Genomic DNA, 112,716 nt, shown 5'->3' with positions numbered 1-112,716 from the left:
GTCCGCGTAAAGCCGCTGGAAGTGATCCGCTGGCTAGTCGACTCTGGAGTCGTTCCCGACCCCAAGGTCACGGACGAGTCGAACGCGTACAAGTGGCTGCTGCGGGTCCGAGAACCGGTCGTTGATATGTTCAATGCCCCGGAGCAGCGGATCACCCGCAGCGTCCTCGGGCTGCTCCACTCGATGTCCCATCGGTTCATGAAGGCAATCGCCGCCCGGTGCGGACTCAATATCGACTCGCTCGCCGAGTACCTCTTCCCGTCAGCACTGGCATTCCTCGTGTACGCCAACACGCGCAGCGACTTCACGCTGGGCGGCATCGAGCACGTATATCGCTACGACCTCGCCGACGCGTTGTCCGAGCTCGCCGCCGATCCTCGGTGCGTCTTCGACCCGCCGTGCCGCCGCTCCTTCGGAGGTGCCTGCGCGGCCTGCTTGCACACCAGCGAAATCTCGTGCGAGCGGTTCAACACGGTTCTGGACCGCAACCTCCTGTTCGGAACCCTGCCTGCTGTAGACGGCACAGCTCCCGACCGGACATCTGACGAAATCACGTGGCAGGCGTTCTGGACTCCGTGAGCGCCTCTGCCGTTATCGTCTGGTGAAGGCCCCGTGATTTCCTTAACAAGAAGGGTCACCTGCCGTTCCGCCCCGGCCGAGGACCGCGCCGCCGGTTCGTCGCGCATCTTGATCCGCCAGTGCTCGTGGACGGACACGGCCCGGTCGAACAGGCCGATGACCTCGTCCAGTACACCGGCGCCCCTGAGCGAAGCGTCTTCCGGAGGTTAGTCGATGAGGGTAGGTTGCGATTGGCCACGGCCGCCGCCCGCCACTCCAAGGTAGTCGGGGTTGGGGACCATCTCGCGATGGAGGTACCGCAGGTCGGCTCCACAACGCAGGGCGAGCCGTTCCTGGCGCGTACGCTCGGCCGTGGAGACAGTCTCACCGTTGCGGGTCGTGATGACGATCGCGGGCCGTTCCGCCGAGTCGATGGCCTCGTTCAGCGCGGCCCAGACGAGGTCACGAAAGGTTCCGGCGCGGCCCCAGCAGATGTATCGAGTGGCGTCGCCGGCAATGGCATAGCAGTGGTTCGGCTTCTCCCCAACCGAATCGGGCTTCATCACCCAGCCGCTGCCACATGCCGCACGAACGATTTCCTCCGGACCCTGGAACCGATTCACCGCATAGCGGACATAGTTCCCGATCCCCTCCTGCGCTCGAGCGTACTCCTTCATGGGAACGTCCTTGATCCAGACCCTGGCGTCCTTCTCCGGCCCGTAGGCGAGCAGGACTCCGCCAACCTTGGGGTCCTCGATCCATCGCCGGTACTGGTTCGTCTTCTCGGTGTTACTCAAGAACTCCCAGTCCATGTCGTTGGCCTGCTGGTAGATCTCGATGAGAAGACGCTCGCGAATGGGTGCGGGCAGCTGCTGCAAGGCCACGGTGATTACTCCTGGGGGGCGCGGGTGGCGGGGAACTGGAGTCGGTGCTCGTCGTACGCGGTCTCAAGACTGGCCGCGTCCTTAATCCACTCGTCCATGAGGGTGGCCACCTTCTGGTCACTGAAGTCGATGTTCGACGGGGTGATCTTCGCCAAAGTCTCGATCTCGCCGTCCCCGTCGAGCGCCCGTTTGAGCTTGAGCGCGGCAGCGATGCGGCGGAGGTCGCTGACGAAGTCCAACACCGTGACCCGCTCCTTCCCTTCGCGCAGGCGGAGGCCTCGCCCAAGCTGCTGAACGAAGATGCGGCGGGAGTGAGTGACTCGCGCGAAGCAGAGGATGTTCACATCTGGCACATCGACGCCCTCGTTGAGGATGTCGATCGCCGTCAGAATGGGCACTTCGCCGGCCCGGAAGGCGAGTAGGCGGTTCTGCCGCTCCCTCTTGGCGAGTCCCGCGTGGATGGCGAGGGCACCTGACCAAAGGGGGGTGCGCCGCAGCATGTCAGCGAGCCGCTCGGCGTGTTCGATAGTGCGACAGAAAACGATGGCCCGGGGATTGCGCGTGCCGGCCCATGCGGTGGCCAGTTCGTCGCGGATGGCTTCATCCCGCTGCGGCAGGAAGAGCTTGGCGTTGAGTTCCGCCAGTCCGTACGAGTGGTTACTGGCCTCGCGGACGATGTCCCAGTCGATGTCGTCGACGAACAGGCGGTAGTCGACCTGAGCGAGGTAGCCGCGCCGCATACCCTCCTCGATCCCCAGGCTGAAGCTGGGGGCGCCGAGCTGATGGGTGATGTCGTGCTTGTCGCCGCGCCATGGGGTCGCTGTGACGCCCAGGTGCCTTGCCGAGCTGAGGAGTTCCAGAAGCTCGTCGTACTGGCCTTCCTCACCCACGTGGTGGGCTTCGTCGATCATAACGAGTCCTGGGCGGTATCCGAATCGCGCGGCCGACAGCGCCGAGCCGACCGTCGCGCAGGTGAGGCCGGAGAGATCGTCCGGGCGGGTGTCACCCGTGAGGAGCCGCGTCGGGACATCTTTGGGTAGGTGTCGCCAGAGCGCCCGCTCTAGTTGCTGGACGAGGTCTTTCGCGTGCGCGACGACCAGGACCTGGTCCTGGGGAGCTCGTCGCAGGTGCGCCGCGATCACCTCGCCTCCGACGACCGTTTTGCCCAGGCCGGTAGCCAACACTAGGAGCGCGCGACCCGAGGCATCGAGATCGGCAGCCAGTGCCTGGAGTGCCTCGGTCTGGTACGGCCGTGGCGTCACTCGCCCGAAGCGGGGCGGTACCCGGTCGAAGCTGGTCGTCAGGTCCGTTCCGCCCCACAGGAGGATCCCGGGGCCTAGGCGTGCCAGGTTCGCCACCCGCTTCCGAGCCTCCGGGCTGAAGCGAGTGTTGGTGACGACGACGGCTTTGTGGGCGCGATAGTGATCCCGAGCGCGAGCAACCTCGTCCACCGCGTCGGCGCCTACGGCTCCGTGTCGCTTCCACTTGCACTGGATCACCCAGGTCTCGCCCTTATGGAGGGCAAGGATGTCGCCTCCCTCGTCACCGGAGCCGTCGATGTTGGACACATCGGAGAAGCCCAGGTGCCACAGGAGTCGTTCAATGCGGCGAGGGAACTGCAGTGGGCCGGAGTCCAGCAGGGAGGCGGCGTCGAGGAATCGCATTCCGCTCTCCCTATGTGTTGTCGGCGAGGTCGCGCGCGATGAGTCTGCAGCTGATCCTGATCCGGGCCAGCTCCTCCACGTCTAGGCGTGGACGGTGCTGTTCCAGTAGCGCGAGGTCCCCCAGGGGGTTGATCAGTCGTTCCACGACGAGCGCTCGGGCGCCGGGATCGCTCAGAGCGATGTACCCGCGCTTGAAGACGCACCCGTCGAGGAAAGTCTCCGGGGAATCCTGGATGATACGGATGACCGCACTGGCCGGGACATAGCGGATGAACTCACCGCTGGAGATCGCGTCGTTCCAAGGGGACGCTCCGCCAGCCTCGACCGCGAACCGGCGCTCGGCGTCAGCTCGTTCATCCTTCGTGAGCAGCAGCCAGTGCACCGCTGGGTTCGCCGAAACGGGCGCCACCATCGCCATGCGCACCTGCTCCAGAAGCCTCTCGGATTCTTCCGCCGTCGCCGCCGGCGTCAGCCGAGGACTGGAGGTGTGGCTCTTGAGCTGCGCCACGATCTCACTCAAGGGCATCGACACGATGTTCGCCCGTACCCGCATGAACTCCGCGACCTCGACGAGCGCCAGGTCACGCATGTCCGCCCCATGTTCACGGAAGAGCGAGTGGCCAGTGTCGACGAATACATCCAGGTGCGGGGCTCGGACCATCGAGACGATCACAGGTGCCGGCCGCTCATCCTTGGTGACGAGGCCCTGTCCGCGGACCGCCCAGGCCGTCAGATCCACGCGGCCCAATTCTTCAAGGTAGTACGGGCCTGTCAGGTCCACGATGGGGTCGGCGTTGTCCCGGTATCGCTGGAGCCGCTGATCCAGCGTCTCCGCCGGTGCGACCTCGTCCTCAGGCGGTTCTTGACCAGCCGTGGTCGTGCCTGCCGCGCCCGGCGCCGTACCGCCTTCCGGCTCGTCATCCGGGTCGAGGAGCCCAGCCCCGAACCCGGGGAGGATGTCGTCGTTCTCCGGCTGAGGGTCCGCCACTATCGGGTTGTCGTGCTGGTAGGCGGCTCGGTACCACACCTCGTCGGTCTGGTACTCATAGCCGTCCATCCGCATCAACCCGGCCCACTTAGCCGCCGTCTCGTGGAGAGCGTTACGTCCATCGCCGGGGATCAGGTAGTTGAGCCCCGGGTCCTGGCGACGGAAACCCGCGTAGAGCAGGGCGAGAGGGCTGCGATTCTCTGGCAGTCCAAGGCTCTTGGCGATCTTAGGGCGCAGGGGACTGGTTCCGCGGACCTCGCGCAGGACTTGACGCCATTCGGCTGTCTCGAACTCGAAGGCGGTCTTCTGATAGTTCGGAGTGACGTGATCGCAATGGATCTCACCGACGATCCGGCCCATCTGCACGGCTCCGGAGTCAATGGGGTACTCCAGCTCCGCCTCGGCGATGCCGTCCTCGTCCTCCCAGTAGAAGACACGCTTGTCCTTGAGCATGATCTTGCGCCCGTTACGGAGGAAGTCCAGCCCGTAGTCGGTGCGGTGGAGGTAGCGCTGGATCCCGATCCAGCCCCAGATCTTGCGCTCCCGCAGTTCCAGGCGGCCCTGGCCGCATTCCTCGCAGTGCTCCGCGTCGGCGGTGCTCCAGTGTCCGCACGCCATGCACGCCTTCTTGGGGCTCAGCGTACGGTCGATCCTCTGTACGGCATGGATCTCCACGCCCTGGCGGGTGACGGTCCGCTTCTCATCCCAGACACAGGGCAGGCGCGGCCTGACCTTCTTGCCGTTGAGCGTGAGCAGGAAACCCTTCTCCGCCAGCAGGTAGCTGTAGACGTCTCCGAGCTTCTCCCGGATCACGGTCTGCGTCTGAGGACGGCAGAGCGTGGCGTACTGCTCCTGCTTGAGCTCGCTGATCGTGACCGTCGTGCCGTGCTCGTCATGATTGGCCTTGGGCACCAAGCGGTACGGCGCCTGGTACTTGGAGGAGTTGGCGATCCGCGCTAGATCCAGGGTCACCTCGATCCAGTCCGGATCGCCCGCACGGCTGGTACGTACCGTGGTTCGCCGACCGAGCCGGGCCGTACTGATGTTGAAGCCCATGCCGAACAGGCCGAGGGAACCATGTCGACCGTTGCTCGTCCAGCCCGCGCTGATGGCGTTGGTGACGGCCTCCAGGCTCATGCCCCGGCCGTTGTCCTGCACCTTGATCTCAGCTGTCGCACGCTGCGAGTTCGCCGGGGGGAGCGAGACCGCGACCGAGGGCCGGTCCACCGTTCCGCCGGCCGCCTGGAACTCGTCGAAGGAGTTGTCGATCAACTCGGCCAGGCACTGCCAGTGAGAGAACTCGATGTCGCCCAGCACACCCAGGATGCGCGGGTGTGGCGTGACGTTGATGTACTGGCTCTCGGTCACTGTCGGCCCCCGTCTTCGTCGTAAACAGTTGCGTGGCCGGCGGACGCGAAGCGCGCCCACCAGTGTCTAGGCGCCCCCGCCGGCCCCGGTCCCGGTCCATCCACCAGCATGGCGTCAACCCTAATGGGCGGCACCAGTACCTGCGGGACATAGATCTCGAAACCCCTGCTGGAACCGCTCCGCACCCTGCCCAGGGGGGCGCTCCCGCGGTTCACCGCGTGCGAAACTCGCCTCATGATCCGGGAACCCGCGCAAGTCACCATCGATGCGAGCGACCGGGTGCAGATCCCCTTGGGGATTCTCGCCGAGGCAGGTCTCGACACGGGGAGTGCCGTCCTCGCGTACAGCGATGGCGACGGCCGCATCGTTCTACGCAGGTTGACCGACGCCATCGACGACCTACTGCATGGCGAGCAGCTGTAACCACAGCTAGCCGGTCGCACGGCGGACCGCTGAGATGACCCGTCGTGCCACCTCCTCCGGTGCTTCGTGCTCCCAGGCCCGGATGACCGTCCAGCCCGCTTCCTCCAGGATCCGGTTCGTCTCGGCGTCCCGCCGCTGGTTCTCGGCGAACTTCTCCGCCCAGAACTCCCTGTTCTTCGTCGCTGGTCGATGATGCTCCGGACAGACGTGCCAGAAACAGCCGTCGACGAAGACCGCGACTCGTGCCTTCGGGAACAGCACGTCCGCGCTACGCCGGAGGCCCTGGATCGGCGGTGCGTTGACCCGGTAGCGAAGCCCCTCCTTGAAGAGGAGGGACCTGAGGACCTTCTCGGGCTTCGTGTCCCTTCCGCGGTTGCCCTTCATGGACGCACGGACCGCCGGCGTCGAGGCTGTGGAGCCTTCGGGCAAGGTCTCCTCCCTCAAGAGGCCCTTAGCCCAGGCCAGCCGCCACCCCTCAGCGAGGTTGGCCTCACGAGTGTCGTGTTCGACCTCACCCAGGTAGCGCTCCGGGGACTTCCTCCCGTCGCCCCAGCGCAGTGACGCACGGATGCGCCGAGTCTTGGGCAGGACCCTCAATGAGACCGAGGCGTGAGCCACGCGGCCGTCACCCAGGTCGACCTCACGCCGATGGCGACCGCCCGCCGCTTTGTCCTGTTCAGCGGACAGGGCCTTCCGAGTCCTCCCCGACCGCCCTTTCCAGGCGCGATCGGGAGGCAACTTATCGTTCCAACGATTCTGAGGTGGCTTCGCCACATCACTCACGTCCTTGGCCCCGACGCCGTATCGAGGGCCTTGGCCACCGCATTGGCGAATACCGCGCCGAGCTTCACCGGGACCGCGTTGCCGAGCTGCCGCATCTTCTCCCCGCGGGGTCCTTCGAGCTTCCAGTCGTCGGGGAAAGTCATGACGCGGGCCGTCTCGCGCACAGTCATGTACCTGTGCCTGTAGGTAGTGCCTCCGGGGGTCTCCAGATCATCGGTCAGCATCACGGACTCCCCGCCCGGGACGCCGTGCACGCCGGCCTTCACGGTCTTGGCGGGACGGTCCAGTTCATTGGGCGTGTGGCCCTTGTAGATCCGCGCGTTGGGCCACCCGATGTGATCGGTGAACCCACCGGCGCGATACTCATGGCGGTCAAGCCTGTCCCAGGGGATCTTCGGCAGGGGCTTGCCCTCGTTCTCGTCGATGCCGGCGATGGCGTCCCGGAAGGTGCGCCAGGGCTTCGATTCGTCCGGAGTGAGCGAAACGTCCTTACGGATCCCGGCCCTGGCCCTGGCCGTGGCCAGGACGCGCACGTGATCGGGAACTTCGGGATGGCGCTTCCAGTAGGAGTCGTCGGACTCGTCAAGCATGGACCGGAACAGCGCCTGCTCGGAGTACTGGGGAAGCACGTCCTCATTGAACTGGTCGATGTCGACACCGAGGTCCTCCCGGAAGGCGACGATGATGATGCGGTGCCTGATCTGGGGGACCCCGTAATCGGCGGCGTTAACGCGCGTCATCACCACCTTGTAGCGCTCCGACGGATCGCCGGCAGTCCCGCGCCTGGCCTCGATGAGGGCCTGATCGTGCTCCTGCCAAGGGATCTCGGGATCTCGTAGCTCGAAGGGCATCTCCATCTCGCGCAAGATGTAGTCGAGGTACGGCTTGAACGATGGCCTGAGCAGTCCCACAACGTTCTCGCAGATGACGGCCTTGGGCCGGATCTGGCGCATCGCCTTGAACATCTGCGGGAACATGTTGCGCTTGTCCTCGTCCCCCTTGGCGATCCCGCCCAGGCTGAACGGCTGGCACGGCGGGCCGCCGGCGAGAACGTCGACCCGACCAAGCAGATAGCTCATGTCCAGGTCCTGGACGTCCCCCGCCACCAGCGGCCACGGCTCCCCGGGCTCGGGGATGCGCTCCTCGTCGCCCCGAGGCTTCGCGCCGTTCGCCTCCAGGGTCTGACACGCTCGCGGGGCGAACTCATTGAACAGCAATGGCCGGAAGCCCGCCCCGTGGACCGCCATGGCCAGGCCACCCGCGCCCGCGAACAGCTCGACCCCGGTGCGATCACGCTTTGGCTCTTCTTGCAGTTCAGACATTGCGAAAGCATACCGCGGAAATGGCAACTGGTGTGACCATTGCCGAGAAAATTCACCTCATTCCCGAGTGGCCGAAGATGGACCTCGACGGCGGGGATCCTGATCGATAGGTACGCGAGGCGGCCGGATGACCGCCTCGCATACCCCGCTATCGGAACCCCTGCGGCGACTCACCATGAGCACCGCCAGAGCCACCGCCCTATACGCCGAGCGGCTCACGGGCGCGGCGGCCGGCCACGCCAGGCCGCGAACAGACCCAGCCCAACACTGGTGACCGCGGTGAACGCCTCGGGCCCGGCGAGCATGAAGACGCCCGCCGAGAGCGTGATCAGGATCATCAGCGCGACCAAGTCGAGCACTCGATCGCGGGGCGACGCCTCCCGCACCGACCCTTGCGTGGGGGCAGGCTGAGCGGCGGGGGGCGGGGTGGTCTTCTCGATCTCATTCATGCGCCCAGCACAGCAGCCTCTGCCGCCATGGCTTGCCCCGCACGAACGGACCCGGATAAGCCCGATCGCCGCAGGCCGTCGCCGTACCGCGTGGTACGACGAGCGAACAGGCACTCTGTATGGTGGTGTTCGGTGAAATTCGGTCCTGTTCGGCAACCGGCGTCCTACGCTGAGCCCCACAGACCATCGGGGGGACGTACGTGGCGCATGAGGACGCTTCCGGAGCCGCGTTCGAGCGCGAACTCGCGGACTTCGCCTCCAAGCTCCGGAAGCTTCAAATCGATTGCGGCAACCCCTCCCAGCGCAACATCAGCCGTACAGCGCCCCCTGGACAGTCGCTGTCTCCCTCCGCGATCAGCGAAGCCCTCAACGGAAAGCGTCTGCCCAGCCTCGACTTCATCATCGCCCTCGTCCGGGCGCTACTCACCCTCGCGAGCGACAACCGGTCTCCAGTGGGCCGCAATGATCCGATGGTCGAGTCATGGCGCATGGAGTGGACCCGGCTCGCGAACCTACGTGTCGAGGCCCGACACGCGCCCCCGGCACCCGAGTCGGTGCGGACGCCTGTCGTGGTTGACGCCTGGCCGACCGCGCCGATTCTCGATGCGCCAGTCCATCTGACGAACTCGCCCGCGCCAATAGGTAACAGCCGACGCTTGCGATTTCGTCTCGCGCCACCAGTGCTGCCCCACTCCGGCTTCGTATGGTCAGTGGCCTTCTCCCCGGTCGGCAGCCTGATGGCAACCGCCAGCGCCGCCGGAGTGGTGGCGCTCTGGGACCCCGCCACCCACCAGACCGTCGGCAAGCCCCTGATCGGTGGCGAGAAGACCGTGAGGTCAGTCGCTTTCTCCCCCACTGGCGACCTGCTCGCCACGGCCAGCGATGACGGCGAGGTGCGCCTTTGGGACCCGGCCACCCATGATGAGGTCAAGGCACTCCCGACCGCGAAAGACAAGGCGGTCACAGCGGTGGCGTTCTCCCCCGACGGCAGCCTGCTGGCCACCGCCAGCTTCGACGGCATGGTGCGCCTTTGGGACCCGACGACTCACCGGCCGGTCGACAGGCCCTCGATCGGCCACACCAGACCCGTCACAGCGGTGGCGTTCTCCCCCGACGGCAGCCTGCTGGCCACCGCCAGCTTCGACGGCATGGTGCGCCTTTGGGACCCGACGACTCACCGGCCGGTCGGCAAGCCTTTGATCGGCCACACCGGACCCGTCAGGTCGGTGGCGTTCTCCCCCGACGGCGGCCTGCTCGCCACCGCCAGTGATGACGGCATGGTGCGCCTTTGGGACCCCTCCACTCACCAGACCGTCGGAGCTCCTCTCACCGGCCACACCGGCTCCGCCACGGCCGTGGCGTTCTCCCCCGACGGGAGCCTGCTGGCCACCGCCGACGTCGACGGCATGGTGCGCCTTTGGGACCCCTCCACTCACCAGACCGTCGGAGCTCCTCTCACCGGCCACACCGGTAACGCCACGGCCGTGGCGTTCTCCCCCGACGGCGGCCTGCTCGCCACCGCTGGCTTCGATCACAAGGTGCGACTGTGGGAGGCCCAGGACGCCCTGCCGGCGCCGGTCCCGCCGCAACGTGTGCGACACGGAGAAGACTCACGCGAGAGCCTGATCGCCGAGAACACCGAACTGCGCACTCGACTCGACCTTCTGGCCGCGCGAGGCCTCGCCAGTAGGAGTGTCCTCACCGCGCTAAAGAACGGCGAGGGTATCTCTCTGGCACCTTTGATCGGCCACCGCGACGCGGTCTGGTCCGTGGCGTTCTCCCCCGACGGGACCCAACTCGCCACGGCCAGTGCCGACGATATGGTGCGGTTCTGGGACCCGGCCAACCGGAGATCAGTCGGCAGACCCATCACCAATCACCGTGACTCGGTGAGGGCGGTGGCGTACTCCCCCGACGGCACCCTGATCGCTACGGCGGACCGCAGCGGCGCGGTCCGCTTGTGGGATGCGGCCACCCGAGTACCGGCAGGTAACCCCTTGGTCGACCACTGCGGCCCCATCACGTCGGTAGTCTTCTCACCCACCGGAACCCTGCTAGCCGTCGCCAATGATGGTGGCGCCGTACGGTTGTGGCTGCCGACTACTCAACAGGATGCCGGTGCCCAACTGACTGGCCACCACGGGCTCGTCACTGGTGTCGCTTTCTCCCCCGATGGCAAGTTGATCGCGACTGCCACCGATGCCGGCACAGTGCCGCTGTGGGACTCCGACAGCCACAAGCCGACGGGCGAACTCCTGGGTGGTCACCATGGCTCTATCAGCTCCGTGGCCTTCTCCCCCGACGGCAACCTTATCGCCACCGCTGGTGATGATCACGCGATGCAGCTTTGGGACGCCACTACCCACCAGCCTGTCGGAAAGCCCCTAACCGGCCACAATGATGCCGTCGCGGCCCTGGCTTTCTCCCCAGACGGCAGCCTGGTCGCTACAGCGAGCAACGATCACACTGTGCGCCTCTGGGACCCAGCCACCCATCAGCCCGTCGGAGAGCCTCTCACCGGGCATCACGACGCCGTGACGGCAGTCGCTTTCTCTCCAGATAGCTCCGTGCTCGCCACTGCCAGTGTCGACCGCACCGTTCGGTTGTGGGTGCCTCCTGTGGTGAGCAGTCTCGCCGGATCTCGCGATTGAGCCAACAGAAGCCGGAATAACTGTCGCCCGGCCTCGATTGTTCGTTCGCGGCGATCAAGGTGAGGTGGGGAGGCTCATGAGCAACCTGAAGGTCTTCAGGGTGAGAGGCGGGCAAGCGACGGAGGTACCGGGTGCGGCCGTCGGAGTGGAGGTCGAGCTGCAGCGGTTGATCGAGGCCAACATGGAGGCGATGCTCGGCATCCGTTTCCTGGCCACCGAGTACCGAACCGGCCATCACGGAGGCCGGATCGACTCCCTCGGCCTGGACGAGAACGGCACGCCGGTCATCGTCGAGTACAAGCGGAACCGCGACCAGAACGTCATCAGCCAGGGACTTTCATACCTGTGGTGGCTCCATGACCACCATCACGAATTCGAGAGCCTGACCCGAGAGAAGCTCGGAGACCAGGCTGCCGGGGAGATCGACTGGAGTGCTCCTCGGATCATCTGCGTCGCTGGTGCCTTCACGCGCCACGACACAGTGGCGGTGGAGATGATCGGCCACCGGATCGACCTCGTGACGTACCGGGTCTTCGAGGACGTGCTCACACTGCAGCTCATCGCGTCGGCCGGCGGCACCCGCACCTCTCCGCGGGGCGGGACGTCGGGATCCATACGCGCCGCATCGGTGGCACCGAAGTCGGTCCAGCAGTACCTCGACAAGTCACCCGAGGAACTGAAGGCCCTGTACGCGGACCTCGACGAGCTGCTGCTGTCGCACCAGGACGTGCGCAAGGAGCCACAGCTCCACTACATCGCCTACCGGCGGATCAACAACTTCGCCACGGTGCGTCTGCAGCCGCGCAACCGGCTGCTCGTGGTCAACCTGAAGCTGGATCCAGACACCGTGGAGCTGCACGACGCGTTCTCCCGGGACATGCGCGGCGTGGGGGTCCTGGGGATCCGTGGCGGCGTCGAGGTCCGGATCGGCTCGCCGGAGGACCTCGCACGGGCTACCGAGCTCATCCAGCGGAGCATCGACGCTGGATGACTGCCCGCGCATGGGAAGGGCGGTTGTTCCACCTGTGTGGTGGAACAACCGCCCTCCTCTGCTCTACGCCCGCCTAACGCGTATCCGGCTGTCGCCAAGGACGTCGGCAGCCGCAGCTCGGAAGCCCTTCACCGCCTGGTACAGCAGGTGCTCCCGCTCGGCGGCGAGCGTGGTGTCCGCGGCCTTGCGGGAGGTGTCTTCCGCGTGGGCATCACGCACCATCCGTCGCATGACCTCGGCGAGGTCGTCGGCCGCGTGGGCCACACCGTAGAGCGCCTCCACCACGGAATGCGGACCCTCGAGGATGACAAACTCGGCAGCCCGGTGGACGCCGCGGACATGGGCGGCGAAGCGCTCCATCTTCTCGTCGATGTCCCGCAGGTCCGGCTGGTCCACCCGCAGAGCGTCGCGCACTGCGTCCAGGGCGACATCGCGGTCGTAAACCGCGCCCAGGTAGTTCGCGTAGGCGTCCCTGCGGTGCTGCCGGCGCCACTGGCCGAACTGCGAGCGCGCTGCCGCGCGCCCGGTGACCATCGCGGAGCCGAGGGTGGCAAGTGAGCCTACGGCGGCGCCAAGCAGCGCGGTGAGTCCAGCGTCCATGGCCTCATTCTGCCCACGATCAGGTTCAGTTGAGGTTCGATCAGGAGCAGGCGTGATCGCAACACTCTGATCGAAGCCGTCACTGAGCCACGGTTTCGTTCATGTCCGGAGACCTCCTCTATCAGCGGCACGATCCGTCTAGCTCAAGGCGCCCCTACTCCTCGGGACCAGCGAGAATGAAGTCTTCGCGCCGTGCGGTCTGCTGCATCGTTTCCAGAAGCCGAGCTTCGGCGATGTCGGCGTAGTGCTCCGAGAGTTCGACGCCAACGAACTTGCGGCCCTCGCGCAGAGCGGCGACGCCGGTCGTGCCGGAGCCGGTGAAGGGGTCGAGGACGGTCCCGCCCGGCGGGCAGATCTGCACCAGCTCCTGCATCACCTCCAAGGGCTTCTGCGTGATGTGCACGCGGTCCTTCCGGGGCTGGCTCGCGGTGTAGAGGCCGGGCAGGTACACGGGGTTCCGGTCGGGGTCGACCGGGCCCTTGGTGCCCCAGACGATGTACTCGCAGGACTGCTTGAGCCGGCCCTTCTGCGGTCGGGAGACCGGCTTGTGCCACGAGGCGATGCCGCGCCAGGTCCAGCCGGCGGCCTGGAGCGCGTCGGTGGTGGTAGGCAGTTGCCTCCAGTCGGTGAAGACGAGCGCGGCGCCCGACTCGGCGGTGGCCCGGTAGGACTCGGTGAGCAGGAGGGTGAGCCAGAAGTCGTACGAGCGCTGGTCGCGGTTCTCGCCGGGGAAGTTGGCGAGGTCGTGCTCGGCGTCGCCCGAGGTGTACTTCGCGCGGGCACTGCGGCCGGTTCGTTCGCCGCTGGTTCGGCCACCGCTGTTGTAGGGCGGGTCCGTGATCACGGCATCGACGCTGTTGTCGGGGATGCCGGCGAGCGCGGTCAGCGCGTCGCCTCGGTGCAGGGTGTACGGCATGGTGCGGTTCTCTCTTTCCGCGAGGACGGTCGTGCGGGATTCCGCGTTCCCGAAATACCGCGCACGTCGGCGTGATTCGCTCCCGGAAGCCACAGAAGCAGCTGCCTGAGGAGAGCGATGGGCTGGAGAGTAACCACCGATCCCGGCCGCACCTAATGATGCTCTGCCGCCACATCACGGTCCCCGACTGCCAGACGAGGCGTCGTTTGGTGCGGCCGGAGTTCGTCTCTACAGTCTCGCCGTGTTCGACGGACGGGGCCCTGCTCCTGCCCTGTTGAGCTGTGTTGATGCGTGTTACCTCGTCCAGGTGGCGGCACGGCAGCACTCACGAAGCAGCCTGATATTTCGGTGAGGGGATTCTCCGTGTGGCGTGTGAGATTAAGAGCGCGGCTGGCTGCCGCTCTCCAGTAACGGGGTTCCCAGGGGTCGGGAGTTAGCCGCTCCCGACCCATGGAATCTCTATTCCCTGATCTCAGGTGTTGTGAATTCCCGACCGGTGCGGTGCCGGTGACCTTTTCGACGAGAACGCTGGTGCCGCGCTGCCTACGAGTAAGGAGCTGCTGATGCAGCATGCCCAGGCACGCCCTTCCCCGACGTCCGACTCCTGCGACCTCCGCTCGGCGGACGGCCTGCGGCCGTGAAGGCGGGCGCGGCAATAGTCGGGTCCGTGGCTCTTGGCCCACTACTGCTGATCGCCCCGCTCGCGATGACTCTGGCCGGCGCGAGCAGTGCCCAGGCCGCCTGCGCGAGCGGCGATGCACAGGCTGTGGATACCGTGGCGGTCGCCAAGCAGGTGGAGTCGATCCTCAAAGGCGGCGGCAAGGCCACGGTGTCGGTCCCGGGGCTGGACGATCCCGCAGAGCAGATCCCGAACGCCAAGACGATCCAGGCCACTGGCGTCGCAATGAAGGTGCCGGCGCGAGGACAGGTCGTGGCCCTCGCCACGGCCCTGCAGGAGTCGGGGCTGCGGAATCTGGACTACGGCGACCGGGATTCGCTCGGCCTGTTCCAGCAGCGCCCAAGCCAGGGCTGGGGAACGGCCCAGCAGGTCCGCGATCCGGTGCACGCCTCGACGAGGTTCTACGAGGCTCTACTCAGGGTCCCAGGCTGGCAGTCCATGACCGTCACGCAGGCGGCACAGGCGGTCCAGAAGAGCGGCTTTCCTGACGCCTACGCCAAGTGGGAGCCGCTGGGCACGGCTCTGCAGAAGGCCATCGCCACGTCGCTGTCGGAGGAGTCGAGTTCCGGCGGAGGCGACGAGGGCGAGCAGACGGATGCGGCTCCCAGCGAGTGCGGCACCGGTGAGGACGGGGCCGAATTCGGTCCGATCCCCGCAGGCTCCGTCCCCAAGGACTACAAGATCCCGGCTGATGCGCCCAAGTCGGTCCGCACCGCCATCCGCTGGGGTCTCGGTCAGCTCGGCACTCCGTATCAGTGGGGTGGCGCGTGTACCGATCCGCGCGGCCAGGACCCGATGGGCCGCTGCGACTGCTCGTCCCTGATGCAGATGTCGTACAAGGCCGGAGGCGTCTCGATCTCCCGGACCACGTACACGCAGGTTAAGGAGGGCAAGGCGGTCAGCGTCGATGCCCTCAAGCCGGGCGATCTCCTCTTCACTCGCGGCACGGCCCAAGTCCCGGAACACGTAGGGATGTTCATCGGTGACGGCCTGATTCTGCATGCTCCGCGTACCGGTGACGTGGTCAAGATCTCGACCCTCGCCGACTGGCGGCCGGACGTGCTCGCCGCCCGCCGGATCGTCTGACCGGCCCCCCCTCTCCCCCTCTCACTCCCCCCTTCCGGGCCTTCGCGCGCCCATATTCGTACTGGAGTTCCAATGAAGCTCATTCAGCACGCCCAGATGCTGGCGTACAACCCTGGCGTCACACCGAGCGAGGGCGGCCTGCCCGGCCTCGACGTCCTCAAGAAGGTCATGGGCAGCATCAACCTCTTCGGCATCATCGCCACGGTCGGCGCCCTCGCTATCTCCGCCATCGTCTGGGCCTGGGGCCACCACAGCGGAGGCCACCAGGCCGAGGCCAACGGCAAGAAGGGCACGGTCGTCGCCGCCGGCTGCGCCCTCCTGCTCGGCGCGGCCAACGGCGTCGTCGCGTTCTTCTCGGCGATGGGGACGCAGGTTCACTGATGCCGAAGAATCGTTTCCCTTCCGCCAGGGGGCGGAGGCACGGAGCCCCGTCCTCGGTTCTGCGCCGCGCCTCGATCGGCGGCATCGTCCTCGCTGTCCTGCTGGCCGTCGCCGGTCTGGTCGCGTACGTCACCCGTGCGGAGAGCCCGGCCGCGCCGAAGGCCATCCCCGCGCCGGCGTCCTCTTCGACGTCGCCCTTCCCTGCCGCCACCACGCACGCTGGGATGGCGGTGGTCGCGCCGCCCAGGACGACGGATCCGATCGAGTTCGCCAAGGCCGCCACCAAGGTCCTGTGGACGTACGACACCCGGTCCTTCTCGCAGGCCGAGCACATGGCCGGCCTCAAGCGGTGGATGACCGACGAGAAGAAGTACGCCGACTGGAAGTCCGTCTCGGACCAGGTGCCCAGTCCGGTGCTGTGGTCGCGGATGCACGACAACGGGCAGCACGCCGGCGCCACGGTCGGCGAGGGCCACTTCCCGCAGGCATTCAAGACCGCCCTGGCTCAGGACCCCGGCGCGATCACCGAGGCGTACGTCTACGCCGTCACGGTCACCGGCAAGCAGTCCATCGTCTGGAAGGGCTCCGGTGCCGGCGCCGAGTCCCGCTCGACGACCCTCGCCGTCCAGTGCCGACCGGACCGCGACTGCGCCCTCGTCGGCGTCCTGCCGAAGGTCGCGCCGTGATCGCCCTCAACCTGCGAAAGGAGGCACCCTCATGGGAGCTTGCGACCTTCCTCTGATGAGTACGGTCTGCGACACCGTCGGCGGTGTCGTCGGCGCGACCGGCGAAGCCGTCACCGACGGCATCGGCGCCTGGATCGCCAAGTCGATGGGCGAGATGGCCCAGGCCGCAGCGGATCTGGCGTCGAAGGCCGTCGACCGGACCACGGCCATCGATCTCAACGCCGAGTGGTTCAGGAGCAACTACGAGCTGGTCCTGCCCATCGGCCTCATCCTCACCGTCGGCACGTTCTGCCTCCAGCTCACCCGCGCCGCCTGGCGCCGGGACGAACGCGCCCTCGCACAGGCGGTGTACGGAACAGTGGCCGGCGTCCTGTTCGCGTTTGCCGCCATCGCCTGCACCACCGTCGCGATCACTGTGGTCGACGCGCTCAGCGCCGGCCTGTTCAAGGCGGCCAACAGCTCCGTGGACGACGCGGTACGCCGCATCATCAAGGTCAACGAGCTGGGGGCGATGTACGGCCTGGGCTGGGGCGTCCCCGCCATCGTCGCGCTCGGCTGCGCGGTGGGCGCCTTCCTCTACTGGGCGGTGATGGTAGCCCGCAAGGTCGGCATCCTTGTCCTGGTCACTCTGGCCGTGTTCGCCGGGGCCGGCGGCGGCTGGGAGGTCGCGCGGCGCTGGCGGCGCGGCTGGATCGAGGCGACCAGCACCCTGATCGTCTCCAAGCTCCTGATGACGATCGTGTTCCTGCTGGGTGTCTCCGCCATGGGCAAGACGGACGCGAGCGACGGGCTGAGCGCCCTGTCGGACGCGATCGCGGGCATCGTCGTGATGGTCCTGGTGCTGCTCTGCCCCTACGCCACGTACAAGTTCGTGCACTGGGCGGCCGACGGCGGCGGCCACGACGATCTGCACCGCACCGGTGTCGCCGGCATGGCGGTCGCCGCGGGTGCGGCGAAGACCGCGGGGCAGCTCGCGGTCCAGGCTGGCACGGGAATGCGGGCTCCGCAGGGGCCGGCGAAGGTGCCGGGCCAGGGCTCCGGTGGCGTCGCCTCCGGGATCGATCCGACGGGCGGATCCGGTGGTGAGGCCAAGCCGAAGCAGACCCACTTCCGCTTCGGTGAGGATCCGAGTGCGACCGGCGACAAGGGCCGTGCGCTGATCCGCCGTCCTCCCACGGATGGCGACCGCGGAGTCCCGCTCATCCAGCGCCCAGGTGGGGGCCAGGCAGCTGACTCGACGCCAGCGGTCTCCGGGCCGACGCCACAGGGCGCCTCGGTCTCGGCGCCGCAGGTCACGCACCTGGACCCGCCGGCACCGCGGCGCAGCGGTCCTCCTCCGCAGGGAGGCGCCACCCCACAGCGGTGGATCTATCCCGGGCCAGCGGACCGCTCGGGCTCGTAGCCCGGAGCTGACGGGGTGGGCCGAGGCCCGCCCGGCCCGCCCCGTCTTCCTCTTCTTCTTTCTCCTCATGTTCCAAGGACGGCTTCGCCATGCTCTCTGATGCTTCTCACCCTGACGGTCCGCCGACCGTCAAGTTCCCTCACCGCTCGCGCCGTGGCGTGCTGCTCGGCCTGTCGGCCCCTCAGCTGATCGTCGTCGCGGTCTGCGGACTGCTCCTTCTCGGGGTGCTGCTCACCTCCGGTGTGACCGGAGCGCTCCAGCTCGTACCGCTGTGGGCCGTCGTCCTCGCGGCGGTCTTCATCCGCCACCGCGGACGGGCGCTCGCCGACTGGGCGCCGATCGCGATCCGATACGCGCTCCGGCGCTTCCGGGGGCAGCTGGTCTGGCTCGCCCGGCCGTCCACCCGGCCACGGCGAGAGGGTCTGCTCCACCTGCCCGGCACGGCCGCGTCCCTGCGGGTGGTGTCCTCGCCGGACGGCCGCCTCGGCGCTGTGCACGATCCGCACCACGGCACCCTCACGGCCGTGGTGAAGGTCTCCTCCCGCGCGTTCGCCCTGCTGGACCCGGCCGCGCAGGCGGGCAACGTCTCCGGCTGGGGCCGCACGCTGGCCGCGCTCTCGCGCAGCGGGCACATCGCCCGCGTCCAGGTGCTGGAGCGCACGGTCCCCGACTCCGGCGACGCGCTCAACCGCTACTGGCAGGAGCACGGCAACGCCCAGACCCCGCTCGCCGGTCCGATCTACGGCGACTTGCTGGCCGCCGCAGGCCCCGCCGCCGCCCCGCACGAGGCGTACGTCGCCCTCGCCCTGGACCTCAAGGCCGCCCGCCGCCTGATCAACCAGGCCGGCGGCGGACTCACCGGAGCCTTCGCCGTACTGGCCCAGCTCGCCTCCACCTTCGACCAGTCCGCCCGTACCTCCGGGCTCACACCGAATGGCTGGCTGCCCGCGCGCGAGATCGCCGCCGTGATCCGTACCGCGTACGACCCCAAGGCGTCGGCTGGCCTCGACCGGTGGTCCGACTCGGGCCGTCCGCAGGCCCACCCCGCTGCCGCCGGACCGGTCGTCCTGGTCGAGAAGGCCGACCGTATCCAGACCGACTCGGCCCACCACGCCACGTTCTGGATCGAGAACTGGCCGCGCATCGAGACCAGCCCCGGCTTCCTCCACCAGCTCCTGTTCACCACCGGCGTGCGCCGCACCCTCTCGCTGACCTACGAGCCCAAGGGGCTGGACGCCGCCCTGAAGGACGTACAGCGCAAGAAGGCCACCGTGATCGCGGACGCCGCCGAGCGGGCCCGCAAGGGCCAGGTCGACTCCGAGGAGGACTCGGTCGAGTACGCCGACATCAAGCAGCGCGAGCGCCAGCTCATCGCCGGACACGCCGACGTCGCCCTCACCGGCCTGCTCACCGTGAGCGCGGACACCCGCGAGGAGCTCAACGCCGCCTGCGCCGCCGTCGAGACCGCGGCCGTCGCCGCCCTCATCGACCTGCGCCTGCTGACCTGGCAGCAGGCCGAAGCCTTCACCAACGCCGCTCTGCCGCTCGCTCGCCCGTAGCGCGGCCCAGCACCACCGACCGCGCTCTACCGAAGGGCACCCCATGCCGACCGAGCCCCTGCCCGAACTGGCTTCGGACTTTGTCCCGTTCGCCACCGCCGCGCTCGACTTCCACCGGGCCATCAACATGCCCGTCGCCCCGGTCGCCGCCAGCCGCACCGAACTGGACTCCCTGCACGCCCACCTGGTCGCCCTGTACGGGCTGCTGGACGCGCACACCGCGCGGACCGCCCCGGTGGCCGGCGTCGAGGGCGATCACCTGAGGGCCTGCCGTGTCCGGCTGTGGCAGGCAGCCGAGCACCTCCACGCCGCCTATCACGCGGCCCCGCCGCGAGTCACCGGCCGCCTCCCCACGCGGGAGGCGTGCCGGGCCCGCCTTCCCGAGGGCGCACCCGACCTCACCATGTGCCAGCGCCACCTGGCCACCGCCGCCCGCGTCCGCCGTGACCACACCCCGGCCGACCTGCGCGACCCGTTCACCGGCCTGATCCGCCACTGACCACCGGAGCACCACCGCCATGCCCACCCGAACCACCCGCGCCAGCGCCAGCCCGCTCTTCGTCCCCCGCAAGACCGACCGCCGCACGGCCCGCGCCGCACGCGACCAGTTCGCCGCCGCCCGCGACAAGGCCCGCCACGCCTCCCGGCCAGAAACCCGCCGTAACACGACCGGCATCGATCCCGAGCTGCGCGCCACCTACCCAGCCGCCGGACGCCCCGGTCCCACCTCCGCCCGCGGCGGCCGGCTCAAGCTCCCCGCCCACCGGATGACCACAGCCACCGCGTCCGGCGCCTACCCCTTCCTCGCCGAGGGCGGCCTGGGCGCCCAGGGCATCTACGTGGGCCGCGACGTGCACGCGGAGGCCGCCTTCACCTACGACCCGTTCGCGCTGTACGGACGCCTCGACGGCTTCACGAACCCGAACATCCTGCTCGCCGGGATCATCGGCATGGGCAAGTCCGCGCTGGCCAAGTCGCTCGCCCTGCGCGCCGTCGCCTTCGGCTACCGCATCTACGTGCCCTGCGACCCGAAGGGCGAATGGACCGTCGTCGCCCAGGCGCTGGGCGGGCAGACCATCGCCCTCGGCCCCGGCCTCCCCGGTCGGCTGAATCCGCTGGACGCCCCCGCCCGGCCGTTCGGCGTCAGCGAGGACGACTGGGCGGGCGAGGTCCGCAAGCGGCGCCTGCTGCTCCTCGGCTCGCTCGCGAAGACGGTCCTACGGCGCGACCTGCAGCCGATGGAGCACACCGCCCTGGACGTGGCACTCGACCAGGCCGTCGTACGCGCCGAAGAGGCCGGAACCACCCCGCTGCTCGGTGACGTGGCGTACGTCCTCGGCGCGCCCGAGCGGCTCGACGCCGCGCTCGGTGACCTGTCCGGACGTCTCGGGCGGGCGGCAGAGGATCTGGCGCACGCGCTGCGGCGCCTGGTGCACGGCGACCTGGCCGGCATGTTCGACGCGCCGAGCACCGTCGCGTTCGATCCGGCCGCGCCGATGCTGTCGATCGACCTTTCCCGGCTCGGCGGTGCCGGCGACGACACCGCGCTCGTCCTGGCGATGACCTGCGCCTCCGCGTGGATGGAGTCCGCGCTCGCCGACCCCACCGGCGGACGGCGGTGGGTGATCTACGACGAGGCATGGCGCGTGATGCGGCACGTCGCCCTGCTGGAGCGCATGCAGAGCCAGTGGAAGCTCAGCCGAGGGCTCGGCATCGCCAACATGATGGTCATCCACCGCCTCAGCGACCTGCTCACCGCAGGCGACGCCGGCTCCCGGGGCCGCGCCCTCGCCGAGGGCCTGCTCACCGACTGCTCCACCCGCATCATCTACCGCCAGGAAGCCGACCAACTCGGCTCCGCCGCCGCCCTGCTGGGCCTCACCGGCGTCGAGACCCAGGCCGTCTCCGCCCTCACCAAGGGGCGCGGCCTGTGGAAAGTCGCGGGCCGGTCGTTCATTACTCAACATCTGCTCCACCCGCACGAGCGCGAGCTGTTCGACACAGATGCCCGGATGCATACCTGAGCCGTCCGCTCCCGTACACGCCTCGGGGGAGCCGCCCACGCCGCCCCGGCTCCCCCTCGCCAGTCGTCACATCACGCCCTCCGCACAGGAAGTCGCCCCGCCATGCCCCTGAAGCGCACCATCCGTCGCGGCCTGCGCCGCCTCGTCCAGCTCTACGCCGACGCCGCCCGCGCCCACACCGCACACGGCCATGCCTCCGTAACCCCCAGCCCGTGCGATCCCGTGGACGCGACACGGCGAGGGACCGACCGGCGCCCTGACACGCACGACGAGGGCGAGACCCGCCATGGCTGAGCTGGCATGGATCACGCTGGGCAAGCACCCGCAGCTCGGCCTCACCGCCGCCACCCTCCACGACGACTTCGGCTCCGCGAACCGGCTGCTGCTCGATGCCGGATTCTCTACCGGGCATCCCGACTTCGCCTATGTCCTCGGCGACAGCCGTCCGGACGAGGTCCGGGCGACGCTTCAGCAGCTCTACAGCGCTGTGGCCAGCCACTACGTCGCCATCGACGACGCCTCGCTCGACGGCCCCATGCCCATCAGCCCGGCACCGCCCCATGGTTCAAAGCCCGCGCACCCACCGACCCCGTCACCGCGCCAGCCGGACTCGCGGGCCGATCTCGCCCAGTTCGCCGAGGAACTGTCGGGCCGGCTCCCCGGCTCCTGGACTGCCACCGTCCACGAACACGCGGCGGAGGAAGGCCAGCTCCCGCTCAGCAAACAGGTCTGGGATTACGGCCACGTGAGCTGGGCCCTCTCCGAATTCACCCCGCATCGAAGCGCCGTGCTCACCAGTGACTCAGGGATCGAGCTCCTGATCACCGACCGCCCCCTGCGCAAGCACGAGTTCCTCGTCGCCGCGTTCGAGCCACGAGGCAGCGGGTTCGACACGACCACCAAGACACCCAACGGCATCGTCGTGAGCAGCGACCCGGTGCGAGCGGCCTCCCGAGTGACAACCCGCCTGCTGCCCCGGTACCAGGAGGCCGTCCGCGAGACCCGGCTCAGCCAAGTCGCCAAGTCGGTGACTGCCGGCCAGCGCGTACTGGCCGAATGGGACGCGGTCTCAGACAGCCTGTGCGATGCCGATCACTGGCCGCTCGACGAGCGGTACGGTCTGCGCCAGCAGGTGCGGAACGCGGAGATGTGGGCGCAGTTCGCGCCATTCCTCGAGCACGGTCCGGCTCTGGTCGCGCACGCGAAGGAAGCGCTTCCTCTCCTTGACCCCGCAGAGCGTGTGGCCGGGCGCTGGGCGTACCGGCTCCGCGCCTTGCGTGAGGCATTGGACGGCGGCGCCCGGGTGCAGGCCGAGTTCCAGGTGGTCGCCGAGGCGCTCCTGCCCGACCATCCTCGCTCGAAGGCGGTGTTCGCGGACGCCGCGGCCATGCGCAACGCCGAGGGCTGGCACTACTCCCTGACCTGGATGGACAACGCCGGCGTCCTCGTCGACATCGCGCGCGCCGACAAGGCTCCGCCCGCGCCACCGACCCGACCGCTCCGTGCACAGCAGGTCCGGTCGACACGCGCCGAGGCTGCCCGTGCCTGGTCACCACACGCCGCTCGCCAGATCAGCGCGGCGATCGAGAAGAGCGCCGGTCCGCCGGCAATCCGCTTCTTCAACTCCATCAGGCCGCCGCGCTCACGCTGACTAGCGCGAATCCACGGCCACACCAAATCCGCTTTCCGGCCGCATCCTCGTCCTCCGCACGGCCCCGACCTCTGCGAGGTGCATCTTCGTGGCGGAAACACGTCCGCACATCACTGTCGGCCATCACGACCAGTACGGCGTCGTGGCGGCGACGTCGCACGACAACCACGTCGCCGAGCACATCCTGCGGCTCGTCGGCTTCGAGCGCCTGCCCGGCAGCATTCTGTACGGGCTGACCGATCCGCAGCGTGACCCGGTACGGCGCGGGGCGCAGGCGGTCCAGTCCCTGAGGGCCGCACAGTACAGGGTCAACGCCGATGTCGCGTACGACCTCCAGCCCCATAACCGGCTCGGCACGGGCCGGGGCCTCCTGGAGCGGCTGGAGAAACCTTCCGCCTCACCGGTGGCGCCTGCGGCCCAGCAGCGCAGGTCCCAGGCCGCCACCGCCATGTCCCCGGCCCGCGCGGGCGCACCGCCTGCGCCGCCCGCCGCCGCAGTCGAGTACCGCCCCGCCCCCTCCGCCCCGCAGCCGGTCCGCAGCCGCTAGACCGCACTCACCAAGGAGCCCACGCGATGACTCTGCAGCTCGAACCGGACGTCGCCTTCGGGATGCACCCCGACTACGGGGTGGCCGCCGCCGTCGCGGACGCCCGACCCTTCCTCGACGAGGTCCTGCGCAAGCACCACTTCCGCTACAGCGAGTACCTCGACGTCTACCTGCTGGCGGACAACACGCCCCGCAACACGGCGGTACGGACCGTGGCCAGGGCGACCCGCGAATTCCAGGACGCCGGTCTCTCCGTCGCGGCCGACCCAAGGATCATGATTCCACCGCCGGTCCCGACTCCGGACGGAGTGCCTGCGCAGGCGACACGGCCCGGCCAGTCCCTGACCGCGCTGACCGGCGAACTGCACGAGCTGCGTCGCGCGGCGGACGTCTCCGAGGTCCTGGGCGAGATCCTCGACGAGCACCACGGCGTCGTGCTCGACCTGGAGGAGTTCATCGACACGGCCGCCGCCTGGTGTGAGCGGCTCGACACTCCGCATGGTCACGAGCTGGGCCTTCATCTGCGCAACATCGCCCATCACGTCGCCTTCCTCGGCGACCAGCTCGTCGGTGCCCAGCTCGAACTGGCCGTCATGCCCGACGTGACCCCCGAGAACGCCCCGCCCCTGGCCGAGGTGCCACTGCCCGAGCGGCAGGAGTGGCTCCAGGTCACGCACACCGCGCGAGCGCGCGCCGCCATGGCGTCGTCCCCCAACCGCCCCGGCAACACCCTGAAACCGCTGGACGAGCCAGGGCCGCGGCTCCAGGCCGCGCCGTCCGCCCCGAGTCGTACGCGCTGATCCCCTTTCCCGAGGTTCAAGGAGTCCGGCTCATGTCCGTGAAGAAGTTCTGGACCATCGACCACGCTTGCGGTCACACGGTGGAGGCTGATCTGTCCGACCGTCCGGCCGACCGGCGTGCCGGATACGCCCGCTGGCTCGCCGGCCGGGACTGCGCCGGCTGCTGGCGGGCCTCCCGCACGGATGCCACCGAGGCCACAACCGAGTGGCTCGCGAAGCGGAGGGCGACCGAGCAGGCCGAGGCCGAGACATGGTCTGCGCAGTACCGCATGCCCCCGCTGGACGGCACCGACCGCGCGGTCGCATGGGCCGCCCGCTGTCGCCACCAGCTCGTCGCCGCCGCGTACACCGCGCTCGTCGTCGAAGGAACCACGAGCGAGGCGGAGTGGGAGGCCATCGAGGACGCCGTACGACTGCTGACCCGCGCCGGCTGGTGGCTCGACCAGCGTGACGCCGACCCTGCGGACCTGCCCGAGCTGCTGGACGCCGCCTCCGCGAGCGACCGGCCGACCGAGAACCCCCACTTCTGAACGGACCACCCCCACGATGCCCACCCCGCCCGACGTCGTCATCACACGCCATCCGACCGGCAACGTCATCGCCGAAGGCGGAGACGAACTCGCCACCACTCTCCTCAAGCGCGCGGGCTTCGTCATCGAGACCACGCCCCGGTCCTTCTGGTACCGCCTGCCCTGGGACATGGGCGAAGCCCGTGAGAACCAGATGGCCAGCCACGCAGCCCGCATGCTCACCGCCGTCGGCTACCGCGTCGAACTCGGCCCCGATCTCCACGCGGGCCCCCTCACCACGCCCTCCGATCCCCGGGGCACACGTGTCCACGGCCACCAGATCCTGCGGCTGACCGACGAGCTCAACAGCGCCGAGACATGCGCGACCGCGGCCAGCCTGACCGACCACGTCCTCGACCCCAACGACGGGGTCCTCGTCCGGCTCAGCGAGTTCTTCGAGGCCGCCGCTGAGCAGGCCAAGGCGTCCGAGACTGACGCCGGCTGGGACCTGTCCTACGACTTCGCGGAAGCCGCAGCAACGCTCACCTCTCTCGGCGAAGACCTGCACGACGCCCAGCTGCGGGCACTCGATCGGCCGGCGAAGCCGAGCTGGCAGGCGCGGGTCGCCAGCTACTACGCGACCGCCCCAGCCGCCCAGCGCCCCGCGACGGCCGCCGTCCCGCCCGAGGCGCCTGCTCCCGCTCCACCGCTCGCGTCCAGGCCGAACCGGACGCGCTGACCAAACTTCTTCATCAGAGAGGCCGTTGCGTGTCCTTCCTGCACGAAGAGTACGGAACCGACGCCGAGATCTACCGCAAGCCGTTCAGCAACGAGGTGATCGCAGACTGCGGCGACCCGCACGCTCACAAGGTGCTTGTCGCGTGCGGCTTCGTGAAGCAGACCGTCCCGCCGCACTACGTCTGGCACCAGCTCCCCGACGGACTGTCCCAGGAAGAACAAGCGCGGCGGGCCACGCGCGCCGCGTGCCTCCTGCGCGCACGGGGCTTCGACGCGAACGTCGCCGAGGACCTGGTCTCCGAGGAAGCCATTGCCGCCGTACGCGACGAGGTCCGGCGGCACCGGATCAGCGGCGCGGCCTCGTCGTCCTCGCCGACCGCCGGCCCGGTCGCGCCACCGGCGCGCCTGGACGCCACGGCCTCGGCCGCGCCTGCGGCTCCCTCCACCTCCGCCCACCGCAGCCGTTAGGAGCCCCTCGTGATCACCAGAAGAACCCGCCGGCCCCAGCCCATCGCCCCTCTCGCACCACGTAACGGGACCGCGCTTTGTCTCCTGCACGCACCAGCACGCCCTCGACCACCACCGGCACCGACTTCCTGCTGTACCTGATGCTGTCCGTCGCCAGCCTCGGGATGGGGGCCGGGACGCTGGCCTGGTTGTTCGGCAACACCGCCAACACCCTCACCAGGTCCGGCCCCTGGACCCCGTACGAACCCACCGACGCGCTGCTCCACCCCCACGAGGTCTGGCCGCACCTTCCACAGCCCGTTCTCGTCGGCGCCTGCTACGTCCTGCCCACACTCGTCCTCCTGGCCGCCGCGATGCTCGGCGCGAAGGTGTGGCTGCGGCTGCGCGGGAACCCCAAGGGGCTGGCCGACCAGCGCGACCTGGCCGACCTGATGCCCAAGAAGATCGCGGCCAAGGCGATCGATCTCCGTCCGAGCCTCAAGGGCACCAAGCCCAAGGACGTCAGCCCCGACGACCGCGGCGTTCTGCTCGGCACACTCACGCCCGGCGCGCGCGAGGTCCGCTCCTCGTGGGAGGACGTGATCCTGGCGATCATGGCGCCCCGGTCCGGAAAGACCTCCGGTCTGGCGATCCCGGCGATCCTGCGCGCGCCCGGACCGGTGCTGCTGACCTCCAACAAGGCGGCCCGCGATGCCTACACCGCCACGCTCGCGGCCCGCGCCGAAGCCGGCACGGTGTGGACGCTCGATCCGCAGCAGATCGCCCACGCGCCCCGGACGATGTGGTGGGACATCCTCGCCGACGCCCGCGATCTCGCCGGAGCCCGCCGCCTGGCCGGGCACTTCGTGACCGCCTCCGTGGACGAGTCGAACGCGGGCGACTTCTGGTCCACTGCCGCCGCCAACACGCTCACCGCACTGTTCCTCGCCGCCGCCCGCGACCGGCGGCCGATCACCGACGTCCTGGCCTGGCTCGCCTCGCCGGCCGACCGTACCCCCATCGACCTGCTCCAGGACGCCGGACTCGACGCGGTCGCCGCCCAGCTCCAGGGCACCGTGGCCGGCGCCGTCGAGACCCGCGACGGCATCTTCGAGACCGCGCGGCAGTACGCGAGCTGCCTGCTCGACCCGGCCATCGCCGCCTGGGTCACGCCGCCCAGCGGCCTCGGCAAGATCCGCGAGTTCAAGCCGGAGGAGTTCGCCACCAGCAAGGACACCCTGTTCCTGCTGTCCAAGGACGGCGGCGGCTCCGCCTCGGCGATCATCGCCGCCGCTGCCGACGCGGTCATGCGCGCGGCCGTCATCCAGGCCGAACGCGATGGCGGGCGACTCGACGCCCCGCTGCTCGCGATCCTCGACGAGGCCGCCAACGTGTGCAAGATCGCCGACCTGCCTGACCTGTACTCGCACCTCGGCTCCCGGGGCGTCATCCCGATCACGATCCTGCAGTCCTACCGCCAGGGCGTCCGGGTCTGGGGTGAGGCCGGGATGGACGCCCTGTGGTCCGCCGCGACGATCAAACTCGTCGGATCGGGCATCGACGACGCCGACTTCGCGGACAAACTCAGCCGCCTGGTGGGCGACCACGACGTCCGTACGGTCTCGGTCTCCACCAGCGAGTCGGGCAAGTCCACGTCGGTCTCCATGCGCCAGGAGCGCGTGCTGCCGGCCGACGCGATCCGCGCCCTGCCCAAGGGCTCCGCGCTGCTGCTCGCCACCGGCATCCGCCCCGCGCTCCTCGACCTCAAGCCCTGGTACCGGGAGCCGGACGCCGACCGGCTCGGCGCCGCGTCCGCCAAGGACACCGCGGCGATCACCGAGCGTGCGCTGGCCAAGAACCTGCGCCGCGACGACTTCGGTCCGGCCGCATGACCCCGGTGCTGCCAGGTTCCCGGCTGGCGAGACGCGACGGCGCACACCTCGGCCGCCCCTCGTCCCTCCGGACTCTCACCTTCGTCCTCTTGAGGTATCCCTATGTCCCACCCCGTCCCGTCCTGGGCCTTCGTCCGCCGGTCCGAACGCCTCGCCGGCACACCCGTCGTACGGCGCGGTGCCGACTGGTGGCTCGTGTCCCCCTCCGGCTCCCTGCTCGCCCAGGACCCCGTCTTCACCGGTGAACTGGACCGCTTCGCCGCCGATCTGGCCGCCGCCGACCGCGCGGTCGCCGAGATCCGGACCCAGGACACGGCCGCACGCGAGGCTCGGTCATGACGCCACTCGTCCACGCCGAGCAGGCCGTGCTCGGCGCGGTCCTCCTGGAGCCCGGCCAGCTCGACCGGCTCACGCCCTGGCTGCGGCCGGAACACTTCTCCCGTCCCGCGCACACGGCGATCTACGCCGCGATGCTCAAGCTCAAAGCCGACGATCACCCAGTGGCAGCCACGAAGGCCGGCGCTCCCGTCCCGCTGGCCTGGGTGACCGACACGCTACGAGAGGCGAGCACACGAACCCGCGGGCTCACCGCCTCGTACCTGCACTCCCTCGCGTCGGCATGCCCGCAGCCCGGTCACGCCCCGGTGTACGGGCGGATGGTGCTGGAGGGCGCGATCCACCGCAGCGTGGCCCAGCACGCCGCCCGTCTCCACCAGGCAGCGCTCGCCGACAGCCGAGCCGGCACCGTGGAGCAGACGCTGCACCACGCCCAGGTCCTGAACGACGTACTCGCTGACCTGGCTCGCGGCTGGGGCGCCGAGGCACGTCCCGTGCAACCCCCCGCCCCCTACGCGCCCCAGGGAGAACGCCCACAGCCCGTGGGCGAGCAGGTCCTGGCCGACGAGGAGTTCCTCCTCGGCTGCCTCACCTCCCACCCCGACCAGTTGCTCGGCCTGGTGCGCTGGCTCCGCCCCGGCGACTTCGCCGACCCGGGCCATCAGCAGATCTACCGCGCGTTGGGGGCCCTGCACCATCGCGGCGAACCCATCGACCAGCTGACCGTGCTGTGGGAGACCCAGCGTCGCGGCGCTCTCGCCGACGGGACGCTCAACACCGAGCGGGTGAGGCGGATCTGCGATCCGCTCGTAGGCGGAGCCGCCGAGCACTTCGGCGAGCAGGTCGCCCACGCCTCCCTCGTCCGCACGGCCGCCCTCGCGGCTCGGCAGGTCGGCGCCTTGGCCGACCGCGACGCGCTCGCGCCCGGGCAGCTCATCGGCTACGCCCTGCACGCACTCGGACCGCTGGACGACGTACGCCGCCGCCTGCGCCTCGCACACGAAGCCGAACCCGAGCCGAGGCGGCCGACCAGCCGGCCCGGTGCACCACCGCCTGCCGCCCGTATCGACGCCGCCCGAGCCCGCAGCCGCCTCGCGGACACCACAGCCCCGGCGGCACCGGCCGCGGCTTCCTGCACCGCGCTCCCCGACCGCCGCAACCATCGGAGTCCGTCGTGACCGACCGCACCGGCCGCGCGGGCCTGGAGAAGGACGAACTGTACGCAGTGGCCCGCGAGTTCGAGGAGACCCGTCACTCGATCGTCGGGTCGTACACGACGAACTCCCTGCCCGACCTCGTCACCGCGTCCCACCACCTCACCGCGCTGACAGGGCTGGTAAAGGACCTGTCGGACGAGGTCCTCTTCCGCGCCACCGACAACGACCCGGGGCTCGACTTCGGCCCTGTCATCGCCGCGTACACCAGCGCGTCCACCCCGGCAGGACGCGCGGTGAACAACTACACCGAAGCCTTCGAGCAGCTCGGATTCCTGCGCAGGTACGCGGAAGCCCCAGCCACGGCGGACCTTCGCGATGCCCGCCAGGCCGCGTTCGGTGTCGCGCAGGACCGGCTGGACCTCACCGTGGACGCCCTGCAGGAAACGGTCGTCGCCCTGCGGCACGCTGCCGACCGGATCGACGGCACCCCGCCTCGTGTCCTCGCCGCGCTCAGCCGCTCGGCCCGCCCTGCGAACTCGATCTACCGTGTCCCGGCCAAGGTCCCCGCGACCGAGCCGATCCGTCTCGCGTACATGCCGGTGTCGCGCCATGCGCGCTGACCTTCAGGCGGCGGTGCCGGGGCCGTCGATCGGGAGTCTGTGCTCCGGGTACGGCGGTCTGGATCTCGGCGTCCAGGCCGTCTTCGGTGGAACGATCGCCTGGCATGCCGAGGTCGATCCGGGCCCGGCCCGGATCCTGTCCCGCCACTGGCCCGGCGTGCCGAACCTCGGCGATATCACGGCTGTGAACTGGGCCGATGTCCCGGAGGTGTGCGTCCTGACGGCCGGGTTCCCCTGTCAAAGACGTCTCGGTCGCCGGCCGTCGCGCCGGGCTGGTTGATGGCACCCGGTCCGGCCTGTGGTTGCACATCGTCCGTGCCATTGAAGCCCTCAACCCGTGCCTGGTGGTCATCGAGAATGTCCGAGGACTCCTCACTTCCCCCGCCGGTTCCCCTGGCGACGTGGAACCCTGATGCTCCTATTGCTCGTCAAGCGGCTTGGAGCCAGTCGCGGTAGGCGTGGGCGAGGTCGTCGTCTCGGCGGATGCCGCGTTCGAGGGTGGAGATGGTGGCCGGCCAGACGCCGAAGTGCTGGGCCGCGGCGGTGAGGGTGATGTTCTTGGACTGCCGCAGGGGCCGCAGGTCGGCGATGCCGGGGACGGTGACCGCGGTGGTCAGGCAGCGGAACATCTCCCGGGCGATGGCCCGTTTCAGGAGCCGGATGATCTCCTTCTTCGTCCGGCCGGCGGCTGTCTGCCGTGCCACGTACTCGCGGGTGCGGGAGTCGCTGGACATGCGGACCAGGGCGACGCGGTAGAGAGCCGCGTTGGCCGCCCGGTCGCCTCCGCGGGACAGGCGGTGCCGGTTTGTCCGACCGCTGGAGGCGGGGACGGGTGCGACTCCGCAGAGGGCGGCGAAGGACGCCTCGGTCCGCATGCGTTCGCAATTGCCTCCCGCCGTGACCAGCAGCTGGGCCGCGGTGTCGGGGCCGACTCCGTGGGCGGCCCGCAGGCCGGGGTTGTGGGTGGTCACCTCGCCGTCCAGGGCCTTGGTCAGTGCATCGTGCTCGGCAGTCAGCTCCTTGACGCGTCGGGCGAGGCTCTTCAGCGCGGTGAGGACCGCGGCATGGACGGCGTCCCCGGCCGGCCGCAGCCGGGCCAGGGTGTCGGTGCGGTCCGTTCCTTTGAGCTGCCCGTACTTGGCGCGGATGGAGTCGGGGGCGCTTATGAGGATGTGGCCGATCTGGTTCAGGGCAGCGGTGCGTGCCTTCACGGCGGAGCGGGCGGCGTTGTGCAGGGCGCGTATGCCGGCGACGGTGTCGTCCTTGGGGGCGCCGCAGGCCCGTCCGGACAGGGCGGCGCGGGCGGCGGCGTAGGCGTCGATCGGGTCGGACTTGCCGACGCGGCGGCGTTCGGCCCGGTCGGGCCGGTTGACCTCGACGACCTGATGGCCGTGCGAGCGCGCGGCGCGGGTGAAGCCGGCGCCGTAGGAGGCGGTGCCCTCCACCCCGATCGCGATCACGTGGCCGTGGGCGTTCAGGAAGGCAAGGGCCGCGGCGTATCCGGCGGCGGTAGTGGTGAACTCGGCGTCGGCGAGGTGACCGCCGTTGTCGCCGATGACCGCGACATGGACGGTGTCGGCGTGGGAGTCGACCCCGCCGAACACATCCTGGTCCGCCATGTCGTCTACGACCGCTGATGTCATGCTGATGACGCCTTCCCAGCCGAAGGTAGGCGCCGGCCGGGTGGCGCAGACAGGACATCGAGGGGGCTTCTGACCAAGCTCCTATCAGGTCATGTTCCGCCCGGCCGGAGCCATGAGAACAGGTCCCGGCGGCCGGACAGAACAGTGGGAAGACAGCCCAGCAGGGCGTCAGTCAGTGGCAGAGCCACGACCACCGGAACCCGAGTATCAGCATCGATGTCCGTGGTGTCTGGGAGACACCACAGGGCAGCCTGCTGTGCGCGCACTCGGTGCCGTACTCGGTTCCTTGGCCGACCTCAGGTTCGATGCGCGCTGGTGCGTGCTTCGCGCCTCTGACGTCGGAGCTCCGCACCGTCGCGAGCGGATCTTCCTCGTCGCCTGGCCCTCCTGGCGGTCTCGCGCTGTTGAAGACGCCGACGAGCAACCTGGCGACGAACGGCGGCAGTCAGCACCCGGCCAAGAGGAAGCAGGGCGGGCACGGTCCGAATCTGGCGGACGAGGTGGAGTGGTTGTTGCCGACGCCGAAGGCGTCGTACGGCACCAAGGGGTCGCCCAACCAGCGTCACGGGAACGGGGACCTGACGCTGCCTTCGGCGGCGGCCCGATTGCTTCCGACCCCACGGGCGAGCGACACCGGCACTCGGGGACGCCGACCGGGCGCGGGCTTCCGGCCCCCGCTCTCGGCGGTGGTGCTTCCCTTGTTCGCCCCTCAGCCGTCGACGGACAGGGAACGTGGGGACCGTACGCCGCCGCCGTCGCCCGATGGGAGAGGTCCACGCGCCCGGCACCCCGGCCGACCGACGACGCGGGGCGCCTCAGCCCGCTGTTCGTGGAGTGGATGCAAGGGCTTGAACCGGGCTGGGTGACAGCCACTCCGGGACTGGGACGCCCAGCCCAACTATCCGCTCTGGGCAACGGCGTCGTGCCGCAGCAGGCCGCTCGCGCGCTGGAGATCCTCGCTCCTCCCGTCGCGGTCTGCGGCCATCACGGCTCGCGGTGAACGGCGCTCTCTACACCGGATTCCCGGCCTGGCCAAACCCGGTTTTCTTCGGATCCTCGCCACCCCAACCACCCGATCTTGCGGAGGGGTAGCGATGGTCGAACCCGCTCAGGAGAGCGAGCCGATTCGCGTGGCGGACCACGATCTGGACGACTTGGTCGCCACGGTCGCGAGGCTGGTCGCGGAGAGCCGTAAGCAGGGCGAGACACTCGCCCTGCTTACCGACGACGCCCCGCCCTCGGACGACGAGGGCGACGGAGCCGAGCGCGGTGATGGCGAGGGCTCGGTCGCCGCGACGTCGGCGGCCGAGCCGGGCGACTCGCAGGAGCGCCCGGCGTCCATCTTCATCCTGGCCCTCGACGGCAAGGCATACGTCGAGGAACTCGCGGCGCTGACGAGTTGGGTGCACGACCTGCTGCTGCCGGTCTACGGGCGGGAGATCACCACCGGCCGGCCGTGGTGCCGGCAGTGGCAGGAGCACCCCGAGGCCGTGGCCCGCCTCCATGCCCTGTGGCTGGCCTGGCAACAGCTCACCGACACCGAGGCCGGCCTCACCGGTCCCTCGACATGGCACCGCGACCACCTCGACCCGACTCTTCTCCAACTTCGCATTCCCGATGGTCCATTCGGAGCGTGCACAACCAGCCCTACCCGCCCCAACCACCGGCTCCTCGCCTCGCCCGAGCCTGCGGGAGCCTGACATGACCGACACACACGAGCCCCAGGCTCCGGACTACCGGATCGACGGCTTCGAAGCAGCCACCGAGCGGATCGAGGAGGACTTCTTCTCGGTCACGCTCGCGGACGACATGCTCGTGCCCCTCGCCGAGCACCACAGCGACGACGGACGCGACACCTACCTGCTGTTCTACGACCAGGCGGCCATCTGGGACGTGCCCGGCACAGCGGAGTACGTCGCGTTGCACCTCACCCGAGACGTGGAGCAGCGCACCTTCGACTTCGAGTACGAGCGGGCCGCCACCGTCCCGCTCGCCCAGAACTGGCTCATCCGCCGGGGCTGCCCGCCGGAGGCCACCGCTCTTAGCCGCAACCACGGGCCACGCCCTGCCGATGCGCTCACCTCGCGGCTGGAGGACCTGCTCCGGACCAATCCCGACGGCCGGTACGAGGTCATCGACCACCACACCGACAGCCCGGGCTCCTTCGACTTCGGCACCCAGGTGCGCACCCTCGTCCACGACAGCCACCCGGACTCGGCGCACGCCCCCTACCGTCTCTTCCTCGAAGAGACAGCCAGGGACTTCCGCTCCTACACGGTGCGCGAAGGGGCCTTCACCAGCGCCGAGGCGGCGGACGACTGGGCCATGGATCGCAGCACTCCTCTCCCACTGGCACCGGCCCCGGAGGCCACCGTCGTCCACAGGGCCCAGGCTGCCCGCACCCGCTCCCCACTCGCCGGAACCGCCGGCATCGCCGTCCCCCCGGTGCCCGTCGCGACTCCTCGCCCCGTGTCTCCTTCCGTACCGCGCTCTCACCGGGGTGCGCGGTGAGCCGAGCGCGGTACGCCTTCGCGGCGCACCCCGAAGCCCTGGCCGATCTGCGCTCCGTTCCTGAGAGCATCCGCGACCTGGCCCTGCTGGAGCTGCAGCACCTGGTCCACGGCAACGAACGCGGCGCGGCGCTGACCCGCGAGCTCGCGGGCTGCCACAAGATCTACGTCGATCCGGAGACCCGCTGGCGCATGGTCGTCCAGTACCGAGACGCCCCGGCGTCCTCGCAGCACCGCCGGGAGATCTATCTCCTGGCGGTCGGCGAGCGCCAGGACCAGGCCGCGTACCGCACCGCGGCTCACCGACTGGAGCGCGAACGCGAGGCATCCACCGGGACGTCGCCGATGCACGGTCGCCGCGCCCAGGCGGCCCGGTCCCGTTCCCCGCACGGGAGCGCAGGTCCAGCACACGCCGGTTCGCCGGCCCCCGCCCCTTCCGCGGCTCCGCCGCGAGCACGCCGCCGCTCATGACGCCCAGCCCCTCATTCGCCACCGCCCGGAGGCACTTCCCCATGCCGCCTCTCGACCTCGGCGATCTCGCCCCGGGTACCGAGGCCCTCGTCGCGCCAGTCCACCTCGCAGGTCCCGGGACGAGGGAGCCCGTCTTCAGCGTCCTCGACAACGCCGTCGGCTGGACGAAGACCGTAGCCTTCGGTACGGACGTGTACTACGCCAGCCCGTGTCAGCGAGTCCGTATCGCCAACCCCGTGGAGAGCGCCTATGGCGGTTGGACGATCACCTACTCCGAGGACCCGCTCGGCGTTCCGGACTGGATCACCACCTTCGACCGCAACACGCCCCGCGAGATCGTCGTCGCCTTCACCAAGACGCTCGTCGACAGCCTGCCCAATCACTTCCGGGACTACTTCAGCGATGGCAAGCACTACACCGGCCTCGGCCAGGAGGACGTGCTGCGCCAGAGCAACTGGGAGCCGGTTCATGGAAGTGGGCCGTATTGGATCGTCTCGCCCGACAGCCGCGCGGCCCTGCGCACGCGCAGCGGGTGGCTCGACGAGTACACCGAGCTGCTGACCCCAGAGAAGTCCATGTGGCGACTGTCCGGCGGCGTCGATCCCGTTCACGTGCCGACCTGGAGGGCCTTCTTCAGCAGTAGTACCCCACAGCACCTGCGCACCGCTGCCGCCGCCGCTCTCACCAGCCTGGACGCTGTGCCGCGTTTCGCCGGCGACATCCCCGAACGCCACCGCGACCTGGTGCACGTGCGTCTCGCCGAGCCGGTGGCCGCCGCGCCCCGGGCCCAGGCGGCCCTGGCCCGTCGGCCGTACGCCGTCCACACACCCGCGCCCGGGGTAGAGGCTGCAACCTCACCCGCATCAGCTGCCGCGCACGGTCGTTCACGCCGTCAGCGCTGACGGCTCGCCGCTCACACCCGGAGATCCCGCATGCCCTCCCAACCGCTCGACGGCGACGTCCACGTAACCCCGCTGTACCTCACCGGCTCCACCACCATCGGCGACCCGGCGATGCAACCACTCCTCGACCACGGCTTCATGGCGCAGAGCGACGAGCTGGCGAACGCCTACGTCTCCTCCCCCGACCAGCACGTCCGGCTCGGATTCCTGCCGGAGGGCACGGACAACACCTTGTGGAAGGTCGCCGCCCACAGCGACCCGTTCGGGCCGCCCGACTGGCTGGCCACCTTCGACTCCAACACGCCGACGGAGTTGGTGACCGTCTTCACCTCCTCCCTCGCCACCAGCTACGCCAAGGATCCGGACGCCGCCTTGACCGGTCCGCGGCGACCGGCCGAGGAAGGCTTTCGGCCCCTGGAAGAAGCCGGATGGAAGCGAGGGAGCTGGCAGCTCACCACCCTGTTCACCGCGCCTGACGAACTCGCCGGCCTCACCTACAGGGGCGGGGTCCTGGATCGACACGCCGAACTCCGCGGCGACCAGGACCGCTGGCTGCTCTGGGGTGGCCGGGACGGCTTCAGCTCGCGCTGGTACGCCACGTTCACGTCCGGCGTCCCCGTCGATCTGGTCGCGGCGACCACCGCCCGTTTTGGCCGACCCCGCCGTCGTGCTCCGCTACAAGACCGAGGTCCCCAAGCGAAACCGCGGCGCCGCCCGAATACGTCCGGTGCCACTTCCGGTCCCGACGCCACTGGACGTCCGGCGTGCCGCCGCCCCTCGCGCTCGCACTCACGGAGGTCGCCTCGTGGGCGGCGTGTCGGCGGCGTCCGCACTCACGGGACGCCCCAGTGCCGTCCTGCCAGCCCGCGCCACCCATCATCGGCGGGTCGCGGCAGCACGCTGATGAACGGTGAACCCTCAACCACCGCGGACACCGATGGCCAGGCAAGACCAAATGCCGCACCCAAGACGCCGGCCGATCAGTGACCCCCGGCCGCACGAACGCGGTCGATCGCGCGAACCGCTGTTAGCTCGGGCCAGCGCCACGGCGCTCCCGCAGGAACTCGTTGCCGGCGGCGCGCACCGCCTGCGCAAGCTCCTCGACGCTCAGCTCGACGCGTCTACCGTCCGCCATGCGAGATCGCCCGAGTGACGCCGCCACGACGTCGTCGACGGTCTCGCCGTACGTACGCAGTTCCCCGTCCAGCACACCGCTCTCCTCCTGTCATCGGTCGCCCCGGGGACAGCTCCCAGGGGTGACCGATTCATTCCCCCATGTGGACAGCAGCGGGCGCCCCAACTACCAGTTCGCCCACGGCAGACGCCCCACCCGGGCGAAGGAGTGGAGACCTGCGCTTCGACCATGTCAACGTACGAGCGCTTCGAAAAACCACAGGTCAACGAAAGGGTTTGTTGTTCGTGACGCTCACCGCGACCACCCCGTTCTATGCCCCCGCAGCCCTTCCTCACGCCGCGCCCGGCGACCGCGAGTGGCTGCTCGACTGCCACTGCGCAGGCCCGGTCGTCGAGCTCCTCAAAGCGCGGGGCTGGGAGGTCATCTCCGACCCCTACGCCAACGTCCACTCCACCAGCCCCGATCAGCGCGTGTACGCCGGCTTCCTCCCCGAGACCAGGGAGGCCGCGCACGGCGAGCTGTGGCACATCCAGGTCAAGGACACCGACGGCGAGGTGGCGTGGACCCAGACCTTTGGGTCGAACGTTCCGGCCCAGGCCGTGGCCGGATTCCTCGCTGCGCTCATGGCCTTCCCCAGCCGCCACTGCGCCTGCGTCTGACATACGCCGGCCCCTCGGCCTCACCAACTCAGGAGTCTCTCTTGTCTCACGAGATCACCGTTCGTCAGTTGATCCACCAGCTCCAGGCAGTCGACCCGGATCTCCCCGCGTACTTCGCCATCAACCCGGACTGGCCGCAGGCCCACCGTATCGGTCGCGTCGTTGAGATCAGCGGCTCGAACGGCGCCGCCTATCTCGCCGAGAACGGCCAGGAAGGCGTCCTGCCGCCTGAGGTCCGAGCTCAGCTCGACTGGGCCGACGTGTGAACCGCCGGTCACACCCGCAGCTCGCGGCGGTCACGAGAACCACTCCACGTCCTCCCTTGATCCTCGGTGATCTGGCTCGACGGCCTATGCCTCCAGGCGTACGCGGTGCTCTCGTCCGGTCCGTGCCCCGGCGCGCCACCCAGCCGATCCCCACGATCTGGGTGTCTGCCCAAGACCGCACCCTTCTCCACCCGGGCTCCGCTCTGTTGCACTGGACACCCACCCCTGCTGGCGGGGTGGACGTCACCGCGCGCCTCGGCTTGGCCTCGTCGGACGTCCTCCTCGCCACTTGGCCGAGCCTTCACGGGGACTGGGCCACCGTCGTCCACCCCACGCTGCGGGAGGCCATCGGTCTGCACTCCGCGCTGGCCGTGGCCATCGACGCGCTGAATCTCGCCAACCACCTGGCCGACGTCTGACGCCACGACGCGCCCCGAACACCGAGGGGGCTGTCCCCGCCGGGGCAGCCCCCTCGGTGCGCATACGGTTCCGCAAGCCCCGAGGTAACCAGCCGCATGTCAGAGCTGTTCTGTTCCGTACCGAGGGCTTCCCTGGTTGCCTTCTGGAAGGATCGGTCCAGCTCGCGTTTCGCCTCCGCTGCCCGCTTGAACCGGTCGTCGCAAGCTTCGCGGCGACCGAGTCCTTCGCGGAGCGCGGCGTCGAGCTACTCCATGCCTGCGACCTGAAGGTCGCACATGGCGCGGGGCAATTCGGCGACACCAACTGACACGTTTGCCGGACGTAAGACTGACCATCCGCTTCCCCGAACACCGAGTCGGCGCCGGGGTATGGTGGGCTACGTGAGCGACTACTGGGGCTGCCAGAGTGTGGGAACTTGACCCTCCGTCTTGAGGACAAGGACGGCCGCTGCGATGTGGCCACATGCGAGTACGACCAGTGCGACTACTTCGATGAAGGCGTCCCCGAGTAACTGTCAGGCCTCACAACCCTGAGCAGCCGCGCTGCTACGGGTCGATCGCCTCTTGGAAGGATGAGTTCGTGCCCTCGTACGTCTGCCCCAGCTGTGACGTCGACTTTGGCTACCCGCAGGGCCTGGCCGTCCATCAGGAGCTCGGTTGCGACTGGGGTGACGACGGGACGGACGGCGACGCCAAGTACTGCTGCGGCGTGATCTATGAGGATGGCGAGTCCACCTGTCGCAGCTGCGGGGAGCCGCTGTAGTTTCTGCCCCTTCTGGTCGGTCAGTCGGCGCACCCGCACAGGCTCGGCCACCACACCTCCCGTGTTCGGGTCGATTTGTCGCCCCATATCCAACCGGTCCAGGCACCACCCCGGCGACCACCGATCCGGCGACCGTTCCCAGTCAAAGGGCCAGCGCCCTTGCCCGAGCACCGTGGGCCATCCACCACCCAGCCCGCCCAGAGCACCGATCGCCGCGCCCATGACCGCGGCCACGCTTGCGTCCATGAGCGGGCATTAGACCGCAACGGTCCTCGTCCAGCCAGAGGGCGTCGATACCGTCGATACGGACTTCTACTCGGGCCTGGGCTCCGACAGATAGGCGCCGGCGAGCGTGCCGTCGTACCCCACGGCCTCGGCGGCGGCCTCCAGGCTCGGGTAGTCCTGGCCTCCGACGTCGATCATCGCCTCGTAGTCCGCGCGCGTCAGCTCGGGCTCGACCCACTGGTGCGCGCACCGGCAGCGGATGCTGATCTGGCTGCGGTCACAGATCACCATCCAGTCGCGCCGCGCTCCGCACGCCGGGCACATCACCAGGATGCCGCCGATGCGGATCTCCTCGGGGTGGGTGGTGGCTCGGAGACGGATGACGCCGTCGCCGAGCCGCGTCTCCTTCTGGAGCCTCAGCAAGGGGTCGTTGGCTGCCGTCTCCGGCAGCACGGCTCTATGGGTCTGGAGGTCTTCGCTGAGCATCTGCATCGTCTCCTCGTCCTGCTTCCTTACCAGCCCTAACAGCGGGGGACGCGGGTTGTCCAGCCGTTTGAAGCGCTGGTCAGCGCCGTGGGCCCGGCCTGCGGGGGCTGATCGTGTCGTGCCGAGCGGCCGTCTCGGCTGCCTGCGGCTTCGGTGCACGGGGCTGCAGCGGGGGCGTCCGTCGGGGCGCTCGGGTGCGGGGCACGTCGGCGGTGGCGGGCAGTTTCCCGATGCGGCGCAGGCGCCAGACGAGTACGTCGGTGACGTTGTCGGCGGTCTCCAGCTCGCGCCATTCGATCGCCTGCTGGAGCAGTGCGTCGGGGTTGTGTCCCGCTCGTTCGGCTTGATCGAGGGTGGCGGCGATCGCGTCCCAGCCGGGCTCACGCAGGACATGGTCGGCCTGTCCGGGCAGGGCGGCTTTCACGGTGTGGGCGTAGCGGTCGCGTACGGGGGCGGGGAGTCGGCGTCCCTGTTCGCGCATTGCCTTCATGGGCGTGGCGGACGAGGTCTGGTAGGCGGCGCGCAGGTGCTGCGCGGCTTGTCGGGCGGCGGCGGCCTGCTGGGCGTGGCCGCGGGCGGAGTGCCAGCGGATGGCGGCGATCGTAACGAGGACCATCGTGGACAGGAGCATCGCCGTGGTGCCGCCGTCCTCGCCTTTGCCGAGGGCGTTGCCGGCCCGGACGATGCCACGCGCGGCGGAGCGGAGGGCGCGGTGGTCGGCGTGCTCGGCGCGGGTGTGGGAGCGGGTGGCGCGTTCGAAGGCGCGGGCGGCCTCGGCGAGTTCCTTGCGGGTGGAGGCCGGGGAGGTCTGGGCGACGGCGTCGAGGAGTTCGCCGACGCCGATGAGCTGAGCGGCGCCTGCCGCGTCGTCGTCCCCGGCGAGGACGGTGACGGCCTGCTCGGCGACATGAGTGGCGTCTCGGCGAGCACCGGCTGGGCGAGCGGCCCGTGGGGCGGGGCCCATGACGATCGTCGGCTCGTCCTCGGGCGGTCCGTCCGCAAGGCGTTGGCGAATCCTGGGGAGGGAGAGGTCGGGGGCCAGCCGGGAGCCGGGGAACCAGATGGGCTCGCCGTCACGGTTGCGGTCGCCCGGCAGGGCGACCTTGTAGCCCAGGACGTCGCCGGAGGGGGCTACACGCTTTTCGAGGCGAAGGCCGGCTTCGGTGAGACGGCGGAAGAACTCGTCCTCGTCGGCGGCGCCTGCCAGCGCCTGGCGGACGTGCTCACGCAGCGTTTCACGGGGCGGTTCGGTGCGGCCGGTGCGCTCCGCCTTGGCGCGTTCGGCGCTGGTGGGGCGTTGGGCGGCGGTGCGGTCACCTTCGTTGAGGATCTGCAGGCCCCACTCCTTCTCGATCTTGCGGCATTCGGCCTGGGCGCGGATACCGTCCTGGTGCCGACGGGGGCTTCGTCCGTCTTCGCGTTTGAGCGTGGCGACGATGTGGATGTGGTCCTCGGCGTGGCGTACGGCGATCCAGCGGCACGCCTTGTCGTCGCCTTCCTCGGCGATGCCGGTGGCGTGGACGATGCGGCGGGCGACCTCGGCCCATTCGGCGTCGGTGAGGTGCCGGTCACCGGGGGCGGTGCGGACGGGGCAGTGCCATACGTGCTGGGCCGGGCGGCGGTTCTTCGGGAGGGCGAGGACGGGGAGGTCGAGCCGGTCGGTGAGCTGCTTGAGGGTGGCGTTCGGGTCCCGTCCGGGGTCGGGTGCCAGGTCCGGCATCCAGGCGGCGACGAGGTGCGGGTCGGTGTGTTCGTCGCGGCGGCCGGGCCCGTAGAGGTAGGCGAGGAGTCCGTAGGTGCGGCTGCCGGTGGAGATGTCCGGGACCACGGTGTCAGCGCCTCGCCATCTCGATGGCGGCGGCCTCGACCCGGCCGGCGGCGCGCAAGACGCGGGCGACGGCGTCGTCGGCGTACTCGGCCTGGCCGCCGGAGTTGAGGACGCGGGCGACCTGGTTGAGGTTGTTGCCGGCGCGGGCGAGCTGGGCGCTGGCGGCCATCAGCTCCTCGACCCGGCCGCGCTGGTCCATCAGCCATGCCTTGGGACCGCCCTGGGCATGCGCGACGGCGACCGCGGCGTCGGCGAGGAATCCGGCGGTCTTGAGGCCGACGGCTTCGGCGGCGCGCTTGACGACGTCGAGTTCGTCGCGGGTCAGGCGGACGCTGCGGACTTGGTCGCGGTGCACGCTCTGGCGCAGGCGGGGGCGCGTACGCGGCGCGGAACGCGCGGCTTCTTCTCCCTCCGGCTGCGATCCGCCCTCGGTCGCAGCCCCACGGCCTGGCTCCCCCTGGTGCCGGGCCTCCCCCGCCCCCTGGGGGGTGGGGGCAAGCCCTTCCGAAACTCCTCCGCAGCCACGGGCTGCGGAGGAGTTTCGGAAGGTACAGCTTGCTCGGCCTCGTGCCGGGCAGTGACCCTCCCCCAGGTCAGCGGGGGCGGAGGTCGGATCGGTGGGCGTCATCGGGGCAGTCCGGAGGGGTCGCGGCGTACGTCGCGCAGGACCTCGGCGACGAAGTCGAGCGCGAGGACGGGGTGGTGGAGGGTGCGGGGTGTGCTCGTGGGTGTGCGCTGGACAGTCCAGGCTCCGTCGGTGCCCGGTTCGGCGCGGTGGAGGTGTCCGTACCGGCTGAGCACGGTGATCCAGGCGTCGGCTTCGGCTCGGGTGGCCGAGGTGGTGCGCATGGTGGCGGCTCCAGTGCATGTGTGGGGCGGGAGGGAGTCGTGTGCTCGGCGGGTGCGCCGGTCCGGTGGACGGGCCGGCGCACCCGCCGAGCGGGCTGTCCGGTCAGGCGGTCCGGGTGTCCGCAGCCTGTTCCGCTTCCTTGCGGAGGTGCTGCATCAGGACGGTCAGCCGGTCGTTCCCGAGGCCGTGTCCGTGACCGCGGATGGCGTCCGCGACGACCTTCCGGGTCAGGTCGCCTGCCTCGGTGACCGCCTGGCGGGCGATCGCGAGAAGCTGCTCGTCGGTGACCGGGGCCGACTTGCGGTCACCGGTGTCCGAGCGGTTGGCAGGGCCGGTCTCCTGGGCGGCGTCTGGTGTAGTGACCGGAGGCTTGGCCAACTGCAGTCGGGGGACCTGGCGGGGTCTGGGGACGGGGTGTCCGCCCTGGTCAGCGTCGCGGCCGTCGTGCTCGGGCTCCGGCTCGACCGGCTTCCCCCGCTGTCCGGACAGGGTGTCCGGTGCATGGGCCTCCAGGGTGTCCGGCCCCGTGGTGACCGCCGCGCGGCCGGTGTCCGGGCCGGGCAACTCGGCGAGGTGTCCGGAGGCGACCGGGACTGGCTCTCGTCCGCGCCGGACCGGATAGGTGTCCGGGCGGTCATCGGTGACCCGATCCGTCCGGACACCGGGCGTCTTCGGGTGTCCGGACAGCTCGCCCTCAGCTGCCCGCCGGGCGATGAGGATGTACAGGTGGACGGCTCCGGCCAGGGCGAGTGGCGCCAGGGTGGACAGGACGCCGACGGTGACGTCGCCGAGCCGGAGCCCTGCGCTGCCGGGCCGCAGCTGGTTGAGACGTACGGCGTGCAGGGCGTTGGCCCAGATGCTGGCGGCGGTCGCGGTACCGAACAGCGTCCACACGTAGCAGCGGGCGGCGAGCGGGGCGGTACGCAGGACCAGGAGGGCTCGCACTCCGTAGGCGATGAATCCGTCGATGACCAGAGGGAAGACGAAGGTCAAGAATCCTCGGACATGGATCGCGGTGGCCATCTGCTGCAGCGCGTCGTACGAGAGTGCGCATCCCGCGCCGCCGAGGGCGACGACGGCGGCCCGGTCCCAGCCGTTGATCCGCGCCGGTACCGGCGCGATGTGGCTCACGCCGCCGTCCCGAGGTCGTCGCGGGCCGGGAGTTTGGCGGCGGGATTCTTCAGAATCTGGGGGGCGTTGTCGGGCGTCTTCGCTGCCTCGTTCGCCTTCTTCTGCTGGTCGACGGCGCGGTTGCGGATCTCGCGGCGGGCGCGGCGGTAGAGCTTCCCGGCGTGCGCCTCGGTGACCTTGAGCATCCGGGCGAGCTGCTCGGCAGGGATGTCGGCCTGGTAGGCGGCGCGGACGACTGCCTTGCGCTCGGCCTTGGTGAGGTGGATGTCGCGGCCGGCCAGGGCTTCGTTGACGCGGGAGTAGCTGAGGCGGCCCCCCAACTTGCTGTGCAGGGCCTCTCGCTCCTCTTCGGTCATGCCGCCCCGGATGCCGTCGCGGTCGCCGTTCTCGAGGGCGGCGTCGAGGCAGGTGCTGCGGACCGGGCACTGCGCACACAGGGCCTTGGCGGCGGCTATGCGGTCGACCTCGTCGGGCTCGGGGAAGAAGAGCTCGGGGTCGACCTGGTGGTGCGGGGTCGAGCGGCAGGCGGCCCGGTCGCGCCAGGTGTGGTCGCCGAGAGCTCGGGGCTGCGGGGTGTCGGTGCGGTGCATGGGGATGTCTCCGTATCCCCCCGGGTCGCGTTTGGGCAGGGGCGGCCTGGGGGTTGGTGCAGATGATGAAGGCGGGCCGGTGCCGGCCGTCGCGGGGAAGGGTCAGGCGCTGGCGGCGGCGATACGGCGTCGCTCGGCCGCGAGGGCTCGTCTGCGGTCGGGGCCGTCGAGGATGACCCGGTCGGTCATCTCGGTGAGACGGGAGGCGACGCGGTCGCCGATGTGGGCCCGCAGGTCGGCCATGCCGAGGTTGGTGGTGATCAGCGTCGGGAGCATCGCGTTGTAGCGGCGGTTGATGAGCCGCATTGTGATCTCCTCGGTCCACTCGCTGTTCTTCGCCGCCCCGAGGTCGTCGATGATCAGCAGCGGACAGCGGGCCAGGTCCATCAGCTCGCGCTCGCCGTCGTGTCCCGGGCGGGGCCGCAGCTCGGCGTACAGGTCGGCGGCCGTGATCGCCTTCCAGCGCAGCCGGACCCCGGCGATCAGGAGCGAGCGGACCGCTCCGTACGCCTGGTACGTCTTGCCGGTCCCCGTCGTGCCGACGATCAACAGCGAGCGGCCCTCAGCGAGTCCCGGGGCGCCTTCGGGCCCGGGGCGTCCCCGCTCGGCGACCTCGCGGACCCAGGCGGCGACGGCCGGGTGGTCGGCGACGGCGGCTCGGTAGCGGGCCGGGATACGGGCCTGGGCCGCCTGGAGCGCGGGGAGGGGTTCCGCCGGGTCGGTGAGCTTGGCGTTCGGGTCGAGGCCACGCGAGGTCAGGATGTGGGCCAGGCGGCGGGCGATGCCGCCGACGGGCTGGGCGTCGTAGTCACGCATCACAGCTCCTCGGCGTAGGCGGCGGCAGGGTCGGCGGGATTGGCCCAGGCCCGGTGACCCGGCACGCTAGGCCGGGATTCCGGCCGGACCAAACCGGCGCGGGTGGCGTTCATGGCCTCGTGGACCAGGCTCGGCAGGGTGCTGGGGTGCAGCCCCTTGGCGCGGTGGAGGGCCAGGCCAGCACGGATGTGGCCGGGGTCGATGCCCTCCGCGAGGAGCTTGGCCGTCTCGCGGCCGAGGTGGCCGAGGACGCCGTTGGGCGGGCGGTGTGCGCAGGCGGCGGCGTACTCGGCGATGAGCTGCTGAGCCGAGGTGGTCTCCGGTGCGTGGGCGCTCGCGCCCCCCGAAGGGGAAGAAGTTCCTAGATCCAGGTTCCTAGTTCCTAGGTCCAAGATCCAGGGGGTGAGGGCTCACTGCGGGTTCAGCGCTCCCTCCGTGAGTGTTCAGTGAGGACTCACTGAATGCCTCGCGACCTGCGGTTTCGTGCGCTCCGGAGAATTCGGCGGGGATTCGTGCGTCCTCAGTGAGTCCTCCGTGAGCCTTCACTGAGGACTCCGGGACGTCTCCGTGATCCTGCTGCGCATCCGGCTTCGGCTTCCCGGCGGCGTGCTTCGGGCACTCCGGGAGTCGGCTGCGGCTCGGGCGGTTGATCTTCTGGTGGCGGTGCCAGGTGACGATGTGCAGGTACCGCTTGCCTTCGTCGTCCTCGTAGCGGCAGATCAGGCTGGCGGCGGCGAGTTGGATCAGGTCGTCCTCGACGTCGACCGGCGTGCGACCGCCCCGGACGGCCCAGAGCTCTCCGCAGAGCGCGGCGGGCTGGTCACGGAGGCGTCCGTGGTCGTCGGCGCGGCTGATCAGGCCGAAGAAGGTGCGCTCGGCGTAGACGCTGACCTGCGCCAGGGACTCGGAGGTGAAGGTCTCGGGCTTGAAGGTTCGGATCCTCGCCACAGTCAGCTCCTCCCGGCTGCGACCGCGTACGCCTCGGCGGCGGGGCGCAGGACACCGGTGGTGAGATCGAGGTCGTATGCCTCGTTCCAGTTCACCTCGGGGTGGGTGCGCATCACCCAGCGTGCGGCCGTCAGGCCCTGGGCCCGGTTGAGGGCGACAGGGCTCCCCTGCTCGTCGTAGGCGCGGGCGTGGGGGCTGGGCCAGGTCCGCTCGGGCTCACGCTGCGAGACGCGGATGGTGCGAGCACCGGGCACCATGTCCGCGAGGAGGGTGGCCAGGCGAAGCCGGCGGGATCCGGTGGCTGGGTCGGTGACCTGGACGGGCTGGGCGGTGTGCGCCCTTCCGTTCCTGGACTCGGGCATGCGAGAATTCCTCACTCGTAGGTGGAGTGGGACGGCCGTTCTCGTCGAAAAGGTCAGCCGACCCGCTCCAGTTATGGATCCGCCCCCTTTGGGTGGCGGGCTCGGCGTCCGGAAGCGGCTAACTTCTGGGCGCCGGTTTCATTTCCCCTAGAGGAAGCGCGTCCGTGGCGCTTGGGGTGGTTCCTACTTCCCTCCCACGTGTTGACCTGACGTCGGCGTTTCCCGCCGAGGGACCAGCAACATATGCAGACGGCGGTCAACACTCCAGCTGGCAGCGGGTGCTGAGCCGATTCGACGCCAACTCGACATATGTCGCTGGGTCGGTGGGCGGTCGTGACACACGGCCCGCCCGGACACTGCACCCCCGCTCGGCGCCCAAGCTGTGGAAGAGGGCTCCGTGCCCCTCCGGGCCAAAGCCGAGCACCTCCCACAGCCCGAAAGGCGAGCCCCGGCACCGATCCGTTCTGAGAGTTCTCCGCGCACTGGATGTCGCAGGGGACTCCGATCCCCCCTCCCGCGACCCAGAGTCTTGGAAGGGTTCGAAGACGAAGATCGAGCAAGCGTGCAACGCCGCCCGCTCTTCGCTAAGCTGAAACTATTCCCGACCGAAGAAAAAGTCAACGCACTGGATCGACTCCAGTTTGCACAAAAAATCGAGGTTCGATGCCTGCTCGTCACTTCGACCGAGGTCGACTGCGCGCGGTACGGCGAGCCGCCGAGATCTACCAGGTTGCCGTTGGCGAGGCGCTGGGAGTGTCCGACTCGGCGGTCGCCGGCTGGGAGACCGGCGCGCAGACTCCCGATCCGGAGAAACTGCCCGCGCTGGCGCGCGCGCTCGGACAGGACGTAGACGACCTCTTCCCACGGTCTGGGCCGCCCGATCTGACTGACCTGCGCTGCGATGCCGGCTACTACCAGTACGAGACGGCTGAGCTGATCGGAACCAAGAGCGCCGGACCAGTAGCGGCGGCCGAACGCGGAGAGCGACGCCTCAAGGACAAGTACGTCCCGGCCTTGGCTGCGGCGTACGGGGTCAGCCCGGAGGAGCTGCGGCGAGCGGAGGCCCGGTCGATAGCCAAGGCGCAGGGTGTGCAGGTTGACGAACCCGCACCGTCGGGAACCGGGAGCGCCTCGGCCCTCGGCACCCCTCCCGAATCACTGGCCGAGAAGATCACCCTGCTCCTGAACAGCTCGTATCCCGGCCCCCAGGGGCCCCCCTCGGATGCGGAGATGGCGAACGCGGTAAACGCTCACGCCGGAGCGCAGATCATCACCGAGGAGGGCTTCCGGGATCTCCGTACAGGCATCACCGGGACGGCGTCGCCGGCAGTTCTGGACGCGCTCTCAGCCGTCGTCGGCGTCTCGCGGATGTACTTCGAGCCAGACGCCGCCGTGGCTGCTCAGGTCTATGAGGGTCTTCAACTCCTCGCAGCCGCGAAGAAGGGGGCCGTGGGCCGGGTGAGGGCTCGTGGGCTGGGCTCGCAGGGGCTGTCACCGAAGGCGATGGCGCTCGTAAACGAGTTGGTGGCGGAGCTGGAGGAGAAGGAAGCGGACGCTGGCGAGTAGCGCCCGTCCGCAGCTCCTGGGCCGCGGACGGGCGGCGCGGCTACTGAGGCCCTGACGTCTTGCCCGGCTCGTGCAGGCGGCCCTCGGCGACCACGGCCCGGATCGCCTTCAGGGCGCCGAGGTCTTCGAGGGGGTCTCCGTCGACCACCAGCAGGTCCGCGCGGAACCCCGGAGCGATCCGGCCTGTCGTCCCGCCCAGTCCGAGCGCGTCGGCCGCGTCGCCAGTCGCCATGTCGAGGATCCTGCCGTTCGGCAGGCCCAGGTGCGCGTAGAACGACAAGGCCGGCACCAGTCCGTCGAACCCTGCGCGCTGGACTCCAGCGTCGGTTCCAGCGATGAGTTTGGCTCCGGCCTCCGCCATCTGCCGTACAAGGTCGAACATGGCCGCCGCCCGCTCCTCGCCGAAGAAGCGGGGGAGCATCTGCCAGTGGGGGCTCACGGCCGGACAGATCACGATGCCCCGGTCGATGATCTGCTTCAGGACGTCCTGCCGCAGGTCGAAGCCATCGCTCGTCATCCACGTGCAGTGCTCGATCGTGTCCACCCCGGCCTCGACGGCCGCGGTGATGCCATCCGTACCGTGCGCGTGGGCGGCCACCGGCAGGCCGGCCCGGTGGGCCTCGTCCACCAGGGCCTGGAGTTCTTCCGGGGAGAACTGGCTCTGCCAGCTCTGCGGCCCACCCTTGGTCAGACCGCCCCCGGTCACCATCGCCTTGATCACGGTGGCGCCCGCCTCGATATTGCGCCGCACGAGAGCGCGGGCCTCGGCTTCCCCGGAAACCTCACCGCCGAAGAAGTGGCAGTGGCCTCCAGGTGGGGTCGCGGGTGTGCCCGCGGAGACGATCCGGGGACCGGGAGTGCTGCCGCTGGCGACCTCCGCGTCCAGCTGGAGGGCGAGGCCGTTGCAGTCTCCCAGGTCACGCGCCGTCGTCACGCCGCTGGAGAGGAGCTGTTCCGCGCGGCGGCGCATGTCCTTCAGGAGGGTCTCGTCGCTCGACTCCTGGAGCGTGGCCACCGGGTCCGCGCCGCCGTCGAACACCAGGTGCACGTGGGCGTCGATGAGACCGGGCACCACCGTGCCCTCAGGGAACGCGAGGTGTGTGTCGTCCGCGCCGGCCCGCGCCACGATCTGCGCGCGCGGCCCCACCGCCGTGATCGAGTCGCCTTCGACGACGACTGCGGCATCGTCCAGATACGTTCCGGGGCCCACGAGGACTCGGCGGGCGGTGATCAGCATCTCGGCCTCCTTGATCGTCGATGGTCAGGCGGACAGACGCAGCGCGTCCGATACCGCGATCAGCTGACGTACGTCCGCGTCCCGGTCATCGGCCTGGGGCACGGCCAGGGGTACGGCCTGACGTGCTGGAAGTGCGTCCTTTCCGATCGCGACCACGGCCTGGCGAAGGCGGTCCGCCAGCACGGCGGGCGGGAGGGCGAGGACTTCGGTGCCCTCACCCTCGCGAGCCAGATACGGGCTGATATCAATCAATCCGTCCAGGCACTCCACTATCCGCCGGTGGTAGCGCCGGTGCACGCCACGCGCCTTCCAACGATCCCAGAGCGCCGCGGAAGCCGGCCGCAGCACGTTCTCGGGGTACGCCTCGGTGAGCAGCTGCCACAGCGGGGCCAGGCGTCGGTGATCACGGCGTCGCCACAGCCAGAGCCGCGCCGAGGTGACCCTCGCGCGGGCTCCCGCGTAGGTGACACCGGCGACGAAGAGCAGGATGGACACGACGAGGAACACCGCGACGCCGGCCATGAGCGGATGCGGTACGGTCCCGCCGCTCCAACGGACGGCCACGAAGACCGCGCGGACCGCGCAGGCCACCGCCATCGCGCTCAGGCCCACAGCGGCCATCCACAATCCCGTCGCGTGCGGGCGCCGCGACATGCGGGCGTACTGGCGGGTCCACCGACCGGTGACGCCGAGGGCGTACATGAGGTACAGGCCGGTGACGCCGTAGAAGAAGGCGATCTGCGGGATCGTCATGTCCGCGGTGCTGAAGGAGCCGGCGAAGACGTCATGGGGAACCGTCTCCGCGGCCGCGACGATGGCCACGGCCACCAGCGCGACGATGACGGCCTCTCGTCGGGCCCGTCGACGGGCGGTCGGCCCGTCGGCGGAGTACAGGTAAAAGCACATCAGGAAGTAGACCGTCAGCAGGAGCAGCACGTTCTGCATGAGCTTCGCCGTGCCATGCCCGGCCACGGTGTCGACGCCCGAAGCACCGCCCGGCATGGCCAGGGGGTAGGACAGCAAGGCGGTGAGCAGGCAAAGGGTGACGGAACGCAGCGGCGCGTCCTGCGGGGCGCGTGACCACTGGTAGAGCTTCCACGCCACGGCAGCGGCGAGGCCCAGGAGGATCAGTTCGGTCACGGGTTACAGCCATCCTCGTCGGTCGCCGAGGGCCGCCTGTACTCGCTGCACCGTGGGGTCCTCCGTCATCGGGGCGACATGGTCAAGCACCGACGACCACTCCAGGATGATCGTGGCCGCCAGCTCGACGGCGCACTCCTCCCCGTCGTCGTACGAGCATCGGCGGGCCACACGCCGGATCAGCGCGGGATCGAGCACCGGGATCATCGTGGCCCAGCCCTCGACGAAGTCGTCCGGAGCTTCCTGCTCCTCCTCGGCCCGCTCGTCCTCCGCCACGATGATGTGGAACACCTCGTGCAGGATGATGTGATCCTGATGCAGAGGGGTCGTTTCCTGCTGGTAGAGCACCACGTCCATCTGGGGCGTGTCGACCCACAGACCCGACGGTCCGGGCCTCTCCAGGGGGAAGGGCCGCAGGACAATCGGCCGCCCTCGCCTCTCGCCGAGTGCCCGGCACAGCTCCTTCACGTCCAGCGGCGGCTGGACACCGAGGTCCCGAAGCTCGCGACGCAGCCGACGGTGCAGGTCTCGTTCCACCGTCCGCTTCTGCGCGGTACGCCACCGCCCCAAGCGCCGACGGCTCAGTCCGCCCTGCGCTGGCACCTTGTGTTCAGTCGTGTCGCGGTCAGTTCTTCCCGGCCACATCAGTAATCCCCTTCGCACCAGCCGTGGATTGCTCCGACACGAAGCCGGGCGACGGCCGCGCCCATTTCGACCATGTCCAGTCCCGCCGCACAGCGCAGCCGACAGTGATCACGGGCATCGAGGGCAGTAGTCGATCCAGGCCGCGAAGGACCTGATCCGTGAACCACAACGGGCGCGCACCCAAAACTCCTCAGACACCGAAGTCACCGACGCGAACGAGCAATGACACGACGCAAAGCATCCCGGGCAGGCTGTGGGGACTTCATCGGACACTACGCGAAGCCGCACCAAGATCCGGCTGGAAAGCGCCTACCGGGTCGCAGCAGCATCGACGCACAAAATCGCACTAAATCAGCACACCTACTTGTAGATCATGCTTTTGAGCTGGCAGTTCTCACGAACGATGTGGCCATGCCAAGCACCTCAAGAGGGGTTGCCTTCGTTACCGATCCGAGACGCTTTCATTGCGAGCAAATGCACCGAATAGACACATCCAGCACCGAAAAGCCCTGCCTCTCGTGACGGGAGGAGGGGTGTGGCCAGGGCCACTTTCGGACAGTCGGGACATCACTCGCGATTAGGCTTCCAGGCGTGCATGCCGAAATACACCGCAGAGGAACTGACTACCTGGAGTTCTGGAATGAGTACCACCTGTGCACTCTGACCACACTCCGCCCAGATGGCCGTCCACATGTCGTGCCTGTTGGGGTCACCGTGGACGCCGCCGCCGGCATCGCGCGGGTTATCACCCGCAAATCGAGTAGGAAAGTCGCCAACGTACAGGCGGCGCTTCCCGGCCAAGCGCGCGTCGCCGTCTGCCAGGTGGACGGAGGTCGCTGGGCGACGCTGGAAGGCACGGCTGAAGTGCGCACGGACGCAGCCGCAGTGGACGACGCTGTGACGCGCTACGGAAAGCGGTACCGGCGCACGCCGGCTCCGGACCCGGAGCGCGTGGTCATCGAGATCACGATCGACCGAGCCATGGGGCATGTCGATGCGCCCAAGTCCAAGGTCTCGAACGCCGCAGCCTAGGGATCAAGCAGCTGATCGAGTCGTTGTAGCTGCGGGCGGCACGAGAGCCAGGTCATACCGAGAAGAGGTGCTGGCGGCGAAGTCCCCTGATGGCAGAGGTGTTCGCCGTGCTGCCGCTGCGGGATTGCTCAATGGATCTCCGGCGCGGCAGACGAAAAGTCGTACACCGCGAAGTCGGCGACCGGGCGGTATCCGATCCGCTGATAGAGGCCGTTGCTGGTGGGGTTGGCCAGGTCCGCGAACAGGAGTACCTCCGCCGCGCCTGCGGCCAGCGCGGCCTGGCTCACCTCGACCGTCGCGGCGCCCGCGTAACCACGGCCGCGCAGGTGGGCCGGGGTGTAGACGGGGGCCACCCGGATCTGGCCGGCGACCATCGGGGTCATGCCGGCCATGGAGACGGGGGTGCCGTCCGGGGTCTCCCAGAACCTGACGCGTCCGTGGGCGATGCGCGTGTCCGCCCATGAGCTGTTGTCCGCAGCGGGGATTCCTCCGATGTCGGCGACGAACTCGCGGTGCCAGAGCATGAGTTGCTCGCGGTCCTGCTCGCGCGCGGTTCGGCCTCGGCCCTCCGGGAGCGACTCCGGTGGTGTGAGCGCGCTGAGGCGGTACAGGCGCTCCCGCTCGTGGAGCGTCGGCGTCGCGCCCGTGTGCCGCTGCCAAGCCTCGGCGAAGGCGGTGGCGGTGTCGTGGTCCGCACTGACGCCGGGGAGGGGACGGCCGATGCCGGCCAGATGGGCGGCGAGGGTGTCCGCCTCCTCGGGGATAAGGGGGGTGAGGTACGGGCGGCGGGGCGGGGTGCGGAAGAAGGCCGCGCGGACCTCGCCCGCCCGCTCCAGCCAGCCGAAGACGGGGGCTTCGGCGCCGTACGCGTTCGCCCCGCGCGTACGCAGCGCCTCGGTGACCGTCAGCGGGACGGTGTGCAGGGCAGGGCGCGAGTGCAGGAAGTCCCCGGCTTGAGCGAGAAAGCCGTCGAGGTCTTCGGTGACGTGCCATTCATCCGGGCGCATGCCTCATGATCCCTCGTGCTGTCGGAGTACGCCCGTGGCTTTCCCACTGAGGCGTTAGAACCGGATCTGGCCGATCATGTCCACAGCGCCGGCAACCAGCCGACTGATCTCCGGCGCCATCGACGTGCTCGCTAGGAAGAACCCGAAGAGCACGCTCACGACCGCGGGCCCGGCCTTCAGGGAGCCGCCTCGGATCAGTACGACCAGGACGATCCCCAGCAGCAGGACGAGGGAGATGTTCAGGGACATCAGGAGTCCGCAGCCTCCGCCTGGCCATTCCGCTCCCTGCGTGCCTGGCCGAGGGCTTTGCGCAGCGGGCCGGGCTGTGTCAGCGACCTCGGGCCTCGGGGGAGGACGTGCCAGTGCAGGCCGGGCGGCTCAGTGGCCCCGGCGGGCGGCACGACGACGTGGCACTTCTGACCGAGAGGAACCGTCCCCGGCTCTTCCCAGCCGGCGGCCGTGCCAGGGGGCACGAGGAAGTACAGGCGAGGCTCTGGCCCTCCGGGGTCAAGGATGACCGGACCGATCGCCGCGCCGTCCTCGCGGAGAAGGTCAATCGCGCGTCGGCCAGCCGCCTCTACGGCGCGTATGGCGTCCCACCATTGGCCTGCCGAGCACAGCTCGGGATCGTCGCCTATCGGCATCCACCGGGGCGGCAGCGCGGGAACGCGCGGGGTGACGTCAGACATGGAAACGGCCTCCTCAGAACCATCTGTGAGGAGACCTTTCCACCCTGCCAGCTCCGTGCACGGACAGACTGTCCGTGGGATTTCTTCGCGAAGTGCCTTGAGCCGCAGTCAGGTTGTGATAACTCCCGCCCAACTGCCGAATGCTGACAGCTCGTTGGACGGGTGGGCGTCCATCCGAAGGAGCGCCGCGACCGTCTCGCGGGCCGAGGGGTGGAATCGCGTGTGATTGGGGGCGACCTTACGCGCACGACGCAGGTCCCCGAACGCACCCGCCCTGTCCCCCACGGCCAGCTTCGCCGAGGCCACGTCGATGAAGTGGTGGCTCGATCGCTCGCCCACCGTCGAAGCCGGAGGCACCCACTCCTCGCCCGCCACGGCGGACCACTCCGTGAGACGGGCGAGAGCCTGCTCCGTGTCCCCCATGTCGATCATGGCGTGCACTTCGTGGATGCGGATGTTCGTCGGCCCGAAGGACATCTCGTAGGCGAGGGAGTCGCGGTTGCCGGCCATCCTGGCCACGGCCTCAGCCTCGCGCAGGTAGTCGTCCGCTCGGTCCGGGTTGTTCTCCCTGGCCTCCAGTACGGCCAGCTTCAGCAGCAGCGCGCCGTCGACGGCGAGCGCGTCGTTGGTGAAGGAGCGTTCCGGCTGGAGCCGTTCGAGCTCCTGGCGCAGCGCCTGGAGCTTGCGGCGAGCGGATGAGTAGGCCCCCTGGCGGAGCATCGCACCGGCGACCAGATACCCGGCGGTGAACTTCATCAGCGGATCACCGGACTGGTCCGCCGCCCACCGCACCCTCTCCAGCGCCGTGTTGGACAGGTCGTGATGCCCCATCTTGTGGGCCAGGGAGTTCACCGCTCGGTAGGCGCGGGCAAGGTGCCAGAACGCCTTGGCCTGGTCGCCGTTGCGGCTGGTGAGGGCGAGATGCGTCAGCTCCGTGATGACGGCCGGCAGGAGCGGCCCCATGGGTGCGTAGCGTGCGTCCCGTCGGAGAGCGGCCACCTGGTCGACCTCGGACGCCAGGACCGACAGCGGCCTCGGGGCGATCTCAAGTTCGTCCGGGGTGTCGAAGCACAGCATGATCCTTCGGAGATCCGGGATCACCGCGTGCACTCCGTCCTCGGCCTCCGGCTCGCCGTAGTACGGCTGGCCGGTGAGGACCTCGGGGCCGAAGTGGAGTGCCTTGGCTAGCGCCAGGACCAGTGAAGGCGAAGCCTTGCGCGCGCCGGACTCCAGCTTCTGGACGTAACTGGGCGATATCGCGACCTTCTGTGCCAGTTGAGCGGCAGACAGCTTCCGTGTCCGGCGGGCTATACGGAGACGGTCTCCCAGCGTCAGGTTTTCACTCATCGGTGGATCGATCCCTTCGCGACGGAGCACTGCGCTCAGCGTACGGACAATGTCCAGTCCGACAGAGCTGCTCGCCAAGTGTTAACAGCAACGTCGTCGGCCGGTGCACGCTCGGACATCCGGCGGACCCTGCACGCAAGAGCGTCGAATTCGATATGAATCACGCAAATTCCCTCCCCTGTCACCCCCTCACCAGCGCCGCGCGCTATACCGAGATCCAGTACGCGAGTCAAGAGCTGTGCACCAAGAAAGCGCGGACAGTCTGTCCGCTCGCGTGTCCTTCCCGGTGGGATTGTTCTGTACACAACGCACGTCGCCCGTGGGCCAGTTCCCCGGAGGGCACCCACACTCCCCTTGCTCGTCGACCAGCTCGTCGACGGGTTCGTGGATACCCGGTCGGCCGGAGGAACCGGGTTCCGCACAAGATCGCCGTTCTACTGATGGAGCCTCGCCATGCGATATCCGCCGACGAGCACCACCTTGTCGACGAGCCTGTCCGCGATCAACACACACCCCGTGAGTGACGTCCTGCTTGGTGGCTCCCCCCGGCGGGAGTCCGCGTCTCGGGCTCAGAGGCCGACCGCGGTGATACTCGACCTCTTCGGCACACTCGTCGCGGCTCCGAGCGCGGTTGAACGGAGTGTCGCCGCCGCCCGGTTCGCCGGGACCATGCGCGTCTCGCCGGCGGTCGTCGAGTCCGCGCTGGCCGATAGCTGGCGGGCGAGGCACGACGGGCAGCTGAGGTCGACAACCGAGGTCGCGGCACACCTCGTCGCGCGCTGCGACGCTCCCGCGTCCCACATGGACAAGGTGGAGCAGCTCCTGGCGGAGCTCGCCCGCGACCGGCTCCAGGCCGACGCCTCTCTCCTGCGGGTCCTGGAGGAGCTTCGGCACGGCGGGGTCAGGCTGGCGGTTCTCAGCGACGCGTCCCCTGACATCGCCGAGGCGTGGAGCCACAGCGATCTCGCGCCACACTTCGACGCCGCCGTGTTCAGCTGCCGGGTGGGCGCGGTGAAGCCCGCTCCTCAGCTCTTCGGCGCGGCACTCGAAGCCCTCGGTATCGGCCCAAAGCAGGCCCTCTACTGCGGCGACGGCGGCGGAGATGAGTTGGCCGGCGCCGAGCGCGCGGGGATGCGTGCGGTTCGCGTGGAACGCCGGGGCGGGCAGCACGGGCTCGCGTTCGGCGAGACCGCTTGGCCCGGTCGGCCGATACCCGAGGTGGAGGCTCTCCCGTCCTTACTGAGCAGGTGGAGGGACCGATGAACGTCCCGTACGCCTGGGCGGTTGAACGTGGTGCCCTGCGCCGGCTCCCCGTGCCGACCGACATGCCTCCGATGTGCGACACGACGATCGTCGAGATCCGCTGTACGGGCGTCTGTGGGAGCGACGTCGCGAAGCTCAACCAGCCGTGGCAGGGACGGCTTCCGGAGCCCTGGTACCCCGGGCACGAGATCGTCGGGGTCGACACGGAGACGGGTGACTGGGTAGCGGTTGACCCGTTGGTCCCCTGCCGCTCGTGCCACTACTGCGACCGCGGCCACGTCCACCTCTGCCCGGAGCTGCGACGCATCGGATGGGACTTGCCCGGGGGTCTCGCCGACGCCGTGAGGGTGCCCCGGGACAACGTCGTCCCACTGCCCCACCTGAACGACCCCGTGCACGGAGTCCTCGCGGATCCGATGGCGGTGGCCCTGCACGGCATCCGCTGCGGCCTCCGGATGCCTCTGGGGCGGCTCGGCGTCATCGGGGGCGGCGTCATCGGGGTGTGCACGGCGATCTGCGCGGCTGAGGCGGGGTGGGACGTCCACATGCTGGTCAGGGAGCCTTCGCGCTCGCATCAGCTGAGCTACGTCCTCGACTCGCGCGTCAACCTCCACTCCGCCGGCCTGCCGCCGTGCGACGTCGTCGTGGACGCCGCGTCCGGCGACTGCGACTCCCCCATACGTCAGGCACTGGGCGCCGTTCGTGACGGTGGAACGGTTCTCGTCCAGAACGCCTACGCGCCCCGGGTGCACCTCTCGATCCCCCTACGGGACGTCTTCCGGCGCTCCATCACTCTGCGCGGCTCCTTCTCGTACTGCCGCGCGGAAGGCCATGACGACTTCCGTGACGCCATCGACATCCTCGCGAAGGGCGGCGACCGGGCCGCCCTGATGACTCGGGACCAATTCCCTCTGAGCGACCTGCCACAGGGGCTGGCGGCCCTGCAGAGCGGAGCCCGCCATCGTCCGTTCAAGGTCCTGCTCACGTCCGACATCTGAAGGAAGGAGCCAACACCGTGGCGGTAACAACGCCATTACTGGCCCAGAAGATCAACTCGCCCGCCGCCATCGCGCCCCAGGACGTCCACGACGGCATCGCGAGCATCCTCGCGTTACCGGAGAGCCACACGCGCGACGTGATGCTCGGGAGCGTCCTCACCGGGCTGCTCCTACGGGGACCGAGGCTGGAGGAGGTCGAGGCCGCGATCCGGGCCGCGACGGACCTCGACCGAGGTGGCTGGGACTTCCACCGGCCGCCCGCGGGCACGCGGTTCGTCGGCTACACCGGTAGCGGGAAGAAGACCTTCAAGACGATCAACCTCAGCACCGCCGCCGCCCTGGTGGCGGCCACCGGGGGAGCGCACGTCGCGAAGCTCGGATCGCGCAGTGCTTCGTCGAAGACCGGATCCCGCGACTTCGTCGACCTCGTGGGGGCGACGAGTGACACGGTGCCGCACCCGGAGATGGTGGACATCACCGCGGAGGTCGGCTTCGGGTTCTTCTCCATCGAGAACCGCGTACCCGAGTTCGACCGCCGCTACGGCGGCAGGTTCCAGGCCGTGCACGCCCTCAGCCTGGCGTTCCCCGCCCTCCTGAGCCCGGTCACCTGCCCCGCCTACGTGTACGGTCTCTCGCATCCCGCGGTCGGCGCGTCCGCCCGCCTTCTGTCCCGTCTCGGCCTGCCGGACGTGACGGTCATCAACTCCAGCGTCGGCCAGGCGGTCCAGGTCGACGAACTGATCCCCGGAAGCACGGTGCGGGCCTGCCGCATCAGCGCCGGCAGCGAGGACCTCGCCTTCAACAACGCTGTGCGCAGAGGTGCGGCCTCGATGCCGCAGGACCTGACGTCCGTCACCCAGCACGAGGACCCCCGGGACAACGTCGCCGCCGCGATCCGCGTGCTGGCCGGCCAGGACACCAGTCAGGCGCGGAACGCGGTCGCCCTCAACGCGGCCCTGCTTATGGTGATGTCCAAGGCGACCCCCACCATCCAGTCCGGCATCGACAAAGCACTCACCATCATCAACTCCGGCGCGGCTCTGGACACGCTCCAGCAGTTCGTACGGCTCACGGGCGGCGCCCCACACCAGCTGCGCTCGCTCCTGCGGCCCATCGCCCCGACGGCGCTCCTGGTGAGCCAGGGTGTCAAGGAGACGGCACCATGCTGACGCACGACGAACTCGCGATCGTCCACCTGGTCCTCAACACCGACTGCAACGCCTGGGACCTGGCACCCACCAGCACGTCACCGGGCGTGTGCCGCTTCTGCTACCGCGCGCGCAACCGGGTCAAGACCGACGCTGACACGGTCCGCCGCGTCATCGACCGACTCCGCTCGGAGTCCGAGGCCCATCGGTGCGTCTTCACCGGCGGCGACCCCGTGATGCCATACGACAACCACCTGGAGATCGCCCTCCGGCACGCCACCGAGGTCGGCTTCGAGACGAACCTCCACACCAACGGGCTGCTGCTGAGCGAGCGCTATGCCGGCGTCCGCGACCACGTGACCGTGTACTCCCTGGCGGTCGACGGCCCGGACCCCGAGACGGCCGACTGGTTCCGCGGGCAGGGGTACTTCGAACGCTTCCTGGCCAACGTCGAGTTCCTCGCCACCGACCAACGGCGGCTCGCTTTCAACACGTTCACCACGGCCGGCTCCGTGAAGGACCTGCCGCGCCTCGCACGGCTCATCGCCGGACTGACCGAGCGGACGGACGTCGAGTACTGGCTGATCTCCCAGTACCGGCCCATCGGACGCGCCAACACCCGCAAGGCGGAGATCTACGGCTTCGAGCGGGACGATTTCGTAGAGGCCGTGGACGACGTACGCGACGACGTCAACGGAGTGCCGATCTACGCCCAGCCGACGCGTGCCCCTGAGGACCCGTACCCGTTCCGCGTCTGGGTCCTCGCCGACGGAACGGTCACGGCGGACCTCGGCAGCGTCGCGGCACCACGCAACGCGGAACTCGGCGACCTCCTGACCGACGGCCTCGAGCCGCTGGTCCGCCGAGCCTTCGCCCTCCGTGAGCAGACTCAGCTGGAAGGAATCGCATGAAGTTCGACACCGCGTACTACGAGAGCGTGATCGACCAGCACCGCTACGAGCGCCTGGGTCTCGGCGCCATCGACTTCGGCCTCGCGGGGATGAGCCCCGACGACCTGCACACGAAATGGGTGTGCCACACCGGAGCGCGCCAGTTCGCGGAGGCGGTCGCGGACGGTCAGCCCGCGATCGTCACCACCGGGGTCGGACTCGGCGGGCCGCCCCATGCCGGCACCCTCTTCCAGCTGCTGCGCGCGGTCAAGCTGCAGCAGTGCGGGCTCGACGTGCAGATCGTGCTGGGCGATCTCGACTCCTACAACGCGCGCCGTACGCCCCTCGACTCGGTGCGGAAACTCGCCGACCGGTACGAGGAGTTCGTCCTGCGTCTCGGGTTCGACGCCGAGCGCGGTGTGCTGCGCAGGCAGGAGGGCGAGACCGACGTCCTGGCCACCGCGTTCCTGCTGTCACGCCACCTGGACGACGACGACTTCCAGTGGGCGGAGGAGGACCTCGCCGGGCTCTACCGCAACCACGGTGTCTTCGACCACCTCAACTACGGGATGAAGCAGGCCACCCTGCTCATGGCTGCGGACTTCGTCCATCTCCTCCGCGAAGGGCGCCACGTCCTGGTCTCCCTCGGGGTCGACGAGCACAAGTACGTCGCGCTCGCCCGGCGCGGAGCCGAACGCTGGGGCCTGCCCGCGGAACGGCTGTCCGGCATCTACACCAAGATGATCCCGGGCCTCGGCGGCCTCCCGAAGATGAGCAAGAGCATCCCCGGCTCCGGGATCGACGCCTCCATGTGCACCGAGGACATCCGCGCCCTGCTCAAGGCGGACACCGACACCGCGCCCACCGACGACGGCTCGGCACTCCTCCAGATGTACGCGTGCCTGCCCGAGGTCGATGGTCGGGAGTACGACCGGGCCTCGGCCGCGCGCCGCGCCGGCGGCCCCGAGTGGCAGACCGTACGCGAGCAGCTGGTCGAGCGGATGCTCTCGCTGTTCTCCCACTGGCCGAAGTAAGCAAGGAGTCTCTCGTGCACGCAGACACCACGACCTCCCGCCAGCCCATCGGCGGCGCCGAGACCTACTTCATCAGGAGCGGCTACCGCAGCCGGGACCAGGTGGAGTACTTCCTCGACGAGACGGACGACACCGTGACCTGGCAGCCCGACGTCTACCCCTACACCGCCGCCCGCGCCCTGGAACTCGGCCGCGACGTCGTGATCGACATCGGCTGCGGACGGGCGGGCAAGCTGGCCTCGCTGGCCTACGAGTACCCGGCCTGGTCCTACATCGGTGTGGACTTCGGGGAGAACCTCGTGTGGTGCCGCGACCACCACCCCTTCGGCGAGTGGATCGAGGTCGACCTCGAGTCGGCCGAGCGGCTGCCCATCGCCCCCGCCCTCGTACGCCGGTCCATAGTCGTCTGCTCCGACGTGATCGAGCACCTCGTGAATCCGGCTCCGGCCCTTTCCCTGATCCGTGGACTCCTCATGGAGGGCAGCGCCGCCGCTGTACTGTCCACGCCGGCGCGCGAGTGCCGCAGCGGTTACGACACTCCCGGACCGCCCCGCAACCCCAGCCATGTCCGTGAGTGGGCGAGCGACGAGTTCCAGGCGCTGTTGGAGGCGTCAGGATTCAAGATCCACCACGCCGGGCTCACGCGAAGCGACGACGCTTCCAACGGCATGTCCACCCAGCTGGTCCTCGTCGGCGTGGAAGAGGCGGAGGGGAAGCAGCGGTGACAGCGGTCCCCCGGTCTGAGGGCAAGCGTGTCGTCCACCTGCCGGCTCGTACGCCGTACGCGTGGAAGCTGCGGAGCCGTGACTTCCACATCCTGAACGGAACCGAGATCCCCGGCGGCCACACGGTGCCGGCGGCGGTCGATGCCAGCTGGCTCCTCGAACACGGCCCACTCACATGGCTCGACGTCCTGCACCTGCACCACATCGACTTCGAGGACTCTGCCACTCTGGAGCGCCTGCTCGACGCGTGCCTGGGCGACGGAGTCCAGGTGGTGTTCACCGCCCACGACACGCGGCCCATGGTCGGCGGCGCCGAGGACTTCACCACGCGGCTGCGGATGCTCCACTCGGCCGAGGTCGGCTGGGTCTGCCTCACGGAAGGCTCGGTCACCAAGCTGACCGAGGTCCTTGGCGAGCGTCCCGACGCGACCGTCATTCCCCACGGGTACGTCGCCGTCCCGGAGGAACTGGCCGGCCTGGAGCGCGAGCCCGGCGGCTCGTCCCGGTACCTCATGTTCGGGGCCTCACGCGCCAGCCGGGACCAGCTGTCCACCATGACCAACTGGAGCCTTGGGATCACTGACCCCGACAGCACCCTCCACGTCCTTCTGCGCGCGTTCAGCCCTGCCGACTTCGCCGACGGGGGTCGTGCTCCGCTGCTGCTGGAGACGGCCCGGCGCGATCCCCGAATCCGCCTGACGATGCGCCCGTACCCCACAGACGCGGAAGTGGTCGAAGCCGGACTGGCTTCGGACGCGCTGCTGCTCCCCTACCTGTGGGGCAGCCACTCCGGCCAGCTGGAACTGGCCTTCGACCTGAACCTGCTCCCGGTCTGCTCCCTCACGGGGCACCTGGCCGAGCAGTACGAGCAGCACAAGGGGCTGGTCGAGGAACCCGAATGGTTCGACTGGTCGCAGGGGCACCCCAATCTCTTCGGAGAGAAGTTCCTGACCGCGCTGGAGCACGCGGCGGCTCGACTCGGCTCCAGGCCGCGCCGGCTGGATCGTGAGTTCCTCGACTACAGGTCTGAGGAACACCAGAGGATTCTGCGGCAGTACGCCCGCGTGTACGGAGGGGACCGATGAACGGCCCACCTCGCATTTCGTGCGTGATCCTTTGCCACAACTACGGCCGGTATCTCGACCGGGCCATAACGAGCTGCCTGGAACAGGAGCCCGGAGACTTCACGCTTCACGAGGTGATCGTCATCGATGACGGTTCCAGCGACGAGACCGAAAACGTGTGCCGGCGCCACGAGGGGAACAGCAAGGTCAAGGTCATTCGGAGGAATCAGCGGGGTTTCGGACAGACCCTCACCGACGCCTTTCTCGTCAGCACGGGCGACTGGGTGGCCCCGCTCGACGCCGACGACTGGTTCCACCCGTCGAAGCTGCGCACATGCGCCGAGGTGATGACGGGTCGGACGCTGTTCGTCGAGCACTGGGAGCACGTGGTCGACTCCGATGGGGAACCGATGCTGGAGGAGCCGCATCCGGGCGGAAACACGAGCACCTTGGTTGTCCACCGCGACGCCGCCCTCAGTCTCCTTCCGGTGAGCAACGAGATCTTCTTCCACGCCTTGCGTGAGGCCGGCCGAGGGATCGCCCTTCGGGACCCGCTGACCTTCTACCGGGTCCACCCCCGCAGCATGACCGACCGCGGAACGCCCGGCGTCTCACAGGACTACCGGGCCGACGTCTGCATCGCGCTCTCGGACCGTCTCCGTGCGATGTACGGGAAACCTCCCTCGTGGGCGAGCAGTCGCCGGCTACGAAGGATCTCCTGGCATTTCCGCGCGCTCGCTTTCGGCCACAGGGTGGAATCCGCCATGCAGCGGGAGAGGCGCCTGTCCGCGATGCTCCTGATTCCGGGAATGCTCGTAGGCACACTCTGTGCGCATGACCCGATAACACCATGGTTGCGGTCCCTCTCCAGCGCGGTCGCGGGACGGCCGCTGGTGCAGTTGGCCGCGAGCCAGGAACAACGCGGTCATTCATGATCAATCCGACGATGCGCCGAGGGCTGCGATGATAAAATCGCCGCTTCCAATCCCATACTGGTCAGGCCAGTTGTCCGACGCAGGAGCGTATAGGCGCCATGAGCCGTTTGAATGAGTCCGTCACCCGTGTCATGCACATCCTCGATGGAGCGGACCTGGGCGCGGACTATACGGTCGCCCAGCTGCTCGACGAGACAACAGCCCGGCGCTCTCTGGACCTCTCCGACCTCTCCCCCCAGGAGCAGGCGGCCCTAGTCGAGGGACGCTCGAATCACCTGATCCCTTCCGCCTCGGTGCTCGCCGAGAAGATCGAAGCCGCACGGGACGCGGGGCGCCCGTTCGTCGTCAAGTACGGCATCGACCCGACCTCGCCTGATGTCCACCTCGGCCACGCGGTGCCGATCATCATCGCCAGCCGGTTCCAGCGGATGGGCCACCACGTCGTCTTCATCATCGGCGACGTCACGGCCAAGATCGGTGACCCGTCGGGACGCTCCTCGGAGCGACCGACCCTCACCGACGAGGACATCGCCCGCAACCTGAGCGGCTACCAGCAGCAGGTCACACCGTTCATCGACTTCGAGCGTGCCGACCTGCGCTTCAACGGCGAGTGGCTGAACAAGGTCACCCTGCCGGAGCTCGTCGGGGTCCTCGCCCGGGTGCCCGTCTCCATGTCGCTCCAGCGCGAGGACTTCCGCACCCGACTCGCCGAGGGCCAAGGACTGTCCGTCGCTGAGTTCGTGTACTCCGTCGTCATGGCGTGGGACTCGGTGGCCATCGACGCCGACGTCGAACTCGGCGGCGTGGACCAGCTGCTGAACCTCCAGATGTGCCGCAAGGTCATGGAGATCTCGGACCAGGCTCCCGAGGTCGTCATCACCACCCCGCTCATCGAGGGCACCGACGGCACGGGCGCCAAGATGAGCAAGAGCAAGGGCAACTACGTTGGCCTGACGGCGTCGCCCGATGACGTCTACGGCCGGCTGATGTCCATCCCCGACCACCTCACCGAGCCGTACCTCCAGCTGCTCACCGAGTGGACGGACGACGAGATCCGCGTGGTCACCAAGCGCCTGGAGGAGGGAACCGCGCACCCGATGGCGATCAAGCGGATCCTCGCCGGCGAAGTGGTGGCCGCTCTCCACGGCCTTGACGCCGCTGCCGGCGCCCGCGCGGAGTTCACGGCGCGCTTCTCCAAACGCTCCTTCGGGGACACCCAGAACCTCCCCGCCGTCTCCCTGAAGGACCACGCCGAGGACACGCTCGGAGCGCTGATCAGCCGCACGCTGGACTTCGCTCCCAGCATCTCCGCCGTGCGTCGCGTGGCCCAGCAGAACGGCCTCCGCCTCATCCGCGAGTCGGACGGAGGGCAGCAGACCACGCAGCTCACGGAGGCTTCCGTCCAGCAGGCGCTCAGCGAGGTCGTGAGTGAGGTCGGGACACTCGACGGTGTCGAGCTCTACCTCAAGGTGGGTCGCAAGGTCGCCCGCATCGACGCCTGAGACTCAAACCCGGCGCCGACCCACCCGTCCGGGTCGGCGCCGTTCCTTTCGGAAATCCGAATCGCGCGGAACGTCGGCGCGGTGGGAGACTGCGTCGGCGTCGGGCTTCACACAGGTCCTGGGGTGCCATGGGGAACGCCGACGACGGGGGGTGCCCCGCGCACGGTACCGCGGGGACTCTGCGCGGACTGAAGCGTTTACGTCGCCGGCCGCGCCATACATGCTGGGCCTGGTGAACATCGACGACGTACGCAAGGCGCTCAGCGCCGGTGACCTTGAAGCACTGATAGGCCTCGAAGAGTGCGGCTGGATGGACGTCAAGTCCGGGCCGTACATGCTCGACAAGGGAGCTCATCACAAGGAAGAGCTCGTCAAGGACGTAGCCGCTTTCGCCAACACCTCCACCGGTGGGCTGCTCATCATCGGTTTCAAAACGAGGACCGCCAACGCGGTAGAGACCATCTCCGAGGTCACCCCGGTACCGCGGGCGCTGGTCAACACCGACACCTATCGCAAGCTGATCGATGAACGGGTCTTCCCCCAGGTCCAGGACCTTGAACTGACCTGGATCGACCGCAGCGAAGGTAAGGGGGTGCTGAGCATCGACATCCCGGCCCAGCCCGCCGCCGCGCGGCCGTTCGTGATCCCCGCGCCCACCGGCAAGGACGAGAAGTCAGCCAGTGGCCTCGCCGTCCCCGTGCGGCGCGGAGACCGGACGGTGTTCTGGAGCGGCCCGGAAGCCCACCGCCGACTTTCCGCCGGATGGATGGCCATCGGATCTCCCTCAGCCGACGACAGCAGCGCGCTGGGTGCCCTGGAGAAGTCCCCAGCGGCCGTCCCAGACCGCGCCAAGGCGCAGCGGATCCTCGTCGCGATGCCCTTCGATGCGCCCTGGCTTCGGTTCATGCAAAGCCAGTCCCCGATGCGCCGGGTGAGGGTGGAGGTCACGCAGGCCGTCGATAAGGCTTTGGACGATCTCCTGTTCGACGATGTCGACTTCCTCGACCATGAACTGGGGTCCGCGCACTCCGCGTTCAAAGAGAGCCTTGGTCGGCTACACACCGAGCTTGAGGGGATGTTCACCCCAGAAGACGGTCCCAACCCGCCGGTGTACGTCGAGGTTCCGCCGGAGTGGAAGCGGACCGATCCCGAGCGGTACAAGCAGACTATGGCCGCCCTGTCTGGGGCACGCGATGACTTCCTTGAGGCACGCACCGAGCTCATGAACGCACTGAACCGCAAGGGGCTGCTGACCTGAAGGTAGGGCGCTGCCGGTGGCCTCGGCCGGCGGTCCTCGCGGAGCCAGCTGGAGGGCATGCCGACACCACGGCGAAAGGCGGTCGAGGCAATGCCAAAACCCGTACCACGCGACTCGTGGCGCCCGAAGTCCGAACCACTCGATCTACTTGAAGAGCTGGCATCCCAGGGGTTGAAGGTATCGGGTCCTCGTGTCAGGATCTCGATAGTCCACAGGGCGGGGAGCCCTGGGTATTCACCTATTGGGGGCCGTTCATGATTCACATCACCCTTGGCTCGAGGCGGTACGTCAACCCGCAGGAGGACCAGCTCGGCCGCAACGTCGTCGGCTTCGACCCGGTCATGAACGACGACGCCCTCTTCCACGCCAACCGTGGCTGCTGGGTCCTCGGCGAACGCGCCGAGAAGGAGCGCTACGCCCTGCTCTCCCACGAGGGCGAGGTCCGCATGGCCATCGAGATCGACAGCCTCGTTCCCGTGGCCGGAGGGCGCAAGGCGATCGAGGGCAGGTACCTCACGCCGGGCGACGGGGTCTACGACGCCTACGTCGGCAAGCCCACACCCGTCGAGACGACCCGCAACCCAATCACCTACTTCGACTCCCCCCACGGCGCCCGCACCTGCCACTGCGGTTGCGGAGAGCTGGTGGCCAGCGGCTGGTTCGTCATCGGCCACGACCAGCGGGCCCTGCACGCCCGGATCTCGAAGATCGGCACCGTGCGCGAGTTCATCGACTGGTTCGACAGCACCTACGTCGAGCCGACGGACAAGTAGCCGCCCGCCCCCTTCGCCTCATCGGGGTACGCCCGCTCGGTGGGGCCCGCCGCCCAACAGCGGCGGGCTCTACCTTCTTACGCGTCTACACGAGCAAGCGGGCCGGGCCTCATCACCGCTGCTCCCAGTCGTAGGGAAGTTCATCCAGGAGGTCTCTCTGCGGTGGCCGCCGGTACTGCTCCGGCACGTCGAGCCGGTCGACCCATGGGTGCGCCCCGTACGCTTCGAGGATGGCTGTGGCGAGCCAGATCCTCTGCGCCGGCGCGAGGAACGGAAGGACCGCGGAGAGATCTGTCTCGTCCTTGGGGCGGGGCTTCTTGGCCTTGTAGTAGAGCAGGACTTCGGGGGTCACGTAGGGGATGCCGCCCGCGCCGATGGCTCCGAGTTCTGCCACGGGGCGGTGCACGGCGGTGTCGCGGCGGGACACCCACAGGCCGTCTTGCGCTTCGTCCAGCATGATCTGGATGCGCCACGGCGTTCCAGGCCCGGGGCGGCACCAGATGTCGTGGATGCCCATATGCAGGTACTCGTCGGGCTGCCAGGGGCGCAGGGTCCCGGCCGGGTCGGCAGCCCACAACTCCCATCCGGCAAGTACGTGCTGTACGGCGAGCTGGTCATCGCGCAGGACTAGGACGTCGATGTCGTCGTGCTCGCGGATGACGCGCCCGACGGCGAGTTCGATGGCGTGTCCGCCCGCGATCCACCAGGGGATTTCGACCCGGCGGAACATGTCGGCCACCTCGGGCACGGGCGCAGGCTCCCAGGCTGATTCGGTGGTCATTCTGGGAGCGTAGCGGTTCAGCGGCGGGTGAGCTCCTCGCAGGAAAGGAGCTCCTGGTGGTGCACCCAGCGTGACGCTCCATGGGCGTGCTCAGGCAGGTTGCGGGCGGATTCTGCGGTCCTGATCGTCTGACGGGGCGGGCCCTGAGTTGAGGGCGGTGAGGGCCCGGCGGAGGTCGCGCGGTCAGGTGGTCCTCGGCGAGGCGCACTGTCAGAAGCCCGATGCGCCCGGCTCATGCCGCGAGTCCTGCCCCACCCCCCACGGTGATGCCCAGCACGCGATGCAGGTCCGCCGTGACCACGCGGTACGCGTTGCCGAGCTTGAGGACCGTGACCGGGTACTCGCCCCGCTTCGCCAGCGCGTATCCCGTACTGCGGCCGATCGTCAGCGCCTTGTTCGCCGTGTCGAGGTCGACGGCGACAGGCAGAGCGAGCAGTTCCTCGCGAGCCATTCCCCTGACAGCCTTGCACGCAGCCATGACGCATCCCATCTGTAAAAGTTGTTCTGACAGCAGAACGAGTATCACGGATGCTGCGGCCACATATTTTGACGACGTAAGTTGCATCTATGACGAACACCGATTGGTCCCCGAGCTTCACAGCCCGCGTCGCCGAGCAGATGCGCCGGGCCCGTAAGGCCGCCGGCCTCACCGTGTCGGAGGCCGCTGAGGCGTGCGCCTCCCTGGGCCTCGCGGTCCCGAAGACGACGATCACGAACCTGGAGACCGGACGCCGCAGCTCGATCGACCTGGCGGAGTTCCTCGTCCTGGCAGCGGTCTACCAGGTGCCCCCGGTCAGTCTGCTGTTTCCTCTGGGCACCGACGCCTCGGTGGCCGTGCTTCCCGGCAGAAAGGTCCCGACGTGGGAAGCGGTCTCCTGGTTCACCGGCGAGTCCCCTCTCGAGAAGCCCGCCCCCGAAGGGTCCGCCCGGGACGTGCTCGACACCTACCGCGCCCACAGCGAAGCCGTGACCACCGCCCTGGCGTCCACCCGGCTCGCGAAGGAACGGCGCCGGAAGGCCAGCATCACCCTCGACGCCGCCCGCCGCGACGCCCTCCTGGAAACCGCGGCCTCGTATGAACATCTCGCCTTCGACGACTGCAGAGAACTGCGTGAGTTCCGCAACACGATGCGGCAGCGCGGACTGATTCCCCCCGCTCTCCCCACCGACCTCACGTTCGTCGACAATCCCGAGGACTAGCGTTGCCGAGCCCCACCACGTCCGGCGGCACCGTCACGCGCCGCTGCTCCTGCCGCAACCCCGAGACCGGCAAGAACTACGGCAAGTCATGCCCCAAGCTCACGAACCGGCGCCATGGCACCTGGTCCATACGTCACGAACTGACCAACCGTCCCGACGGCACGCGCCGAGAGTTCCGCCGCAGCGGCTTCGAGTCCTCCACCGAGGCCACCAAGGAACTGAGCAAGGTTCGCGCACTGCTCGCCGTCCCCGACGCGGACGACCCCGCCGGCCATCTCGCGGTCAGCGACATGCTGGAGACCTGCGCCAAGAACAAGGAGCCGCTGCCGGACTACGACGAGACCCGGCGGCGCTTGGCGGCCGGGCAGGCACTCAACCCCAAGATGCCCCTCGCCGAGTGGCTCGACCTCTGGCTCGGAGGCAAGAAGCGCCTGCGGGTCAGCGGCTACAAGCGGTACGACGTGGACGTGCGCGTTCACCTCAAGCCGCACCTGGGTGAGATACGCCTCGACAAGCTCAACGTGCCTCACCTGGATCGGATGTTCGACGCCATCAACGAGGCAAACATCGAGATCCAAGAGCAGAACGCCCAACGGCGTGCAGCGCTTGATGAGTTGAACGCCATCCCGTGGAAGGGCGTGGAGAACCGGGCTCGCCGCAAGTGGCTGAAGGCGGCCATCGACCAGATGCCGCCCTTCCGCCGGGTGACCAGCGTCAACACCCAGCACCACATCAAGGCCACTCTGCGCGCGGCCCTCAACACGGCAATCGCACAGCGGATCATCCCCAACTACAACCCGGCCGAGCACGTCGAGCTGGAACCCGGCACCAAGCCGAAGGCTCTCGTGTGGACCGACGAGCGCGTCGCCCGCTGGCGGGCCACCGGCGAGAAGCCCAGCCCCGTGATGGTCTGGACGCCGGAGCAGACCGGCACGTTCCTCGACCACGTCTTCGGGGACCGGCTGGAGGGTATGTGGCGAATGATCGCCTTCCGTGGCCTACGCCGAGGGGAGGGGTGCGGACCCCGCTGGGTCGACTACTCGATGAAGAACCGCTCGCTGGAGATCGCCACCCAGCTCGTCCAAGACGGCTGGCAGGTCCTCGAAGGGCTGCCCAAGACCAACAGCGGGATCCGCTCCGTCGCGTTGGACGACGAGACGGTCGAACTCATCGAGCGACGCCGGATCGCTCAGGAGGAGGAGAGGCGCAAGTGGGGTGACGCCTGGAAGGACACCGGCCGCATCTTCACCGAAGAGGACGGCTCCCTGCTCCACCCGGGCAGGATCTCCGACCTGTTCGATCGCCTGATCGCCGAGGCCGACCTTCCGCCCATCCGACTCCACGACCTGCGCCACGGTGCCGCGACGCTCATGCTCGCCGCAGGCGTGGACATCAAAGTCGTCTCGGAGACCCTCGGGCACAGCGATTCCCGCATCACCCGGGACATCTACCAGTCCGTCCTCGACGACCTCGCCCACGCGGCAGCGGCGGCGGTCGTCAAGCTCGTTCCCCGCGCCCCGCGTGCGGTTCGCTCGGCAATCGAGCACGCAGCTCGGCCCACGGCTCCCATCAAGGCCACGAGCGGGTGCACCTGCTCGTGCACGTGCGGCGCCGCCGACCGTCAGACGCTCACGGCGTAGCGCCTACGCCACCCCTCCGACCGCTCCGGCCGGGCTCAGCCACAGCGCGGTTGAGCCCGGCCCCCGTCTGCGTCCGAGCTGTGCATTCGGCGCTCAGTTGGTTCCGGCGTTGTACAGGTGGTCGCCGAAGAACCCGATGACGACGGTCCCGCTTCTGTCGGTGTCATCGAGATAGTGCAGTCGCGGCGCCGGAGGAGCGCCGTCGCCGATGCGGATGTGTTCGAGCATCACGGCCTTCCCCGTGGGGTCGATGTGCTCAGGGACGCGGAGGGTTCGTTGGGCCTTGCCGCGTGGGCTGCTGCTGGCGGTCTGCCCCTCGCTGAGGACCACCTTGCCTTCAGACAGCAGCGGGAACGGCTGGCTCGCGCAGTACGCCTTGAGATTGGCCAAATCAGGGCCGGCCTTGCCGCCGAGCGCCCGCGCGAGGTCTTTGGTCTCGGCGTACGCCTGCATGGTGGCCAGCGTGGCGGCCAGACGGTTCCGCCAGTGCGAAGCCTTCTGGTGGTGCTCCAGCTTCTTCGTCTCGTCCAGGTCTGCGGTGATGACGAGAGACGAGCAGTGCCGCTGCGCTTGCTCAAGCACGCCACGGAGAGTGGGGGCGTCCAGCCGTGCTTTCAACGCCTCCGCGTCTCCTTGGGGTTGGTCCTCGTTCTGGCGGGTCTGCAGCCGGGCAATGGCGGCGTCACGAGCGCGCAGCGCCGCGTCCCGTTCCTTCGTCGCGGTGTCCAGCAACTCGGCGAACGTGTCCCGGTCCTTCTCCGTTGCCTCAAGCCGCGCCTGAAGTTCGGACACCTCAGGCGGCGACGGAAGGTTCGCTGCCGCTCGTACCAGATCGGGGATCATGGAGTTGAGCTTCGCCTCAAGGTCCGGCGCTTCGTCGAGTAGCTTGGTGCAGGCCCGCAACTGGGCCTCCACCTCGCGGCGCCGGTCTCGCTCCATCTCAGCAAGCCGCTGGTACTTCGCTGCTTTCTTCTTGTAGAGCTCGACGAGCTGCTTACCCGCCTCGGCAGCTTCCTTGCCCACTTCGGCAGCCTCCTCCAACAGACGGCTCACCTCGGCGCGGGTTTCTTCATCCCGGGCCCTGTCTGCTGCGGGGCCGAACGGACTGATGGCCATCGACCTGACGCCCCCCTCATCTCATAAGTGAGGACGAGGATAGGGGTGGTGCGAGCCGGCGCTATCCATCTACCTGGTGGCCAAGACCGCGGGCCAGCGCGGCATGCCGACGCATGACCGGGAGGGTGCCGACGTCGACCGTCCCCTGGTCGTGGTTCTCTCCGCAGGGGCAGATGCTCCAGCCGTCGTCCTCGATGCGGTCGGCCACGGCGTCCACCAGTTCGGCCAGCTCGTCGAGCACCCCCACCGCGACGCCGACGGCTCCATCGACGTGCTGCCTCACCAAAGCGGCGCCGATCTCGGTAGCGAGGTCCAGAAGGTGGGCCGCCGCTGACCCGTCATCGTTGATGCTGGCGTACTTGCCGGCCTGCGATGCGGCCATGACCAGGTGTCCCAGCGACTCGACGGAGACGCTGACCGTACGGTCGTCGATCCGCACCGGCCGCATCGCATGCGGGCCGACAGACGCTCCCCGGTCGTCTTCGGCAGCCGCCTTCATGATGATCTCGGCGACGGCTTCGGGGGTCACCAGGTGGACGGCTTCCTCGTAGTCCATGCCCGCCCGCTGAGCCATGACCTCAACGAGGTGGTCCGCGACGCCCCGCACCGACGTCGCCTCTACCTCGACCCCGTGGGTCAGCAGCACGGCGCTCGACTGCGTCACGAGCGTCTTGAACGCGAGGGTGTCCTTTGGGTCTGCCACAGTGCCCAGCGTAGAAGCAGAGGTTGGAGCGTTTCCACAAAACCGGCGTGCTCTTCGAGGAGCCGCGCCGATCCGATCAGCGACGCCGCCGCGCTGCCCGGCGCGCACCCCTCCGCACAAGCTCTGCGCTCATGCGCACCCCTCGCGCTCCCCTTGGATTCGGCAGCACGATCCGGGGCGACGCCACCTACCAACAGAGCCGTGCCCGACAAGGAAAAACCCCAGGTCAGAAGTATCTGACCTGGGGTTTCACTGGAGCCGCCTTCGGGATTCGAACCCGAGACCTACGCATTACGAGTACGCGAGCGCCCTGGCGTACGGGCTGAGTCAGGCAGCGCCGGGCTCCTGCAGCACCACCATGACCATCACCGGAAGATCGGTGTCATGCTGGATCACACCGGCGGTCAGAATCCTGCCGGCGAGGGCCCACTTCTTCAGTTTGATGAACTCGTCCCGGTCCGCCTCCGTCTGCTCGACCTGGATCAGGTGGCCGGCAAGCGGGGACTCCTCGATCTCGGGGAGGAAGTCGGCCAGCACCTGCTCCCCCTGCTCGTAGACGGCATCCAGGTCGTCGAAGTAGCCCGACTCGTCCACGTCGCGGATCCAGACGAAGAACGAGACGCTGACCGCCCCACCTCCGAACGACTGGATCCATCCCCCGACGCTGCCCTTGTCCCACGACGTCTCCACGCCGTCACGGATCTTGCCCCCGGGCGTCCACTCCTGAGCCGTGAACCGCGCCGCCGCAGCCTCGGCGGTCAGCGGGGTGATGTTCCTGAGCTCTTCCAGCATTGCGATTACTTCAGCCATGAACTCATTCCACTCATACCGTTGCCAGGCACGTGATACGCCTTCAGCTGCCCGCTGGCGTAGGCCTCGGGGAAGGCCTTGGACAGCACTTCGTCCACATGCGCGGCACCCCATTCATTGGACACCATATAGCGCACTCCCTTGCCTCCCAGGTCCTCGTTGAGGGCGAGCAGCTTGTCTGCCTGCGCGACAATCCGGCTCTCGTCGTAATGCTTGAAATCGGGGTTGTACGGGGACTTCTTCCACTCACCGACGTTGTCACCGCCGGTCCACTTCGCCTCCGTGATCCAGCCGTCCTGCGGACCACCGTCGACGTGGACCTCCCGGCCGTCCGGCAATATCCACTGCTGCTCGTAGCTCTGGTCGGTGACAAGGCGCTGGTACCGGAACGACGGACGTATGAGCTGATTGTCCGTCAGCCAGCCCAGGCCTTTGAACCGCGAGTACGGCGACAGCCCGAGGGGGTCGCAGACCGTGAACGGATTGTGCACATAGGCGACCGGATTCGGCGCGGGGCCGAGGCCTAGCGGGTCCGGGGAGGTGTAGCGACCGGTCTCCGGGGCGTAGTGGCGGAAGAGGTTGTAGTGGAGACCGGTCTCCGGGTCGTAGTACTGGCCGGGGAAACGCAGCGGGGTGTAGGCCGTACTGGAGCGGGCCCAAGCAGTGGTGCCCCAGAGGGTGCTTCTGGCACGCCAGGCGATCTCGCCGGACTCGTCGACCAGTTCGGTGGGCGTTCCCACAAGGTCGGTGGCTATGACGAAGAACCGGCGGTCGATCTCCTCCTGCCGAGTGTCCGGGGTGAGAAGGCGTTCCGTCTGGGACAGAGGGACCAGGCCGCGGTGGTCCCAGGTGAGGGCGACTATGTGTGGCTGGCCCTGTGTGTGGACGGTCTGTTCGCACAGGGTCGTGCCGTCCCAGGAGAAGCGGACCTCCTCTGCGACGCTCTCGCCGTCGTCGGCGAGGCGCTGTTTTGCCGTGCGGCGGCCCAAGGGGTCGTAGAGGTAGCGCCAGCGGGTGCCGTCGGGTGTGACCACAGCGGCGAGACGATCCTCCGCGTCCCATTCATAGCGCCAGGTGTCGGGCTTGCGTGACAGACGGGTTCTTTGGCGCAAGGTCACGCGGCCGAGGGCGTCGTGTTCGAAGCGGACTCTGCCGGCCCTGGTGACGGAGGTTCCGGTGTAGGAGCGGGGGCCGGTGGCGTCGTGGCCGGGGTGTGAATCGGGCCAGGAGGCCGCCGTCTGGTTGCCGGCGGCGTCGTAGGTGTAACGCTCGGTCCACCCCTCGGCGTGGACCCCGGTGACCCGTCCGGACGCGTCCAGGTCGAAGGTTCGGGAGCCTGAAAGATCGTCGGTCACGGAGGTGAGGTAGCCGTCGGCGCGGTGGGCGTATTGCCGGCGGTTGAGGGCGCGGCCCCCGACAGTCAGGTGCTGCGCGCAGATCCTTCCGGCTTCGTCCCAGGCGGAGGCCAGAGTGAGGGATCCACCGAAGACGCGCTCGAGTTCCCGGCCGGCCGCGTCGTGGGTGAAGGCTATCTCGCGTCCGCCGCTGGTTAACCGGGTGGCACGGCCGGCGGCGTCGTAGCCGTACTCGGTGACCGCGCCGGTGGGGGTGATGCGGCGTGCCCGACGGCCCAGGGTGTCGTAGGAGTAGTTCATGGCGCGGCCGTCGACGAGTTCTGTCTTGGTCCTGCCACGTCGGTCGTACGCGTAGACGATCTCGCTGTCCGGTCCGGCCGCGTGCAGCAGGCGTCCGGCCCGGTCGTACGCGTAGGTGGTCACCTTGCCCGCCACGTCCTTGCGAACCGCTTGGCCGAGCTGGTCGTAGATGTAGGACACGGTCCGGCCGAGGCTGTCGGACCGGGCGGTGAGCTGCCCGGCGGCGTCGTACCGGTAGGTGAGAGTGCGGCCGTCGAAGTCGGTCTCGGAAGCGAGCCGGCCGGCGGCGTCGTACGTATAGGACCAGGTGCCGTGTGGGCCGGTGACCCGGATCAACCGCAGATGCGCGTCGTGCTCGAACGTGTGGCGGCTGCCGTCGTGTCCGGTGCGGGTGGTGAGCAGGTCGAAGTGCGTGTACTCGAAGCGGGATATACCTCCGGCCAGGCCGGTGTGGCTGAGGGGGTTGCCCTCGCCGTCGTGCGTCCACGACTCAGCGGCACCGTCCGGGGCGACACGGCGGGCGAGATTGCCGTCCTCGTCCAGAACGACCCGGGTCACACCGCCCATCGGGTCGACGGTGCGTACGATCCGGCCCAGAGCATCGCGCTCCAGATGGGTGGTGCCACCGGCCGGGTCGGTCACTGCCACCGGCAGCCCAGCGGCGTCGCAGCGCACGGTGGTGGTGGCGCCGAGGGCGTCGGTGACGGTGGCCAGCCTGCCCCGGCCGTCATAGGCGTACCGGGTGGTGGCGCCGGCCGGGTCGGTGACTGCGGTGCGGTTGCCGTGCTCGTCGAATTCCTGGAGCCAGCGGGCGCCGTCCGGCCCGCGGAATTCCGTGGACGCACCCACCGGGTCGCGCACGGTGCGTAGTTCGCTCCCGTCGGGGCGGGTGACGGCGAGCAGGCGGCCGTCCTCGTCGTGGGTGAAGGCGGTGGTGCGGCCCAGCGGATCGGTACGGGTCAGGGTGTTGCCGCGGTTGTCGTAGGTGAAGCGGGTGGTGTGGCCGAGCGGATCGGTGGTAGCCACCACTCGGCAGTGGCGATCGATCCGGTGCCGGGTCGTGTGTCCGTCGGCCGTGGTGAGGGTGGTGGTGCGAAGTCCGGTGTCCGGGTCGGGTTCGGTGTAGGTGAGGGTGATCTGGATGTGGCCGGCCTGACCGCCCTCCTCGATGACGCGGTCTCGGTCGTCGTATGTGTAGTCGTAGCGGCTGTTGTTGGAGTCGATCCAGGCGGTGACGCGGCGGCGGTCGTCGTGGACGAAGGTGGTGGTGGCACCGGACGGTTTGACTACGGTGGTGAGGTTTCCGTCCTCGTAGCCGTAGCGCATCAGAGGCAGGTCTGCCCCGTCCTCTCCCGCTCCCGCCAGGGCCAGGGCCGTGACCCGACCGTCGCTCACCGTGACAGACACCCGGCGGCCGGCGGAGCAGGTCAGGGCGAGCGGGGTGCCGGTTTCGGTACGTTCCACGGCCCACCAGTTGCCGTGGCGGTCCTCGACCCGGTCCAGCCAGGCATCACCGTCGCCGCCCGGTTCGCTGTCGGCCGGGGCGGTGAAGTGACAGACCAAGCCCGTGCCGGGATCGGTGACGGTGTAATCACCGGTCACGTCACGGGCCAGCAGTGTGCGGGCGGCCCCGGACTCCGGTTCGGTCGGAGCGCCTGGGGCGGGGTGCGGATAGGCAGTCAGGAGGCCGTCGGCGGTGACGTGGACGACGCCGACAGCGTCGATCTCCAGGCGCTCGTCGACGGTGGAGGTCCAAGAGGGGCCGAGGAACCGGCCTGCCGGCAGACCGGACTCGGTGCGGCGGGTGAAGACCAGCGGCAGGGTTCCCGGCAGCACCAGGTCGGTCTGGGGCAGGAACATCCGTCCCGATGCGAGGTCGACCGGATCGGTGTTGGCGACGACGCGGCGCCCGTCGGGACGGTTGTGGGTGCCGTTGGGGGCGTTGTCGAGCAGCCGACGGGCCCGGGCGGCCTTCGTCATATCCGCGGCGAGGCGGACACCCTTGGCGACGGCGCCGCCTCCGCCGGTGGCCGCGGTCAGTGCCGCGTCGGGCAGTAGACGGCCGAACCCTTCCGCGGGGTCCTTCATGAAGTCGCTGATCATCTGCTTGCCGGTGCCGACCGGGTCGTTGGCGGTGACGACCAGACCGGCGGCCAGACTGTTGAGGCTGGTGGCGTACTCAGCGGGGTGAGTGATGTTGTACGGGTCCAGCGGGTTGATCCCCCGGACGAAGTTCAGCAGCCCTGCGGTGCCCTTGATGACGCCGCCGCCGACGTGGTCGTTGATGATCTGCAGTTCCTGCAGACCGCTGGCCACCTGTTGTGCGTACGCGGGCTTCTCAGGGGCCTTGTCCCGGGCGGCGCGGACGGCGCTGCGGGCGGTCTTCGCAGCAGTGTTCCGCTGTTCGCGGGCCTGGGCGAGGAGTTCCTGCGCGTCCTGCATGATCGATTTTCCGGGGTCGTCGAACGTCGGCGCCGGGCAGGGCGGCAGAGTGCCGGGGTTGCGCTCCTCGGGGGCCTGTGCGTTGTAGCGGTTCACGGCCTTGTTGTAGTCGTCGATCCGCTTGCGGTGTCCGTCGGCCGCGCCCTGGGAGGCTTTGACGCCTTCCTTCCACATGTCGATAGCCGTCTGTGCCTGGTTCTGTGCCCAGGTGACGGTGTAGGCGAACGCCTCCAACGCGGCAGCCGCCTTCTCGAAGGCATCGGCACCGGTGAACCACTTCGGCGGCTGGGTACTCACCGCCGTGCGCAGCGCATTGGCCGTCTCACCCTTCAGCCGCGAGGAGTCGAGGCCCTTCAACCCGCCCCCGGCGTCGTCGAACGCCTTCTGAAAGGACCGAAGCTGTTTTGCCGTGGCGTGGAGCTTGCTGGGGCTTCCGTACACCAGCTTGGCCTTGTCCTCGGTCTGCCCGAGGTCCATTTCGTCGACATCGGCGCCCATCCGGTTCGCGACCGAGCGCGACTTCTCCCGCACCCAGTCCGAACCGGATTCCCAGCCCACGTCGTCGAGCCGGTCCGCCGTCCAGTTCCCGGCGCCCTCGACCCGGTTGCCGGCCCACTCCACACCGTCCTCAACCACGTCCTCGACCGAGTCGGGCGTGATGTCCCTGATGAAATCCTCGACGCCCATCCTCAGTCGTCCCCGCCTGCGTTCGCGTCGCCCTGTTGCGGTGCCTGCTGGGCGCGTTCCTCGGGCGACGGCCCGAACGTGTCGTCCAGTGCCTGGTCCCACCGACCGTCGCTGAGGCCGAGCTCGGTCTTGAGCCTCTCCGTCTCCCGACCGCCCTGTCCCTCGGTGAGAACGGTGCGGCCGGTGTCCTTCCAGGTCTGCTCCACGTTCTGGCCGGCCTTCTCGAACGACTCGGCACTCCAGTCCGGGTCCAGGTAGTCGGGAGTCAAGATGTCGCCCCAGCCCTGCTGGGAGATGTCCTCCTCGCTGGCGTGTGGGCTACCGCCCATCGCTGCGCTGACGCCGACCTTGAAGGAACCCTCAACGTACTGGTCGTGCTCCCACTGCGTGCCCGCCGCCGGCCCGAGACGGTCCGCGAGCGCGCTCGCGTCGCTCACCAGGGCGCGTACTCCCCACTCCCACCGTTCGCAGAAATCCTCGAAATCCACCGACAGCGCTCGATGCCCTGCCTCCATGCCCGTCATGGCCAGACCCGAGAACCCCTTGCCCATCACCGACCCGGTGGCGCCACCGAGTTCGCCGAGTTGATCAATGGTCGGGCCCACGCCCTGCGTGAACCTCGCCACCGACGTCTGATCGAAGGCGAGGTCCGATCCGTCAGTGCTCACGGCCGCCCCCCTCCTGCCCCGCGCCGGAATCGACAGCGACGCCGTCCGGGACGACGCCGATGACCGGCGGGAAGAACATCGCACCGTCCTCGTCGGCGATGTCCACCGCGAGTCCGGCGGGTTCGTCCAGAGTCGGCACGATCTCGTCCACGATCCGCGCCCCGAGCAGCGCGACGTAGTCCATCAGACGATCACCCGGGCCGTGGTGAACAGCGAAGCGGGCCAGCGCCGTCTCGTCCGTGAACGCACAGATCCACCGAACACCGCCCGATCGGGCACTCCACAGGCCGGGCTCCGCCGACGGAACCAGAAGAACCGTGCGCCGCATCTCACCCACCAACGCCATTGGGTCACCAACGCCCGCCCGTTGCTCGGATATTCGTTGGGCGAGCATCGTCCTCTGCTGTCCCACGGGTCCCCCTCGTCCTGGTCGGCTGATGGCACCGTAAGGCAGAACAAGTATGCGGATGGGCCGGTTCTCGCAGGTCCAAGTGCCCCCGTCCCTCCGCCTCATGGGCATGGGCACCTCCTGCAGTCCCGCCGAGACCGTCGGGTGGGAGCGTCACCGGCCTCCGGCGACAGAAAGTCCCGTCGACGAACGCCCGGGCGCGACTTCTGGGGCAGGCCGCCCAAGAACACCGAACGCGGCCGAACCCTCCCTTGGTCGCCCACTCCAGACAGACGCCGTCGAACCGAGCGCGATCAGGCGGTCCTCGACGCTTGGGTAGGTAATCTTTCCCCGACCACCGATCACCGACCAGGGCGCCCAGCGCCGACCAGTTGTACGCGAATACAAGGAGCCGCTGTACGCCGCTCCCCCGCTGCTCCAGCGCATGGTGGACGCGGGCCGGCTCGGCCGGAGGACGGGCTCGGGCTTCTACCCGTACGCCTGACGGCCCGTCGGCGGGTCCGGCGCTCATGCGGCCGGGCCCGTCGTGGCAGGTTCTCCGGTTGTCCGGGGTCAGGCCCGCGTGCGGCCTCGAATGGCCTGTCCGCTGCCGCCTGCCCGATGCCGTACCGGCGCGTTATGGAGTGACTGCGCCCGAGTGCCCGGACCCGAGGCCCTGAACCTTTCAGCACTGTCGCGGCCTTGCTCGCTTGTACTACGAAAGCTCCCTGGCGACTCGGCCCCCGAACCCACGCACCACGAGACCGAGAGCACTCATGCTGCGTGGTGCCCGGCCGCGCTGCCGAGTGACGTTCTGCCCAGTCATCCCTCGTAGCGTGGAGACCGTGGCCGCAGGGGAAGTGGGGAGCCATGGCGGAGAAAGGGCAAAAGCTCAACGCGGAGTTCCTTGCGGGAGGCGTGCGGACCGCGGCCGAGACCGGTAGATCGGTCGGTGTCGGCGAGGCAGCAAAGTCCAACGTCTCTACGCTTCCAGGGGATTGACAACCGAGGTCGCCACCCCTGGTTCGCCAGCACCACGAGACGCCTCCGCAACCTGCGGGCCTTTGGTCCTGCGGAACCATCGTTTGCTACTCCAAGTTGCACGGCGGCGTTTCTATGCCCTGCGGGCCTTTTGGTCCTGCGGAACCAGTGGAGATTCTGCACCGCTTCGAGCTCAAGGGGCACTCGCTCACCACTCGGTTGATCTGTGACGAGCGCCACAAGACCAGACGGTGGGGCTGGGACCTGCGGTTCTGGCGCGCGCGGGAATCCTCTCCCAGCTGGGGTTGCCGCTGGGGGGCGGTAACGGACTCCCGAAGGCTGGGCAACAGCCGGGGCATCGGGGTGTCACCTCATACGATCCAGAAGTCGGCGCGTTCCTCAAGGCGGCGGTTGCCGAGGATCACGAGCTCGCTGAGGACCGGGGCGGACAGCGGGTACAGGCGGACCTGATCTTCATCACGGTCGATCAACTTGCGTAGTGTGCCGCGCAGTTCCTGCACCGCCTTCTTGGTCGGCAGCGTGACTTCGAAGACGCTGTACTGGACGCGGGCGCCGTGTGCGGCGAGTGTGTCGGAGATGTCGCCTCGCCGGTCGTCGTCGGCGATGTCGTAGCTGACCAACAGGGTGTAGGGCACGTGGGTCACCGCCAGCTGACGGGCGAGTAGGCAGGGGTACGGTCTGCGATGACGTCCGCGAGGTGGCGGGCCTGCACGGTCAGCGCCGCGCGGTAGGAGACGCGCCGGCCGGCGGTGGGGTGGTGGGCAACAGTCAGCATGCGGCGTTCATACGCCGCGAGGAAGGTCCGGAGCGCGTCGCGGTCCATGCGGCAGCCTTGGCCCTCGTCAAGGGTGGTGAAGTCGCCCGGGCGGAGTTTTCCGGACGTGCACAGCCCGATGACCAGGTGGTCCACGATCAGTGGGCGGAACTCCTCCATGAGGTCAAGAGCGAGCGACGGGCGCCCGCGGCGCATCTCGTGGAGGAAGCCCACTCCGGGATCGAGGCCCGCGAGCTCGACAGCGGTGACCGCTTCCCGGGTCAGCAGCGTGTACCCGAAGGACAGCAACGCGTTGACCGGATCCGGGGGCGGCCGCCGGCGGCGCTGGGTGAAGGCCCACGTGGGGCCGAGCATGCGGCCCACGGCACCGAAGTGATCGCGGGATGCCGCACCTTCCACTCCCATCAGCGCCGCCGGCGACGCGGCGGCCAACGCGCTTTTCCGGGCCTCCAGGAGGCGGGCGGCCGTCGGCTCGGTCGGCTGAACGTGTCCGGCACGGGCGGCGCGCAGAAGGCAGGTTCGCATGTTGGCGATCTTTCCGGTTACGAAGGCCGCCGCCAGGCCCAGCTTCGCCGCGCTCCTGTCGGCCAGGCGGTGCTGGGCATGGCGGAGTTCGACGTCGGGGCCGTCCGGGCCGGTGAGTCGGCCGAGGAACTCGCCGTCCTCCTCGGTGAGGACGACATCGATGCCGTGTTCCAGCGCGCGGCGCAGGAACGGGGTGGTCAGAGTGGCGGGCGTGGTGCACACGACCTGGCGCACGCGATCGAGGGGTACGCCGAGCAGCTGCTTCTCGCGGCGCATGACACGCAGGCGGGACCCCTTGGTGCGCAGTGACGATCCGGGCTCGGTGACGTAGACCGCGGACTTCAGCGGGGAGACGCGCGTCGACGTGCGCGTCCGTGATCCGGCGGTGGTGAGCTTCCCCAGGAACTCGACGCCCTCGTCGAAGCTTTCTATACGGGACTTGCTGTCGTTGAGTTCGAGGTCGAGCCGCTTGAGGGCCGCCTCCGCCAGCCCCAGGACTCTCTCGCCCTCGGCATGGGTCGCCACAGGGACGGCGAAGTCGTCGCTGTAACGCAGGACCCGGTGTCCCGTACGGAGCAAGTCGCGGTCGAACGAGTCCAGGTAGAGATTGGTGAGTGCGGGGGAAAGGGAACCTCCCTGGTGCAGGCCGCGCCCGCTCTTGATGCGACGGGCGGCGGGGCCCACGCCATGACGGTTGACGAGTCGGCCGACCAAGTGGCACAGCTCAGGGTCGGGGATGAGCTCACGCAGCCGCGTCAGCGCCGGCCAGCGAGGCACCCGCTCGAAGCAATCCTTGATGTCGGCCCGGACGACCCAGCGCGCACCGTCGTCGCGCGCGGCTGCGAGGTCGTCCAAGGCGTCGGACACCGAGAGGCCCTTGCGGTAGGCGTAGCTCCAGGGGAGCAGCACGGCGTCGATGTGGTCGTCGACGACCTCCATGAGTGCGCGCTCGACGACGCGGTCCTCGACGGCAGGAACAGCCAGGAGGCGCTTTCCGCCAGATCTCTTGTCGATCTCCATGGCGTAGACGGGCGACGGATTCCACGTACCGGCCCGAAGCGCGCGGCTGAGCGCCGCCAGTCGACCGAGCACGCCCTTCGCGTAGTCGGCGACCTGTTTGCTCACCTTTCCGTCCGCCAGATCGTTCTCCTGGACCTCGCCCCAGGCTGCAAGCAACGCGGACTCCGAAGCGGCGCGGTGAAGAAGCTCAGCCATGAAATTCCCTTCGAGTGAACGAGGAATCCATGCCCTACGGGCCTTTTGGTCCTGCGGAACGCGATGGAATCCCTGCTCGGCGACTTCGAGAGGGCCGCGTTTCTATGCCCTACGGGCCTTTCGGTCCTGCGGAACACAAGGAGTCGGAGGTGAGGGCGCTTCTCGCTGAGAACGTTTCTATGCCCTACGGGCCTTTCGGTCCTGCGGAACCATGTACAGCAAGCGAAGAACCTAGGGGCCTCGGCCGTTTCTATGCCCTACGGGCCTTTCGGTCCTGCGGAACAGTACAACCCTGGCACGACCTTAGGGTCGAGCCACGTTTCTATGCCCTACGGGCCTTTCGGTCCTGCGGAACCCAGCACGCGGTACGTGGCTCAGTTCCCCCGGTCGGGTTTCTATGCCCTACGGGCCTTTCGGTCCTGCGGAACGCACCACCGCCAAGCGCAAGCAGATCGCCGCTCGCAATGCGGGTTTCTATGCCCTACGGGCCTTTCGGTCCTGCGGAACCCTTTGCCTCAGCCGGGGCCTGTGACCTGCTGGGATTCTGCCCGTTGCGCAGGACTTGCCGCCAGCGGGTGGCCCGATCTGTGATATGGGTCACAAGATCTCGCCGCAGGGCTGCGACCCGCACGTTCGGCTCGCGCGGGAATCGGGCTCGGGGCGCTGTTGGTGTGAGGTGCGGTCACGTTACCGCCGGGGCGGTCGTCCGATCGCCGGCGGCTCGCGGTGGTCCGTCGTCGTGACGTTCGTCCAGCCCAGGCCATGGGTGGTCTGGGCGCCGCTGCCTGCGAGTTCGGCGAAGTGGGAGAGGGCTGTGAACGTCGTCCGTACGGCGGGGGCGGCCGCCCGGGGCAGAGTGAACGTGGCGTGGCCCAGGAAGCCGATGCGGTGGCCATGGCCGATTTCGACGGGGACGCTCTTCACCTCATGGGCGGACAAGAGGACGGCTTCGCGGAGTTCGGTGATCAGGTCGTCCGGGAGGGCTACGTCGGCGTACGTGTTCCAGCGGCACGCGAGGCCGGTGTAGAGGAGTTCGGGGTCGGGGAGGGGGATCCAGCGGCCCTTTCGGGTGAAGTGGGTGACCGAGAGGAAGTCCATGGTCACGCGCTGGGCGGGTGGGAGGGCGCGGAGAGCCGCGTACGGGGCTCCTGTGACGTGGGCGTCTTCGACGGTGAAGAACTGGTTGCCGAGGCGGACCTGTTCGCCGAGGCGTTTGTCGAGCGGCGGCGGCGTGCTGTCGTCGAGCCAGCCCAGGGTGAGCAGTGCGTGTCCGGGGGCGTTCGGGACGCCCATGAGCGGGGTGACGGCGAAGGGCTTGACCTGGCCGTGGTGGTCGATCTCCGCCCCTTCCAGCAAGGCGCATGCCAGTCCGTGGAGTTGGACAGGGGTGACGGGCTGCTCCCGTGGGAGTGCAGCGCGCAGGCGGAGTGTCCAGGTGTGGGGCATCAGCTCACCCTTGGCGTCTGTGCGGGCCGGTTGGTGGGGGTGGCGGTGACGAAGGTCGCGGGATGGGGTCCGGTGACTTCGAGGAGGTGCCAGGTCCAGGTGTGCGCGGCCTCGGGCAGTGGGCCGGCCTGCCGGTCTGTGGGGCTCCATAAAGTTCCGGTGCGCATGGTGACGGCGGTACCCGGCTCGGTGAGGTGGGGGGTGCGGTCGGTCAGAGGAGGGGTGTTGCGGAGGGTGGCGAGGTAGACGTGGTCGGCGTCGAAGCGGAGTCGCGCCGCGCGGGTGGTGTCCTGCCATGCCCACAGGTGGGTGGCGCCTATGGGGAGGCGGGGTGGGGCCGGTTCGGCGATGTGGATGCCGTCGAGGTCGGTCCAGGTGCAGTGGTGGGTCCGGAGGAAGGGAAGGGCTTCGGTCCAGGTCAGGCGGCCGTAGCCGTGGAGGGTGAGGGTCAGCGGTTCGTGTTGTGGGCTCACGCGGGGCTGCCTTCCTGGGGTGCGGCGGTGTCCGTGAGGGCTGCTGCGAGCAGCTCGGCGGCCTGGCGTCGTTCGTCCTCGGCGACTGCCTCGTCGAGGTCCGTTCGGCGTAGGGTTCCCAGACCTCGTGTGGTCGCTCCGCCGACGCCGAGCTGTCCGGCGTGGAGGTCGTAGCAGGCCAGCCGTAGGGCGGCGAGGGCGAGCGGGGGGACGGGGAGGGTGGTGAGGTCGGGGTCGCGGGTGATGGTGAGCGTGAGGTGTCCCGCGTCGACGACCTGACGGCTGTAGAGGAGGCCGGCCGCCGCACCGCCGGTGAAGCGGTCGAGGGCGACGTGCCGGCGTACGGAGAGGGCGGCATCGGTGATGGGTGAGTCGGCGAAGTGCAGCAGCGCACGCCGGCCGACGGAGTTGCCGTCCGCGTCTTCGGCCGAGTAGCCGAGGGCGATGCAGACGTCGCACTCGCCGCAGGTGCCGTCCGGTCCCGTGGAGTCGCACACGGGGAGGCCGAGTGAGCGCAGGATGTATTCGGCCTGGCTGCGCAGTACGCCTTTCCAGGTGGAGCCGGGAACGTAGGGAAGGCGGGTGCGGGTGTCGTCTGCCGTGGCGAACCGGCCGGTGAGAACGCGGGCCACGGTGCGGGCGGTGGCTTCGTCGAGCTCGGGTTTCCCGGTGGTGACGGAGAGCCCGTCGACGATGTCCCAGGAGGCCTGCAGCACCACTTCTGGTTGTGCGGCTTCGAGGTCGAGTGCGGTGCCGCCCGCGAAGAGGTCCTCGCCGCCGCGGGTGAGCCAGCGGGCTCTGCCCTCAGGCGTGTCCAGGTCGAGCGTCCGATAGCGGGCTGTGGCCACGCGGGCTCGGCCGAGGCCGGTGCTGCGGCCGCCGCCGATGGTGGGCCGCCAGTCGGCGAGCGCCCCCAGGACCCGCGTGTGCAGAGCCAGGTCGTCGACGCGGAGTCGGCAACTGATCCGGGTGCCGGGTGGCAGGAGTTCGTCGGTGCGCAGCTTGTGGTTGGCGGGGGCGGCGGGATGGCGGTCCACGGCGGTGCGGCCGCGTTGGGCGAGCTCCAAGCCGGTGCCGTCGGCAGGTTCGATTCGGGTGCCCAGGAACCGGATGGCGGACGGGCGAGCCGGCCGCTGTTCCTCGCCGGGGTGGCTGGTTTCCCAGCGGGAGCCGGAGATGCGGGTCCCTGGCTCCTCGCCCATCAGCGTTTCCAGCTGGCCGGTGTGATGACGGCGTATATGGGCGCGCAGGGATCCCGCCAGGGAGCTGGCGGGGAGGTAGGGGCGCCCTTGGGTGTCACGGGCGAGCGGGTGTGCGATCTGGTCGCCCTTCGCGGCTCTTTCGGGGGCTTTGACGGCGGCATGGCTTTCGAGTTCGAGTTCGAGGGCGATGAGCAGGACGGAGGTCATCGGTCGCTCCCGTCGACTGAGCCACTGGCCGTGCCGGGTTGTTGCCGGGCAGCGGCGTCATCCAACCTGTTTGCGAGAGACAGGAGTTGGTTCTTGTCCTGTCCGTGGGCGGCGAGCAGGAGGCCGAGGGTCTTGCGTGCCGCACCGACACGGGCGAACAGCGGACCGCGTACGCATGCGGTCGCGGCGGCAGGGCTGCGGTCTTTCTTCTGGGCGAATGCCTTGATCTGGCGGGCGATCCAGAATCCGTGGCCGGTGGCGGCCAGTTGCTCAAGCGCCTCGTCGTCGTTCAGCCCGCTGCCTGCTCCTGCGTTCGGTGATGCGGCGCCGGTCCCCGCCGGCTGCCTCCAGGGGCCGAGCGTCAGCCACCCGTACCCCTCTGCGCGCCGCAGGCCGATGCCGTCCTGAACGATCCGGGCAAGTCCAGCGGATTCCGGAGTTCCGGTCAGCTTGAGGAGATAGACGCTGCCGGCGGCGGTGGCGAGGTCCTCCGGTTTGGGGATCCTTGCCACGGCGTTCCAGCCGCCGACTCGTTCCCAACGGGTCCATGAGCGTTCGATGTCGACGGAGACGACCCCAAGGGTCTCGGCGAGCAGTTCCGGGTCGGGGCGGTTGCTGGGGCGGCCCGCCGCGTCCACGAGGATCGCGGGGCTGAGCAGTCGCAGGATCAATGCCCCGTCCTTGTTGAACAGGTTGCCGGTGGGCGTCGGAGGGCCGGCGGCGGGTACGGCCCGGTAGTGGACTTCGCCGCTGGTTCCGCGTCGGCCGCCGAGACGCAGCACACGGTCGGTGGTCAGCCAGGCCACTTGGTCGTCGTGGAGGGTGGCGGTGGCGATCCGGCCGCTCAGGGCCTGACGTTCGGCGTCGGGTCGGCCGGATCGTGGGGCGAACTCCTGCCGGGTGAAGATCTGCCCGGTGGCTGCGGTTTCCTGTGCGGTGAGCTGGATGCGGGTGGTCTCGATGATGCTCATCGGGGAGTCGGGCCCGAGCTCCACCTGGCCGCGGCCGACGACGAGCGGCGACTCTCCGCAGGCAGGACAGCGGTGCGGCCGGGGGCCGGAGTCGGTTGCTTCGTCGTAACCGCCCTGGGCGCAGCCCGGCGTGGGCAGGTACTTGCAGGTGTGGACGGAGAGCGGCACCACCCGGGATCCAGGGGCGAGCAGTGGTCCGAAGCGGGCGTGCCCTTCGAAGAGTTCGTGGAAGCTCGTCCGGTGGGCGGTCGCGGCGTGCTGCGGGGGCCCGAATTCGGCGATCCAAGCCGCGGCCAGGGCTCCGCGGAGTACGGATCCGGGCACGTGGTGGTGGCCGGCGACCGGGGCGAGTCCGCGTGGGCGGCGGCCCATGGCGAGTGGCTGCACCGGGGTGGCGTGCACATCGAGCATGGGTGTCGGGCTCCTCAGTCTCGCGTGTCGGCGGCGCGCAGTTCCTCGAACCGTGCCAGCAGCGCCTCGTCAATGGCCGGGTGGGGTGTGCATGTCACCCATCCCAGCCCGCGCCGCCGGTCACCGCCGAGCGTGTGCACGCCGGCGGCGGCGCAGGCCAGTACGGTGCGGTGGTCGGCCAGCTGGTCGGCGGGCACGTGCCCCTGGCGGCTGATGGTGAACTCAGCGGTGGTGGCCCAGACCTCCTCACCCAGGAGAAGGTGGTCGTCGCGTGCTGCTCCGGTGTCCGGGTCCAGGGTCACACGGGCCCGGGGAACGACTTGGGGTGTGTCGGTGAAGCGGACTGGCCCCCAGTGCCAGGGGGTGGGGGTCGTCGCGGTGCCGAACACCGCGCCCAAGAGGTCCTGTCGGCCGGGCAGCAGCTGGGCAGCGGAGGCCCGCAGCAGCCCCTTGACAGAGGAGGCGGGAATCAGATCGGCCCGGTTCACGGTCTGGTCGGCGCCTTCGTGAGCACGACCGGTGCCCACCCGGAAGGGACCGTGGAAGGCGATGTGGACCCTGATCCTGTCACCGGCGGGTGGACCGGAGGGCGGCTGGGCGGCGCCCGGTGCCGTGCGGGCCGACTCGGTGTTCATGACCACCACCTCGTGATCCGGAGGGCCTGGCGCAGTCCGATCGCGGGGCGCGCACCACTGTCGTCGGGCAGGAAGGGCTGGATGACGGCGCGGCAGCCCAGGCGTTCGGCGTCGGCCAGGAGCACGTCCAGCGCGGCCTCGGGGGTCTCCGCCGTCCGGGCTGCGCGCAGGGCGGTCTCCCATCCGGTGCGTCGTGAACCGGGTTGGGCTGCCAGGGCGGTGAGCTGCGGTCGAAGGTCGAGCAGGTGCCTCGCGCGCAGTGCGGGTAGGTCGCCGCCGGCCGGGCCGTCGGCGGTCAGGTCGACGAAGTCCACCGAAGCCTCGGTTCCGGCCACCGCCTGCTTGGCCTTGCGCAGTCGCTGGTCGGCTGCTTCCACCAGCAGATGGAAGGGGTGGGCGGGGTGGGAGAAGGCGATTCCCGCCGAAGCCGACAGGTCGGGGAGCTGCTTGATGAATCCGGTGGCCTCTGCGCGGGTGTGCTGAACCAGCACACCGAAGCGTTCCAGGTAGTGCAGGACGAATGGCCATGCCCGGTCGGCGGGAAGGCTGACCAGTACGTCGTCGCCGCCCACCAGGTGGGGGACCACGACCATCCGGGTGTCGTCCGCGCATACGACCGCGCAGGTGGCATCGGTCAGAGCGGTGCGGGTGTGTTCGTTCAGCGCCCGGGAGATGGCTGCCTTGTCGACGAGTGTCCGGGCCCCTGTTCGGGAATCCGTACCGTGCGTGGCGAGCTGGTCGAAGAACACGCCGAAGGCGTTGCCGTCGATGTAGACGGTGGCGATCTGGGTGATGCCCTTGTTACCGGCGTCGGTGCCGCGTGGAAGCGTCAGAGCGGACAGGTCCGGCGCCAGCTCCAGTGCGTGGTCGAGCCTGTGCTGTACGGCGTCGAGAAGCCGCTCCTCCTGTGCCTTTCCACCCTTGCGCGCACGTACCGAGTAGCGGCGCACGCAGTCCGCACAGGCATCCAGCGGTTCAGGACCACCGGTGGACGTCCTTCCTGTGGAACTTGCCGTGTGGCACACCCGGCAGGGCACCGCCAGCGGGAACTCCGGGGCGGCCGGGAGGGACTCCAGCCCTTGGCCGGCACGGTACTGCGCGTCGATCAGCCGGTATGCGGACGGGTAGTCCGACGCCTCGGCCCAGCCGGCACGGAACTCCGCACCGGGCAGGTCTGCGCGCAGCCTTGCCAGCAGCTCGCGTGCGAGCGTCTCGGCCCGGCATGCCGCCTGGGCGGTGTCGTACGGGAGGGCCGGGTCCTCGGTCAGCACCAGGTTGAGCACACCGCCCGCTTCCCCGGCCGCCTCGTTGATCTCGGCCCGCCCCGCGATCAGCGGGTGCTGCGGATCGATGCGGGTGGTGGCTGCCAGGGCCGCGCTCGCGGCGCGTCTGGCTTTCAGGTGGGGTGTGCGTGAGAGGTAGTGCTGGATGCGGACCGCGCCGACGTCCAGGTACATCCGCCTCGCGGGCGCCTTCATCTTCGGCCCTTCTTCTTGGGCACGGACTGTTCACTGATGATGGGAAGGGCCTGGTCCGGCGCAGGGGCGCTCGGTCTGGCCAGTGTGCGTAGTTTCTTGTGTCTGCCCGAGAGCCGTTCGCCTGTGGTCTCGGCCCAGAAGGTGAACCCCGCTTCCAGGTCCTTGGGGGTCAGCTTCCCCTCGGGGATACGGGCGTCGACCGGGTACCAGACGTTGTCCGGGGGGACATGGTCGAGCGTCAGCGCCGCGCCCACGTCCGGCCAGGTCTCCTGCACGCCCTGGTCCACCGTGTCGCGGAAGGCCGCGATCGCCTCTTGCGGGTCGATGGCAGTCTGTTCCCGGCCGGCGCCCGTGTACCACTGCTTGGCGGTGTAGACGCGGAGCGCCTTCACGTGGGAGGTGCAGGTGCCGAAACCGAGCGGGCGTCCGCCGCCGACAGCGAATCCGGTGTTTCCGGGGAACAGGCCGGCGGGATGCAGGGCGGTGAGGAGGCCGCCCAGCTCGCCGAGGTCGAGGTTCGCGAAGCGGACGGTGTAGGTGAACCTGCTGCCCCGCGCTACCGCCTCCGCGCGCTGCCGCATGTCCTTGTTCTCCGACCAGACGGCATTCGGGTCTGCCCTGAAGTACGGCCGGCTGTGGCTCTTCCCGGTCAGCCAGTACTGCTTGCGTCCCCGCAGCCGGCGCGCTTCGCCGTCGTCGGCCCGTGACCCCCACTCACGCAGCGGAATCTCGTCCTTCTTCGGCCGGATTTCCGTCGGCTGGAGGTAGAACTGTCCCGCGCCGGGGTGTGGGGTGCCCAAGGGTGCCAGGTTGTACTCGTGTGTGACGGGAGGAGCGGTGCCGAGGGGGCGTGCGTCGGAGAACCTGATGTGACCGCGATAGGAATGCTGACGCGCGGCGAGGTCGTCCTTGCCGCGCGTGTCCGCGGATCCGAAGATCCGGCAGGTCGGGCACAGCTCTCGGGGATCGCCGCAGGGCAGCAGCAGCGTGGGGACGCGTCGTCCTGACGGTTCGCCCGTGGCGGTGTGCCGCCAGACCTGGCTGAGGGCCAGCCGGGTGACCCGGGGCCGCCCCGGCATGGTGTGCGGTTCGGTCGTCACCCAGACGACCTGCCCGGGCCGCAGGCGCGGCAGAGCCTTGTGGCGCACGCCGATCGGGTCCCTGTCGGGGTCTTCTCCGGGCCTGACTTCCGCGGTGAACGGGTCCTGCCCTCTCCGGCTTTCCTCGGGCCTACGGGACTCGCGCGCATCGTTGGCGCCCTCCACCGCGTCCTGGTACTCCTGCCAGGCCGCGTCGGTGATGCCGTGGGCGTCGTAGGAGCCGGGCCCGAGATGGCCGGCGTAGGCGTAGTGCACGTCGTCCGGTTCGTGCGCGCCCGCGTGCGTGATCAGCAGGACCCAGTCACCGGACTCGCTCCAGTCGATCGTCCCGCCGCGTACCTCGGTCTTCCGGTGATCGCCCACGACGACATCGGGTCCGAAGCTGATCCGGTCCCCCGTCACGGGCAGCCGCCCCTTGGCCCGGCACAGGATGTCGAGCGGTACGCGGCGGCGTTCGCTCGCGCAGACGGTGAACCTGGTGGGCCGTCCCTCCTCGTCGACCGCGTCGACCGTGGCCATGCGCCATTGAGCGGGCAGCTCGATGAGCTGGTCCCGGTACACGGGCAGGAAGTCGTCCTCGAACACCCGCAGACAGCCGCCGCCGACGAGTTCGTGGAGCGAGCGGACCACGCCTGCGAGGGACGACCCCGGCAGGTACGGCACCGGCTCCGTCAGGCCGTCCGCGGGAAAGGCCCGGCGCGGGAAGTGCTGCACCCCGTCCGCGACGTCGCCCTCGCGTACCCCGCGTATCAGCAGCGGGGCGCAGGCGGTCAGCTCCACCTCGATCTCGCCCTGATAGCGGCCTTCGCCCAGCTTGCCGTGACCGGCCGCGGGGCGCGAGAACTGTGCCGGGTCGGCGATCGTCGGCAGCGGCACGAAGGTGTAGGGGTTGGTGAATTCTCCCCCGGGTCGCGCCGGAGGGGGGACGGGACGCTTCACAGTACGGGCTCCTCTCCTCGTACGAGCTCCATGGAGTGCGGCAGCATGATGACGCTCTGTTCGATGAATCGTCCGAGCGCCAGAGCGAACGGCGCCGGCGCACTGAGCGCCAGCACGACCTGCACCGGCCGGCCGCCGAGCTCCTGCCGGCGGACACGGCAGGCTTCGCGCCACCGCTCCAGGATGTGCCGCACCATCGGCTCGTACACCTGCGGCGTGTCCGGGATGCCTTCACCCTTCGTCTCGATCTCCACGTACGCCTTGCAGGGCGGACCAGGTGCGCGGGGATCGGCCGCATCGAAGTAGTAGCCGGTATGGCTCCCGTCCGGCGCCACCACCTCCCCGGTACGGGCCACTTCGCGCGCTGTCGCCACGGCGTTCGTATTGCGTGTCAGATTGACGATCAGCATGAGCCGGTGTCGGTAGTCCTCGGCCACGTCACCGTGCTGCTGGATCTCCGCCCGCATCGACGCGGGGGTGAGCCATGGCTCGATGGCACTGCGGTCGGCGGCGTCCGTGGCCCGGGTCAGACGGTTGTCCAGCTCCAAGACCCTCACGAACGAATCGCCGGCCCGGTGCGCGAAGTGCATGACGTCGAGCCGACCGTAGGAGTCGCTGATCATCCGCCGCCCCAGTGCGAACGTCTCGGGCAGGTGCGCGTGAACGTAGAGCGACACATGCGTGGACGACACCGGGCCGGACGCACAGTCGTGGAGGCGGTCCTGGATCTGCCAGTGGGCGACGTCCACCCGGTCACGGAGGGCGGGCAGACGCCGGTGATCGGGCCACAGGCGGTCACGCTGGATGGCGAAGAGGGTCCCGTGCCGGGCTGCGGCATCCGCGATCGAGTCCGTCAGCCTGTGCGGCGATCCGGTACCCGGCATCAGCCAGACCACGACGCCCACGCCACGATCGCGGCGCATCCACCATCCGGCGAACACGACGAGCACGGACAACACGAAGATTCCGACGAAGGCCACGACCCACGGCCCGGCGACTGCCTCGACGATGTTCGGCACCATGCCCAGTGACACAGCACCACCGATGGTGATCAGCAGCGTGCCGAACCCCACCCGGCCGAACAGCTCCCGGCCCAACTGCCGGAGCACGCCTCCCGCACTTCCCATACCGTACTACTAGCAGAGCTACACCATGCCGAAGCAAGTGGTTCGAGGGCGACATGCACAATCAACAGAGTTCCGTGAGCAAGACTTGACTTCCAGGCCCTCTACGACAACACGACCGCAGAACTGATCGCCACCGTCGAAGACGCCGTCCAGCGGCAGGACCCCCCACGACCTCGACTCCCGGCCGCATGCGACAAGCCGAGCCGTGCTCGACCGGGCACTGGCCAACCGCGCCGCCTCGACCTGCTCATGGGATCCTCCTACCGGGCCGTCGAAACCACGGACGGGGACCTGCCCCACATCATTCCGCGCGAACTGGGCGGCCTCTTCGGCTGGCTATTCACAGAACCGCGGCAGCGGGGCGCTCTGGGCTACCCGGCGGACGGCAAACTGCCGCAGCCACTCAGAGAACGGGTGAACACCTACCTGCCGGCAATGAACCTCCGCCTGCCCAGGGGGTGCGCAAGTTCCCGGGATCACCCAACTGGCGTGAGGCTGCTGCGGGTTGGGGTGGATGACAGAGCGGCGACGAACGCCCGGGTGCGACTTCCGGGGCAGACCGCCCGAGAACACCGAACGCGGCTGAACCCTCCCTCGGTCGCCTGCTCCGGACGGACGCCGTCGAACCGAGCACGATCAGGCGCTGCTCCAGCGCATGGTGGACGCGGGCCGGCTCGGCCGCAAGACGGGCTCCGGCTTCTACCCGTACGCCTGACGGCTCGCGGCCGGTACCTGCGGGGGCCGCGCGGTCCCCGCACGTACCGGCGCGGCTCAGCCGAGCCGTAAGTGGTGCAGCATCATCAGTCCGGCCGCCATGCCCGCGGCCGGGACCTCGCCGCGGCCGATCAGGTCCGGGACCAGTTTCAGCGGTATCCACGCGCGGCGCGAGGACTCGAAGGCGTCGCACGGCTCGCCCGTCCACTCCGCCTCCTCGCCCCAGTAGAAGTGGTGCCGGGCGTCGCTGAGGCCGTTGGACGGCTCCACGGTCAGCAGCGGGCGCAGCGGGCCGGGCCGCCAGCCGGTCTCCTCCTCCATCTCGCGCGCCGCCGCCCGCACCGGCGGTTCGTCGTCCTCCACGACGCCGGCCGCCAGTTCCCAGCCCCAGCTTCCGGTGATGAAGCGGTGCCGCCACAGCAGCAGCGCCTCATTGGCCTCGTTGACGACGGTGGCCGCCGCCACCGGGCGCTGCCGGATGACGTAGTGGTCGAGCCGGGCACCGTCCGGCAGCTCGACATCGGCCAGATTGACCCGGAACCAGCGGTTCTCATACACGGGTTGCTCATTCAGGTTCGTCCACTGCACGGTTCTGCCACCTTCTGTTCGTAGGTGGCGGTATCGCAGCAGATGGCGCTCACAGCGGTACGCGCAGGGCCTCCGCCACGCGTTCGGCGGCCCGTTCCGCCTCGGCGCTCCCGCTGGCCAGCAGCTCGGCACGGACCGCCCGCAGCCGGTCGCGCAGCCGCCGCGACTCCATGCCCAGGGCCCGGTCCGCCATCTCCGTCGCGGTGGCCGCCGCCCGGTCCGCCTCGCCCCGGCGCAGCTCGACCGCGGTGAGGACGGCCAGCCGGTGGACCCGGCCCCGGTCGTGCGCGGGCGTGCGCACCGCCGCCACCGCGTGCCTGCGGGCGGCCGGCAGGTCCCCGAGGTTCAGCAGCGCCTCCGCCACCTGGACGTCCACCAGGCCCGGCTGGACGTATCCCGTCTCGTCCGGCTCGCGGCCCGGCCGGATGCGCGCGGCCTCCGACTCGGCGCGGCCGATGCACTCCAGCGCGCTCGCCCGGTCCCCGAGCCGGGCATACGCCTTGGCCTGCATCGCGTGCAGATCGGCGGCGAGCGCGGGGGTGATCTCGTGCCCGGCCGTCCGCAGGGCCGCCTGCGCGAAGGCGACGGACTGGCGGTACTCGGCGAGGAACAGCGACTGGTTGACCAGGAGCGCGATCACATAGCCGCCGAAGCCCCGGTCCCCGCTGGCCTTGGCCAGGCGCAGCGCCTGGTGGAAGTAGCGCTGGGCCAGGCCGTGCGCGTCGGAGTCGTAGGCGCAGATGCCCGCCACGGCCACCAGCGCGCCCGTCGTGCGGTGCAGTTGACGGCCCGTCGCATCGCTGTAGCCGCCGCGCAGCAGCGGGGCCGCGCCGGCGTTGAGGAAGCCGACGACGCGGGGGCGCGTCGCGATCCCGCCCGTCCTGCGGTACATCAGTTCGTAATGGTCCCGGGCGGCCCGCAGAGTTGACATGTCGGCGGCGCCGACGCGGGCCGGGCCGCCGCGCGACACATCGCCGTCCTCCGGCGGGTTCTCCCATTCCCAGACGGGCATCACGGCCGTGGTCCCGGTGACGGCCGGGGCGGCGACGACATACGGGCGCTGCCGGGCGTCCGAGCGCCATACGGCGGTGGCCCGCTCGACGAAGTGGGTGAGCGAGGAGTCCCCGGCGGGCGCGTGGGCGTCGGGCAGCGCCATCCCGATGTCGTCCAGGGAGATGGTCCGGCGCAGTCTGGCGCCGAGCACCTCGCAGATCAGGTCCGGCACCTGGCCGCGCGGCCGCTGGCCCTTCAACCAGCGGGCGACGGCGGTGTGTTCGTAGCGCAGGGACAGCCCGCGCGCACGGCCGGCCCGGTTCACCCGGCCGGCCAGTCCGGCCCGGGAGACGCCCGCCTCCTCGATCAGGGCCTCCAGCGCGGTGTTGGGCTCCCTTGCCGCCATGTCCCCTCCGGTGGTTCGGCACGCCTGGACGTGTCGCCCCAGTGGAGCACGATTCACACGGGGTGTGAACGCAATGCCCGAACCGTCCCGTCGCGCACGCTGCCGGACGGGCCGGGGGCTCGCTTGAATGGATGCCTCGCCGGACGCGGACGGGTCGTCCGCTCCCCCTCGTACAGCGGGGTGGCCCGTATCCGCGCGATCCTCCCCGCCGGCCTGCCCGACACTCCACGGCGGGGGCGGACGGGGCGAGCACACAGGAGGGGCGTATCCGGTGGCCGGATACGCCCCTCCTTCACGCGATGCGGGACTACGCCCCGCGCAGGACCGCGCCCGTACGCTCGGCGGCCAGGGCCACCGCCGCGTCACGGGCGGCGCTCGCCTCGTCCACCGTCAGTGTGCGGTCGGCGGCGCGGAAGCGCAGCGCGTACGCCAGGGACTTGCTGCCCTCGCCGATCTGCTCGCCGGTGAAGACGTCGAACAGCCGCAGCGACTCCAGGAGTTCGCCCGCGCCCTCGCGGAGCGCCCGCTCCACGTCGGCGGCGGGCACGTCCCGGCCGACGACCAGGGCGACGTCCTGGGTGGCGACCGGGAAGGCGGAGATCCGCGGGGCCCGCAGGACGCCGTCCGCGGCCTGCTCCAGGATGTCGAGGTCGATCTCCATGGCGCAGGTGCGCTCGGGCAGGTGCAGCTCCTTGACGACGCGCGGGTGCAGCTCGCCCGCGTGTCCGAACAGGGTCTCCCGGCCGGCGACCGTCACGTACAGCGCGGCGCAGCGGCCCGGGTGCCACGGGGCGTGCCGGTCGGCGCGCACGATGACCTCGACCCCGGCCTCGCGGGCGACGGTGCGCGCCGCCTCGACGGAGTCCGCCCAGTCGGCGGGGCGGCCCTTGCCCCACCAGCCGGCCTGCTCGCGGGCGCCGGCGAGAACGACGGCGGCGCGGCGCGGCTGGTGCGGCAGCCCGGCGTCGAGCGAGGCGACCTCCTCGTCCGAGGGGCGCCGGTCGACGGGCAGCCGGACGGGCTCGGTCTCCTGGCCGGTGGGCCTGAAGACGAGGCCGGTCTCGAAGAGGGCGAGGTCGTGGCTGCCGCGGCCGTCGTTGCGCCGCAGTGCGCCGAGGAGGCCCGGCAGCAGCGTGGTGCGCAGCGAGGGCTCCTCGTCGGAGAGCGGGTTGACGAGCTTCACCGTGCGGCGGCGGGCGTCGTCCGCGTCCAGGCCGAGCTGGTCGAGGACGGTTTCGCCGATGAACGGGTAGCTCAGCGCCTCGACGTAGCCCGCGCCCGCGAGGGCCCGGCCGACGCGGCGGTGCAGCCGCTGGCGGTCGGTGAGGCCGCGGCCGGAGGGCGGGGTCGGCAGCGTGGAGGGCAGGTTCTCGTAGCCCTCCAGGCGGATGACCTCTTCGGCCAGGTCGTTGGGCTCGGTGAGGTCGGGGCGCCAGGACGGCGTGGTGACCAGGAGCTCGTCCTGCCCGTAGACGTCGCAGCCGACCTCCTGGAGGCGGCGGACGACGGCCTCGCGGCCGTAGGAGACACCGGCGACCTTGTCGGGGTGGTCGGCCGCCATCGTGATGGTGCGGGGCGCGGAGGGGGCGGTGACCTCGGTGACGCCCGCCTCGGCGGTGCCGCCGGCGAGCAGGACCAGCAGGTCCACGGTGCGCTGGGCGGCCGCGGCGGCGGCCTGCGGGTCCACGCCGCGCTCGAAGCGCTTGGACGCCTCGGAGGGCAGCTTGTGGCGGCGGGCGGTGCGGGCGATCGAGATCGCGTCGAAGTGCGCGGCCTCGATGACGACCTCGGAGGTGTGCGCGCCCTCGGCCGCGTCGGCGATCTCCGTGTCGGCGCCGCCCATGACGCCCGCGAGGCCGATGGGGCCGCGGTTGTCGGTGATGACGAGGTCGCCGGCGTCCAGGACGCGCACGGCGCCGTCGAGCGTGGTGAGCTTCTCGCCCCGCTCGGCGCGGCGCACCCCGATCGGACCGTCGATGCGGGTCCGGTCGTAGGCGTGCAGCGGCTGGCCGAGTTCGAGCATCACGTAGTTGGTGACGTCCACGGCGAGCGAGATGGGCCGCATGCCCGCCTTCTGGAGCCGGCGCTGCATCCAGATCGGGGTACGGGCCTCGGGCTGGAGCCCGACGACCGTGCGCGCGGTGAAGCGGGAGCAGCCGATCGGGTCGGCGACCTCGACCGGGTAGCCGTACGCGTTGGGCGCGGGCACGTCCAGCAGGGCCGGGTCGCGCAGCGGCAGGCCGTAGGCGGTGGCGGCCTCGCGGGCGACGCCGCGCATCGACAGGCAGTAGCCGCGGTCGGGCGTGACGGCGATGTCCAGGACCTCGTCGACGAGTTCCAGCAGCTCGATGGCGTCGGTGCCGACCTCGTGCTCCGGGGGGAGCACGATGATGCCGTGCGTGCCGTCGTCGCCCATGCCCAGCTCGTCGGACGAGCAGATCATGCCGTGCGAGGTCTTGCCGTACGTCTTGCGGGCGGCGATCGCGAAGTCGCCGGGGAGCACGGCGCCGGGCAGGACCACGACGACCTTGTCGCCCACGGAGAAGTTGCGGGCGCCGCAGACGATCTCCTGCGGCTCGCCGGTGCCGTTGGCGGTGCCGACGTCGACGGTGCAGAAGCGGATCGGCTTCTTGAAGCCCTCCAGCTCCTCGATGGTCAGCACCTGTCCGACGACCAGGGGGCCGGTGAGGCCGGCGCCGGTCCGCTCGACCGTCTCGACCTCCAGGCCCAGGGCGATGAGCTTGGTCTGCACGTCGCGGCCGGTCTCGGTGGCCGGCAGGTCGACGTATTCCCGCAGCCAGGAAAGCGGGACGCGCATCAGATCTCCATCCCGAAGGGCCGGGTGAACCGGACGTCACCTTCGACCATGTCTCGCATGTCTTCGACGTTGTGGCGGAACATCAGCATTCGTTCGATGCCGAACCCGAAGGCGAATCCGCTGTACTTCCGGGGGTCGACGCCGCAGGCGGTGAGCACCTTGGGGTTGACCATGCCGCAGCCGCCGAGCTCGATCCAGCCCTCGCTGCCGCAGGTGCGGCAGGGGTGGTCCGGGTTGCCGACGGAGGCGCCGCGGCACACGTAGCAGACCATGTCCATCTCGGCGGACGGCTCGGTGAACGGGAAGAAGTGGGGCCGCAGCCGGGTCTTCATGTCCGCGCCGAAGAGCGCCTGGACCATGTGGTCGAGGGTGCCCTTGAGGTCGGCCATGGTCAGGCCCTCGTCGACGGCGAGCAGCTCGATCTGGTGGAAGACCGGGGTGTGCGTGGCGTCCAGCTCGTCGGTGCGGTAGACGCGGCCGGGGCAGACGACGTAGACGGGGGGCTCGCGGTCGAGCAGGGTGCGGGCCTGGACCGGCGAGGTGTGCGTGCGCAGGACGACACCGGACTCGTCGTTCTTCGCGCCGTCGGCGCCCTCGACGAAGAAGGTGTCCTGCATCTGCCGGGCCGGGTGGTCGGGCACGAAGTTCAGGGCGTCGAAGTTGAACCACTCCGCCTCGGCCTCGGGGCCCTCGGCGATCTCGTAGCCCATGGCCACGAAGACGTCGGCGACGCGCTCCATGAAGGTCGTCAGCGGGTGGCGGGCGCCGGCCGGGGTGCGGTCGTAGGGCAGCGTGACGTCCACCGCCTCCTCGACCAGCACGCGGGCGTCCCGCTCGGCCTCCAGTTCCGCCTGGCGGGCGGCGAGGGCGCGGCCCACGGCGGCGCGGGCCTGGCCGACGCGCTTGCCGGCCTCGGCCTTGGCCTGCGGGGGCAGTGCGCCGATCTCGCGGTTGGCCAGCGACAGGGGCGAGGTGCCACCGGTGTGCGCGGTCTTCGCCTGGGCGAGCGCTTCGAGGTCGCCCGCGGCGGCGAAGGCGGCGAGCGCCTCGTCCCGGATGCGCTCGATCTCTTCCGGTTTCAGTGCCTCGACCTCGACTGGGTCGTACGACTTGTTCGGTGCCGACATCTCTTCCCGTACTTCCGATTGGCTGAGTGCTGCGTTTGCCGGGGGACATTCCCGGACCCCCGTGACCTCGCTCGAAGACCGGAGGACGCAAAGGTGCCAAGGATCGAGTCTAAGGGTCGCGGGGCGGGTGGGGCGCCCGTGGGCCGCTCGGGCCTCAGCTGAGATAGGCCGGCGTGCTCACGGGCAGCATAAATCGGAACTCCGCGCCGCCTCCGGGGCCGCGCCCGACCGTGATGGTGCCGCCGTGGGCCTCGACGATGCCCTTGACGATGTAGAGACCCAGGCCCGTGCCGCCGCGCTTGCTGCCCCGCCAGAAACGGGTGAAGACGCGGCCCATCGACTCCTCGGGGATGCCTGGTCCTTCGTCGCTCACGGTGACGGCCGCTCCCCTCTCGTCGCTCTTCGCCGGTGCGGGTGCCACATCGATGGTGACAGTTCCCTCACCGTGCCGCACCGCGTTTTCCAGCAGGTTGCCCAGGACCTGGTCGACCTTGTCCGGGTCGGCCCAGACGGCGGGCAGCGGCTGGCAGGTGCGGAGGAGGAAGCGGCCGGGGTCCTGGCCCGCGGCGGTGTGCGCCTGGACGTGGCGTTCGACGGCGGCGGACAGGTCCACGGGCTGGCGGCGCAGCTCCAGGCGCCCGGAGTCGATCCTGGAGATGTCCAGGAGCTCGGTGATGAGGCGGGTGACCCGGTTGGAGTCCGCGTACACCGTCTCCAGCATGAGGCGCTTCTGGTCGTCGGTGAACCGCTCCCACTTGGCGAGCAGCGTCGCCGTGAAGCCCTTGACCGAGGTCAGCGGGGAGCGCAGTTCGTGGGCGACGGTCGCGATCAGCTCGGCGTGGCTGCGCTCGGAGCGGCGGCGGGCCTCCGTGCCGCGCAGGCTGATCACCAGCCGGCGGAGCGGTCCGGTGGGCGTCTCGCGGACGTAGCGGGCGGAGACCAGGACCTCGCGGACGCCGGGCAGCAGCAGGTTGCGCTCGGGCTGGGCGACGCGGGTCGCGAGGCCGCCGTAGGGGTCGGTCAGCTCCCACCAGCGGCGGCCCTTGAGGTCCTCCAGCGGCAGTACCTGTTCCACGGGGCGGCCGAGGGCGTCGGTGGCGGCGACGCCGGTGATCCGGACGGCGGCGGCGTTGAAGCAGATGACCCGGCCCGACTCGTCCGCGACGACGAGCCCGTCGGGCAGGTCGTCCGGGTGCAGCCCGAGGCCGTCCGCGACGGCGCGGCCGTCCGGTTCGCCGGTGGCGCGCACGACGGCGGCGTGCGCCGCGCGCGGCCCGCTCATGCCGACAACCATTCCGGACCCCACCTCTCGAACCAATGCAGTGGGCCTGCCCCCGAGTTGGCCACCCTACTAGTCGCCGGTGACACAGCGACACCCTACGGGGGCTCTCCGTCGAAGCGGGAGCGCGCGGACGGGGTCAGCCGGTGGCGCGGCGGGGGCGCTGGGCGCGCGCGGAGGCGTACAGGCAGACCGCGGCGGCGGTCGCCAGGTTGAGGCTCTCCGCCTTGCCGTGGATCGGCACCCGGACCACGGCGTCGGCCAGCGCCCGGGTCTCCTCGGGCAGGCCCCACGCCTCGTTGCCGAAGACCCAGGCGGTGGGCCCGCCCATGGTGCCGGCGTCGAGTTCGTCGTCGAGGTCGTCGCTGCCCGCGCCGTCGGCGGCCAGGATGCGCACGCCCGCCTCGCGCAGCCCGCGCACGGCCTGCTCGACGGGGACGCCCACGGCGACCGGCAGGTGGAAGAGCGAGCCGACCGAGGCGCGTACCGACTTGGGGTTGTACAGGTCCACGGAGGCGTCGGTGAGGACGACCGCGTCGGCGCCCGCCGCGTCGGCGCAGCGCAGGACGGTGCCGGCGTTGCCGGGGTCGCGGACGTGGGCGAGGACGGCGACCAGCCGGGGCCGGGCGGCGAGGATCGACTCGAAGGGCGAGTCGAGGAAGCGGCAGACCCCGATGAGGCCCTGCGGGGTGACGGTCTGGGAGACGTCGGCCAGGACGTCGGCGCCGGCGAGGTGGACCCGGGCGCCGGCCGCGAGGGCGGCGTCGACGATCGGCGCGTAGCGCTCGGCGGCCTCGACGGTGGCGAAGAGTTCGAGGAGGGTCGGTTCGCCGTCCGCGCCCCGGTGTCCGGCGGCCTCGCGCACGGCCTGCGGCCCCTCGGCGATGAACCTGCGCTCCTTGCCGCGGAAGTTGCGCCTGGCCAGCCGCCGGGCGGCGGCGACCCGCGGCGAACGCGGGGAGATCAGTTCGGGGGTGCCCATGTCGGCGAGGAGCCTCTCTGCGTGACGAAGGTCCGGTGTCGTGCCGCGCCCCGGCCGTGGCACGCCGGACCGGCCCGGCGAGGGGGCGCAACGCACCGGACCCGCAGACGGCGGGCGCCTGCGGGTCCGGCGGGAATGCCTGGAAGAGCGGCCTGGGTCAGGCGGCCTTCGGGGCGTTGACGTCGCTCGGGAGGGCCTTCTGAGCGGCCTCGACGAGGGCGGCGAACGCGTTGGCGTCGTTGACCGCGAGCTCGGCCAGGATCTTGCGGTCCACCTCGATGTTGGCGGCCTTGAGACCCTGGATGAGGCGGTTGTACGTCATGCCGTTCTGGCGGGCGGCCGCGTTGATGCGCTGGATCCAGAGCTGACGGAAGTCGCCCTTGCGCTTCTTGCGGTCGTTGTAGTTGTAGACCAGGGAGTGGGTGACCTGCTCCTTGGCCTTGCGGTACAGGCGCGAACGCTGACCGCGGTAGCCGCTGGCCTGCTCGAGGATCGCCCGGCGCTTCTTGTGGGCGTTGACTGCCCGCTTGACGCGTGCCACTTGTTAACTCCTTGTAGCGGGGCCGTGGTCGTACTCACACGGCCCGGAAACGATTGGGTCCCGGTCGGATGGAGGGCGTGTCCCCGGACTCACCGGGGACCGCGGCCTCACTTGCCGAGAAGCTTCTTGACCTTCTTGGCGTCGGCCGGAGCCGCGACGACCGTACCGGTCAGCGAACGCGTCTTCTTGGACGACTTGTGCTCGAGCAGGTGGCGCTTGCCGGCCCTCTCGCGCAGCACCTTGCCGGAGCCGGTGATCTTGAAGCGCTTGCTGGCACCGCTGTGCGTCTTGTTCTTCGGCATCGCGCCGTTCTCTCCTCGTCAGTGGCGCCCCTCTCGGTGCGGGCACCGGAACGCAGGGGCGTCAGATCTTCATGGGCTTCCGGGGGGTTCCGGGGGTGCCTGGATGGCATCCCCCGGAGGTCACGCCTCGGAAGGGGTCTCGGCCTCGGCCTCGGGCGCCGCCTCGGGCGCCTTCGCCGCGGGCTCGGCGTCGGGGGTGTTGTTCCCCTGGCGCTCCGCCTTGCGGGCGGCCTGGGCCTCGCGGGCCTCGGCCATGGCTTCGGTCTTCTTCTTGTGCGGGCCCAGAACCATGATCATGTTCCGGCCGTCCTGCTTCGGGTTGGACTCGATGAAGCCGAGTTCCTCCACGTCCGAAGCGAGCCGCTGGAGCAGCCGGAAGCCCAGTTCGGGGCGGGACTGCTCACGACCGCGGAACATGATCGTGATCTTGACCTTGTCGCCCTGCTTGAGGAACCGGACGACGTGACCCTTCTTGGTGTCATAGTCGTGCGGGTCGATCTTCGGCCGGAGCTTCATCTCCTTGATGACCGTGTGCGCCTGGTTCTTGCGCGCCTCACGGGCCTTCATGGCCGACTCGTACTTGAACTTCCCGTAGTCCATGAGCTTGCACACGGGCGGACGGGCGGTAGCCGCCACCTCGACCAGGTCGAGGTCGTACTCCTGTGCGAGTTCCAGGGCCTTGGCAAGCGGCACGATCCCGACCTGCTCGCCACTGGGACCGACAAGTCGTACCTCGGGCACGCGAATCCGGTCGTTGATGCGGGGCTCGGCGCTGATGGATCCTCCTCGGTAGCACCACGCGACCGCCTGGCGGACAGCCGCGTAACGTCTGTTTCAGACAGACCAACCGTGCCGGGACAACAAAAATGCCCCGGACGGGACACAGGCGGGGCTCCTGAAAAACCGGAACACCGCCACGGCGTACCGCGGGGCGCATCGGGCGGCTCCATCGTCCGTACGGAACGATGGGCACCACCTGACCGGTGACCCGCCGTCCCCAGGACGGCCAGGTGGGAGAACGGAGCCTCCACTTGTGGGCCGGGCACATAGCTGCCCAGCCGGTCGTTACACAAGGTTAGCAGCTCGGCCGAGCGGGCACCAACCCGGTGGCGCGGCCGCTCCCGCGCGCGGAGGGCCGCTTCCGTGGGCCTATCGTAAGACGCATGAGTGACGCGACCCCCAGCAGTACTTCCCCCGGCTTCGACGAGATGGCCCGCGACATCGCGGAGGTGCCCGCCGTCGAGGTGATCGTGACGGTCGCCGTCAACCTGATGAGCGCCGCCGCCGTCAAGCTCGGCCTGACCGAGGACGGCGACGACCACAAGGACCTGGACGAGGCCCGCAAGCTGGTCCACGCGCTGGCCGGCCTGCTGGACGCGAGCACCACGGAGATCAGCTCGTTCCACGCCGCCCCGCTGCGCGACGGCCTCAAGTCCCTCCAGCTGGCCTTCCGCGAGGCCTCGCTCGTCCCGGACGAGCCGGGCCACGGTCCGGGCGAGAAGTACACCGGCCCGGTCTTCGGCTGAGACCCGGCCCTCGGCTGAAACCCGGCCCTCGGCTGAGACCCACCGCCCTCGCCGCCCCCGGCGGGCCCCCGTCCGCGCTCAGCGCGTGAACAGCGGCTCGCCGGGGGCGGCCGCGTCCGCGGGCAGCAGCGCGAGGTCCAGGCCCCGGACCAGCCGGGCGCGCAGCACCTCGTGGGCGGCCAGCGACCGGGCGACGCGGCCGACCGCCGCCGCCGGGTCGGCGTCCGCCGCCAGGACCAGGGCCAGGGTGCCGTCGGCGCTGCCGGGGCCGAGATGGGCGCGGAGCACGGCGGGCTCGGCGGTGACCGCCTCGCGCACCGCCGCGGTGACGGCCGGGTCGTCGAGCGGGTCGGCGCTGGTACGGCCCTCGGCGAGGGCGCGCAGCGCGGCCCCGGTCAGCTCGAAGGCCACCGGTCCCGCGAGGTCCAGTACGACGGTGTCGGCCTTCTCGTGCGCGGCGGCCTGGAGCGCCTGGTGCAGCGGTACGGCGACGGGGCGGGCCTGCGGGTCCCAGCGGGCCAGTGATGCGGTGGAGGTGAAGGCGGGCAGCGCGCACCGGTCGCCGGCCCGGAGGGTGGGCACCGCCATGTCGCTGGTCTTCTCGCGGCGCAGCCCGTTCTCGTCCTCCTCCACCTCGCCGAGCACGGCGACCACGGGCACCAGGAGCCGGGCGCCGCTGAGGGCTTCGAGGACCGGCGCGACCGCGCTGCGGTCCGCGGACCAGGCGGCGAGCGCCGAGGCCAGGGCGGGGTCGGCGGTGCCGTCGTCGTCGGAGTAACCGGGGTCCGGGATGTTCTTCTGCGCCACGGGTCGAGCCTAGTGCCCCCGCGTTCGCGCCCGGCTCAGCGGGTCCGGCCCCGCAGCGGGCGGCCGTCGCGGGTGCGCCAGAGCAGCGCGCCCGCCGCGAGCAGCAGCACCCCGAGGCCGCCGGCCGCCGGGGCGAGCCGGCCGACCGGGCCGTCGTCGCCGGGTTCGGGCGTGGGACCGGCGCCGAAGTACCGCTTGCGGTAGCCGGCCGGGGCGGAGTCGCCGGGCGCGTCGGCGGCGGGCGGCCGGCCGCCCGCCTCGATGGCCGCGGCCGGGTCCACGATCCCGTAGCCGCGCGCGTCGTCGCGGCCGCCGGCCGGGGCGTCGCGGGCGGTGTCGGTGAGGAGCTTCTTGATCTGCGCGGGCGAGAGGCCGGGGTGCGCGGACCTGACGAGGGCGACCGCGCCGGAGACGAACGCGGCGGCGGCCGAGGTGCCCCACTCCACGTAGTACTTGCGGTCGGGCGCCGGGACGACGATGTCGTCGCCGGGGGCGCTGACGGTGGCGTACCAGCGGCGGGTGGAGAACGAGGCGTGGGTGCCGTACCGGTCGACGGCCGTGGCGGCGATCACCCCCGGATAGGCGGCGGGGTACGAGATGTGGTCGCCCTTCTCGCCCCCGTTGCCGGCCGAGGCGACGACCACGGCGCCCTTGGCCAGCGCGTACTGGACGGCGGCGTCCTCGCCGGGTTCGGGGTGCGCGGACTCGCTGTCGTCGCCGAGGGAGAGGTTGATGACGTCGGCGCCGTGGTCGGCGGCCCAGCGGATGCCGTCCGCGAGCGCGGTGCCCCGGGTCCTGCGGGCCTTGGCGCGGGCCGGGTCGCTCGCTTCGAGGATGACCCGGACGGGCAGGATCTTGGCCTCGGGCGCGATGCCGAGCACGCCGTCGGCACGGCCGCTGCCGTGGCCCCGGCCCGCGATGATCCCCGCCATGGCGGTGCCGTGCCGGGCCCACGCCTTGTCGCCGCGCCCCGCGCCGAAGCCGATGAGGTCCTTGCCGGGCAGGACCTGGCCGGCCAGGTCGGGCAGGCTGCCGTCCACGCCGGTGTCCACGACGGCGACGGTGACGCCCTTGCCGCGCGTGGTCTCCCAGGCCCGGTCGGTGTGCAGGGCGGTCAGGCCCCACTGCTGGGCCCGGATGGTGTCCGCGCCGGCGGGGGTGGCGGGCAGCAGGGCGAGGGCCGTGGCCGCACAGAGGGCGCCGAGGAGGCGGTGGCGGGCGCGACGGGTCATTGCGGCTGCTCCGTGAGGTCGGCGATCCGGGTGCGCAGCCCGCGCTCGACGCGGTCGGCCAGGCCCTTGGCCTCGTGGCCGAGCCCGGCCTGCGCGGCGGCGGTCGTGGCGCCTTCGGCCACGGCCTGTTCGGCGGGCTGGGGCGGGGTGCTCGCGCGGCCGTCCGCGAAGCCGGAGACGGCGAAGGCGACGACGGGCAGCCCGGTCAGCACCCGCACGGTCCAGCTGGCGCGCTGCCGGGCGCCGAACGCGGCCGCCGGGCTGTCGGGGACCGGGTAGGCGCGGGGCAGCAGATCGGTGCGGCGGTCGAGGCGCTCGCCGGCGAACCGGGTGCTCAGGGCGCGCATCGCCTCGGTGTCGGCCTCGGTGAACACGAGGCCCACGGTGGTGACGCTGCTGGCCGTGGCGTCGGTGTAGGTGGCGCGCAGGACGCGGGCGCAGCCGACCGTGCGCAGGGTCTTGGCGAGCAGCGGGTCGAGCGCGGTGGCGCAGCCGCTGTCCGGGGCGACGGCGAGCCGCGTCCAGACCCGGTCGGCGCCGCCGGGTCCGGCGCCGTCGCCGTCGAGGGTGCGGGGGAAGAGGCTGTCCACGGGGATGCTGTGCCAGGCCGCCCGGCCCACGGTGTACGCGCTGCGGGCGGCGGGTTCGTCCGCGCCGCCGGTGAGCCAGCTGCCGGTGGCGGCCCCGCCGATCAGCCCGAGGCCGAGGACCGCGCAGATTCCGGCGGCGACGGCCCGGTACGCCCGCCGGTCCCGGAACGGGGCGGGGCCCGCGCCGGGGCGGGGCGGGGCGACGGGCGGCGGCCAGTCCGCCTGCGGGGGCGGGGGGCCGGCGTCGTGCGGGTGTGGCGGAGGTGGCGGCTGGGAGGGACGCGGCGGGGTGGTCGGGCGGGGCGGCAGAGGGGCGCGCTGCGCTTCGGTACTCATGCGTCCCCCTGATCCGTTCCGTACCGCGCGCGGTCCCCGCTCGCCGCGTGCGCGCCACTCTACGGGCTGCGGTGCTCCGGGTGGGAGCGGGCCGCCGGGGCAGCGGCGGATCTGCACGGATCTTCCCCCTACCCATCAGTACGGCCGTCTGGCAAGCTGCGGCCATGACTGCCCGTGCCGCCGACCGGGCCCGTTACGACCGGGCCACCGCGCATCTCGACGCCCCCGTCGCCGTCGTCGATCTGGAGGCGTTCGACGCCAACGCCGACGATCTCGTACGCCGGGCCGCGGGCAAGCCGATCCGGGTGGCGAGCAAGTCGGTGCGGTGCCGGGCGCTGCTGGAGCGGGTGCTGGGGCGGCCGGGCTTCGCCGGGATCATGTCGTTCACGCCGGCCGAGTCGCTGTGGCTGGCCCGCGCCGGTTTCGAGGACGTGCTGCTGGCCTATCCGTCCGCCGACCGGTCAGCCTACGCGGAGCTGGCCGCCGATCCGAAGCTCGCCGCCGCCGTGACCGTGATGGTGGACGACGCCTCCCAGCTGGAGCTGATCGACGCGGCGCGGGCGGGCGGCTCCCAGGAGATCCGGGTCTGCCTGGAGCTGGACACCTCGTTGCGGCTGCTCGGCGGCCGGGTCCGGATCGGCGCCCTGCGCTCGCCGCTGCGCTCCCCCGCCGAGCTGGCCGAGCTGGCCAGGTCCGTGGTCCGGCGGCCCGGTTTCCGGCTGGTCGGCCTGATGGCGTACGAGGGGCACATCGCGGGTGTCGGGGACGCGGTGGCGGGCCGTCCGCTGCGGTCGCGGGCGATCCGGCTGATGCAGGCGGCGGCCCGCAGGGAGCTGGCGGTGCGGCGGGCCGAGGTGGTGCGGGCGGTACGGGCGGTGGCGCCGGACCTGGAGTTCGTGAACGGCGGCGGCACCGGCAGCGTGCAGCACACGGCGGCCGAGGACGCGGTGACGGAGGTCGCCGCCGGTTCGGGGCTGTACGTGCCGCGTCTGTTCGACAACTACACCTCGTTCACCGCGCGCCCGGCCGCCCTGTTCGCGCAGCCCGTGGTGCGCCGGCCGGGCGTGGGCGTGGTGACGGTGCTCGGGGGCGGTTACCCGGCGTCGGGCCCGGCCGGGGCGGACCGGCTGCCGGTCCCGTATCTCCCGGAGGGGCTGCGCTACGACCCGCAGGAGGGGCCGGGCGAGGTGCAGACCCCGTTGCTGGGCGCCCCGGCCGACGATCTGCTGATCGGCGACAAGGTGTGGTTCCGGCATGCGAAGGCCGGTGAGCTGTGCGAGCGGTTCGACGCGCTGCAGCTGATCGAGGGCGACCGTGTCACCGCGACCGTGCCGACGTACCGGGGCGAGGGCCGCACGTTCCTCTAGACGAGTAGTTCCGAATGTTGATGGTCCGCCCGGAGACATGGCGAGGGCGCCCAAGATCGTTTTGTGACGAACGAAGACTTGGACGCCCTCATCACCGGACTGTACGTGAAGATCGACGACGAGATCGGAGGGGCCCGATGCCTGGGCAGGCCACCGCAGTTGAGTGATTCCGAGCTGGTCTGTCTGGCCGTCGCGCAGTCCCTGCTGGGCTTCGCCTCGGAAGCCCGCTGGCTGCGTTTCGCTCACGGCAACCTGAGTGCGATGTTCCCGTACCTGCCCAAGCGGCCGGGATACAACAAGCGGCTGCGTGCGGCGCTGCCGCTGGTGAAGAAGGCAATACGGATGCTCGCGGTGGACACGGACTTCTGGTTCGACAACCAGTGGATCGTGGACTCCACGCCCGTGCCGTGCGGCATGTCCCGCCCGACGGTGAAGCGGTCGGACATGGCCGGCTGGGCCGGATACGGGTACTGCGCTTCGCACTCCCGCTTCTACTGGGGCCTGCGGCTCTTCCTGGTCTGCACGCCGACCGGCATGCCCATCACCTGGGCCCTGGCCAGCCCGAAGATCGACGAACGCGAGGTCCTGGCCGCGATGCTGGACCGCGAACCAGACCTGACCGCCGACCGGCCCGGTCTGCTCGTCATCGCGGACAAGGGCTTCGCCTCCAAGGAGTTCGAGACCGATCTCGCCTTCCGCGGCGCCCAGTTGCTCCGCCCGTCGTTCAAGCGGGAGAAGCGCCGCAAGGGCGAGTCGCTGCTCAAGTCGGTGCGGCAGCTGATCGAGTCGGTCAACGACACCTTGAAAGGCCAGCTCGACCTGGAGCAGCACGGCGGACGCACCTTCGAGGGCGTCGCCGTCCGTGTCGCCCAGCGCATCCTCGCGATGGCCGCCGCGATCTGGCACAACCACAAGACCGGAGCCCCGGTCCTGCGGTCGCTGACCGCATTCGATCACTGAACACATCGGAACTACTCGTCTAGGGGGTGTGCTCGATGGCGCTGCCGGCGCCGTCCTGCGCGTCGTCGTCGTGCTTCGCGGCGCCGTCGGTGGAGCGGATGCCGCGGGTGAGCGTGTCCATGAGGGACAGCGGGGGTCCGTCCGGGCCCGCGTCGAAGGCGTAGCGCACGATGACGGGCGACTGGCTGCCGACCGGTGAGGGGAAGGCGAGCGACTGCACATAGCCGCCGGGGCCCTTGGCGGTGGTGACCTTCCAGCGCACGAAGTAGCCGCTGCGGCCGGCCACCGTGACCTCGCCGGCGGCGATCTGCCGGTGCGCGGTGATGCCGCCGTGGATGCGCCGGCCGACGAAGTCCTCCTCGTAGGCGCGGTCGGCCGCGTCGGTGATGTCCTCCTCGGCGAGGGCCTCGGGGGTGGTGGCGTCGGTGCCGCCGGGGGTGCGGGTGGTGACCGTGCCGTGGTAGCAGCGCGCGGTGGACGCGCCGGGGCAGTCGTAGGCGTCCTCGGTGCGCATCGTGAGGAGTTGCCCCGAGGTGCGCTCGGGGCGCTCCCAGCCGTCCGGGATGGGCAGGCTGATGCCGTTGAGCTGGTCGATCAGGAGGGCCGGGTCCCGGTGGGCCGGTGTGCCGTCCGGTGAGGGGCCGCCGGTGCCGGTGGCGGTGGCGCCGGTCGTGGGGGTCGGGGTGCCGTGGGCCTGCGGGAGCGCCGGGTCGTCGTTTCCGGTGAGCAGCACGGCCCCGGTGACGGCGGCGCCGACGACGACCGCCCCGGCGGCGACGAGGGCGACGGCCCGAGCGCTGCCGACGCCTCCGCCGCGCTGCGGGGGCACCGGGTACGGCGGCGCGGGGACGGGCGCGGCGGGTGCGCGGGTGTGCGCGGTCCAGGCCGTCCCGTCCCACCAGCGCTCGGTGCCGGGCACGGCGCTGTCCGGGTACCAGCCGGGCGGGGTCGGGTAGCTCATCGCTCCACTTTAGGTCCTGTCCGGAGCCGCTACCGGGGCCGCTCGCCGAGCCGCCGGCGCAGCCAGTCCAGGGCGGCGGCTCCTTGGGCGGCCTGAAAGGCCCGGAGCGTCGGCAGGCCCGGCGGGTCGGGGCGCAGCGCGTTTTCCGCGAAGTATCCGGCGATGGCGGCGAGCACAGCGGTGACGGCCTCCGGGTCCGCGTCCCGGCCGAGCGGGTGGGCGCTGAACAGGGCCTCGGGGTCCGGGCTGCCCTCGCCGGAGGCGTAGCCCTGGGCGGCCACGCAGGGGAGCATCACCAGCAGGTCGAACCAGGGCGCGGCGCGTACCGCGTGCGGCCAGTCGACGAAGACGGTGCGGTCGCCGGTGAGCAGGATGTTGTCGGCACGCAGGTCGCTGTGGGCGAGGGTGTTCCCGGCGGCTGCGCCGGGCCAGCGGGTCTCCAGGCGCGCGAGGTCCGCGAGGCGGCGGGCGGCCCAGGGGTCGAGGCGGCCGGTGTCCCCGGCGGCGTGCAGGGTGCGCCAGCCGGTGAACATGCGGGCCTTGCGTTCGGCGACGGCCGGTACGCCGGCCGGGGCCGGGGTGAGGTGGCGGGCGAGGTCGCCCACGGCCGTCAGGACCCGGTCCAGTTCTTCCCGGTCCCAGGGCACGGCGGGCTGGCGGCCGTCGATGTCCTCCAGGACGAGGGCGACGCAGGTTCCGTCGTCGTGGGAGCCGAGCAGCCGGGGCACGGGCGCGTGTGCGGGCAGCAGTGCGGTGTGCCGGATCTCGGCGCGGTGCAGGTCGGGGCTGCCCGCGTTGACCCGGGCGCTCACCGCCTTGACGAAGGCGCGGCCGCCGTCGGCGAGCCGGACGCGGGCGGCGACGCCGGGCGAGAAGCCGCCGTTCTGGGTGCGGGCCTCGGTGACCGGTGCGCCGAGGATGTCCTCGACGGCCGCGCGGACGGGGGCGGGCAGGCCGGCCCAGTCGTGGCGGACGCCGCGTGCGGGCGGGGCGGTGCTCGTCATCGGTCGGCCTGCCAGGTCAGCGGGGTGGGGCCGGTGGGGTCGGCGTAGCCGATCGAGCGGTAGAGGGCCTCGCCCTCGGGGGACGCGGTGAGGTCGATGCGGGAGCAGCCGGCCGCGACGAGGTGGTCGTGGACGGCCCGGAAGGTCAGGCGGGCGTAGCCGCGCCGCCGGTGGGCGGGGTCGGTGGCGACGGAGGCGATGTGGCCGACGTAGGGGGCGCGGCCCGGCCGGGGCAGGGAGCGCATGCACTGGCCCACGGCGCTGGACAGCAGCAGGTCCCCGGCGTCGATCACATAGGCGACGAAGTGCGGGTCGGTGCCGAGCCGTTCGCGGAAGTACGCCTCGCACTGCGGGGTCCAGCCGGGGTCCGGGTGGACGTCGGCGGAGGCGAGCATGACCAGGCGCAGCCGGGTGAGTTCGGCGGCGTCGTCCGCGCCGGCGCGGCGCAGCTGGGGCGTGGGGCTCACGGGTGGTCCTCTCGGGTCGGGTGCCCTGCAAGGGTGCCGTGGGCCCGCCGGGTGCGTCGCCCGGTTTTCAGGCGTCGGGCGTGCCGGTGCGGGTGAGGGCGAGCAGGTCGCGGGCGGGGCCGGTGGGGCGGTGGCCGGCGGGCCAGACCGCGCGCAGCTGGCGGCGCAGCCGTACTCCGGCGACGGGGACCTTGACCAGGCGGCGGGCGGACAGTTCCTCGCCGAGCGCGAGTTCGCTCAGGACGCAGGGTCCCGCGCCGCTCTCGGCCGCGCCCTTGACGGCGGTGGTCGAGGAGAGTTCCAGGAGGGCGGGGGCCAGGGGGCCGTGGAGGGCGAGCGCGGCGTCCAGGACCTGGCGGGTGCCGGAGCCGTGCTCGCGCAGGATGAGGGGGGTGGCGGCGAGTTCGTCGGGGGTGAGCGGGGCGCGGCGGCGGGCCCAGGGGTGGGTGGGGGCGACCACGACGACGAGGCGGTCGTGGGCGATGACCGTGCCGTCGAGCCCTTCCGGGACGGTCAGGCCCTCGACGAAGCCGAGGTCCGCGTCCGCGCCCAGCAGGCGCTGGGCGACCTCGGCGGAGTTGCCCGCGAGCAGCGAGACGGCGGTGCCGGGGCGGGCGGCGCGCAGGGCGATGAGCCAGCCGGGGAGCAGGTATTCGGCGATGGTCATGGAGGCGACGACCCGCAGCCGGGAGTCGCGGCGGTCGCGCAGGGCCTGGGCGCCCGCGTCGAATGCCTCGGCGGCCTCCACGATCCGGCGGGCCCAGTCGGTGACGAGGGCGCCCGCGTCGGTGAGCCGGGAGCCGCGGGGCGAGCGGTCGAGGAGGGCGAGGCCGAGCTGTCGTTCCATCGAGCGGACGCGGCTGCTGGCGGCGGGCTGGGTGATGCCCAGGTCGCGGGCGGCGCGGCCGAGGCTGCCGTGCCGGGCGACGGCGAGGAGCAGCTCCAGCGCGCCGAGGTCGGGGACCCGGTGGGACAGCGGGCTGGGCGGTTCGCTGGTCATAAGCCCACCTTATGACCTCATAGGCGGGTGCTCCCTGGTGGGGCTCCGGCACGGTCCGGGACAATCGTGGCATGGCCACCTATCTACGGACCCGCACTCGTTCCCCGTACTCCGCCGCCGTCCGGCGGCCCGCGCTGCGGCACTTCGGCCCCAACTGGTACGCGACGGTGATGGGCACCGCGATCGTGGCGAGCGCGGGTGTGGCGCTGCCGCCGCACATACCGGGGCTGCGGGACGCCTGTGCGGTGGTGTGGGTGGTTTCGGCGCTGCTGCTGGCCGCGGTGCTGGTGGCGCGGGCGGGGCACTGGGTGGCCCACCGCGACCAGGCGCGGACGCATCTGGCCGACCCGGCCGTCGCGCCGTTCTACGGCTGCCTGTCGATGGCGCTGCTGGCGGTCGGCGGTTCCGGGCTGGTCGTGGGCCGGGACGTCATCGGGCACCGGGCGGCGCTGGCGCTGGACGTGGTGCTGTACACGGCGGGCACGGTGACCGGTCTGGTGGCGGCGGTGGCGGTGCCGTATCTCATGATCGTGCGCCACCGGCCGGAGCCGGGTACGGCGTCCCCGGTGTGGCTGCTGCCGGTGGTGGCGCCGATGGTGGCGGCCGCGCTGGGCCCGATGCTGGTGCCGGAGCTGCCGCCGGGGCAGGGACGCGAGGCGCTGCTGCTGGGCTGCTACGCGATGTTCGGGCTGAGCCTGCTGGTGACGCTGACGATGCTGCCGCTGATCTTCGGCCGGCTGGTGCACCGGGGT

111 protein-coding genes, 1 tRNA gene, 2 pseudogenes and 1 CRISPR repeat array (2 of these 115 only partly in view) are annotated in these 112,716 nt (G+C 70.1%); of the genes and pseudogenes, 53 read left to right on the top strand and 61 right to left on the bottom strand.

The features are described from left to right. Positions 1-579 carry the end of a hypothetical protein gene (locus tag DNK56_RS13225; protein ID WP_146610490.1) on the top strand. The gene continues 1,266 nt to the left of window position 1, outside the view, so 579 of the gene's 1,845 nt are visible here — the last part of the coding sequence; the start codon falls outside the window, past its left edge; its stop codon occupies positions 577-579. 206 nt (positions 580-785) lie between these two features. Here DNK56_RS13225 and DNK56_RS13220 read toward each other — a convergent pair whose 3' ends face one another. The 3 genes from DNK56_RS13220 to DNK56_RS13210 are packed head-to-tail and all read right to left on the bottom strand — an operon-like array spanning position 786 to position 5,462. Beyond that, positions 786-1,442 (bottom strand): hypothetical protein, encoded by a 657-nt coding sequence (locus DNK56_RS13220; RefSeq protein WP_053613898.1) that lies wholly within the window; start codon positions 1,440-1,442, stop codon positions 786-788. Positions 1,443-1,447: 5 nt separating this feature from the next. After that, positions 1,448-3,106 (bottom strand): DEAD/DEAH box helicase family protein, encoded by a 1,659-nt coding sequence (locus DNK56_RS13215; protein ID WP_053613897.1) that lies wholly within the window; start codon positions 3,104-3,106, stop codon positions 1,448-1,450. Positions 3,107-3,116: 10 nt separating this feature from the next. Next, complete coding sequence (locus DNK56_RS13210) at positions 3,117-5,462, bottom strand: ATP-binding protein (protein WP_111333807.1); 2,346 nt, start codon at positions 5,460-5,462, stop codon at positions 3,117-3,119. Between the two features lie 234 nt (positions 5,463-5,696). Between DNK56_RS13210 and DNK56_RS13205 the strand changes: the two genes are divergently transcribed. Further along, positions 5,697-5,885 carry a hypothetical protein gene (locus DNK56_RS13205; RefSeq protein WP_111333805.1) on the top strand — a complete coding sequence of 63 codons (189 nt, stop codon included), beginning with the start codon at positions 5,697-5,699 and terminating at the stop codon, positions 5,883-5,885. A gap of 6 nt (positions 5,886-5,891) precedes the next feature. On the opposite strand, the gene DNK56_RS35920 is transcribed toward DNK56_RS13205, so the two are convergent. The 3 genes from DNK56_RS35920 to DNK56_RS34705 form a co-directional block, all read right to left on the bottom strand. Next, complete coding sequence (locus DNK56_RS35920; protein WP_241989861.1) at positions 5,892-6,503, bottom strand: very short patch repair endonuclease; 612 nt, start codon at positions 6,501-6,503, stop codon at positions 5,892-5,894. Positions 6,504-6,664: 161 nt separating this feature from the next. Next, positions 6,665-7,990: a DNA cytosine methyltransferase gene (locus DNK56_RS13195; RefSeq protein WP_053613893.1), complete on the bottom strand. Its 1,326-nt coding sequence runs from the start codon at positions 7,988-7,990 to the stop codon at positions 6,665-6,667. A 215-nt stretch (positions 7,991-8,205) separates the two neighbouring features. Further along, positions 8,206-8,439, bottom strand: a complete 234-nt coding sequence (locus DNK56_RS34705; protein WP_146610491.1) for a hypothetical protein — start codon at positions 8,437-8,439, stop codon at positions 8,206-8,208. Positions 8,440-8,639: 200 nt separating this feature from the next. On the opposite strand from DNK56_RS34705, the gene DNK56_RS13190 reads away from it, so the two are divergent. Both DNK56_RS13190 and DNK56_RS13185 read left to right on the top strand, forming a co-directional pair. Continuing rightward, complete coding sequence (locus DNK56_RS13190) at positions 8,640-11,090, top strand: WD40 domain-containing protein (RefSeq protein ID WP_111333801.1); 2,451 nt, start codon at positions 8,640-8,642, stop codon at positions 11,088-11,090. A 76-nt stretch (positions 11,091-11,166) separates the two neighbouring features. Continuing rightward, positions 11,167-12,081, top strand: a complete 915-nt coding sequence (locus DNK56_RS13185; RefSeq protein ID WP_111333799.1) for a DUF5655 domain-containing protein — start codon at positions 11,167-11,169, stop codon at positions 12,079-12,081. A 63-nt stretch (positions 12,082-12,144) separates the two neighbouring features. On the opposite strand, the gene DNK56_RS13180 is transcribed toward DNK56_RS13185, so the two are convergent. Together DNK56_RS13180 and DNK56_RS13175 are read right to left on the bottom strand one after the other, a co-directional pair. After that, entirely contained in the window at positions 12,145-12,681 is a 537-nt protein-coding gene (locus DNK56_RS13180) for a hypothetical protein (RefSeq protein ID WP_053613890.1), read from the bottom strand. A gap of 154 nt (positions 12,682-12,835) precedes the next feature. Further along, positions 12,836-13,597 (bottom strand): DNA-methyltransferase, encoded by a 762-nt coding sequence (locus DNK56_RS13175; protein ID WP_053613889.1) that lies wholly within the window; start codon positions 13,595-13,597, stop codon positions 12,836-12,838. A 637-nt stretch (positions 13,598-14,234) separates the two neighbouring features. Between DNK56_RS13175 and DNK56_RS13170 the strand changes: the two genes are divergently transcribed. The 20 genes from DNK56_RS13170 (at position 14,235) to DNK56_RS36700 (ending at position 30,524) form a co-directional block, all read left to right on the top strand. Further along, positions 14,235-15,362 (top strand): C40 family peptidase, encoded by a 1,128-nt coding sequence (locus DNK56_RS13170; RefSeq protein ID WP_111333797.1) that lies wholly within the window; start codon positions 14,235-14,237, stop codon positions 15,360-15,362. A 72-nt stretch (positions 15,363-15,434) separates the two neighbouring features. Continuing rightward, the gene (locus DNK56_RS13165) at positions 15,435-15,743 is read left to right on the top strand and encodes a DUF6112 family protein (RefSeq protein ID WP_039649441.1); all 309 of its coding nucleotides are present in this window, start codon (positions 15,435-15,437) and stop codon (positions 15,741-15,743) included. Next, positions 15,743-16,429 (top strand): hypothetical protein, encoded by a 687-nt coding sequence (locus DNK56_RS13160; protein WP_111333795.1) that lies wholly within the window; start codon positions 15,743-15,745, stop codon positions 16,427-16,429. Before DNK56_RS13165 ends, DNK56_RS13160 begins: the two co-directional genes overlap by 1 nt. 31 nt (positions 16,430-16,460) lie before the next feature. Next, positions 16,461-17,831: an SCO6881 family protein gene (locus DNK56_RS13155; protein ID WP_111333793.1), complete on the top strand. Its 1,371-nt coding sequence runs from the start codon at positions 16,461-16,463 to the stop codon at positions 17,829-17,831. An 89-nt stretch (positions 17,832-17,920) separates the two neighbouring features. Next, entirely contained in the window at positions 17,921-19,390 is a 1,470-nt protein-coding gene (locus DNK56_RS13150) for an SCO6880 family protein (RefSeq protein WP_111333791.1), read from the top strand. Between the two features lie 43 nt (positions 19,391-19,433). Beyond that, complete coding sequence (locus tag DNK56_RS13145) at positions 19,434-19,889, top strand: DUF6238 family protein (protein ID WP_111333789.1); 456 nt, start codon at positions 19,434-19,436, stop codon at positions 19,887-19,889. Positions 19,890-19,908: 19 nt separating this feature from the next. After that, positions 19,909-21,414: an ATP-binding protein gene (locus DNK56_RS13140; RefSeq protein WP_111333787.1), complete on the top strand. Its 1,506-nt coding sequence runs from the start codon at positions 19,909-19,911 to the stop codon at positions 21,412-21,414. Between the two features lie 102 nt (positions 21,415-21,516). Further along, positions 21,517-21,708, top strand: a complete 192-nt coding sequence (locus DNK56_RS13135) for a hypothetical protein (protein WP_111333785.1) — start codon at positions 21,517-21,519, stop codon at positions 21,706-21,708. Further along, positions 21,701-23,065: a hypothetical protein gene (locus DNK56_RS13130; RefSeq protein ID WP_111333783.1), complete on the top strand. Its 1,365-nt coding sequence runs from the start codon at positions 21,701-21,703 to the stop codon at positions 23,063-23,065. The genes DNK56_RS13135 and DNK56_RS13130 overlap by 8 nt, the downstream gene beginning before the upstream one ends. Before the next feature lie 88 nt (positions 23,066-23,153). Continuing rightward, positions 23,154-23,612, top strand: coding sequence for a hypothetical protein (locus tag DNK56_RS13125; RefSeq protein WP_111333781.1), 459 nt, complete (start codon positions 23,154-23,156; stop codon positions 23,610-23,612). 26 nt (positions 23,613-23,638) lie between these two features. After that, positions 23,639-24,412 (top strand): hypothetical protein, encoded by a 774-nt coding sequence (locus DNK56_RS13120; protein WP_111333779.1) that lies wholly within the window; start codon positions 23,639-23,641, stop codon positions 24,410-24,412. Between the two features lie 32 nt (positions 24,413-24,444). Further along, a complete protein-coding gene (locus DNK56_RS13115) occupies positions 24,445-24,942 on the top strand; it encodes a hypothetical protein (protein WP_111333777.1) in 498 nt (165 codons plus the stop codon). Between the two features lie 16 nt (positions 24,943-24,958). Then, the gene (locus DNK56_RS13110; RefSeq protein WP_111333775.1) at positions 24,959-25,660 is read left to right on the top strand and encodes a hypothetical protein; all 702 of its coding nucleotides are present in this window, start codon (positions 24,959-24,961) and stop codon (positions 25,658-25,660) included. Positions 25,661-25,689: 29 nt separating this feature from the next. Continuing rightward, entirely contained in the window at positions 25,690-26,127 is a 438-nt protein-coding gene (locus tag DNK56_RS13105) for a hypothetical protein (protein ID WP_111333773.1), read from the top strand. A gap of 77 nt (positions 26,128-26,204) precedes the next feature. After that, positions 26,205-27,998 carry a type IV secretory system conjugative DNA transfer family protein gene (locus DNK56_RS13100; protein ID WP_111333771.1) on the top strand — a complete coding sequence of 598 codons (1,794 nt, stop codon included), beginning with the start codon at positions 26,205-26,207 and terminating at the stop codon, positions 27,996-27,998. Positions 27,999-28,100: 102 nt separating this feature from the next. Beyond that, complete coding sequence (locus DNK56_RS35340) at positions 28,101-28,337, top strand: hypothetical protein (RefSeq protein WP_199563768.1); 237 nt, start codon at positions 28,101-28,103, stop codon at positions 28,335-28,337. After that, positions 28,334-29,512, top strand: coding sequence for a DnaB-like helicase N-terminal domain-containing protein (locus tag DNK56_RS13095; RefSeq protein WP_199563769.1), 1,179 nt, complete (start codon positions 28,334-28,336; stop codon positions 29,510-29,512). Before DNK56_RS35340 ends, DNK56_RS13095 begins: the two co-directional genes overlap by 4 nt. Beyond that, on the top strand, positions 29,509-30,111 hold the full coding sequence (locus DNK56_RS13090) for a hypothetical protein (protein ID WP_241989860.1): 603 nt from the start codon (positions 29,509-29,511) through the stop codon (positions 30,109-30,111). The genes DNK56_RS13095 and DNK56_RS13090 overlap by 4 nt, the downstream gene beginning before the upstream one ends. Next, positions 30,101-30,391 carry a DNA cytosine methyltransferase gene (locus DNK56_RS35915; RefSeq protein WP_241989859.1) on the top strand — a complete coding sequence of 97 codons (291 nt, stop codon included), beginning with the start codon at positions 30,101-30,103 and terminating at the stop codon, positions 30,389-30,391. The genes DNK56_RS13090 and DNK56_RS35915 overlap by 11 nt, the downstream gene beginning before the upstream one ends. Before the next feature lie 22 nt (positions 30,392-30,413). Continuing rightward, positions 30,414-30,524, top strand: a complete 111-nt coding sequence (locus tag DNK56_RS36700) for a hypothetical protein (protein WP_446750460.1) — start codon at positions 30,414-30,416, stop codon at positions 30,522-30,524. A gap of 15 nt (positions 30,525-30,539) precedes the next feature. Here the strand turns inward: DNK56_RS36700 and DNK56_RS13080 are convergent, their stop codons facing one another. Continuing rightward, a complete protein-coding gene (locus DNK56_RS13080; RefSeq protein WP_241989858.1) occupies positions 30,540-31,754 on the bottom strand; it encodes an IS110 family transposase in 1,215 nt (404 codons plus the stop codon). A gap of 1,094 nt (positions 31,755-32,848) precedes the next feature. On the opposite strand from DNK56_RS13080, the gene DNK56_RS13070 reads away from it, so the two are divergent. Genes DNK56_RS13070 through DNK56_RS13050 form a run of 5 tightly spaced genes read left to right on the top strand, consistent with a single transcriptional unit; the run spans position 32,849 to position 36,624 of the window. Next, positions 32,849-33,454, top strand: coding sequence for a DUF4913 domain-containing protein (locus DNK56_RS13070; protein WP_111333765.1), 606 nt, complete (start codon positions 32,849-32,851; stop codon positions 33,452-33,454). 1 nt (position 33,455) lies between these two features. Continuing rightward, positions 33,456-34,265: a hypothetical protein gene (locus DNK56_RS13065; protein ID WP_111333763.1), complete on the top strand. Its 810-nt coding sequence runs from the start codon at positions 33,456-33,458 to the stop codon at positions 34,263-34,265. After that, the gene (locus tag DNK56_RS13060) at positions 34,262-34,735 is read left to right on the top strand and encodes a type II toxin-antitoxin system RelE family toxin (RefSeq protein WP_111333761.1); all 474 of its coding nucleotides are present in this window, start codon (positions 34,262-34,264) and stop codon (positions 34,733-34,735) included. The genes DNK56_RS13065 and DNK56_RS13060 overlap by 4 nt, the downstream gene beginning before the upstream one ends. Before the next feature lie 41 nt (positions 34,736-34,776). After that, positions 34,777-35,637 carry a DUF317 domain-containing protein gene (locus DNK56_RS13055; RefSeq protein WP_158558526.1) on the top strand — a complete coding sequence of 287 codons (861 nt, stop codon included), beginning with the start codon at positions 34,777-34,779 and terminating at the stop codon, positions 35,635-35,637. A gap of 30 nt (positions 35,638-35,667) precedes the next feature. Continuing rightward, the gene (locus DNK56_RS13050; RefSeq protein ID WP_111333757.1) at positions 35,668-36,624 is read left to right on the top strand and encodes a DUF317 domain-containing protein; all 957 of its coding nucleotides are present in this window, start codon (positions 35,668-35,670) and stop codon (positions 36,622-36,624) included. Positions 36,625-36,664: 40 nt separating this feature from the next. Here the strand turns inward: DNK56_RS13050 and DNK56_RS13045 are convergent, their stop codons facing one another. After that, on the bottom strand, positions 36,665-36,847 hold the full coding sequence (locus DNK56_RS13045) for a hypothetical protein (protein WP_111333755.1): 183 nt from the start codon (positions 36,845-36,847) through the stop codon (positions 36,665-36,667). 209 nt (positions 36,848-37,056) lie between these two features. Between DNK56_RS13045 and DNK56_RS13040 the strand changes: the two genes are divergently transcribed. The 3 genes from DNK56_RS13040 (at position 37,057) to DNK56_RS13030 (ending at position 38,116) form a co-directional block, all read left to right on the top strand. Continuing rightward, complete coding sequence (locus DNK56_RS13040; protein WP_241989857.1) at positions 37,057-37,431, top strand: DUF317 domain-containing protein; 375 nt, start codon at positions 37,057-37,059, stop codon at positions 37,429-37,431. A 41-nt stretch (positions 37,432-37,472) separates the two neighbouring features. Continuing rightward, positions 37,473-37,697, top strand: coding sequence for a hypothetical protein (locus DNK56_RS13035; RefSeq protein ID WP_111333751.1), 225 nt, complete (start codon positions 37,473-37,475; stop codon positions 37,695-37,697). A 161-nt stretch (positions 37,698-37,858) separates the two neighbouring features. Then, on the top strand, positions 37,859-38,116 hold the full coding sequence (locus tag DNK56_RS13030) for an esterase (RefSeq protein WP_241989856.1): 258 nt from the start codon (positions 37,859-37,861) through the stop codon (positions 38,114-38,116). 1,075 nt (positions 38,117-39,191) lie between these two features. On the opposite strand, the gene DNK56_RS13020 is transcribed toward DNK56_RS13030, so the two are convergent. The 10 genes from DNK56_RS13020 to DNK56_RS12980 form a co-directional block, all read right to left on the bottom strand. Then, the gene (locus tag DNK56_RS13020; RefSeq protein ID WP_111335751.1) at positions 39,192-39,590 is read right to left on the bottom strand and encodes a hypothetical protein; all 399 of its coding nucleotides are present in this window, start codon (positions 39,588-39,590) and stop codon (positions 39,192-39,194) included. A 79-nt stretch (positions 39,591-39,669) separates the two neighbouring features. Beyond that, positions 39,670-41,418 (bottom strand): relaxase/mobilization nuclease domain-containing protein, encoded by a 1,749-nt coding sequence (locus DNK56_RS13015; protein WP_111333745.1) that lies wholly within the window; start codon positions 41,416-41,418, stop codon positions 39,670-39,672. A gap of 4 nt (positions 41,419-41,422) precedes the next feature. Next, entirely contained in the window at positions 41,423-41,773 is a 351-nt protein-coding gene (locus tag DNK56_RS35910; RefSeq protein ID WP_241989855.1) for a plasmid mobilization protein, read from the bottom strand. 269 nt (positions 41,774-42,042) lie between these two features. Next, positions 42,043-42,267 (bottom strand): hypothetical protein, encoded by a 225-nt coding sequence (locus DNK56_RS13005; RefSeq protein WP_111333741.1) that lies wholly within the window; start codon positions 42,265-42,267, stop codon positions 42,043-42,045. A 103-nt stretch (positions 42,268-42,370) separates the two neighbouring features. Continuing rightward, entirely contained in the window at positions 42,371-43,399 is a 1,029-nt protein-coding gene (locus DNK56_RS13000; RefSeq protein WP_111333739.1) for a DUF2637 domain-containing protein, read from the bottom strand. Beyond that, a complete protein-coding gene (locus DNK56_RS12995; RefSeq protein WP_111333737.1) occupies positions 43,396-43,989 on the bottom strand; it encodes a WhiB family transcriptional regulator in 594 nt (197 codons plus the stop codon). Before DNK56_RS12995 ends, DNK56_RS13000 begins: the two co-directional genes overlap by 4 nt. 102 nt (positions 43,990-44,091) lie before the next feature. After that, positions 44,092-44,805 carry an ATP-binding protein gene (locus DNK56_RS12990; RefSeq protein ID WP_111333735.1) on the bottom strand — a complete coding sequence of 238 codons (714 nt, stop codon included), beginning with the start codon at positions 44,803-44,805 and terminating at the stop codon, positions 44,092-44,094. Beyond that, on the bottom strand, positions 44,805-45,197 hold the full coding sequence (locus DNK56_RS36695; protein WP_446750427.1) for a hypothetical protein: 393 nt from the start codon (positions 45,195-45,197) through the stop codon (positions 44,805-44,807). Before DNK56_RS36695 ends, DNK56_RS12990 begins: the two co-directional genes overlap by 1 nt. After that, on the bottom strand, positions 45,181-45,753 hold the full coding sequence (locus tag DNK56_RS36690; RefSeq protein WP_446750428.1) for a hypothetical protein: 573 nt from the start codon (positions 45,751-45,753) through the stop codon (positions 45,181-45,183). The genes DNK56_RS36695 and DNK56_RS36690 overlap by 17 nt, the downstream gene beginning before the upstream one ends. Positions 45,754-45,755: 2 nt before the next feature. Next, positions 45,756-46,115, bottom strand: a complete 360-nt coding sequence (locus DNK56_RS12980; protein ID WP_241989854.1) for a hypothetical protein — start codon at positions 46,113-46,115, stop codon at positions 45,756-45,758. A 663-nt stretch (positions 46,116-46,778) separates the two neighbouring features. Between DNK56_RS12980 and DNK56_RS12975 the strand changes: the two genes are divergently transcribed. Next, positions 46,779-47,681, top strand: coding sequence for a helix-turn-helix transcriptional regulator (locus DNK56_RS12975; RefSeq protein ID WP_111333731.1), 903 nt, complete (start codon positions 46,779-46,781; stop codon positions 47,679-47,681). A 40-nt stretch (positions 47,682-47,721) separates the two neighbouring features. Here DNK56_RS12975 and DNK56_RS12970 read toward each other — a convergent pair whose 3' ends face one another. From DNK56_RS12970 to DNK56_RS12960, 3 genes are read right to left on the bottom strand one after another with little or no spacing between them, the layout of a single operon-like run. Continuing rightward, the gene (locus tag DNK56_RS12970; protein WP_111333729.1) at positions 47,722-48,918 is read right to left on the bottom strand and encodes an amidohydrolase family protein; all 1,197 of its coding nucleotides are present in this window, start codon (positions 48,916-48,918) and stop codon (positions 47,722-47,724) included. 24 nt (positions 48,919-48,942) lie between these two features. Further along, a complete protein-coding gene (locus DNK56_RS12965) occupies positions 48,943-50,058 on the bottom strand; it encodes an MAB_1171c family putative transporter (RefSeq protein ID WP_111333727.1) in 1,116 nt (371 codons plus the stop codon). Positions 50,059-50,061: 3 nt separating this feature from the next. After that, complete coding sequence (locus DNK56_RS12960; protein ID WP_111333725.1) at positions 50,062-50,595, bottom strand: hypothetical protein; 534 nt, start codon at positions 50,593-50,595, stop codon at positions 50,062-50,064. Between the two features lie 699 nt (positions 50,596-51,294). On the opposite strand from DNK56_RS12960, the gene DNK56_RS12955 reads away from it, so the two are divergent. Then, a complete protein-coding gene (locus tag DNK56_RS12955) occupies positions 51,295-51,735 on the top strand; it encodes a pyridoxamine 5'-phosphate oxidase family protein (protein WP_111333723.1) in 441 nt (146 codons plus the stop codon). Positions 51,736-51,863: 128 nt separating this feature from the next. Here DNK56_RS12955 and DNK56_RS12950 read toward each other — a convergent pair whose 3' ends face one another. The 3 genes from DNK56_RS12950 to DNK56_RS12935 all read right to left on the bottom strand — a co-directional run bounded on the left by DNK56_RS12950 (position 51,864) and on the right by DNK56_RS12935 (position 54,778). After that, positions 51,864-52,742, bottom strand: coding sequence for a GNAT family N-acetyltransferase (locus tag DNK56_RS12950; protein WP_111333721.1), 879 nt, complete (start codon positions 52,740-52,742; stop codon positions 51,864-51,866). A 54-nt stretch (positions 52,743-52,796) separates the two neighbouring features. Continuing rightward, entirely contained in the window at positions 52,797-52,991 is a 195-nt protein-coding gene (locus tag DNK56_RS12945; RefSeq protein ID WP_111333719.1) for a hypothetical protein, read from the bottom strand. A 548-nt stretch (positions 52,992-53,539) separates the two neighbouring features. After that, a complete protein-coding gene (locus DNK56_RS12935; protein WP_111333715.1) occupies positions 53,540-54,778 on the bottom strand; it encodes a helix-turn-helix domain-containing protein in 1,239 nt (412 codons plus the stop codon). A gap of 453 nt (positions 54,779-55,231) precedes the next feature. On the opposite strand from DNK56_RS12935, the gene DNK56_RS12930 reads away from it, so the two are divergent. From DNK56_RS12930 to DNK56_RS12880, 11 genes are all read left to right on the top strand, one after another. Further along, a complete protein-coding gene (locus DNK56_RS12930; RefSeq protein ID WP_111333713.1) occupies positions 55,232-56,041 on the top strand; it encodes an HAD family hydrolase in 810 nt (269 codons plus the stop codon). After that, entirely contained in the window at positions 56,038-57,039 is a 1,002-nt protein-coding gene (locus DNK56_RS12925) for a zinc-dependent alcohol dehydrogenase (protein WP_111333711.1), read from the top strand. The genes DNK56_RS12930 and DNK56_RS12925 overlap by 4 nt, the downstream gene beginning before the upstream one ends. 17 nt (positions 57,040-57,056) lie before the next feature. Further along, a complete protein-coding gene (locus DNK56_RS12920; RefSeq protein WP_111333709.1) occupies positions 57,057-58,208 on the top strand; it encodes a hypothetical protein in 1,152 nt (383 codons plus the stop codon). After that, a complete protein-coding gene (locus DNK56_RS12915) occupies positions 58,202-59,098 on the top strand; it encodes a radical SAM protein (protein ID WP_111333707.1) in 897 nt (298 codons plus the stop codon). Before DNK56_RS12920 ends, DNK56_RS12915 begins: the two co-directional genes overlap by 7 nt. Further along, positions 59,095-60,111: a hypothetical protein gene (locus tag DNK56_RS12910; RefSeq protein ID WP_039649462.1), complete on the top strand. Its 1,017-nt coding sequence runs from the start codon at positions 59,095-59,097 to the stop codon at positions 60,109-60,111. The genes DNK56_RS12915 and DNK56_RS12910 overlap by 4 nt, the downstream gene beginning before the upstream one ends. A 14-nt stretch (positions 60,112-60,125) precedes the next feature. Then, a complete protein-coding gene (locus tag DNK56_RS12905) occupies positions 60,126-60,836 on the top strand; it encodes a class I SAM-dependent methyltransferase (protein ID WP_111333705.1) in 711 nt (236 codons plus the stop codon). Beyond that, positions 60,833-61,921 carry a leucine-rich repeat domain-containing protein gene (locus DNK56_RS12900; protein ID WP_111333703.1) on the top strand — a complete coding sequence of 363 codons (1,089 nt, stop codon included), beginning with the start codon at positions 60,833-60,835 and terminating at the stop codon, positions 61,919-61,921. Before DNK56_RS12905 ends, DNK56_RS12900 begins: the two co-directional genes overlap by 4 nt. Continuing rightward, a complete protein-coding gene (locus tag DNK56_RS12895) occupies positions 61,918-62,835 on the top strand; it encodes a glycosyltransferase family 2 protein (RefSeq protein ID WP_111333701.1) in 918 nt (305 codons plus the stop codon). The genes DNK56_RS12900 and DNK56_RS12895 overlap by 4 nt, the downstream gene beginning before the upstream one ends. A 98-nt stretch (positions 62,836-62,933) precedes the next feature. After that, positions 62,934-64,337 (top strand): tyrosine--tRNA ligase, encoded by a 1,404-nt coding sequence (tyrS, locus tag DNK56_RS12890; RefSeq protein ID WP_111333699.1) that lies wholly within the window; start codon positions 62,934-62,936, stop codon positions 64,335-64,337. A gap of 232 nt (positions 64,338-64,569) precedes the next feature. Then, complete coding sequence (locus DNK56_RS12885) at positions 64,570-65,595, top strand: AlbA family DNA-binding domain-containing protein (RefSeq protein WP_146610493.1); 1,026 nt, start codon at positions 64,570-64,572, stop codon at positions 65,593-65,595. Between the two features lie 254 nt (positions 65,596-65,849). Beyond that, positions 65,850-66,368, top strand: coding sequence for a hypothetical protein (locus DNK56_RS12880; protein WP_111333695.1), 519 nt, complete (start codon positions 65,850-65,852; stop codon positions 66,366-66,368). A 112-nt stretch (positions 66,369-66,480) separates the two neighbouring features. On the opposite strand, the gene DNK56_RS12875 is transcribed toward DNK56_RS12880, so the two are convergent. Further along, positions 66,481-67,149, bottom strand: a complete 669-nt coding sequence (locus DNK56_RS12875) for a nucleotidyltransferase domain-containing protein (RefSeq protein ID WP_111333693.1) — start codon at positions 67,147-67,149, stop codon at positions 66,481-66,483. A gap of 232 nt (positions 67,150-67,381) precedes the next feature. Beyond that, complete coding sequence (locus DNK56_RS12870; RefSeq protein ID WP_053611732.1) at positions 67,382-67,600, bottom strand: hypothetical protein; 219 nt, start codon at positions 67,598-67,600, stop codon at positions 67,382-67,384. 116 nt (positions 67,601-67,716) lie between these two features. Here DNK56_RS12870 and DNK56_RS12865 point away from each other — a divergent pair, with 116 nt between their 5' ends. Next, a complete protein-coding gene (locus tag DNK56_RS12865; protein ID WP_111333691.1) occupies positions 67,717-68,349 on the top strand; it encodes a helix-turn-helix domain-containing protein in 633 nt (210 codons plus the stop codon). Positions 68,350-68,351: 2 nt separating this feature from the next. Continuing rightward, positions 68,352-69,989: a site-specific integrase gene (locus DNK56_RS12860; RefSeq protein ID WP_111333689.1), complete on the top strand. Its 1,638-nt coding sequence runs from the start codon at positions 68,352-68,354 to the stop codon at positions 69,987-69,989. A 93-nt stretch (positions 69,990-70,082) separates the two neighbouring features. On the opposite strand, the gene DNK56_RS12855 is transcribed toward DNK56_RS12860, so the two are convergent. The 7 genes from DNK56_RS12855 to DNK56_RS12825 all read right to left on the bottom strand — a co-directional run bounded on the left by DNK56_RS12855 (position 70,083) and on the right by DNK56_RS12825 (position 78,416). After that, positions 70,083-71,105, bottom strand: coding sequence for a hypothetical protein (locus tag DNK56_RS12855; protein WP_241989853.1), 1,023 nt, complete (start codon positions 71,103-71,105; stop codon positions 70,083-70,085). Between the two features lie 61 nt (positions 71,106-71,166). Then, positions 71,167-71,808: a hypothetical protein gene (locus DNK56_RS12850; protein WP_111333687.1), complete on the bottom strand. Its 642-nt coding sequence runs from the start codon at positions 71,806-71,808 to the stop codon at positions 71,167-71,169. A 253-nt stretch (positions 71,809-72,061) separates the two neighbouring features. Beyond that, a tRNA-Thr gene (locus DNK56_RS12845) sits at positions 72,062-72,144 on the bottom strand. Further along, the gene (locus DNK56_RS12840) at positions 72,136-72,618 is read right to left on the bottom strand and encodes a hypothetical protein (protein ID WP_111333685.1); all 483 of its coding nucleotides are present in this window, start codon (positions 72,616-72,618) and stop codon (positions 72,136-72,138) included. The genes DNK56_RS12845 and DNK56_RS12840 overlap by 9 nt, the downstream gene beginning before the upstream one ends. Next, entirely contained in the window at positions 72,606-77,402 is a 4,797-nt protein-coding gene (locus DNK56_RS12835) for a putative T7SS-secreted protein (protein WP_111333683.1), read from the bottom strand. The genes DNK56_RS12840 and DNK56_RS12835 overlap by 13 nt, the downstream gene beginning before the upstream one ends. Positions 77,403-77,404: 2 nt before the next feature. Next, positions 77,405-78,070 carry a hypothetical protein gene (locus tag DNK56_RS12830; RefSeq protein ID WP_111333681.1) on the bottom strand — a complete coding sequence of 222 codons (666 nt, stop codon included), beginning with the start codon at positions 78,068-78,070 and terminating at the stop codon, positions 77,405-77,407. Further along, positions 78,060-78,416: an SseB family protein gene (locus DNK56_RS12825; protein ID WP_241989960.1), complete on the bottom strand. Its 357-nt coding sequence runs from the start codon at positions 78,414-78,416 to the stop codon at positions 78,060-78,062. Before DNK56_RS12825 ends, DNK56_RS12830 begins: the two co-directional genes overlap by 11 nt. A gap of 442 nt (positions 78,417-78,858) precedes the next feature. Here DNK56_RS12825 and DNK56_RS12820 point away from each other — a divergent pair. Further along, positions 78,859-78,963: pseudogene (locus DNK56_RS12820) on the top strand (3-hydroxyacyl-CoA dehydrogenase family protein); the annotation flags it as partial. 847 nt (positions 78,964-79,810) lie between these two features. On the opposite strand, the gene cas2 reads toward DNK56_RS12820, so the two are convergent. The 10 genes from cas2 to DNK56_RS34700 form a co-directional block, all read right to left on the bottom strand. After that, the gene (gene cas2 / locus DNK56_RS12815; protein ID WP_199563771.1) at positions 79,811-80,095 is read right to left on the bottom strand and encodes a CRISPR-associated endonuclease Cas2; all 285 of its coding nucleotides are present in this window, start codon (positions 80,093-80,095) and stop codon (positions 79,811-79,813) included. 5 nt (positions 80,096-80,100) lie between these two features. Continuing rightward, positions 80,101-81,975, bottom strand: a complete 1,875-nt coding sequence (gene cas1 / locus DNK56_RS12810) for a CRISPR-associated endonuclease Cas1 (protein WP_111333679.1) — start codon at positions 81,973-81,975, stop codon at positions 80,101-80,103. Between the two features lie 22 nt (positions 81,976-81,997). After that, positions 81,998-82,482: direct repeats of the CRISPR family, unit length 38 nt; unit sequence CGTTTCTATGCCCTACGGGCCTTTCGGTCCTGCGGAAC. A gap of 180 nt (positions 82,483-82,662) precedes the next feature. Continuing rightward, a complete protein-coding gene (gene cas6, locus DNK56_RS12805; RefSeq protein ID WP_158558527.1) occupies positions 82,663-83,331 on the bottom strand; it encodes a CRISPR system precrRNA processing endoribonuclease RAMP protein Cas6 in 669 nt (222 codons plus the stop codon). A gap of 89 nt (positions 83,332-83,420) precedes the next feature. Beyond that, complete coding sequence (locus DNK56_RS12800) at positions 83,421-83,894, bottom strand: hypothetical protein (RefSeq protein ID WP_111333675.1); 474 nt, start codon at positions 83,892-83,894, stop codon at positions 83,421-83,423. Then, the gene (locus tag DNK56_RS12795; protein ID WP_111333673.1) at positions 83,891-85,303 is read right to left on the bottom strand and encodes an RAMP superfamily CRISPR-associated protein; all 1,413 of its coding nucleotides are present in this window, start codon (positions 85,301-85,303) and stop codon (positions 83,891-83,893) included. Before DNK56_RS12795 ends, DNK56_RS12800 begins: the two co-directional genes overlap by 4 nt. Next, complete coding sequence (locus DNK56_RS12790; protein ID WP_111333671.1) at positions 85,300-86,685, bottom strand: type III-B CRISPR module-associated Cmr3 family protein; 1,386 nt, start codon at positions 86,683-86,685, stop codon at positions 85,300-85,302. Before DNK56_RS12790 ends, DNK56_RS12795 begins: the two co-directional genes overlap by 4 nt. Before the next feature lie 14 nt (positions 86,686-86,699). Then, on the bottom strand, positions 86,700-87,320 hold the full coding sequence (locus DNK56_RS34955) for an RAMP superfamily CRISPR-associated protein (protein ID WP_158558528.1): 621 nt from the start codon (positions 87,318-87,320) through the stop codon (positions 86,700-86,702). Then, positions 87,317-88,798: a Cas10/Cmr2 second palm domain-containing protein gene (locus DNK56_RS34950; RefSeq protein WP_158558529.1), complete on the bottom strand. Its 1,482-nt coding sequence runs from the start codon at positions 88,796-88,798 to the stop codon at positions 87,317-87,319. The genes DNK56_RS34955 and DNK56_RS34950 overlap by 4 nt, the downstream gene beginning before the upstream one ends. Continuing rightward, positions 88,795-90,837 (bottom strand): RAMP superfamily CRISPR-associated protein, encoded by a 2,043-nt coding sequence (locus DNK56_RS12780; protein ID WP_146610494.1) that lies wholly within the window; start codon positions 90,835-90,837, stop codon positions 88,795-88,797. The genes DNK56_RS34950 and DNK56_RS12780 overlap by 4 nt, the downstream gene beginning before the upstream one ends. After that, complete coding sequence (locus DNK56_RS34700; RefSeq protein WP_146610495.1) at positions 90,834-91,964, bottom strand: MFS transporter; 1,131 nt, start codon at positions 91,962-91,964, stop codon at positions 90,834-90,836. Before DNK56_RS34700 ends, DNK56_RS12780 begins: the two co-directional genes overlap by 4 nt. 643 nt (positions 91,965-92,607) lie before the next feature. Here DNK56_RS34700 and DNK56_RS12775 point away from each other — a divergent pair. Beyond that, a pseudogene (locus DNK56_RS12775) lies at positions 92,608-92,679 on the top strand (3-hydroxyacyl-CoA dehydrogenase family protein); the annotation flags it as partial. 56 nt (positions 92,680-92,735) lie between these two features. On the opposite strand, the gene DNK56_RS12770 reads toward DNK56_RS12775, so the two are convergent. The 9 genes from DNK56_RS12770 to infC all read right to left on the bottom strand — a co-directional run bounded on the left by DNK56_RS12770 (position 92,736) and on the right by infC (position 102,491). Beyond that, positions 92,736-93,266 carry an NUDIX hydrolase gene (locus tag DNK56_RS12770; RefSeq protein ID WP_111333667.1) on the bottom strand — a complete coding sequence of 177 codons (531 nt, stop codon included), beginning with the start codon at positions 93,264-93,266 and terminating at the stop codon, positions 92,736-92,738. A gap of 49 nt (positions 93,267-93,315) precedes the next feature. After that, entirely contained in the window at positions 93,316-94,665 is a 1,350-nt protein-coding gene (locus DNK56_RS12765; RefSeq protein WP_111333665.1) for a transcriptional regulator, read from the bottom strand. 307 nt (positions 94,666-94,972) lie between these two features. Then, entirely contained in the window at positions 94,973-97,483 is a 2,511-nt protein-coding gene (gene pheT / locus DNK56_RS12760; RefSeq protein ID WP_111333663.1) for a phenylalanine--tRNA ligase subunit beta, read from the bottom strand. Beyond that, on the bottom strand, positions 97,483-98,610 hold the full coding sequence (gene pheS / locus DNK56_RS12755; protein WP_111333661.1) for a phenylalanine--tRNA ligase subunit alpha: 1,128 nt from the start codon (positions 98,608-98,610) through the stop codon (positions 97,483-97,485). Before pheS ends, pheT begins: the two co-directional genes overlap by 1 nt. Positions 98,611-98,764: 154 nt before the next feature. Next, positions 98,765-99,904, bottom strand: coding sequence for a sensor histidine kinase (locus DNK56_RS12750; RefSeq protein ID WP_111333659.1), 1,140 nt, complete (start codon positions 99,902-99,904; stop codon positions 98,765-98,767). A 124-nt stretch (positions 99,905-100,028) separates the two neighbouring features. Beyond that, positions 100,029-100,871, bottom strand: a complete 843-nt coding sequence (locus tag DNK56_RS12745; RefSeq protein ID WP_111333657.1) for a TrmH family RNA methyltransferase — start codon at positions 100,869-100,871, stop codon at positions 100,029-100,031. A gap of 157 nt (positions 100,872-101,028) precedes the next feature. Further along, positions 101,029-101,412 carry a 50S ribosomal protein L20 gene (gene rplT / locus DNK56_RS12740; RefSeq protein WP_111333655.1) on the bottom strand — a complete coding sequence of 128 codons (384 nt, stop codon included), beginning with the start codon at positions 101,410-101,412 and terminating at the stop codon, positions 101,029-101,031. Between the two features lie 107 nt (positions 101,413-101,519). After that, entirely contained in the window at positions 101,520-101,714 is a 195-nt protein-coding gene (rpmI, locus tag DNK56_RS12735) for a 50S ribosomal protein L35 (protein ID WP_018103793.1), read from the bottom strand. A 120-nt stretch (positions 101,715-101,834) separates the two neighbouring features. Beyond that, positions 101,835-102,491, bottom strand: coding sequence for a translation initiation factor IF-3 (infC, locus tag DNK56_RS12730; protein ID WP_111333653.1), 657 nt, complete (start codon positions 102,489-102,491; stop codon positions 101,835-101,837). Positions 102,492-102,877: 386 nt separating this feature from the next. Between infC and DNK56_RS12725 the strand changes: the two genes are divergently transcribed. After that, positions 102,878-103,240, top strand: a complete 363-nt coding sequence (locus DNK56_RS12725) for a DUF1844 domain-containing protein (protein WP_111333651.1) — start codon at positions 102,878-102,880, stop codon at positions 103,238-103,240. Positions 103,241-103,318: 78 nt separating this feature from the next. Here the strand turns inward: DNK56_RS12725 and DNK56_RS12720 are convergent, their stop codons facing one another. From DNK56_RS12720 to DNK56_RS12710, 3 genes are read right to left on the bottom strand one after another with little or no spacing between them, the layout of a single operon-like run. After that, positions 103,319-104,047, bottom strand: a complete 729-nt coding sequence (locus DNK56_RS12720) for an SseB family protein (protein WP_111333649.1) — start codon at positions 104,045-104,047, stop codon at positions 103,319-103,321. 35 nt (positions 104,048-104,082) lie between these two features. After that, positions 104,083-105,279: a type VII secretion-associated serine protease mycosin gene (mycP, locus tag DNK56_RS12715; protein WP_111333647.1), complete on the bottom strand. Its 1,197-nt coding sequence runs from the start codon at positions 105,277-105,279 to the stop codon at positions 104,083-104,085. Beyond that, on the bottom strand, positions 105,276-106,205 hold the full coding sequence (locus DNK56_RS12710; RefSeq protein ID WP_241989852.1) for a hypothetical protein: 930 nt from the start codon (positions 106,203-106,205) through the stop codon (positions 105,276-105,278). Before DNK56_RS12710 ends, mycP begins: the two co-directional genes overlap by 4 nt. Before the next feature lie 164 nt (positions 106,206-106,369). Here DNK56_RS12710 and DNK56_RS12705 point away from each other — a divergent pair, with 164 nt between their 5' ends. After that, positions 106,370-107,572: an amino acid deaminase/aldolase gene (locus DNK56_RS12705; RefSeq protein ID WP_111333645.1), complete on the top strand. Its 1,203-nt coding sequence runs from the start codon at positions 106,370-106,372 to the stop codon at positions 107,570-107,572. Positions 107,573-107,635: 63 nt separating this feature from the next. Next, positions 107,636-108,532 carry an IS982 family transposase gene (locus DNK56_RS12700; protein WP_111330452.1) on the top strand — a complete coding sequence of 299 codons (897 nt, stop codon included), beginning with the start codon at positions 107,636-107,638 and terminating at the stop codon, positions 108,530-108,532. A gap of 19 nt (positions 108,533-108,551) precedes the next feature. Here the strand turns inward: DNK56_RS12700 and DNK56_RS12695 are convergent, their stop codons facing one another. From DNK56_RS12695 to DNK56_RS12680, 4 genes are all read right to left on the bottom strand, one after another. Next, positions 108,552-109,493, bottom strand: a complete 942-nt coding sequence (locus tag DNK56_RS12695; protein WP_111333643.1) for a DUF2510 domain-containing protein — start codon at positions 109,491-109,493, stop codon at positions 108,552-108,554. 29 nt (positions 109,494-109,522) lie between these two features. Further along, positions 109,523-110,497, bottom strand: a complete 975-nt coding sequence (locus tag DNK56_RS12690) for an aminoglycoside phosphotransferase family protein (RefSeq protein WP_111333641.1) — start codon at positions 110,495-110,497, stop codon at positions 109,523-109,525. Continuing rightward, positions 110,494-110,964, bottom strand: a complete 471-nt coding sequence (locus DNK56_RS12685) for a GNAT family N-acetyltransferase (RefSeq protein ID WP_111333639.1) — start codon at positions 110,962-110,964, stop codon at positions 110,494-110,496. Before DNK56_RS12685 ends, DNK56_RS12690 begins: the two co-directional genes overlap by 4 nt. Before the next feature lie 67 nt (positions 110,965-111,031). Continuing rightward, a complete protein-coding gene (locus tag DNK56_RS12680) occupies positions 111,032-111,964 on the bottom strand; it encodes a LysR family transcriptional regulator (protein ID WP_111333637.1) in 933 nt (310 codons plus the stop codon). A gap of 71 nt (positions 111,965-112,035) precedes the next feature. Here DNK56_RS12680 and DNK56_RS12675 point away from each other — a divergent pair, with 71 nt between their 5' ends. After that, positions 112,036-112,716, top strand: partial view of a TDT family transporter gene (locus DNK56_RS12675; RefSeq protein WP_111333635.1) — the 5' portion only. 468 nt of this gene lie beyond the right edge of the window; only the first 681 of its 1,149 coding nucleotides appear in the window; it begins with the start codon at positions 112,036-112,038; its stop codon lies off the right edge, out of view.

Source organism: Streptomyces sp. AC1-42W (assembly GCF_003248355.1).
In the GTDB taxonomy this organism is placed as follows: domain Bacteria; phylum Actinomycetota; class Actinomycetes; order Streptomycetales; family Streptomycetaceae; genus Streptomyces.
Note: the sequence above shows the minus strand (reverse complement) of the source record. Positions and strands in the feature narration are given on the sequence as shown.

Coding starts and splice junctions, on each gene's coding strand:
- DNK56_RS13215 (WP_053613897.1), bottom strand. CDS start 3,106: ATGCGATTCCTCGACGCCGCCTCCCTGCTGGACTCCGGCCCACTGCAG.
- DNK56_RS13205 (WP_111333805.1), top strand. CDS start 5,697: ATGATCCGGGAACCCGCGCAAGTCACCATCGATGCGAGCGACCGGGTG.
- DNK56_RS13195 (WP_053613893.1), bottom strand. CDS start 7,990: ATGTCTGAACTGCAAGAAGAGCCAAAGCGTGATCGCACCGGGGTCGAG.
- DNK56_RS34705 (WP_146610491.1), bottom strand. CDS start 8,439: ATGAATGAGATCGAGAAGACCACCCCGCCCCCCGCCGCTCAGCCTGCC.
- DNK56_RS13185 (WP_111333799.1), top strand. CDS start 11,167: ATGAGCAACCTGAAGGTCTTCAGGGTGAGAGGCGGGCAAGCGACGGAG.
- DNK56_RS13180 (WP_053613890.1), bottom strand. CDS start 12,681: ATGGACGCTGGACTCACCGCGCTGCTTGGCGCCGCCGTAGGCTCACTT.
- DNK56_RS13175 (WP_053613889.1), bottom strand. CDS start 13,597: ATGCCGTACACCCTGCACCGAGGCGACGCGCTGACCGCGCTCGCCGGC.
- DNK56_RS13165 (WP_039649441.1), top strand. CDS start 15,435: ATGAAGCTCATTCAGCACGCCCAGATGCTGGCGTACAACCCTGGCGTC.
- DNK56_RS13160 (WP_111333795.1), top strand. CDS start 15,743: ATGCCGAAGAATCGTTTCCCTTCCGCCAGGGGGCGGAGGCACGGAGCC.
- DNK56_RS13155 (WP_111333793.1), top strand. CDS start 16,461: ATGGGAGCTTGCGACCTTCCTCTGATGAGTACGGTCTGCGACACCGTC.
- DNK56_RS13150 (WP_111333791.1), top strand. CDS start 17,921: ATGCTCTCTGATGCTTCTCACCCTGACGGTCCGCCGACCGTCAAGTTC.
- DNK56_RS13145 (WP_111333789.1), top strand. CDS start 19,434: ATGCCGACCGAGCCCCTGCCCGAACTGGCTTCGGACTTTGTCCCGTTC.
- DNK56_RS13140 (WP_111333787.1), top strand. CDS start 19,909: ATGCCCACCCGAACCACCCGCGCCAGCGCCAGCCCGCTCTTCGTCCCC.
- DNK56_RS13135 (WP_111333785.1), top strand. CDS start 21,517: ATGCCCCTGAAGCGCACCATCCGTCGCGGCCTGCGCCGCCTCGTCCAG.
- DNK56_RS13130 (WP_111333783.1), top strand. CDS start 21,701: ATGGCTGAGCTGGCATGGATCACGCTGGGCAAGCACCCGCAGCTCGGC.
- DNK56_RS13120 (WP_111333779.1), top strand. CDS start 23,639: ATGACTCTGCAGCTCGAACCGGACGTCGCCTTCGGGATGCACCCCGAC.
- DNK56_RS13115 (WP_111333777.1), top strand. CDS start 24,445: ATGTCCGTGAAGAAGTTCTGGACCATCGACCACGCTTGCGGTCACACG.
- DNK56_RS13110 (WP_111333775.1), top strand. CDS start 24,959: ATGCCCACCCCGCCCGACGTCGTCATCACACGCCATCCGACCGGCAAC.
- DNK56_RS35340 (WP_199563768.1), top strand. CDS start 28,101: ATGTCCCACCCCGTCCCGTCCTGGGCCTTCGTCCGCCGGTCCGAACGC.
- DNK56_RS13095 (WP_199563769.1), top strand. CDS start 28,334: ATGACGCCACTCGTCCACGCCGAGCAGGCCGTGCTCGGCGCGGTCCTC.
- DNK56_RS35915 (WP_241989859.1), top strand. CDS start 30,101: ATGCGCGCTGACCTTCAGGCGGCGGTGCCGGGGCCGTCGATCGGGAGT.
- DNK56_RS13080 (WP_241989858.1), bottom strand. CDS start 31,754: ATGACATCAGCGGTCGTAGACGACATGGCGGACCAGGATGTGTTCGGC.
- DNK56_RS13070 (WP_111333765.1), top strand. CDS start 32,849: ATGGTCGAACCCGCTCAGGAGAGCGAGCCGATTCGCGTGGCGGACCAC.
- DNK56_RS13065 (WP_111333763.1), top strand. CDS start 33,456: ATGACCGACACACACGAGCCCCAGGCTCCGGACTACCGGATCGACGGC.
- DNK56_RS13055 (WP_158558526.1), top strand. CDS start 34,777: ATGCCGCCTCTCGACCTCGGCGATCTCGCCCCGGGTACCGAGGCCCTC.
- DNK56_RS13050 (WP_111333757.1), top strand. CDS start 35,668: ATGCCCTCCCAACCGCTCGACGGCGACGTCCACGTAACCCCGCTGTAC.
- DNK56_RS13020 (WP_111335751.1), bottom strand. CDS start 39,590: ATGCTCAGCGAAGACCTCCAGACCCATAGAGCCGTGCTGCCGGAGACG.
- DNK56_RS13005 (WP_111333741.1), bottom strand. CDS start 42,267: ATGCGCACCACCTCGGCCACCCGAGCCGAAGCCGACGCCTGGATCACC.
- DNK56_RS12995 (WP_111333737.1), bottom strand. CDS start 43,989: ATGCACCGCACCGACACCCCGCAGCCCCGAGCTCTCGGCGACCACACC.
- DNK56_RS12990 (WP_111333735.1), bottom strand. CDS start 44,805: ATGCGTGACTACGACGCCCAGCCCGTCGGCGGCATCGCCCGCCGCCTG.
- DNK56_RS12980 (WP_241989854.1), bottom strand. CDS start 46,115: ATGCCCGAGTCCAGGAACGGAAGGGCGCACACCGCCCAGCCCGTCCAG.
- DNK56_RS12975 (WP_111333731.1), top strand. CDS start 46,779: ATGCCTGCTCGTCACTTCGACCGAGGTCGACTGCGCGCGGTACGGCGA.
- DNK56_RS12970 (WP_111333729.1), bottom strand. CDS start 48,918: ATGCTGATCACCGCCCGCCGAGTCCTCGTGGGCCCCGGAACGTATCTG.
- DNK56_RS12950 (WP_111333721.1), bottom strand. CDS start 52,742: ATGCGCCCGGATGAATGGCACGTCACCGAAGACCTCGACGGCTTTCTC.
- DNK56_RS12945 (WP_111333719.1), bottom strand. CDS start 52,991: ATGTCCCTGAACATCTCCCTCGTCCTGCTGCTGGGGATCGTCCTGGTC.
- DNK56_RS12935 (WP_111333715.1), bottom strand. CDS start 54,778: ATGAGTGAAAACCTGACGCTGGGAGACCGTCTCCGTATAGCCCGCCGG.
- DNK56_RS12930 (WP_111333713.1), top strand. CDS start 55,232: ATGCGATATCCGCCGACGAGCACCACCTTGTCGACGAGCCTGTCCGCG.
- DNK56_RS12925 (WP_111333711.1), top strand. CDS start 56,038: ATGAACGTCCCGTACGCCTGGGCGGTTGAACGTGGTGCCCTGCGCCGG.
- DNK56_RS12915 (WP_111333707.1), top strand. CDS start 58,202: ATGCTGACGCACGACGAACTCGCGATCGTCCACCTGGTCCTCAACACC.
- DNK56_RS12910 (WP_039649462.1), top strand. CDS start 59,095: ATGAAGTTCGACACCGCGTACTACGAGAGCGTGATCGACCAGCACCGC.
- DNK56_RS12895 (WP_111333701.1), top strand. CDS start 61,918: ATGAACGGCCCACCTCGCATTTCGTGCGTGATCCTTTGCCACAACTAC.
- tyrS (WP_111333699.1), top strand. CDS start 62,934: ATGAGCCGTTTGAATGAGTCCGTCACCCGTGTCATGCACATCCTCGAT.
- DNK56_RS12880 (WP_111333695.1), top strand. CDS start 65,850: ATGATTCACATCACCCTTGGCTCGAGGCGGTACGTCAACCCGCAGGAG.
- DNK56_RS12875 (WP_111333693.1), bottom strand. CDS start 67,149: ATGACCACCGAATCAGCCTGGGAGCCTGCGCCCGTGCCCGAGGTGGCC.
- DNK56_RS12870 (WP_053611732.1), bottom strand. CDS start 67,600: ATGGCTCGCGAGGAACTGCTCGCTCTGCCTGTCGCCGTCGACCTCGAC.
- DNK56_RS12865 (WP_111333691.1), top strand. CDS start 67,717: ATGACGAACACCGATTGGTCCCCGAGCTTCACAGCCCGCGTCGCCGAG.
- DNK56_RS12855 (WP_241989853.1), bottom strand. CDS start 71,105: ATGGCCATCAGTCCGTTCGGCCCCGCAGCAGACAGGGCCCGGGATGAA.
- DNK56_RS12840 (WP_111333685.1), bottom strand. CDS start 72,618: ATGGCTGAAGTAATCGCAATGCTGGAAGAGCTCAGGAACATCACCCCG.
- DNK56_RS12835 (WP_111333683.1), bottom strand. CDS start 77,402: ATGGGCGTCGAGGATTTCATCAGGGACATCACGCCCGACTCGGTCGAG.
- DNK56_RS12825 (WP_241989960.1), bottom strand. CDS start 78,416: ATGGCGTTGGTGGGTGAGATGCGGCGCACGGTTCTTCTGGTTCCGTCG.
- cas1 (WP_111333679.1), bottom strand. CDS start 81,975: ATGGCTGAGCTTCTTCACCGCGCCGCTTCGGAGTCCGCGTTGCTTGCA.
- DNK56_RS12795 (WP_111333673.1), bottom strand. CDS start 85,303: ATGACCTCCGTCCTGCTCATCGCCCTCGAACTCGAACTCGAAAGCCAT.
- DNK56_RS12790 (WP_111333671.1), bottom strand. CDS start 86,685: ATGCTCGATGTGCACGCCACCCCGGTGCAGCCACTCGCCATGGGCCGC.
- DNK56_RS34955 (WP_158558528.1), bottom strand. CDS start 87,320: ATGAACACCGAGTCGGCCCGCACGGCACCGGGCGCCGCCCAGCCGCCC.
- DNK56_RS34950 (WP_158558529.1), bottom strand. CDS start 88,798: ATGAAGGCGCCCGCGAGGCGGATGTACCTGGACGTCGGCGCGGTCCGC.
- DNK56_RS34700 (WP_146610495.1), bottom strand. CDS start 91,964: ATGGGAAGTGCGGGAGGCGTGCTCCGGCAGTTGGGCCGGGAGCTGTTC.
- DNK56_RS12765 (WP_111333665.1), bottom strand. CDS start 94,665: ATGGCGGCAAGGGAGCCCAACACCGCGCTGGAGGCCCTGATCGAGGAG.
- pheT (WP_111333663.1), bottom strand. CDS start 97,483: ATGCGCGTCCCGCTTTCCTGGCTGCGGGAATACGTCGACCTGCCGGCC.
- pheS (WP_111333661.1), bottom strand. CDS start 98,610: ATGTCGGCACCGAACAAGTCGTACGACCCAGTCGAGGTCGAGGCACTG.
- DNK56_RS12750 (WP_111333659.1), bottom strand. CDS start 99,904: ATGGTTGTCGGCATGAGCGGGCCGCGCGCGGCGCACGCCGCCGTCGTG.
- DNK56_RS12745 (WP_111333657.1), bottom strand. CDS start 100,871: ATGGGCACCCCCGAACTGATCTCCCCGCGTTCGCCGCGGGTCGCCGCC.
- rpmI (WP_018103793.1), bottom strand. CDS start 101,714: ATGCCGAAGAACAAGACGCACAGCGGTGCCAGCAAGCGCTTCAAGATC.
- DNK56_RS12725 (WP_111333651.1), top strand. CDS start 102,878: ATGAGTGACGCGACCCCCAGCAGTACTTCCCCCGGCTTCGACGAGATG.
- mycP (WP_111333647.1), bottom strand. CDS start 105,279: ATGACCCGTCGCGCCCGCCACCGCCTCCTCGGCGCCCTCTGTGCGGCC.
- DNK56_RS12710 (WP_241989852.1), bottom strand. CDS start 106,205: ATGAGTACCGAAGCGCAGCGCGCCCCTCTGCCGCCCCGCCCGACCACC.
- DNK56_RS12705 (WP_111333645.1), top strand. CDS start 106,370: ATGACTGCCCGTGCCGCCGACCGGGCCCGTTACGACCGGGCCACCGCG.
- DNK56_RS12695 (WP_111333643.1), bottom strand. CDS start 109,493: ATGAGCTACCCGACCCCGCCCGGCTGGTACCCGGACAGCGCCGTGCCC.
- DNK56_RS12690 (WP_111333641.1), bottom strand. CDS start 110,497: ATGACGAGCACCGCCCCGCCCGCACGCGGCGTCCGCCACGACTGGGCC.
- DNK56_RS12680 (WP_111333637.1), bottom strand. CDS start 111,964: ATGACCAGCGAACCGCCCAGCCCGCTGTCCCACCGGGTCCCCGACCTC.